Origin of the sequence: Mumia quercus (assembly GCF_025506335.1) — a bacterium.
Lineage (GTDB): Bacteria > Actinomycetota > Actinomycetes > Propionibacteriales > Nocardioidaceae > Mumia > Mumia quercus.
In genome coordinates this window covers 558,107-654,271 of sequence record NZ_JANZYO010000002.1, presented here as the reverse complement: position 1 = coordinate 654,271, position 96,165 = coordinate 558,107, and the positions used below count along the sequence as shown (strand labels likewise).

Here is a 96,165-nt window from a genome sequence, read left to right as displayed (position 1 = left end):
CAAAGGGTTACGGCGGCCATGGCGAAGGGGAAACACCCGGCAACATTCCGAACCCGGAAGTTAAGCCCTTCAGCGCCGATGGTACTGCACGGGAGACTGTGTGGGAGAGTAGGACGCCGCCGGACAAACATTAAGGCTGTGGGTCGTCTCCCATCCCGTACACACGGGGTGGTCGAGACGGCCCACAGCCCATTTTCACGTGTGCAGCCTTGCGGAACAGGGTGTGTACGCAAGACTTGAGCGCACGGAGCGCAGGAGGACAGATTGATGAGCGAGCGTGGAGCCGGCCGCGGAGGCCAGGGTCGTAGCGGTGGCGCAGGACGTAACACCGGCGGCGGCCGCGGAGGCCAGGGCGGTCGTGCCGGTGGCGGCCAGGGTCGCCCGGGCGGGCAGGGCCGCGGACAGGGCGGTGGACGCCCGGACCGCAGCGGAGGCCCGCGCGGCGCGCGCGACGGTCAGCAGCGCGGTCCTCGTGACGGCGCGCCTCGCGGCCCGCGCCGCGAAGGGGACCGTCCGGACCGCGCTCGGCGCGAGGGTGACCGCGAGGCACCTCGTCGCGTCGAGGGGCCGCCGATCCCTGACGGCGTCCACCCCGATCAGCTCGACAAGAGCGTCCGACGTCTCCTGACATCGCTGACCCCGGGCAAGGCGGACTCCGTCGCGTCCCACCTCGTCGCGGCCGGGATCCTCATCGACGAGGACCCTGACCTCGCGTACAAGCACGCCCGCGCCGCCCGCGAGCTGGCGCCGCGCATCGGTGTGATCCGCGAGGCAGCGGGGGAGACCGCGTACGCCGCCGGACGCTGGGCCGACGCCCTCGCCGAGCTGCGCGCCGCGAAGCGCATGACGGGGAGCTTCGACCACATCGCCCTCATCGCGGACTCCGAGCGCGCGCTCGGCCGTCCCGAGCGTGCCCTCAAGGTCGTCGCCGACGCCCGCGACAAGATCGAGGACACCGACCTCCGGGTGGAGGCCGCGATCGTCGCCGCCGGCGCACGCCGTGACCTCGGACAGCTCGATGCCGCGCTGGCGCTGCTGCAGCAGGAGCCGCTGCACCACAGCAGCCCGACGACGTGGCTGGCGCGCCTGCGCTACGCGTACGCCGACGCGCTGGCAGAGGCCGGCCGGACACAGGACGCTCTGGAGTGGTTCCACCGCACCCTCGCGGCGGACCCGCAGCACACCACGGACGCCCAGGAAAGAATCGCCGCGCTCGAAAGCGCCTGACCTGGGCGGTTTTTCCCCCACTGTGCGCAGGAGCACGTGAGGGACCACCGCCCGTCGTATGCTGGTGCCTTCCCGTCGCCTTCCTGGAGGTTTACGCGTGCGCTTCTCGGGTAGCCGTGCCGTCGTGACGGCGCTCGCCGTCACGTTGGTCGCCTCGGCCGCCGTCGCAGTGAAGCTGACGGACGAGCCCGCGCCCGTCTCGGCGAGCACACCGTCCGGCACCAGTGCTGCCGGCAGTGTGGCCGCGGGTGTCGACGCGAGCGCGCTGAAGGCGGGCGGCGCCGCCGCTGCCGCCGGCCCGGTCGCCGCAGCTGTCCCCGCAGGGGCGTCGCGCTACAAGCCGAACGTCGTGACGATCCTGGCCGACGACCTCGACATGTCGATCGTTCCGTACATGCGCAACCTCACCAAGCTGCGCAAGCGCGGCGCCGACTTCAAGCGCAGCTTCGTCGTCGACTCGCTGTGCTGCTCGTCGCGCGCGTCGCTGATGACCGGGATGTACCCGCACAACTCCAAGGTCTTCATCAACACCGTCGGCCTGGACCCCGCGAACCCGATCGGGGGCCACTCGGCCTGGGTGAAGGCGGGCAACGACAAGAAGTCCTTCGCGTACGCGATCTCGCGTCCGCAGAGCGGCTACCGCACCGGGTTCTTCGGCAAGTTCCTCAACTACTACAGAGGCGCGCCGGGCAGCGATGCCCCGCAAGGCTGGAGCACCTTCGAAGGGCTCACGAGCAACCTGTACGGGATGTGGGACTACAACCTGGCGACGAAGGTCCCCTCGACCGGCAAGGTCACGTCGCGCAAGTTCGGCACGCGCGGCTCGGACTACTCGACGGACGTGCTCACCCGGCGGGCGGCGAAGTTCATCCGCAGCGCCGAGAAGAGCGGCACCCCGTACTTCCTCGAGCTCGCCCCCACCTCGGTCCACAGCCGCGGGGCCAAGAAGGTCCGCAAGGACGAGCCGCTGTTCCCGCCGGCGCTGCGCGACCGGGCGCTCAAGGGCAAGAAGGCCAAGAAGAACCCGGCCAAGCGCTACGGCGACTGCGGTCCTGTCCGCTGCGACAAGATCGACGCCGCGAAGCTGCCCGGGTTCAACGCCAACCGCTCGGCGTCGCGTCCGCGCTACGCCGACGGCCGGCCCGCTCCGATGTTCGGCCAGACCGCCAAGCTCAACAAGCGCGCCGTCAACCGGATGCGCCGCTTCCACCGTGACCGCATCCGCATGGCTCAGTCGCTCGACGACATGATCGGCACCGTCATGCGCACCGTCGGCCCGGACACCTACATCGTCTTCACGAGCGACAACGGCTACCACCTGGGCCAGAAGCGCCTCGGTCGCGGCAAGACGACCCCGTACGACACCGACATCCGCGTGCCGCTGGTCATCGCGGGGCCGGGCGTGGCCCGCGGTCCGCGCTACCAGGTCGTCCAGAACATCGACCTCGCGGCGACGTACGAGCAGATCGCCGGGCTGAGGGTCGACCCGCTGCGCGACGGGCGGTCGCTGCTGCCGATCCTGCGCAACCCGCGGGCGGCGTGGTCGCGCTACGCGTTCGTCGAGCACACGCGGCCGCCTCACCGCGACCCGAACGATCCCGACAGCGAGTCGATCTCGTTGGAGACCCCCTCGTACGTCGCGATCCGCTCCGCCGACGCGATGCTCGCGCGGTACGACACGCGCGGCGGCGACCCGGCAGGGTTCGTCTACGAGTACTACACCGGGCTCTCCCGGCCGGGAGCGTACGAGCACACCAACCGCTACAACCCCCGCGACCCGGCGGTGCAGGCGCTCGTGCGCCGGCTCGAGGCGTTCCCGGACTGCCAGGGCGCCGCGTGCGCGGCGCTCACCCGGTAGAGCGCCCCGCGGTCTGCCCCTGACGCGCCCACGGGCGGTCTTCGAGGGTGTGACAGGTACCCTCGTCGTTGTGGCACAACGCGACTACGACGCAGCTCTGAAGGCACTCGACACGACGATGTCGTCGATCGAGGCCGTCCTCGACCTCGACGCGATCCGTGCGGAGGTCGCGACGCTGCAGGAGCAGGTGGCCGCGCCCGACCTGTGGGACGACCAGGCGAACGCGCAGGCCGTGACCGGCAAGCTCTCCGCGCTGCAGTCCGAGCTGGAGCGCGCGACGACGCTCCGCCAGCGCATCGACGACCTCGCGGTCCTCGTGGAGCTGGCCCGCGAGGAGGACGACGCCGACACCCTCTCCGAGGCGGACGCCGAGCTCGAGCGCGTGCAGAAGGCCGTCGAGGGCCTCGAGGTCCGGACGCTGCTGTCCGGAGAGTTCGACGAGCGCGACGCGCTGATCACGATCCGCTCCGGGGCCGGGGGTGTGGACGCCGCCGACTTCGCGGAGATGCTCCAGCGCATGTACGTCCGGTGGGCCGAGAAGCACAAGTACGCCGTCCAGGTCTACGACACCTCGTACGCGGAAGAGGCCGGCATCAAGTCGACGACGTTCGCGGTCAAGGCGCCCTACGCGTACGGCACGCTGTCCGTGGAGTCCGGCACCCACCGGCTGGTGCGGATCAGCCCGTTCGACAACCAGGGCCGTCGCCAGACGTCGTTCGCGGCCGTCGAGGTGGTCCCGGTCCTCGAGCAGACCGACCAGATCGACATCCCCGAGGACGAGATCCGCGTCGACGTCTACCGCTCCTCCGGCCCGGGTGGTCAGAGCGTCAACACGACCGACTCCGCCGTCCGCCTGACCCACATCCCCACGGGCACGGTGGTCAGCTGCCAGAACGAGAAGAGCCAGCTCCAGAACAAGGCGAGCGCCATGGTCATCCTCAAGGCGAAGCTGCTCGCACTCAAGAAGGCCGAGGAGCGCGCCCAGCTCGACGAGCTGCGCGGCGACGTCCAGGCCTCGTGGGGCGACCAGATGCGCTCATACGTCCTGAACCCGTACCAGATGGTCAAGGACCTCCGTACGGAGCACGAGACCGGCAACCCGCAGGCGGTCTTCGACGGCGAGATCGACGACTTCATCGAGGCAGGGATCCGCTGGCGGCGTGGCGCTGAGGCCGCCGCCAAGTAGGGCTGATTACACTCGCACGGTGATCCGCTTCGAGAACGTCAGCAAGACCTATCCGGGGCAGCCCAGACCGGCGCTCGAGAAGATCAGTCTCGAGATCGAGAAGGGCGAGTTCGTCTTCCTCGTCGGGACGTCCGGCTCCGGCAAGTCCACGTTCCTGCGCATGCTCCTCCGGGAGACCCGGCCGACGACCGGGCGTGTGTTCGTGGCCGGCAAGGAGATCAACCGCCTCGCCAACTGGAAGGTCCCGAAGCTGCGCCGCCAGCTGGGCACCGTCTTCCAGGACTTCCGGCTGCTGCCCAACAAGACGGTCTCGGAGAACGTCGCGTTCGCGCTCCAGGTGATCGGCCGGCCGCGCTCGGAGATCCGTCGTGTGGTCCCTGAGACGCTCGAGCTGGTCGGCCTGGAGGGCAAGGGCGACCGGATGCCCGACGAGCTGTCCGGCGGTGAGCAGCAGCGCGTCGCGGTGGCGCGGGCATTCGTCAACCGGCCGATGATCCTCATCGCCGACGAGCCCACCGGCAACCTCGACCCCACGACGTCGGTCGGCATCATGAAGCTGCTCGACCGGATCAACCGCACGGGCACCACCGTGATCATGGCGACCCACGACGCGGGGATCGTCGACCAGATGCGCAAGCGCGTGATCGAGCTCAGCGGCGGCGTGCTGGTGCGCGACCAGTCGCGCGGCGCGTACGGCTACGAGGACTGACGAGGACCGATGGCACTGGGAAGCATTCTCTCCGAGCTCACGACGGGGCTCCGGCGCAACTTCTCGATGACGGTCTCGCTCGTCGTCACCATGAGCGTCTCGCTGGTGCTCGCGTCGCTGGGTCTGCTGCTGCAGGCCCAGGCCGACCGTACGGAGAAGTACTACGGCGACCGTCTTCAGATCCAGGTTAACCTCTGCACCCAGAACTCGTCGGCGGACACGTGCGTCGGTGGGCGGGCGACGGAGGAGCAGGAGAAGACGGTCGAGGCCGCGCTCGACGACAACCCCGAGGTCCGCTCGTTCGAGCGGTGGAGCCCTGAGCGCAACTACGAGCAGGCGCAGGAGTACCTCGGCCAGAACGCCGACGGCCGCAAGCAGCTGGAGGCGCTCGGGCCGGAGTCGTTCGGCACGTCGTACATGGTGACCCTGCGCGACCCCAACCAGTTCGAGGGCGTCGTGAGCCAGGTCAGCGGACTCGACGGCGTCGCCGGGGTCGTCAGCATGCGCGATCTCCTCGCCCCGCTGTTCGAAGTCCTGTCGAAGCTGCGCTGGGCCGCGCTCGGCACGTCGCTGCTGCTGATCGTGGCCGCGGTGCTGCAGGTCTCCAACACCATCCGGATGACCGCGTACGCGCGGCGCCGCGAGATCGGCATCATGCGGCTCGTCGGTGCCTCGTCGTGGCACATCCAGATGCCGTTCATCCTCGAGTCGCTGGTCGCGGCGGTGATCTCGGCCGTCCTCGCGTGCGGCGGACTCGCCGCGTTCATGCAGTTCGTGGTGTACGGGTTCCTGCGCGACCGGCTCGCCGGCCTCACCACCTGGGTCCGATGGCAGGAGGCGTTCACCGTGATGGGCTACACGAGCGTCCTCGCACTGCTGCTGGCGCTCGTGCCGACCCTGGTGATGACGAGGCGCTACCTCAAGGTCTAGGGGCGGCACGCCGAGCAGCCGAAATGCACCCTCTTGTTCAAGTTGAGGGTTAGCGTCGCCTAGGAACGTCCCCTAACCAGAGGCAGGCCTGTGGCTTCTCGCGTCTCTCCGCGGCGTCGGCGCATGCGGACCGCGCTCGCGCTCGCCGTCGTCGTCACGATGACCGGGGCACTCGCGAGTCCGAGTGCCGGTGACGACAAGGGTGACCTGAACCATCGCCGCAAGGAGGTCCAGGCCGAGATCTCCGGCGCCCGCGCGCAGCTCGACCAGTCGAGTGCGCGCCTGGCGGCTGCGACCAAGGCGCTCCAGAGCGCGCAGGCGACGCTCTCCGCGGCCCGTACGGCGTTGGCGACCACCCAGGGGAAGCTGGCGACCGCGCAGGCTCGCGACCTGGCGATGCAGGCCGCGCTCACCAAGGCGGAGGCCTCGCTCGAGACCGCGAAGAAGCAGGCGAAGAAGGGCCGTCGGACCCAGAACCGTGCCGCTCGCGAGGTCGAGCGGATGACCGTCGAGTCGCTGCAGGGCGGGTCGCCGAGCATGCGCGCGTTCGCGGCGCTGGTCAACGGCGTCGACCCCGCGACGTACGGGAAGCAGATCAGCCTGGACCAGGCGGTCACCGACGCCCGGCTCGCGAAGGTCGACACCCTCGAGGCGACGAGCGTGATCTTGGACCTGAACCGCAAGAAGGTCCAGAAGCTGCGTGACGAGGTCGCGGTCAAGCGCAAGGAGGCCGCGGACAACCTCGCGGAGCAGAAGCGTCTCGAGCAGGCCGCGCGCGAGCAGGCCGCGAAAGTCACCGAGCTCGTCGCGGCCAGCGCGTCCGCGCAGAAGACGGCCGCGTCTGCGCGCCAGGCCGACGCCTCCGAGCTGGCTGCGCTGGAGTCCGAGCGCGGCCGGATCTCGAGCAAGCTGAAGGCGATCGCGGCGCAGGAGCGGCTGGCAGCCCAGCGTGAACGCGAGCGCAAGCAGCGGGAGGCGGCCAAGAACAAGAGCTCCGCCAGCTCGTCCAAGGGCGGTGGCGGAGGCGGCAACGGTGGCGGTGGCAGCGGCAGCAACGGTGGCGGCGACAGCGGGAGCGCGCTGTCGTACCCGGTGTCCGGCCCCATCACCTCCTCGTACGGCATGCGCTTCCACCCCGTGCTGCACGTGTGGAAGCTCCACGACGGCACCGACTTCGGCGTCGGGTGCGGCACGCCCGTGCGGGCGGCGGCAGGCGGGCGCGTCATCGACCGCTACTACAACGCGGGCTACGGCAACCGCGTCATCATCGCCCACGGTCAGAAGCGCGGGCGCAGCGTCGCCACCACGTACAACCATCTGTCGCGATTCTCGACCTACCCCGGTCAGCGGGTCAGCCGTGGCGAGGTCATCGGCTACGTCGGGAGCACGGGCTACTCGACCGGGTGCCACCTGCACTTCATGGTGCTGCTCGACGGTGACACGACCAACCCCATGAACTGGCTCTAGGTGCGCCGTCTGCTGGTGGCGAGGTCGGCCACCCCGAGGAGGAGCGCACCGACGACGAAGGCGATCGTCGTCCGCAGTGCGAGGCTCATCGCCTCCGCGTAGTCGCCGTCGACCGCGAGCCTGCTGAAGAACTGCGCCAGGACGAGCGAGACGCCGATCGCGCTGCCGACGCGCTGCGCGGTCTGGAGCATGCCTCCGCCGACGCCCGCCTGGCGTACGTCGACCTCCGAGAGGGTGATGGTCACGTTCGGCGAGATGACGAACCCGCCCCCGACGCCGGCCAGGAGCAGCAGCGGCGACAGGGTCAGGCCGACGTGGTTCTCGAGGTGGGGGACTGCCAGGTCGATGCCGACCAGGCCGACGGTGACGAGGACGAGGCCGGCGACGACGAGGGACCGCCCGTACCGTCCGACCAGGCGTCCGCCGAGCCCGGCAGCCGCCGCGGCGCCGAGGGCGAACGGCATCTGGGTGAGGCCGGCTTCGAACGCGCTGTAGTCCAGGCCGTTCTGGAGGTAGAGGGTCAGCACGAGGAAGATCGACGTGAACCCGGCGAAGTAGAGCGTGCCGAGGCCCATGCCCAGGACGTACGTGCGCACCCGCATCAACGACAGGTCGAGCAGGGGAGCGCGGCCGGACCGCGCCCAGCCCCGCTCCCACAGGACGAAGGCGGCGAACAGGAGCGCCGAGACGCCCAGCAGCCACCACGGCCTGGTCGACAAGGACTCTCCCCGCGACCCCTCGACCATCGGCAGGAGCACGAGGAACGTGGCCGTGCCGAACAGCAGCACGCCGACTGGGTCCAGGGACTCGCGCCGGCGCTCCCCGGACCTCGGCAGCCACCGGAGCGCGAGGAACAGCGCGACGACCCCGATCGGGACGTTGACGAAGAAGACGTACCGCCAGCCGTGCTCGGCCCCGCCCACGGTGACGAGGATGCCGCCGAGCAGGGGCCCGACCGCCGTGGAGATGCCGACCATCGCGCCGAAGAGCCCGAAGGCCCGTCCGCGCTCCTCGCCTCGGAACAGCGTCTGGATGAATCCCGACACCTGGGGGTTGATGAGCCCGCCGCCCACACCTTGGGCGACGCGCGCGGCGGCGAGCCAGCCCGGGTCGGAGGCCGCTCCGGCGACCGCGCTGGAGACGGTGAAGACGACGAGGCCGATGCAGAAGACCGTACGGCGGCTCAGCGCGTCGCCCAGTCTCCCTGCCGGGACGAGGACGATCCCGAAGGCGAGCGAGTACCCGGCGACGATCACCTGGATCTGCGAGTCGGTCGCGTCGAGGCCGCTGCGGATCGAGGGGAGCGCGACGTTGACGATGCTCACGTCGAGCAGCGTCATGAACCCCGCGACCAGACAGACGACGAGCGCGCTCCACCGCGTGTCACGCGCCTCTTTCGCCACGGTCCGACCGTACGTGCCCGGGCGTGAATGCGCTGGACATGGAAGGGACAATGGAGGAATGGCCAAGGAGACCGGGAAGAAGCTGATCGCCCAGAACCGCAAGGCGCGTCACGACTACCACATCGACGACACGTACGAGGCGGGTCTGGTGCTCACCGGTACCGAGGTCAAGTCGCTGCGCGAGGGGCGCGCGAACCTCACCGACGGGTGGGCCGACATCGAGGGCGGCGAGGCCTGGCTGCACGGGGTGCACATCCCCGAGTACGCGCAGGGCACGTGGACCAACCACACGGCCCGCCGCAAGCGCAAGCTGCTGCTGCACCGCCGCGAGATCGCCAAGATCGAGAAAGCCGTCTCGACGCCGGGTGTCACCCTCGTGCCGCTCTCGCTCTACTTCGTGTCCGGGCGCGCGAAGATCGAGATCGCGGTGGCGCGAGGCAAGAAGTCCTGGGACAAGCGCCAGGCGATCGCCGAGCGTCAGGCGACGCGCGACGTGCAGGCTGAGGTGGGGCGCAAGATCAAGGGCATGACCGGATGAGCCTGGACGACGCCGACCTCCCGGCGCTCGCCGCGGAGCTGGGCATCCCCGGACTCTTCGACACCCACGTCCACTTCCTCCCGCCGCGCGTCATGGACAAGGTGTGGGGCTACTTCGACGCCGTGGGTCCGTTGACGGGCAGGCCCTGGCCGATCCGCTACCGCTGGCCCGTCGAGGAGCGCGCCGACTACCTCGGGACGATCGGCGTCCTGCGCTACTCCGCGCTGCCGTACGCCCACAAGCCGGGGATGGCGGAGTACCTCAACACGTGGGCGGCCGACTTCGCCGCTACCCACGGCAACGCGCTGAGGTCCGCGACGTTCTATCCGGAGCCGGAGGCGGCCTCGTACGTCCGCGCCCGGATCGAGGCCGGCGTCGACGTCTTCAAGACCCACGTCCAGGTGGGTGACTTCGATCCCACCGATCCCCTGCTGGACGAGGTGTGGGGTGCGCTGAGCGACTCCCAGACCCCGGTCGTCGTCCACGCGGGCTCGGGGCCGGCCCCAGGGACGTACACGGGTCCCGAACTGATCGGCAAGGTGATGGCCGCCTTCCCGCGGCTGCCGATGATCGTCGCGCACATGGGGATCCCCGAGTACGAGGACTTCCTCGACATGGCCGAGCGCTACCCGTACGTGCGGCTCGACACGACGATGGTGTTCACGGACTTCACCGAGGAGACCGCCCCGTACCCGCGCGACCTCCTCCCGCGCCTGCGCGACCTGCAACCGCGCGTGCTTCTGGGCTCGGACTACCCCAACATCCCGTACTCGTACGCGCACCAAGTCGAGTCCCTCGTACGGCTCGATCTCGGCGACGAGTGGCTGCGCGACGTCCTGTGGCACAACGGGCTGACACTGTTCGACGGCTAGGCGGAATACCGCTCGTCTCGGGCTGGTTGGACCAGGTACCCTTCAAGCACAACTACACAGCGGGGCTGATCGGTTTCGACTTCGGTCGTACGACGTAGGAGAAGCGAGCCGAGAATCCAAGGTCATCTCGTAAACGTTCCTTGGAAACCAATAAGTGCCAAGAATCAGCGCACTGACTTCGCCCTCGCCGCCTGAGGCGAGCTAAGCGGAGGGTCGGCCTGGGAACGCCTCCGTCCCAGTCACCGGCCTCAGCTAGGAGGCTTGCTCTGTGAGTCCGGTCGCGGGACTGACAGGGGACATCTACAGCGACTGAGCCCGTCGACGACGTGTCTGTTCGAGCGTCGGGGCTGAGAAAACGACACAACAGACTGCGCTCGGAGAAGTCCTACCTCTGCGCTGGAGGACGCGGGTTCGATTCCCGCCAGCTCCACCACGAGGCCCTCGCGCAGCGCGGGGTCACTTTGGCAATGTTTAGCAGTGCCCTCGGCCGACGGCCGAGGGCACTGCCGTGCGCGTGGGTCTTGCTCCGCGTGACCCGGCGGCATGACACCCTCCCGCTTATGACCCACCCCACACCAGTCGTCGGTGCCGCCGACAGCGCGCTCGACCAACGGCTCAGCGACGAGCTGGACGCGTACAACGCCGCTGCGACACCCGAGGTGGAGCCCGCGCGAGAGCTCACCGTCCGCATCGAGGAGGGTGGCGAGCTGCTTGCCGGTCTCTCGGGATGGACGTGGGGTCAGTCCGCCGGGATCGGCATGACCTGGGTCCATCCCGAGCACCGTGGCAGCGGCCACGGCTCGGCTCTTCTCTCCGCCTTCGAAGAGGAGGCGGAGCGTCGGGGATGCACGCACGTCTTCGTCACCTCGTTCACCTTCCAGGCCCCCGACTTCTACGAGCGTCACGGATACAAGGAGACCTTCCGCTGGGAGTCCGTCCCCACGCCCGGGCGCGACGACGTACATCTGCGCAAGGACCTCTGACCGAGGACGGCCCCAGCGACCGTGCAGCGCGACCGCTCATGCAGGCGGGTGCACCGGGTCGACGTCGTACAGCACCGTGCCGTCGCGAAGGGTGACGTCGTAGCGCACGCTCGCCTCCGCCTCGGACGATGCGAAGAGAGGCCCGGGCCACCACGCGGCGTACGTCCCGTCCTCCACGGACGCCTCGACGACCTGCCCACCGGCGTGGAGGGTCACCGCGGCGACCTCGGGGCCGACCTCGCCGTGGGTCGTCGCCGCGCGTTCGCTGTGACCGAGCCCGAGGAATCCGCCGCCGACGGTGAACTCCGCCATCGCGCCCTCGACCAGCTCATGCCCATCCGGCGCTCCGAACCCGCCTCCGCCGGAGACGACGTGAGTCACGTCCTTCGGGTCGCTGGTAGATCCGCCGGGGAGTCTGCCGAGACAGGCCACGGTGAACTGGTACCGGTCGGTCCGGGTGCTGGTCAGCAGGACGGAGACCCAGTCGCCGCGCCGGTCGGCCAGCCGGGTCGCCGGGTCGCTGCTCGCCATCTCGGGAGCGCCGTCGCCACCCACGGTGGCGCCGACCTGATCGAGACAGGCGGTGCGCAACGCCTCGGCGTCGGCGGGTGCGACGGCGCTCGACTCGGAGGTCCAGTCGGCGAAGGCGGGCTGTCCGCCCGTGGTGGCGGGGACGACAACGGCTGCTGCTGCGACCGTCGCAGCAGCCGCACCGATCCAGGCGAGTCGTCGGAGCGGGCGTCGGTCCTCGTCGGACAGCAGCGACTCCAGGAGCTGTTTCTGGTGGTTGCGGTCGATCGGGTCGTCGGCGGGGGCGGCATCCAGCGCGCGCAGGCGCTCGTCCAGGGCGAGGTCGTCAGTCATGCGAGGGTCTCCTGCGAGGAGGGGGAGTGGTCGAGGTGGCGTGCGAGGGCGCGTCGAGCGCGGGACAACCTGACGCGGTAGGCCGCGGCGGAGATGCCCAGGACCTTGCCGGCGTAAGGCGAGGTCAGGTCCTCCCATGCCGAGAGGGCCAGGACCTCCTGCTCCTCAGGCGTCAGGCGCTGCCAGGCTTGCACCATGTCGAGGCGATCCTCGACGCTCGCCGCGTGCGCGGGGTCGTGCCGCGGTGCGACGCTGGCCACCCGTACGGCGAGGGCGCGTTGGCGAGTGTCGCCCCGAGTCGCATTGAGCAGGCAATGACGCGCCACCCCGTACAGCCACGGCAGCACCTCGCCTGCTCGGCTCGGGACGTCATCGAGCCGGCGCCACGCGACGAGGAAGGTCTCGGCGACGACGTCGTCGGCGGTCGCGGGGTCGGTGCGTCGTCGTACGAAGCGGACGACCTGGTCGTAGTGGTCGGCGTACAGGGAACGAAAGTGTTCCTCGGCCGCCGATCTCGAGCGTCTCATGCCCCTCTATGTCCGGAAGTCGTCCCGGTGCAACGAGCATGCCGCACGAGAGGTGCAGACATGACGCGGCCCCCGACCTTGTGGTCGGGGGCCGCGCGGTTCCCGTGTGCGAGCTGTCAGTCCTCGTACGACGTCGTCGCCCCTGTAGACGACGTAGCGCGAGACGCCGGCAGCTTGCGGAGAGCCGGGGCTCAGGTCAGCATCGGGCTCAGCGTGTCCTCGGCGTTGCGGCGGCGCGCCGTGCTCTCGCGGCACGCGCGCTGAGGGCGCGGCTCCGCGAGGGAGATGAGCCGGTCCAGCGCGACGCGGCCTCGCAGCATGCTGCGGGTGAGGGCCGGCGGGTGGGCGATCCCCGTGCTCGTGCCGATTTCGGGTCGCTCCGTCGTGATCACGTGCTTGCTCCTCATCGTTCGGGGGGCAGAAACGTAGCACGAAAACTTGTTCATCTTCAAAATTGATGAAGCGGTTTTGCGTCCGGTCTGCCGTGACTCGTGTTCGGCGACGAGATACGTACCCAGACATGAAGTTGTTCATGCATGCGAACTGTGACCGCATATGGTGGAGGGGCTGGCGAAAGAGAAGGGGGCTCGATGACGCCATTGGAAGGTCTGAGCGTGCGGGACGTCGCCGCACGACTCGGCGTGCCGTCCGCGACGCTGAGGACATGGGAGCGCCGGTACGGGTTGGTGCCTTCAGGGCGTAGCGCGGGCGGCCATCGGCGTTACTCGGAGGCCGACATCGGCAGGCTCGCCGTCGTGGCGCGCCTCGTCGCGGACGGCATGCCGGTGCACGCCGCCGTCGCGGCGATCCGCAGCGACCCGGACGTGTCGCCCGCCGGAGTCGGGCGCGCCGTCGAGCACATCAGCGGCGACCTCGTGTCTGTGCTGCTCGCGGCAGCCGCACGCCGAGACGGCGTCACCGTGCGCCGGCACGTCGACCGGGTGATCGTCCAGCGCGGGGTCGTCCGCGCGTGGGACGAGGTGCTGGTCCCGCTCCTGCAGTCCGTGGGGGAGCGGTGGCGCGAGGCGTCCTTCGGCATCGCCGGAGAACACCTGACGTCCGAGATGATCTCGACCTCGCTGCGTATGGCCGCCGTCCGCGCCTCTCGGAGGATCCCCGGATCCGAGCCGTCCCGGGTGGTGCTGTCGAACGCCGAGGAGGAGCAGCACGGGCTGCCGCTGCTGGCGCTCGAGGCCGCGCTGGCCGAGGCGGGGATCGGGTGCCACTCGTTCGGTGCCCGCGTGCCGTCGCGCACCCTGGCCGACGAGATTGGCTGGAGTCGCCCCGACGTCGTCTTCGTCTGGGCGTCGATGCGCCGGCCCGACCTCGGCGTGCTGGACACGCTCGAGGTCGAGGGTCACCGACCCGCGCTGGTCCTGCTCGGGGGGCCGGGCTGGTCGAAGCTGGACCTCTCGTCGATCGACGACGTGCCGGTGGAACGGACGACAGACCTCAGCGACGCAGTAGCCCGCATCGGCGAGCTCGTCGGCACGCGCTGAGGGTTCGGCGGCGGCCCCTCAGCGCTGCGTGCGCTCGCGCAGCCAGGCGCGCAGGGACTCGGCGACCTCGTCGCTGGGCAACTCCTCGGTGTCGGCGGTCACCCCGGCTTCCTGCGAGTCCTCCGGCGCGACCGATCGCGGCGCGGTCGGGTCGATCTGCCAGGTGATACCGAACGAGGGGGACGTGACGACCTCCGTCACGGCGGTGAGGTCAGGCTCGTACGGCTGGCCGGAGGTGATGCTCGCAGCCTCTTCCGAGCCGCCCTTGCTCCGGAACATCCCCATGGCGCGCTCTCCTCAGCATCCGCGTTCGGTCCGACCCCCAGCGTACGGCGAACAGGCGGTAGGCCCCAGCCTTGTCCGCCTGATGCGCCATCGGTACTGTCACGGTGAGCCACGACACAATGGAGGACACATGGCCAAGCTCGCCGCCCTCACCGGCACCGCAATCGCTGCGACCGGAGCCGCCCACTTCGTCACGCCGAAGACGTTCGAGCCGATCTCCGCAGCGGCGTTCCCGCAGGACACCGCCGCGTGGATCAAGCGCAACGGTGCGACCGAGGTGGCGATCGGTCTGGGTCTGCTGTCGCGCCGTACCCGCAAGCTCGCGACGGTCGGCCTCCTCGCGTACGCCGGATTCCTCGGCAGCCGCATCGCGGCCAACAAGAGCCGCTGACCCCGGCCCGTACGACCTGCCGTCAGCCGCACCCGACACAGGTGCGCGCGGCAGGTCGTACGGCAAGCCGCTCTGCGGGGATCTTGCGTCCGCAACGCTCGCACACGCCATAGGTTCCGTCAGCGGCGCGTTCGACTGCGGCGACGAGCTGCTCGCGCTCACGCTCCAGCCGGGCGATCAACGCCGCGACCTGCTCGCGCTCCCAGGCGATCGTCGCGCCCTCGGGATCATGCTCGTCGTCGGCGTTCGAGGACTCCGCCGCGGCGACGATGGCCGCGTGGTCACGCCGAAGCGCAGCCAGCTGGTCGTCGACCCTGGCCAGGCGCGCGGAGATCGGAGCGGTGTCCACGGCGAGATCAGCGCGCGCCCGCGCAGTGCTATTCCGTCTCGACCGGCGGAACCGGGCGTACCGGGTCACGATGGGCCGGGAAGACGAGGCGCCTGACCAGGGAGCGAGCGATGCCGAGCACAGCGGACGTCATGATCGAGACCCTCAAGTCAGCCGGCGTGAGGCGCGTGTACGGGCTTCCGGGCGACTCGCTCAACGCCTTCACCGACGCGCTGCGCAGGGACGGGACTCTCGACTGGGTCCACGTCCGGCACGAGGAGGTGGCCGCCCTCGCCGCCGCGGCCGACGCGCACCTGACCGGCGAGCTCGCGGTCGTCGCGGCGAGCTGCGGACCGGGCAACCTGCATCTCATCAACGGCCTGTACGACGCGCAGCGCAGCCGGGTGCCGGTCGTCGCGATCGCCTCGCACATCCCGAGCGTCGAGATCGGCAGCGGCTACTTCCAGGAGACGCATCCGCAGGAGCTCTTCCGCGAGTGCTCGGTGTACTGCGAGATGGCGAGCATCCCCGAGCAGCTTCCCCGGATCCTCGAGGTCGCGATGCGGTCGGCGATCTCCGAGCGCGGCGTCGCCGTCGTGGTGGTCCCCGGGGACGTCATGCAGGCCGAGGCCGCCGGGCGGCGTCCCCCGAAGCGCATCGAGTCGACGCGGGCGCTCGTCGTCCCCGCCAACACCGACCTCCTGCGGGCGGCGGCGATCCTCGACGGCGCGGAGCGGGTGACGATCCTCGCCGGCGCCGGGTGTGCCGGCGCTCACGACGAGCTGGTCGGCGTCGCCGAGGCGCTGAAGGCTCCGATCGTGCACGCGATGCGCGGCAAGGAGTACGTCGAGTACGACAATCCGTACGACGTCGGGATGACCGGGCTCCTCGGCTTCTCGTCGGGCTACCGCGCGATGGAGGCGTGCGACGCGCTGCTGGTGCTCGGCAGCGACTTCCCCTACCCGCAGTTCTATCCCGATCACGCGACGGTGGTGCAGGTCGACGTGCGGGGGTCGCAGCTGGGGCGCCGCACTCCGGTCGACCTGGGCCTGGTGGGGGACGTACGCGAGACCCTGCGGGCGCTCACCCCGCTCCTCAACCCGCGCTCCGACGACGCGCACCTGCAGAAGATGGTCGGCCACTACGCCAAGACGCGGCGCGAGCTGGACGAGCTCGCTGCGCCGGGCAAGGCGGGCCCGCTCCACCCGCAGTACGTGGCGAAGACGGTCTCCGACCTGGCCGGCGAGGACGCCGTCTTCACCTGCGACGTCGGCACGCCTGTGATCTGGACCGCCCGCTACGTCGAGATGAACGGGCGACGCTCCCTGGTCGGGTCCTTCACCCACGGCACGATGGCGAACGCCCTCGGGCACGCGATCGGTGCGCAGGTCGCGTACCCCGACCGCCAAGTCGTCGCGCTCTGCGGAGACGGCGGGCTCTCGATGCTGCTCGGCGACATGATCACGCTCGTCCAGCAGCAGCTGCCGGTGAAGCTCGTCGTCTTCAACAACACCTCCCTCGCCTTCGTCGAGCTGGAGATGAAGGCCGCGGGGATCGTCAACTTCGGCACCGAGCTGGTGAACCCCAGCTTCGCGGCGGTCGCGCGCGCGATGGGGATGCACGGTGAGCGCGTCGAACAGCCCGACCGGCTCCCGCACGCGATCTCCGAGGCGCTGGAGGCGCCGGGGCCGGCACTCGTCGAGGTGATGGTCGCGCGGCAGGAGCTGTCGATCCCACCGAGCGTGACGGCCGCACAGGCGAAGGGGTTCACCCTGTACGCCCTGCGGACCGTCCTCAACGGTCGGGGCGACGAAGTCGTGGAGCTGGCGAAGACGAACGTCTTCCGGAGGTTCCGCGACCGCTGAGCGGACTCAGCGGGACGCGTGCTCCCGCTTGAGGGCGACGACGCGTCCGGCCGCCTCCTCGACGCGGGTGCGGAACGCGGAGTCCTTCTCCGCCTCGGCGACCACCGCGTCGGTCATCTCGGCCATGTGGCCAGGATCGATCGCGAGCACCAGGTCGCCACCCGCCCGGAGGAAGTCGAGCGCACGACGCGCCGGCGGGCGGTCCGTCACCTGGCGTGCTGCCGACAGGTCGTCGGAGATGACGACGCCGTCGAAGCCCAACCGCTCGCGCAGGAGCCCGGTGACGACCGGGCGCGAGAACGCGGCGGACTCACGCGGATCGATCTTGTCGTAGTAGGCGGTGGACATCATGACGACCTTCGCGTCTGCGGCGATCGCCGCGCGGAACGGCTCCAGGTACGGGTCCGTCGCGGTCGTCTCGGTGTCGCGCACCCCGCTCGTCGTGTCGGTGTTGGCCGTCACCCGTCCGAGTCCGGGGAAGTGCTTGACGGTCCCGATGACGCCGGCCGCCTCCATGCCGGCGAGGAACGCGAGCCCGTGCGAGGTGACCTTCGCCGGGGAGAACCCGAACTGGCGGTCGAAGTAGCCGATCGGTGCGTTGCGGTCGGCGAAGGCCGGGCTCGGCACGGTGTCGAGGACCGGGGCCAGGTTGAGGTCGACGCCGGCGGCACGCAGTTCGCGTCCCCACGCGGTCGCCCGCTGGGTCAGCGTCGTCGCTGACCAGCTGCCCTGGGTCGTCGTACGAGGGATGTCGCTGAAGCCGCGACCGCGCAGGACCTGGACCAGCCCGCCCTCCTGGTCGGTGGCGACCAGGAGAGGGAGGCCTCCGGTTGCCGGGCCCTCAGCACGGCGCAGCGTACGGACGGTGTCGGCGGTCGCCTCGACCCCCGTGGTGCCGCGACCCCGCAGCATCACGTTGCCCACGTGGTGGCGGGTGAGGGCGGCCACCGTGTCGCTGCCGACGGCGTCGGGCTCGGTCGCCGTCATGAAGACCTGGCCGACCAGGACGGGCAACGACAGCGTGCCCAGGTCGGCGGCGTCGGTGGTCGGCGGGGACGTGGCCGGTGCCGGGGAAGTGGCGGCCTCCGTGGCGCGCGAAGGGGTCGCCTCGGCGGTGCGGTCAGCGGACGACGCCGGGCCCCGGGAGGCGTCGGAGCAGCCGGCGAGGACGACGACCATGGACGCGCTCACGGCGATCCGGCGGGAGAGGGGGGATCGGATCATCGGGGTCCAGGGTAGTGGGCACGCGCGTACAATCACGCACGAGTGGACCCTCCACGTGCAGTTCCATGTAAACGGCGGACCAATTCGGTCCGAAGCGGCCATACTGCCATGGAGTGCTCGGGAAGGAGTGAGGATGGACGCGTCGATCCCGCCCGCCCACGCCGCCCGCCTCACGACCGCGCTGGCAGGCATCCGCGCTGGTGACAGCGCCTCCGCCGTCGGCGCCATGAAGAACCTCCTCCGCGACCTCGGCCGTGAGCCGTCCGAGGTCCGCGCGGTCACCGAGTACGTCCTGGCGCTCGCCGCGCTCCAGCAGGGAGCGACCGGGCAGGCCGCCCGCGCCGCTGCGGCATGCCAGGCGGTGGGGCTCGCGCTGGGGGAGCCCGGTTGGGTCGCCATCGGGTGCGCGACCCGTGCGCTCGCGGTGCTCCACGACAACCGTCCCGCCGATGCCGTCGCCGACCTCGTGCGTGCGGAGTACGAGCTCCGCAGCTCCTGCTCGGACGGGTTGCGAGCGTGGGCCCACAGCCAGGTCGGGCAGGGCTACGAGAAGTTCGGCCTCTTCGAGCTGGCGGTGCCGCACTACGAGGCCGCGATGGGTATCGAGGACCGTGTCCTCGACCTCGCCGGCTCGCGGGCCATCGACGCGCGCAACCTGGCCACGGTGAACTACCACTGGTCCAAGGAGCTCGACATGCTCATGGAGCCCGAGCTCGAGGGCGAGATCGAGCGCAGGCGTGCCGAGGTGGTGCGCTGGGCCGAGCGGTCGCTGGCGCTGGCGGACTCCGAGCACGTGGAGGGCTCGGTGTTCCCTCTGGCGCGCTACCTCCGCGCGGCTGCTGCGTGGCCCACGGACCCGGCGCGCTGGATCGGCGAGCTGCACGTCTGCCGGAGCAACCTCGGTGAGACCTCGTACGCCGGGTTCGAGATGGAGGCCACGGCGCTGCTCGCGGTGGCGTACGTGGAGGTCGGCGAGATCGCCGACGCCCAGCGCGAGGCGCGGCGCGCCCTGATCCGGCTCGACGGTGTCGAGGACCTCAACGTGCAGCGGTACGTCCGGTGGGCGACGCTGCGCGTCGCCGACGCCATGGGCTACCCGTCGGCCGGGGCGGGACTCGGCTACGGCCGCAGCATCGCCTGGGCCTGGCGGCAGCAGCACCACAGCGACCTGGAGATGATGCGGGCGGCGATCGCAGGGTACGAGCGTGCGCGTGCCCACGAGGCGGCGGTGCAGGCCGCGCGCGAGGACGCCCTCACCGGGCTCGGCAACCGGCGCGCGTTCGACGAGTGGATCACCGAGGCCGGCACGACCGGCGCCGACGTCAGTCTCGTCCTCGTTGACGTCGACCGCCTCAAGAAGCTCAACGACACCCATGGCCACGCCGTCGGCGACGGCGCGCTGCGGGCCGTCGCCGACCTCGTACGTGCCAACATCCGCACCGGTGACCGGGCCGCCCGCATCGGGGGCGACGAGTTCGCGATCGTGCTCGCCTCCGCCGACCCGGTCGAGGCCCAGATCGTGATGGACCGCCTGCAGCTCGCCGCGACGGTCGCCATCCTCCCGACGTCGGTCGGGCAGAGCGGCATCGGGCTCAGCATGGGGGTCGCCTCGACGAGCGAGGGACTGTCCGCGGACGCACTCTTCGCTGTCGCCGACGCGCGGATGTACGAGGACAAGCGCCGCCGCGCCGGCGCCGTCGCCTGACCTCCGGCCCTGCCGTTCGCCGCAGGCCCCCACGCAGACTCCGTGCCCCACCGGAAACCTTCGGTGGGGCACGTACGCTCCGTGGGGCCCAACGGAAAGTGGAGGCGTCGGACAACCCCGATGTCGCGAGTAAGGGTACGTATGACTATTATGTGTTCTGGTCAACGTGACACTTACTGAGGGGGAGAGCGGTGGACGGCATCGACGTCGCGGTCTCGACGGTGATCTTCGCGCTGCGGCACGACCCCGCGAAGGACTGCACCTCGCTCTGGATGCCCCTCGTCCGCCGCGTGCGTGAGCCGTACGCAGGACGGTGGGCGCTGCCCGGTGGCCCCGTCCGCCGCGACGAGGACCTCGCCGACACGGCACGCCGCACGCTCGTCGAGACGACGGCGCTGAGCCCGACGTACCTGGAGCAGCTCTACACCTTCGGGCAGGTGGAGCGCTCCGCCCGGTCGGCTCCAGGACCGCGCGTCATCTCCGTCGTCTACTGGGCCCTCGTCCGCCCGGAGGAGGCCGAGCGCGGGATCGAGGACGAGAACGTCGCGTGGCACCCCGCCGACAGCCCTCCCGAGCTCGCCTTCGACCACAGCACGATCGTGTCGTACGCGCTGTGGCGCCTGCGGACCAAGATGGAGTACTCCCGGATCGCGCAGGCGTTCCTGGGGGAGACCTTCACGCTCGCCCAGCTCCGTCAGGTGTACGAGGTCGTCCTGCAACGCACCCTCGACCCGGCGAACTTCCGCCGGCAGGTCGAGTCGAGCGGCGACGTCGAGCCCACCGGCGAGTACCTCGTCGGCGGCCGCCACCGCCCGCCCAAGCTCTATCGCCACCGCGAGGCCAACGACCTCGCCGACAACGGACCCCTCACGGGCCTCTGAGACTCCTCCAGGAAGGCACCACCATGACCTCTGTCGACATCGTCGTCCGCAGCGCCCCCGGCGCCACCTGCGCGCCTGACCTGGCTGACGGCCCGTGGACGTTCGACCTCGCGCCCCCGTCGTACGGGCCCGGCGCCTCGATGGCCGACACCATCCCCGCCGACGCGCCACGACAGGGCAGCCTGCCGGCGGCGTACACGCAGATGTCGGCCGAGGAGCTCGACGCGCGGATCCGTGCGGCGAAGGCGACCCTCGGCGACCGGCTCGTCGTGCTCGGACACTTCTACCAGCGCGACGAGGTCGTGAAGCACGCCGACTTCGTCGGAGACTCCTTCCAGCTGGCCAACGCCGCGCTCACCCGCCCCGACGCCGAGGCGATCGTCTTCTGCGGCGTCCACTTCATGGCGGAGACGGCCGACATCCTGTCGCGGCCCGAGCAGACCGTGATCCTCCCCAACCTCGCCGCAGGCTGCTCGATGGCCGACATGGCCGACATCGACTCGGTCGAGCAGTGCTGGTCCGAGCTCGAGGAGATCTACGGCACCGAGCCGGACGCCGACGGCAAGGTCCCGGTGATCCCCGTGACCTACATGAACTCCTCGGCCGCCCTGAAGGGCTTCTGCGGCGACCACGGCGGCATCGTGTGCACGTCGTCCAACGCGGAGACCGTGCTGCGCTGGGCCTTCGAGCGCGCGCACCGCGTGCTGTTCTTCCCTGACCAGCACCTCGGCCGCAACACCGCCAAGGCGATGGGCGTCGGTCTCGACGCGATGCCGATGTGGAACCCCCGCAAGCCGCTCGGCGGTAACGACGCGCAGACGCTGCAGGACGCCAAGGTGCTGCTGTGGCACGGCTTCTGCTCGGTCCACAAGCGGTTCACGGTCGCGCAGATCGAGAAGGCGCGCGCCGAGCACCCCGACGTCCGCGTGATCGTCCACCCCGAGTGCCCGATGCCGGTCGTCGACGCGGCCGACGAGGCCGGCTCGACCGACTACATCCGCAAGGCCGTGGAAGCGGCGCCGGCCGGGACGACGTTCGCGATCGGCACCGAGATCAACCTCGTCAACCGGCTCGCTGCGGAGCACCCGGAGCACACGATCTTCTGCCTCGACCCGGTCGTCTGCCCCTGCTCGACGATGTACCGCATCCACCCCGGCTACCTCGCCTGGGTGCTCGAGGGACTGGTCGAGGGGCGCGTCGAGAACCAGATCACCGTCGATCCCGCCGTCGCCGCCGGAGCCCGCGTGGCGCTCGAGCGGATGCTGGCCGCACGTCCGCCGGAGCGCGCATGACCACGCCGGCGCGCCGCCTGAAGGTCGTCGTCGTCGGCGCCGGCATCGCCGGACTGACCACGGCCCTCGAGGCGAGCGCCCAGCACGACGTGGTCCTCGTGACCAAGGGACCGCTCACGGAGTCCACCACGCAGTACGCCCAGGGCGGCGTCGCCGTCGTCCTCGACCCCGCGGCGCGACCTGGCGTCGAGGACTCGGTCGCAGCCCACGTCGCCGACACCGTCTCCGCCGGTGCCGGTCTCGTCGACCGCGACGCCGCCGAGGCCGTGTGCGGCGGCGGTCCTGACGCTGTCGCCGGGCTCGTCGCGTGGGGCGCCCGCTTCGACCGTGTGGACGGTCGGTTCGCGCTCGGGCTCGAGGCGGCGCACTCCGCGCCCCGCATCCTGCACGCCACGGGCGACGCCACGGGCGCCGAGCTCGTCCGCTCCCTCGTGGCGCGGCTGCGCGCGAGCGACGTGGAGGTCCGGGAGCACACCTTCGTCACCGACCTCGTCCTGAGCCAGGGTGCCGTCACGGGGGTCACGACCCTCGGGGAGCCGGGCAGCCCGCCGCGTACGCTCGCCGCCGATGTCGTCGTGCTCGCCACCGGCGGAGCGGGACAGCTCTACGCGCACACCACGAACCCGGCGGTCGCCACGGCCGACGGCCTCGCCCTCGCCGCACGGGCAGGCGCGGTCGTGGGCGACCTCGAGATGGTCCAGTTCCACCCGACGCGGCTCGCCGTCACCGGCGGCGGGCTCATCTCGGAGGCCGTACGCGGTGAGGGGGCCGTCCTCCGCGACGCGCGCGGGCACCGGTTCATGCGCGATGTGCACCCTGACGCCGAGCTGGCGCCGCGCGACGTCGTCGCCCGCGAGATCGCCCGGGTCATGCGCGAGCAGGACGGCGAGCCCATCCTGCTCGACGCGACCGCGCTCGGCGCCGACTTCCTGGCACGTCGCTTCCCGGGTCTGGACGCCCGCAGCCGCGCCCACGGTCTGCGCTGGGGGAGCGAGCCGATCCCCGTCACGCCCGCCGCGCACTATTACATGGGCGGCGTGCGCACCGATCTCGACGGACGCACGACCGTGGCGGGCCTGTTCGCCGTCGGCGAGGTCGCCTGCACCGGCCTCCACGGCGCGAACCGCCTCGCCTCCAACTCTCTGCTCGAGGGCGCCGTCATGGCGCGCAGGTGCGCGGCCGCGCTCGGCACCGAGCCTGCCGCGCCGTGGGACGGCGAGCCCGTCCCGTACGAGAGCGCGGGGGAGCGCGCCACCGCGGAGCCGGTGGACCGTGCGCGGCTCCAGACGGCGATGTGGGAAGGCGCCGGCCTCGTCCGCGACGCCGACGGCCTGTCCGCGACGGCCGAGACGCTCACGACCTGGCGGCCCGCCGTCGACGGCACCCCGGCGTCGTACGAGGACGCCCATCTCCTCGAGGTCGCCCGGCTCGTCGTCACGGCGGCGCTCGCGCGCGAGGAGTCGCGCGGCGCCCACTTCCGGGCCGACCACCCCGACCGCGATCCCGCCTACGACCGGCACCTGTGGTGGGTGCGCAAGGGAGGACCCTCATGCTGACCGAGTCGCACGTCCGCGCGACCGTGGCCGCCGCCCTCGAGGAGGACGCGCCGTGGGGCGACCTCACCGGCGAGGCCCTCGTGCCCGCCGAGGCTCGCGCGTCAGCGGTGCTCGTCGCCCGCGAGGACGGCGTCCTGGCCGGCGCCGCGGTGGCGGAGGTCGCCTTCCACGAGGTCGACCCCGCCACCGACGTCCAGCTGCTCCTGCACGACGGTGACCTCCTGAAGGAGGGGGCGGTCGTGGCGACGGTCGAGGGGGCTGCCCGCGCCGTCCTGCGTGCCGAGCGGGTGGCGCTCAACTTCGTCCAACGGATGTCGGGCATCGCGACCCAGACCCGGGCGTACGTCGACGCCGTCGCCGGCACCGGGGTGCGCATCGTCGACACCCGCAAGACCACGCCCGGGCTGCGCGCCTTCGAGCGGCACGCGGTCGTGTGCGGCGGCGGCCGCAACCACCGGTTCTCGCTCTCCGACGCCGTCATGGCCAAGGACAACCACCTGGCCGTCCTCGGCGACGACCCCGCGCGCATCACCGCCGCGCTGCGAGACGCGCGCGAGCGCCTTCCGCACACCGTCCACCTGGAGGTGGAGGTCGACCGGCTGGACCAGATCGACGCGGTGCTCGCCGCCGGGGTCGACACGATCATGCTCGACAACTTCTCGCTCGCGGACCTGCGGGCCGGTGTGGCGGCCATCGCCGGGCGAGCCCTCGTCGAGGCCAGCGGCGGGATCACGCTGGACGGGATCCGGGAGGTCGCCGAGACCGGGGTCGACCTCATCTCCGTCGGTGCGCTGACCCACTCCGCCCGAGCGCTGGACCTCGGGCTGGACGTCGAGGTGGCAGGCTGACGTGCGGTACCTGGACGCGGCGGCGACCACGCCCGTACGTCGTGAGGTGCTGGAGGCCATGTGGCCGTACCTCACGGGGGAGTTCGGCAACGCCTCGAGCCACCACGGGCTCGGGGAAGCCGCCGCCCGGGCCCTGACGGGGGCACGCGAGCAGGTCGCGTCCGCCCTCGGCGCCCGCCCGTCGGAGATCGTCTTCACCGCCGGCGGCACGGAGGCTGACAACCTCGCGGTCAAGGGCCTGGCGCTGGCTCGGCCCCGCGGCCGGGTCGTCGTCACCTCGGTCGTCGAGCACCCCGCCGTCCTGGAGGCGTGCGACTACCTCGAGCGGTTCCACGGCTTCCGGATCCACCGGCTCGGGGTCGACGCCGATGGGGTGGTCGACCTCGCCGAGGCCGAGCAGGTCGTCGACGACGACACCACGCTGGTCTCCGTCATGCTCGCGAACAACGAGATCGGCACCGTCCAGCCGGTCGCCGAGCTCGCCGCGATCGCTCGCCGCGCGGGCGCGCTGGTCCACACCGACGCCGTCCAAGCGGTGGGGTCGCTCCCTGTCGACACCGCACAGCTCGGGGTGGACGCGCTCTCGCTGAGCGGCCACAAGCTCGGTGCGCCGAAGGGGACGGGCGCGTTGTGGCTGCGTCGCGGCGTCGCCCTGGAGCCGCTCGTGCACGGCGGCGGTCAGGAAGGCGGCCGTCGGTCCGGGACGGAGAACGTGGCCGGCGCCGTCGGTCTCGCGACCGCGCTGCAGACGGTCACCGGTCCCGAGCGGCCCGGTGAGCGGGCGGCGCTGGCCGCTGCCCGAGACGCCTTCGTCCGCGAGGTGCTCGCCGGTGTGCCGGGCGCCCTCCTCACGGGCCACCCTGAGCAGCGCCTGCCCGGGCACGCGTCCTTCTGCCTGCCTGGTACGTCCGGCGAGGCCGTCCTGCTCACGCTCGAGCAGGAGCACGGCATCGTCTGCTCCAGCGGGTCGGCCTGTGCCGCCGGGTCCGACGAGGCCTCCGACGTGCTGCTCGCGCTGGGCCTGGAGCCCGCCGTGGCGCAGACGGCCGTCCGGTTCGTCGGGTCGACGGCGGCCGACTTCGCGGGCGCCGCACCCGCGGTCGTACACGCAGTGACAACGGTGCGTGCACTCGCCGGTTGACCGGCTGAGACCGGGTTGCTCGTGTTGCGTCCGAGACCATCCTGTTACCGTCTCGATATCAGACCGAGACCAAATGTGAGCGGGGTCACAGCCACCCGCTGCGATCGCTGAGATCCCGGGGTCGGCCGACCTGGACGACTGTCCATGTACGTCTTGGGCGGGCTTGGGTCCGTTTGTGGGCTTGCGTCCGTCGTGTCTATGGTGGCCCGCGGCCTCTCGAAGGCCCCCACAACTCCATACGGAGCGGCCGAGGACGCGACCTCGCCGCCCTGACAACTGCACAACGTGTGCGGGGAACGCCGAGTCCTGCCCGCCCGTACACGCCCCCGTCACCGACACACACCGACGGGCAGGAGCGGAGGAACCATTTCTGCACGAAGACCGTCCGCGGTCATGCGTGCTCGGGGTGAAGCCCGCAAGGGCAGGGCCATCCTTCGGCCCTAATCCGACAGCTCACTTCGCAGGCGTGGAAGGGAATCCCTCATGCTCGCGAACCCCCGGATGCGCCTCGTCGCGCTGCCCATCGCCCTGCTCGCTGCGTTCCTCATGGTGCTCTCCAGCGCCGGTCAGTCCCAGGCCGCCCCCGCCAAGGCGTCGGCCTCGACGACCAAGACCGCAGCTGCCACCTCCGCCGCGGCCAAGACCGTGACGGCCACGAAGACCCGCAAGGCCAAGCGTCTCGCCGCCAAGAAGCGTCGTGCCGCCCGCATCAGCAAGGCCACCCGCGTGGCCGCCCGCCAGAAGGGCGACCCGTACCGCTACGGCGCCAGCGGCCCCGGCGCGTTCGACTGCTCGGGCCTGACCTCGTACTCGTTCCGCAAGGCCGGCGTGAAGCTGCCGCGCACCGCGCACACGCAGTACCGCCACGTCCGCAAGATCAAGAAGAAGAACGTCCGCAAGGGTGACCTCGTCTTCTTCGGCGGCTCGCGCAAGTACCACGTGGGCATCTACTGGGGCAAGGGCCGCATCCTCCACGCGCCCTACTCCGGCAGCCGTGTGAAGGTCGAGCGGATCTGGACCAAGGGCTGGTCCGCCGGCACCGTCCGCCTCCGCGGCTGACGCTCGTCACCTCGACACAGCAGGGCCGGTGCCACGTGTGGCACCGGCCCTGCTCCACCATGGGAGCATGCCCGTGAGCACCTACCTCCGCGCGACCGCTCGCGCCACCGCCGCCCTCGCCGCGCTCGTCCTCGTCGCCGCGTGCTCGAGCTCGAGCGAGCCGGAGCCGAAGCCCACGCCCCAGTCACCCGACGCGAGCCGTGACGCCGCGACGCTGGTCCGCGCCAACCCGTTCACCGGGAAGGCTGCCCCGAAGGGCCTCCCGGACCACCCCGCCTTCCTCGTCAAGATCGAGAACACCTCCGCCGGCGCCCCGCAGTACGGGCTCTCGGAGGCCGACATGGTCGTCGAGGAGCTCGTCGAGGGCGGGCTCACCCGTCTCGCGGCGTTCTTCTACTCCCAGACGCCGGACAAGGTCGGGCACGTGCGGTCCACCCGGACGACCGACATCGCGCTGGTGAAGCCGACCGGCGGCCACCTCATCGCGTCCGGCGGCGCTCGGGTCGCGATCCGCAAGATCAAGTCGGCGGGTGTCGACTTCCACAGCGAGGACACCCGCAACCTCACGCTCTCGAAGGACCCCTCCAAGCGTGCCCCGTACGACCGGCTCCTCGACCTCGAGGCGTACGCGAAGGAGCACACGTCCGACGATGCGAAGATCCCCCCGCCGTACCTCTCGTTCGGCGCGACGCCGACTGCGGCGAAGGCCAAGGCGACGTCGTTCGACGTGCGCTTCTCGCGCAGCACCGCGACGCGCTGGCGGTACGCCGACGGTCGCTACGTCCGCGTCAACGGTCACGCGCAGAAGGGCAAGGACTTCGCTCCCGACACGGTGCTGGTGCTCTTCACCCGGCAGGCCGACGCGGGCTACCGCGACCCGGCGGGCAACCCTGTCCCAGAGACGGTCTTCACCGGGAAGGGCAAGGCCGTCGTGTTCCACGGCGGCACGCGGCTCAACGCCCGCTGGAGCAAGAAGAGCGCGGGTGCTCCGCTGCAGCTGGCCGCTGGCGGCAAGCCCGTCGTGCTCGAGCCGGGGAAGGTCTTCATCGAGCTCGTCCCGCAGGGCGCCGGCGGCATCTCCGTCCGGGGCTGAGCGAGCGACGGCACACCCTCAGACCTGGGCCTCGGGCGCTCCTGCGGCCTAGAGTCGATGTCAGAGAACGGCCCCACCTGACGGTCCCTCCCTCCAGCGTCAGGTGGGGCCGTCGTCTGTCCGTGCTCAGGTCTGAGGCGTCTGCTCCGCGAGCGCGGCGAGCTCCTCGCCGAGCGCCTCGTCGATGGCGTGCGCCAGCTCGTCACGGAACACCGCGACCACCGCCTGCGCCGCCACCGGCAGCAGGTTGGCGATGGAGGTGACCACCGTCGTCCACTCGTCCTCCGGCATCCCGCGCTGGGCGAACGGCTGCCAGATGTCGTGGCGGACCCGGGCGACGAGGTCGTCGGCGACCGCACGCAACGGCTCCGAGAGCGCGGGCAGGAGGTCGAGGACGGTCTCGGGCGACAGGCCCATCGCGATCGCGGACACGCCGGCCCGGACGACGTCGGGGCGGTAGACCTCCAAGGTGTCGTCGTCGACCACCTTGACGAGCCCTGCCTCGACCATCCGGTCGACGACGTCGGTGCCGGGCGCGATGCCGGTCAGGGCGACCAGGCTGCTGCGCGACATCATCTCGGGCTCCTGCTCGCGCGCGAGCGGCGAGTCGAGCACACCGATCAGGTCGAGCGCGTAGTCGGCGGTCGCCGCCGGCTTGTCCTGGAGCGCCTTCTCGACCGCCTGCAGGGTGTAGCCGCGGTCGAGGAGCGTCCGGACCAGCTTGAGCTGGTTGACGTGCGCCTGCTGGTAGTAGCCGGTCCGGCCCTCCAGTCGCGGGGGGTCAAGGAGCCCTCGGCTCGCGTAGGCGCGGACGTTGCGTACGGTCATCCCCACGCGCGCCGCGAGCTCGTCGACGGTGAGCTCGCCCTCGTGTTCGGTGTCGGCCATCTCGTCCTCGTGGCTGGGTCAACGGTTCCGTCATCCTACGGCCTCGCCGCCCGCGTTCTGGCGTGGCACGGCGTACGCTGAGAAGGCAGCGAGGACGGCGTGAGGAGGCCCTGATGACCGAGCAAGAGCCTGCCGAAACTCCCGACGTGTCGCCGCGCCACCGCTCGTACCGCGGTCGGCTGCTGGTTGCCACGCCCCTGCTGAGCGCCGGTCCCTTCTTCCGGGCCGTCGTGGCGGTGCTCGACCACGACGCCGGGGGTGCGCTCGGCGTGATCCTGAACCAGCCGCTCGACGCCGCCGTCTCCGACGTCCTTCCCGAGTGGTCGAACCTCGTGTCGAGCCCGTCCGCGGTGTTCTCCGGCGGACCGGTCTCCACCGACTCCGCGCTCGCCATCGGCGTCATGGCCTCGGCTGTGGCCGACCCGCCGGACGGCTGGCGCGAGATGTACGACCGTGTGGGACTCGTCGACCTCGACGTCCCGGCCACGGGGACGCACGTCGGCCTGCGTGGTGTGCGGGTCTTCGCGGGGTACGCCGGGTGGAGCCCAGGGCAACTCGAGGGTGAGATCGCCGAGGGGTCGTGGGTCGTGGTGGACGGGTTCGCGGAGGACCTGCTCTCCCCGAACCCCGAGGCGCTGTGGCGCGACGTGCTCCGTCGGCAGGGCGGGGATCTCGCGATGCTCTCGACCTTCCCCGACGATCCCCAGATGAACTGAGCCGTCCCCAGCGGCGTGTCGACGGGCTGGGTCAGCCGACCCTGCTGACGTAGACTGCCGAGGTGTCCACCACCTTCAGCCCCGGAGCCCAGACGTCCGAGGACGTCCGTACGCAGCCGCGTCTCGACGACGGTGACCACGAGCGCTTCTCGCACTACGTGCCGAAGGACAAGCTCACCGAGGCGATGATCGAGGGCACCCCCGTGGTGGCGCTCTGCGGCAAGGTGTGGGTGCCCAGCCGCGATCCCCAGCGCTTCCCGGTCTGCCCTGAGTGCAAGGAGATCTGGGCCACTCTGAACCCCGGCGACGCCGGTGGCGATGACTGAGCGCGGCCGACGTCGTGGGCTTCCGCTTCTGCTGACCGTTCTCGCGGCCAGCGGCGGCCTGCTCCTGAGCGGCTCGGTCGTGGCGGCCTCCGCGGCGCCGTCGCCGTCGAGCGGGCAGACGGCCTCCCCGGCGCTCGACGACTGTGAGCCGGGCGACACCGAGACCCTGGGAGCCCGCACGCTGAAGGGCCTCGACGGCGTCGTGCGCGGGCCGGAGCCCTCGGCGGCGACCGCCGAGGCGTACGAGCGCGACCTTGCGCGCCGTGTGGCAGCCGGTGAGGCACGTCTCGCCCCCGGCGCGCGCGGTGACGGCCCCCGCCGCATCACGGTGCCGGTGTACGTCCACGTGCTGAAGCCGTCGACCAAGGCCAAGGCCGTCAGCCGCGCGAAGATCCGCCGCCAGATGAAGGTGATGAACCGCGCGTACGCCGGCAAGCAGTGGAGCAAGGCGCGCAGCACCCGGTTCCGCTTCAAGGTCAAGAAGGTCGACACGACGGTCAACCGCTCCTGGTACTACGCGACGCTCGGCTCGAAGGCCTCCCGCGAGATGCGCAAGACGCTCCACCGTGGCAAGCGTCGGGCGCTCAACCTCTACATCGGCGCGCCGACCGAGCGTGGCGGCCTCCAGCTCCTCGGCTACGCCACCTTCCCGCAGCGGGCCAAGAAGAAGCTCACGCTCGACGGCGTCGTGATCCACAAGGACTCGATGCCCGGCGGTCGGTTCCGCGGCTACAACAAGGGCGACACCGCCGTCCACGAGACCGGGCACTGGCTGGGGCTCTACCACACCTTCCACGGGGCCTGCGGCAAGAAGGGCGACCGCGTCGCCGACACGCCCTCCGAGCGCGTGCCGAGCTTCGAGTGCCCACGCGGCCGCGACACGTGCCCCTCTCCGGGTGTCGACCCGATCCACAACTTCATGGACTACTCGTACGACCGGTGCATGCACCACTTCACTCCTGGTCAGATCGACCGGATGCGCAAGCTCTGGCGGGTGTATCGCCGCTGATGACCGGGGCCGCGCATCTCCCACCGGCCTATCCCGACCGCGCAGCCTGGGGCACCGCTCCCAAGCTGCGCGCGTGGCAGGCTGAGGCACTCAAGCTCTACGGCGAGCAGAACCCGCGGGACTTCCTCGCGGTCGCGACCCCGGGAGCCGGCAAGACCACCTTCGCGCTGACGGTGGCCGCCCGGCTGCTCGAGGCGCGCGTCGTCGAACGCATCATCGTCGTCGCACCGACCGACCACCTCAAGACGCAGTGGGCGGAGGCCGGTCAGCGGGCCGGGATCCCTCTCGACCCGTCGTTCAACGGCCGCAGCGGCGCGATGGCGTCGGACTACCGCGGCTTCGCGCTGACCTACGCCGGTGTCGCGACGAACCCGACCGCGTACCGGCTGCGGACCGAGCGCTTCCGCACCCTCGTGATCCTCGACGAGGTCCACCACGCCGGAGACGCGCTGTCGTGGGGCGAGGCGGTCCGCGAGGCCTTCGAGCCCGCGACGCGTCGCCTCGCGCTGACCGGCACGCCGTTCCGTTCCGACACCAACCCGATCCCGTTCGTCACCTACGCCCCCGGCGCCGACGGGATCGGCCGCAGCGTCGCCGACTACTCGTACGGGTACGCCGAGGCGCTCGCCGACGGCGTCGTCCGTCCGGTGCTGTTCATGGCGTACTCCGGCGACCTGCGCTGGCGTACGCGCGCCGGCGACGAGGTCGCGGCACGCCTCGGCGAGCCGATGACGAAGGACCTCACCGCGCAGGCGCTCCGGACGGCCCTCGACCCGAGCGGCTCGTGGATCCCGTCTGTCCTCGCGGCTGCGGACAAGAGGCTGTCGGAGGTGCGTCGCCACGTGCCCGACGCCGGCGGCCTCGTGATCGCGAGCGACCAGGGCACCGCCCGGGCGTACGCCAAGATCCTGCGCGAGATCACCGGCACCGGTCCGGCGGTCGTCCTCTCCGACGAGAAGGAGTCCAGCGCTCGGATCAGCGCGTTCGCCGACTCCGACGAGCGGTGGATGGTCGCGGTCCGCATGGTCAGCGAGGGTGTCGACGTGCCCCGGCTCGCCGTCGGCGTGTACGCCACGCGTACCTCGACGCCTCTCTTCTTCGCCCAGGCCGTCGGCCGGTTCGTCCGGGCGAGGCGTCGCGGCGAGACCGCGACCGTGTTCGTCCCCAGCGTGCCGCGCGTCCTCGGGCTCGCCTCCGAGATGGAGGTCCAGCGCGACCACGTCCTCGGTCGTGCCGACACCGACCCGGACGACCCGTCGGCGCTCGACGACGCGCTCCTCGCCGCGGCGCAGGCGACCGAGACCGAGGGCGACCTCGAGGAGTTCTCGTTCGAGGCGCTCGGCAGCGAGGCCTCTTTCGACCGCGTCCTGTACGACGGGGGCGAGTTCGGTCACGAAGGCGAGGTCGCCGTCGGCTCGGAGGAGGAGATGGACTTCCTCGGGATCCCCGGCCTGCTCGAGCCCGACCAGGTCCGCGAGCTGCTGCGCCACGCCCGCTCTCGGCGGGCAGGGCGCACGTCCGGGGCCGAGACGTCGCAGGCGGCACCTGAGGCCGAGTCCTCTCCCGAGGCAGGCCTCGCGCCCGGCCCGACCGTGCACGAGCCGACCGCCCACGAGCTGCGGGCGATGCTGCGCCGCGAGCTCAACGGGCTGGTCGGCGCCTGGCACCACCGGACGGGCCAGCCGCACGGGGTGACGCACAACCGCCTGCGCGAGGTGTGCGGAGGGCCGCCGGCGGCGAGCGCGTCCGCCGAGGACCTGCGCGCACGGATCGACAAGATCCGCGAATGGGCCAGCAAGCCGTCGGCCTGACGACGTAGTGTTCCCGCATGCGTGCCCTTGTCGCCCTGCTGTCGACCGCCGTGATCGCGGGATCGGTCGTCGTCGCCCCCACGGCGTCGGCTGCGCCGAGCCCTGTGGGCGCTCCTGGTGCCGGTGACCCGTACTTCCCCGGCTACGGCAACGGCGGCTACGACGTCCGCCACTACCGGATCGACGCGGGCTACGACTCCGAGCGCGGCCGGCTCCGCGGGACGACGCGGATCCGGGCCGTCGCCACGAAGCGCCTGACCCGCTTCAACCTCGACCTGCTGCTCGACGCGTCCTCGGTGCGCGTCGACGGCCGCCGCGCGAAGGTGTCGCAGCGCGGGCGCGAGCTGGTGGTCACCCCTGCCCGGGCCCTCCGCAAGGGCGAGAAGTTCGTCGCGACCGTGCGCTACGCCGGGCGGCCGGCGACCGTACGCCGCAACGGCGTGTCACCGTTCCTCACCACCGACTCCGGTGCCGTCGCGGTCGGTCAGCCGGAGGTCGCGCCGTGGTGGTTCGCGAGCAACGACCACCCGAGCGACAAGGCGACGTTCGACATCCGTCTGCGCGCCCCTCGTGGCCAGCAGGCGATCAGCGTCGGCCGTCTGGCCGGCCGTCGTGCGGTGGCCGGGGGGACGCAGTGGCGCTGGGTGATGCGCAAGCCGATGGCGACCTACCTCGCGTTCGCCGCCTGGGGGCGCTTCCGCATCGAGCGGGGCAAGGCTGGCGGTGTCCGCTACCTCTACGCGTACGACAAGGCGCTGGGCCCGACGGTCCGCCGCCGCGCCGTCCGGTCGATGCGCGCGACCCCGAAGGTCACCGCGTTCCTGAGCCGCCGCCTCGGTCCGTACCCGTACGGAGACCTCGGCGGGGTCGTGACGTCCGCGCCGCTCGGCTTCGCGCTGGAGACCCAGGCCCGCCCCGTCTACGACGCCGACTTCTTCCGGCACGGCTACAGCTTGGAGTCGGGGCGCAACACCTCGGTCGTCGCCCACGAGATCGCCCACCAGTGGTTCGGCAACTCGGTGTCGTTGCGCCGGTGGCGCGACATCTGGCTCAACGAAGGCCTCGCGACCTACATGGAGTGGCTCTGGGACGAGTCGCGCGGGCTCGGTTCGGTGCAGGCGGTCTTCGACGACTGGTACGAGGGCACGACGAAGCGGTTCTGGCGGCTCCCCATCGGCAGGCCGGGGCGCGCCCACCTCTTCGACAACGCGGTCTACGTCCGAGGGGCGATGACGGTCCACGTGCTGCGCCGTGAGATCGGTGACGCCGCGTTCTTCTCGCTGCTGCGGCAGTGGGTGCGCGAGCGCCGGCACGGCAACGGCACGACGGCGCAGTTCGTCGCGCTCGCCGAACGCGTCAGCGGTCAGCAGCTCGACGGGTTGTTCGACGCCTGGCTCTACGGCCGGACGCGTCCCGCGCGCTGACGTCGAGGGGCACCCGCAGCGCGTGGAGCGTGGTGGCGAGCCCGTCGTACTGGCACACCAGCAGGACGATCTCCACCAGGCTCCTCGGCGGGAAACGTGCCGCGAGCCTCTCCCAGGTGGCGTCGTCGACGTCGCGGGTACGCACGAGCGCGTCCGCGACGTCGAGGAGCGCCTGCTCGTCCTCCGACCAGGGCCACCTCGCTTCGGGGTCGGTCACGGCGGCGATCTCGTCAGCGCTGAGCCCCGCGCGCGCGCCCAGCCGCCGGTGGTGGTCGAGCTCGTACGCGGACTCGCGCAGCGCGGCCACGCGGAGGATCACCAGCTCGGCCTGCCGGCGGGGGAGCGTCCCGAACGGCATCAGGCGGCCGGAGTAGTGGAGCCACCCTCGGAACAGCCCACGCGTACGGCCGAGGGTCGAGAACACGTGGACGTCGCGGACACCGATCACCCGCGAGGCGACCCGTGCGAGCGCCGCGTTGAGCAGCCCGAGGTCGCGTCGGTCGCCGGGGGAGACGCGAGGGGCGGCGCTCACCCGGCGTCCTCCGGCTGCGGCGTGGTCAGCGGGGCGTGCTCGCGGCGGGCGACGTCGAGAGCGTGACGCACGCGGGAGCGGCGCAAGGTCCGCTCGACCGCGCGCTGGACGGCCGAGCGGGCGGGCACGGCGGCGCGGACGAAGCGGGGCGACGTGATGACGCGGGCGCGCCGGGCGATGCCGCGCTCGAGTGCCGCGATCGCGTGCTCGAGCGGCGCGACCCGGCCGACCGGGGTGCCGCGGACGAGGAGGGACGCCGCCTCGGTCCCGAACCCACGGCTGGTCATGTCCGTGTCCAGCTCGCCGAAGTAGGCGACGCCGACACGGGCGCCCGTGGGCGCCAGCTCGAGCCGCAGGGTGTCCCCGAGTGCCTCGACGCCCGCCTTCGAGGCGGAGTACGCGCCCATCAGCGGGAGGTGGACGGCTGCGGCGAGGGACGAGACCAGCAGCGCGTACCCACGGTCGTGGCTCACGTGCGGCGCCGCGAAGCGCACGGTGTCGTAGACACCGGTCAGGTTCACCGCCAGCGTCCGGTCCCAGACGTACGGGTCTCCGCCGACGAGCGGGAGCTGGGCCGCGACACCGGCGTTGGCGACGACGACGTCCAGGCCTCCGAGCGTGGTGACGGCGTCGCCCACGGTGGTGGCCAGGGACGCCCGGTCCGTGACGTCGCAGACGAACCACGGGGCGTCTCCCGCGCGCGCCGCCGTCGCGGCGAGCGCGTCGGGCTCGAGCCCGAGAAGCGCCACCTCGGCGCCCCGGTCGGCGAGGCGGACCGCCAGCGCTGCGCCGATGCCCCGGGCGGCGCCGGTCACGAGCACACGCCGTCCGGAAAGTCCGCCTGCGGTGGCCACGCGCACACTATGGCGCGGGCGGCGCCGTGGTGTCGAGGTCTGCGGCGGTGTCGAAGCCCGCGGTGGCGTCCAGCAACGGGGCGACGCGCGGCGACAGCTCGGTCTGGAGAGCGATGACCGTGGCGACCCGCACGATCGACGGCTCGGACACCACGGCGTCGAGGACGCGCTGGAGATCGGTGTTCGAGCGGGCGACGACGCGGCACCACAGGTCGCCGGCACCGGTGATCGTGCACGCCTCCAGCACCTCGGGGATCGAGGCGAGGTGCTCGGCGGCGGGGGAGCGGCCCGCTCCTTGGACGACCTCGAGCGTGAGGAACGCCGTCACCGGGAAGCCGAGCGCCTCGGGCGACACGGTCGGCGACCACGAGGAGATCACCCCTCGCTCGCCGAGCCGGTCGAGCCTGGACTGGACCGTCGCCCGCGCGACCCCGAGGCGGCGGGAGGCCTCGAGGACGCCGATCTTGGGCTCGTCGAGGAACAGGCGGACGATCTGGGCGTCGAGGTCGTCGATCGGGGCCACCCGGTCAGCATAGGGTGAGGTATGCACAACGAGGCGTTCGTGCTGGCCCTCGCCGACGCGCTCGGCGACGTCGTCGTGACCGATGCCGACAGGCTGGCCTCCTACCGGACCGACCGCGCGATGTTCTGCGACGCGGGGACACCGTGCGCGGTGGTGCTCGCCCGCGAGACCGCGCACGTCGCCGAGGCCGTACGCGTCGCCGCGGCCCACGGCGTCCCCGTCGTCGCGCAGGGCGCGCGCAGCGGGTTGTCGGGTGCCGCGAACGCGGTCGACGGCTGTCTCGTCATCGCGCTCGAGCGGATGAACCGTGTCCTCGAGATCGACACCGACGAGCGTCTCGTCGTCACCCAGCCCGGGGTGCTCAACGCCGACCTGTCGCGCGCCGTGGCCGAGCAGGGCCTGTTCTACCCGCCCGACCCGAGCTCGTGGGAGTTCTGCACGATCGGCGGCAACCTCGCGACCAACTCGGGCGGCTTGTGCTGCGTGAAGTACGGCGTGACCACGGACTACGTCCTCGCGCTGGAGGTCGTCCTCGCCTCGGGCGAGGTGCTGCGGACCGGACGTCGCACGGTCAAGGGCGTCGCCGGGTACGACGTGACCCGGCTGTTCGTCGGCTCGGAGGGGACGCTCGGCATCATCACCGAGGCGACGCTGCGGCTGCGGCCCGCCGCGCACCGTCCGCGCACGCTCGCCGCGACGTTCGGCTCGGTCCACGAGGCGGCCGAGGGGATCGCGGCGATCACCCGCTCGGCGGTCGTCCCCAACCTGCTGGAGCTCATGGACGCGACCAGCCTGCGCGCCGTCGACGCGATGCTGCACCTCGGCTTCGACCCCGCTGTCGGCGCGCTCGTCCTCGCCCAGTCCGACGCCGCCGGAGCCGCGGGAGAGGAGGAGATCAGCGCCATCGCCGCGCAACTGCGAGACGCCGGGGCGTACGACGTGGTGCTGGCCGCAGACGACGCCGAGGCGGCCCTGCTGCTCACGGCGCGCCGGGAGGTCCTCACCGCGTTCGAGGCGATGGGCACGACGATGGTCGACGACGTCTGCGTCCCGCGCAACCGGATCGCCGACCTGGTCGACGGCGTCGAGGAGATCGCCGCGAAGCGCGAGGTGGTGATCGGTGTCGTCGGGCACGCCGGCGACGGCAACTTCCACCCGTCGGTGATCTTCGACGCCGACGACCCTGAGGAGGCGGAGCGCGCCCACGCCGCCTTCGACGACATCATGGTGCTCGGCCTGGCGCTCGGCGGCACGATCACCGGGGAGCACGGCGTCGGCGTGCTGAAGCGCGACCTGCTCGCGCGCGAGATCGGGCCCGTCGGCATGAGCGTGCAGCGTGCGCTCAAGGAGGCGCTCGACCCGCACGGCCTCCTCAATCCCGGCAAGGTCCTCTAGTCTGGCCGCCATGGCTTCGCCCCTCCCTCTGCGTACGCGCGTGTTCGCGCGGGTCGAGAGGTTCGTCAACACCCCGATCGACCAGACGTCGCGAGAGGAGATCCCCGCCCGGCGCACCAAGCGCGCGAAGCTGCTGGGGAGCCGTCTCGGCAGGTTCGTCTCCGGCACGCCTCACCCGGACGCCCAGGTGAGCGACCGTCTGGTCGAGCTCGCGCCGGTGACGATCCCGGGTGTTGCTCCCGAGACCGAGCCGGTGACGCTGCGCGTGCGGCTCTACCAGCCGCCGACCCCCGGCCCCGAGCCGCTGCCGGTGGTCGTCCTCTTCCACGGCGGCGGATGGGTCCTGGGCGATCCCGAGCAGAACGAGTGGCTCGCGACCCACCTGGCGGTGCAGACGCCGTGCGTGGTCGCGTCGATCGCCTACCGGCTCGCCCCTGAGCACCCGTACCCCGCCGGCGTGCTCGACTCGTGGGCAGCGCTGCGGTGGGTCGCCGAGAACGCCGAGGAGCTCGGCGGCGACCCCGCGGCGCTCGTGGTCGTCGGCGACAGCGCCGGGGGCAACCTGGCTGCGGTCGTCGCCGCCCTGGCGGCCGAGAACGGTGGCCCCTCGCTTGCCGGACAGGCTCTGATCTACCCCGCGGTCGAGATGGAGGCGGTGCTCCCGTCCGAGATCGAGTTCGCCGACGCTCCGGTCCTCACCTCGCGCGGGATGCGCGCGTACGTCCGGCTCTACCTCGACGGCGCCGACCCGTACGCCCCGACGGCCGCGCCGCTGCACGGGTCGCTCGCGGGGGCGCAGGTGCCGGCGCTGATCCAGGTCGCCGGTCACGACCCGCTGCGCGACAACGGTCTCGTCTACGCCGAGGCGCTGCAGGGCAAGGGAGGCGACGTCACGCTCACGGACTACGGCGACGCCGTCCACGGGTTCCTGAGCCTGCCGGGGGTGTCGCCGTCGGCCTCGCGTGCCCGCGACGAGATCGTCGCGTTCGTCCGGCGAGTCACGCGCTAGCCAGCCTGGAGACACCTCGTGACGCCGCTCCCGTACATCGACGAGCACGTGGAGGTGGTCGCCGCGCCCCGGAGCGTGGTGTGGGCGGCGCTCGAGGACTATGCCGCGTCCGACCTCGCGCGAGGAGTCGGGACGGTCGGTTCGTTCCTCCTCGGGACGAAGCCGCGCGGCGGGTTCGCCGTACGGGAGCGCACGCCGGGCGAACGCCTGGTGCTCGGCGGCCGGCACCGCTTCTCGCGCTACCGCCTCGAGTTCGCGCTGGCGGACACGCCGCGGGGCGCGACCTCCCTCCGTGCGGCGTCCTTCGCGGAGTTCCCGGGGCCCCACGGCGCCGCGTACCGCGCGCTCGTCATCCGCAGCGGGCTGCACGTCGTCGCGACGACCCGGATGCTCCGTCAGATCAGCCGTCGTGCGACGTCGGCGTCTCGTCCCTAGGGCAGGAGCGCGAGCGTACGCAGGTCGGCCAGGGTGGCGTCGACGTCTTCGGAGGCGACACCGGTGAACCAGCGGCGTGCCGACTCCAGGCCCTGCTCGCCGATCGTCCCGAGGTCGTCGACGACGCGCTCGGGGTTGGCGAGCGCCAGCCGCTCCGCGACCGTGGCCGTGTCGGCGCCGTCGAGGCTGGCGCGCGTCGCGAGGAGGACGTTGAGCATCCCGTGGCGCACCCGGCCGGTGCTGGGCTCGCGCCACGCGACGGCGTGGGCGAGGTCGCCCACGCACCCGAAGCCGACCTCGCGGTCGAGCGCGTCACCGATCGCGCCGGCCAGCGCCTCGGTGGTCGGCGTGTCGTCGACGTCGCCGCCGCCCGTGCGCAGGAGGAGACGAAGGTCTTCCATGGCCAGGGTGTCGAGCGCGTGCTGCCAGCGTGAGGACCCCTCCGTACGGCCGTGGAGCGGCAGCGCCACCTCCACCTGGACGTCCTCGAGCAGACCCTCCGCGTCGAGCTGCGCAACCATCGCCGCCACGCGGTGCGCGCCTCGGGCGAGGTCGTCGAGGTCGCGGACCGCGGCGACCAGGCCCGCCAGCCGCAGGCCCGGCTGGCGCGACGCCCAGCGGACCGCCGGCTCGATGGCTCCGGCGCCTCCGGTCACGCTGACGACGACGTCCAGCGGGTCGGCGCCGAGCCCGTCCAGGACACCCTGCACGGACGGCAGGGCGGTGTCGGTGACCACGAGCGGGCCGAGGACGTCGAGGACGTCCCCGGCGACCGTACGGCGGGCCACGTGCGCGGCGACGACGTCGGCGAGCGGCGGCGCCCCCTCGACGAGCGAGGCGGCGTCGGAGACGAGGTCGACCAGGTACGGGGCGCTCACCCTTCGAATCTAGTGCAGACGTGGACGCCCGCAGCCAGTAGCGTCTGTCTATGGCACGCACGGACCCGACTCCGCCCCGAGGCCGCGACCGCTGGCGCCGAGATGCCTGGCCACGGGTGATCGCCACCCTGGATCCTGTCATCGACTACGAGCGCATCTCGTTCATCAACGCGCGCTACGAGTTCCCCTGGGACATCCAGCAGGCGTTGAGCTTCGCCCTGTTCCGGACGTTCGCGGTGCCGTCGATCGGGGTCCTGCTGCACGAGACGCAGGAGTTCACCGCGCGCACCCAGAAGCGTCACGACGACACGGTGCTCGTGCTCGACGCCGTGATCGAGGACGGCATGGAGACCCCGGGTGGGCGGGGCGCCGTCCGCCGGATGAACCAGATGCACGGCGCGTACGACATCAGCAACGACGACATGCGCTACGTGCTGGCGACGTTCGTCGTCACCCCGGTGCGCTGGATCGCCGAGTACGGGTGGCGCGACCTCACGCGTGCCGAGATCGAGGCGTCCACGCGCTCGTACACCCGGATGGGCGAGCTCATGGGCATCAAGGACATCCCCGCGTCGTACGAGGAGTTCGAGACGCTGCTCGACGACTACGAGCGCAAGAACTTCGCCTTCGACGCGCGCTCCCGCGAGGTCGCCGACGCGACGCTGGCGCTGCTGTGCTCGTACTACCCGAAGCCGCTGCGTCGCGGGGTCGAGGTGTTCTCCCGGGCGATCATGGACGACCACCTCCGCCAGGCGTTCGGGTACGCGACGCCGCCGCGGGCCGTGGTCGCCCTCTCGAAGGGCGCGCTGCGGCTGCGCGGACGGCTGCTGCGGCTGGCGCCTCCGCGGGTCCGGCCGTCCCGACCCGAGGAGCGGGGCGTGGTGCGGACGTACCTGCCGGGCGGCTACCGGATCGAGGACCTCGGCACCCATGTCGGGTGACTCCGCGCTCGCGCTCGCGCAGGAGTGGTGGCGCAAGCAGCGCTGGTACGGCAGGGCGACGCGCCCGCTGAACCGTGCGCGGCTCACCGTGGAGCTGGCCCGCAGGCACGCGTACGCCCGCGGTGTGGTCCACGGCGAGGCGTTGGAGATGCTCCGCGACGGGCGGCTGGAGATCGGTCCGCAGGTGTTCTTGGAGCCAGGTGTGTGGCTCACCGGCGGCCCGGACGCGCGCATCGTCCTCGGCGAGGGGACGTTCCTCAACCTCGGCGTGATGGTCGCGGCGTCGCAGCGGGTCGAGATCGGCGCCCACTGCATGATCGCGAACGGGTGCCTGATCACCGACTCGGCGCACCGCTACGACGACCCGGACGTGCCGGTGCCGTGGCAGGGGTTCACTTCGAAGGGCCCGACGGTCATCGGTGACAACTGCTGGCTCGGGGCGAACGTCGTCGTGACCAGCGGGGTGACGATCGGCGAGCGGTGCGTGATCGGGGCGAACTCCGTCGTCACCCGCGACGTGCCGGCGTTCTCCGTGGCGGCAGGCGCCCCTGCTCAGGTGGTCCGCTCGATCACGTACGACGACGTCAGGCGACCGTGACCCCGGCAGCGTCGAGGTCGGCGCGGGTCTGGGGGAGGTTCGCCTCCGAGACGGGAGCCGTGAGGTCGAGCAGCACCGTCGTGGCGAAGCCGTTCGCCGCCGCGTCGAGAGCGGTCGCCCGTACGCAGTAGTCGGTGGCGATCCCGACGACGTCGACGGCCTCGACACCGCGGTCCTTCAACCACGCGTCGAGCGCGTCGCCGGAGGCAGACCGGCCCTCGAAGCCGGAGTACGCGGCGTCGAACTGCCCCTTCTCGAAGACCACGGCGAACATGTCCTCGGTCAGCGGTGCGTGGAGCGCGTTGCCCTCCGTGCCGACCACGCAGTGCGGTGGCCACGAGTCGACGAAGTCCGGGGTGTCGCTGAAGTGGGTCCCGGGGTCGATGTGGTGGTCCTTCGTGGCCACCACGAGGTCGTACCCGCCGTCGGCGACGAGCGCGGCGATGCGCTCGGCGACCGCAGCGCCTCCGCTCACGGCGAGCGAGCCGCCCTCGCAGAAGTCGTTCTGGACGTCCACCACGACCAGGGCCTTGGTCATCGGATCCTCCGCTCAGTCGGTCTCGAAGACCGTCGGGATCGCGGGCTCGCCCCGCGACAGCTGACGCGCCTGCAAGGGTAGCTCTGCCAACGACTGCCGCCAGCGCTCGCGTGCCCGCTCGAGCGGCTCGTCGTGGACGCGCTCGCCGTCGCGCACCAGCGGCACCAGCAGCGGGCGGTCGTTGTCGTCGCCCTCGGGAGGCTCACCGATGCCGATCACCTCGGCGGTGGCGGTCCCGTTCTCGTCGAGCCGCCGCAGGGCGTACTTGCGTCCGCCGACCGACATCTTGTCCTTGCTCTTCTTCGCCACCGAGACCATGGTGGCGTCCGGACCCGTCCCGTCGGCGCGCGCCACCAGCTTGTAGACGAACCCGCACGTGGGGTGGCCCGACCCGGTGACCAGCGACGTGCCGACGCCGTACCCGTCGACCGGCGCGGCCGCGAGCCCGGCGATCGCGTACTCGTCGAGGTCGCTGGTGACGACGATCTTGGTGCCGGTCGCGCCCAGGTCGTCGAGCTGGCGGCGGACCTGCTTGGCCAGCAGCGGGAGGTCGCCGGAGTCGAGCCGGACGGCCCCGAGCCCGGTGCCCGCGACCTCGATGCCGAGACGCACGGCCTCGGTCACGTCGTAGGTGTCGACGAGCAGGGTCGTTCCGACGCCCAGCGACTCCACCTGCGCGGTGAACGCGTCGCGCTCGGTGTCGTGCAGCAGCGTGAACGAGTGCGCGGACGTGCCTGCCGTCGGGATCCCGTGGCGGCGACCCGCCTCGAGGTTCGAGGTGGTCGCGAACCCCCCGACGTACGCCGCGCGGGCGGAGGCGACCGCGGCACCCTCGTGGGTGCGCCGCGAGCCCATCTCGATGCACGGGCGGTCGCCGGCGGCCACGGTCATGCGTGCGGCCGCCGAGGCGATCGCCGAGTCGTGGTTGAGGATCGACAGCAGCACGGTCTCGAGCAGGACCGCCTCGCCGAAGGTGCCCTCGACGACGAGCACGGGGGACTGGGGGAAGTACGCCTCGCCCTCGGCGTAGCCCCAGACGTCGCCGCTGAAGCGGTAGTCGGCCAGCCAGGCGAGCGTCGGCTCGTCCACGACGGCGGTCTCGCGCAGGAACGCCAGGTCGTCCTCGGTGAAGCGGAAGTCGGCGAGCGCGTCGAGGGCCCGGCCGATCCCGGCGACCATGCCGTAACGGCGCCCGTCGGGAAGCCTGCGCGCGAAGAGCTCGAACACCGAGCGCCTGTCGGCCGTGCCGTCGGCCAGCGAGGCCTGCAGCATCGTGAGCTCGTAGTGGTCCGTGAGAAGCGCGGTGGAGGTCACGGCGTCAGCGTAGTGCCGCCCTCAGCGACGCACCCGGAACCGCTTGACCGCGTTCGGGCCTGCCCCCTTGCCGTTGACCGCCCGGACACGGACGGTGAGCGTGCCGCTGCGTAGCGTGCTGCGCTTGACGACGAGCTTGCGCGCGGACGGGCCGAGGGTGCGCGACACGAGGACCTTCTTGCCCTTCCTGATCACGACCTTGTAGCGGAGGATGCGGGTGCCGCCGGTGGCCGCAGGGGCCTTCCAGCGGATCGTGCGCTTCCTGGCGCCGGCCTTGCCGTTCACCTTGAGCGCGCGCGGCTTCGACGGTGCGGTGACGGCGGGCGCCGGAGGCGCCGGCGGACGCGGGGCGGGCGGTGCGGCCAGCGCAGGGAAGCGGACGACCCGGCCGGGCACGACGTCGTTGGCGACCCAGAGTCGGCCGGCGGGGTCGAGCGCGAGGTCGGTCGGACGTTCGAGCTGGGTGGCAGGTCCCTTGATGACCGTGACCGGTGCGGTGTTCCCCGTCGCGCCGGCGGCGAAGACGCGGATCGCCTCGTCGCCGTGGTCGGCGACGTACACGCGTCCGTAGCGGTCCACCGCGACCCCGGCGACGTGGGTCAGGCCCGTCGCGGGGCCGGTGAGCGTCCGCGACGGCGTGTCAGGTCCGGTGGCCGTGGAGGTGAAGACCTTCACGTACGGGGCGACGCCGTTGCCGCCGGTCACGTACAAGGACGATCCGTCGACCGCGACGCCGATGGGGGCCTGCGTGCTCAACGTCCGCACCCGCGTGGGCGAGCCGACGTCGAACCGTACGACCTCGTCGGTCGCCCCGCTGGTGACCCACAGGCTCGTCGCTGAGGTGAGGGCGAGGTCGTTGGGGGCGGAGAGCATGGACGACGACCCGATCGCCGTCTGCATCGTGAACCCGTTGCCGGTCGCGGGGACGGTGAAGGTGCGGATCGTGTTGTCGTTGTACGCGGCCATGTGCAGCCTGCCGTCGGCGCCCACCGCGACGGCCTTCGGCGTCGTCAGGAAGCTCATCAGGGGCGAGGTCGAGTCGAGGACCGCAGACGGTGCCCGGTTGCCCGTGGCGTCGGCCTCGAACACCCGCACCGATCCTGGCGTCGTGCCGTCCCAGAAGTTGCTGACGAAGATCCTCCCGTCCGGGCCGAGCGCGAGACCGACGGCACGTTGGAGCCCGGTGGCGAACCCGGTGAGCACACGGTCTGGCGCCAGGTCGACGTCGGCGGCAGCCGCTTGCGGTGCCGAGGCGAGGACAAGGCTTCCGGAGGCAAGGGAGACGGCGGTGAGGGAGGAGGCGAGGGCTCGTCGCATGGGCGGCATCAGACCAGTGCTGCAGGGTCGCGCGGTTCCCGTTTGCACGTGCGCCACAATGGGCCGGGTGAGCACGCCAGCGCCGATCGAGCTCGACGAGCCGGAGACCGACGAGGTCACCGAGCTCGACCGACCGTGGGTCACCATCGTCTGGAACGACCCGGTCAACCTCATGTCGTACGTGGCCTACGTGTTCAAGAGCTACTTCGGCTACTCCGACTCCAAGGCGCACGAGCTGATGATGCGCGTCCACAACGACGGCAGGGCCGTGGTCTCGTCCGGACCCCGCGAAGAGATGGAGCGTCACGTGCAGGCCATGCACGAGTACGGCCTGTGGGCCACCCTGCAGCGGGAGGACGCGTGAGGGCGTTCGAGCGGCGCAAGCGCGGTCGCGTCCGGGGCGAGTTCGAGCCGGCCGAGGCCGCGCTCCTCGTCAACCTGCTCAGCCAGATCGTCGAGCTGCTGCGTGACCGCAACGGTCCTGAGGAGTCGTCGCCGGATCCGCTCTTCGGCCAGCTCGGCGCGACCGGGTCGTCGTTGCCGCCGGACGATCCGGTGCTGCGTCGCCTGCTTCCTGACGCCTACCGCGACGACGACGAGGCGGCCGGAGACTTCCGTCGCTTCACCGAGCGCAGCCTGTCGAGCGCGAAGGTCGAGAACGCCCAGGCCGTGGTGGCCTCCCTGGCCGCGGGCGGGTTCGACCTCGAGGACCCGGAGCGGTCCGAGGACCCGGTGGAGGTCGAGCTCGGCGACCGTGCCGTGCAGGCGTGGCTGCGGGCGCTGACCGACGTGCGCCTGGCCCTGGCCGTCCGCCTCGGCATCGAGTCCGAGGAGGACGCCGAGGCCGCAGCGGACAGCGACGACGAGGCGGTGTCGGTCGTCGTCGACATCTACGAGTGGCTCGGCTTCGTGCAGGACTCGCTCGTCCAGGTCCTGGACTGACGTGCCGCAGCCCACGCGCTCCCGGTGGTGCGTGGTCACCTTCGTCGAGCCCGCGGCGGCCGAGTTCGGCCGGGACGCCTGGCCGCTGCACGTGACGTGGGTCCCACCCTTCGACGCGGCTGAGGACGACGTCGTCCGGGCGCTCGGCGCGGTGCTCGACGGTCGGCGACCCGTCGAGACAAGTGCTCTCGCGGAGCAGTGGTTCGGACGTCGGCGCGACGTCCGCGTCGCCGAGCTCGCCCACGGGCCCGGGGTGGAGGCGTTGCACCGCGCGCTGCTCGCCACGCTGGCCGAGAGCGGCGTCGACGTCCGGGCGATGCGCCACGTCGGCGATGCGTTCCGGCCGCACGTGTCGGAGCAGGGCGGCCGTTTCGTGGAGGTCGGCACGAGCGTCCGGCTGGCGGACGTCTCGCTCGTCGCCATGCGCCCCGGGGGAGACCCGCGGAGACGGCAGGTCGTACGGTCGTGGCCGCTGGCCGACCCGGCACCGGCGCGCTGACCACCGCTGACCTGCACGGACGTGCGCTGGCCCACACCCGGGCCTCCCGCATCGTGGATGCGACGCGTCCGCCATTCGGGACCGCGTACCCTGTCAGACGTGCTGACCATCGACCAGGCGACGTACGACGCGATCATCGCGCACGCCCGCCGGGACCATCCTGACGAGGCCTGCGGCGTGGTCGCGGGGGCCGTCGGCTCGGACCTGCCGACCCGTTTCGTGCCGATGGTGAACGCGGCGATGTCGCCCACGTTCTACGAGTTCGACTCGACCGACCTGCTGCGGCTCTACCAGGAGATGGACGACAACGACGAGGAGCCGGTCGTCGTCTACCACTCGCACACCGCGACCGAGGCGTACCCGTCCCGTACGGACGTCAACCTCGCCGGGGAGCCCGGCGCCCACTACGTCCTCGTGTCGACCCGCGACGGCGCCCACGAGAGCGGTCCTGTCGAGTTCCGGTCGTTCCGGATCGTCGACGGCGAGGTCACCGAGGAAGAAGTCCGCGTCGTCGCGCGTTATGACGACGTCACCACCCACACCACGAAGAACGAGGAAGCTGACGTCTGATGGCCATCGAGGTCCGTGTCCCCACCATCCTCCGCACCTACACCGACGGAGAGAAGAAGGTCACCGCAGCCGGTGACTCGGTCAGCGCCCTGATCGACGACCTCGAGGCGAACCACGCCGGGATCAAGGACCGGCTGGTCGAGGACGGACAGCCGCGCCGCTTCGTGAACATCTACGTCAACGACGAGGACATCCGCTTCTCGGGCGGTCTCGAGACGCCGCTGTCCGACGGCGACGTCGTCGTGATCCTGCCCGCGGTCGCCGGCGGCGCGCGCTGAGCGGCGTCCCGTACGCCCTGCGCTGACACCATGCGCTTCGACAACCTGGTCGACTCCGTCGGCAACACCCCTCTGGTGGGGCTGCCGCGGCTGTCGCCGACGCCCGAGGTCCGGATCTGGGCAAAGCTCGAGGACCGCAACCCGACCGGCTCGATCAAGGACCGCGCCGCGCTGGCGATGATCGAGCGCGCGGAGGCCGAGGGCGTGCTGCGTCCCGGCTGCACGATCCTGGAGCCGACCTCGGGCAACACCGGCATCTCGCTGGCGATGGTCGCCAAGCTGCGCGGCTACCGGATGGTCTGCGTGATGCCCGAGAACACCTCGGAGGAGCGGCGCCAGCTCCTGCGGATGTGGGGGGCGGAGATCGTCTCCTCACCGGCGGCCGGGGGCTCCAACGAGGCCGTACGCGTGGCCAAGCGCGTCGCCGAGGAGCACCCCGACTGGGTGATGCTCTACCAGTACGGCAACACCGCCAACGCCGACGCGCACTACCGCGGCACCGGCCCGGAGATCCTGGCCGACCTTCCCGAGGTGACGCACTTCGTCGGCGGGCTCGGCACGACCGGCACCCTGATGGGGGTCGGCCGATTCTTCCGCGAGGCCAAGCCCGAGGTGCGCATCGTCGCCGCGGAGCCGCGCTACGGCGAGCTCGTGTACGGGCTGCGCAACCTCGACGAGGGGTTCGTGCCGGAGCTGTACGACCCGCAGTACATCGACGGCCGCTTCTCCGTCGGGCCCCGCGACGCCGTACGCCGCGTCCGCGAGCTGCTGGAGTCCGAAGGCATCTTCGCCGGCATCTCGACCGGTGCGATCCTGCACGCCGCTCTCGCCCAGGCCGCGAAGGCCGTGAAGGCGGGGGAGTCGGCCGACATCGTGTTCGTGGTCGCCGACGGCGGCTGGAAGTACCTCTCGACCGGCGCGTACGAGGGCACCATCGACGAGGCCGAGGAGCGGCTCGAGGGCCAGCTCTGGGCCTGATCCGCCTCAGCGCGCGAACGAGCCCGTCGACCCGTCGATCAGCTCGCGGAGGATGTCCGCGTGGCCGGCGTGGCGGGCGTACTCCTCGACCATGTGGAGGAGCACCCACCGCAGCGTGACCGTCGGGCCGTACCAGGCGGTGCCGGTGTCGAGGACGTCGTGCTCCTCGATCACCGCGTCGGCAGCGGCCCGCGCCATCGCGAAGTAGGCGAGCACGCCCTCGGTCGTCTCCCACGGCTCGAGGCGCCAGTCGGAGTCCCAGTCGTCGTCGGTGTACGGCACCTCGAGCGACTCGCGGCCGAAGGTGGCGCAGAACCACGCGTACTCGACGGACGCCAGGTGCTTCACCATCCCGAGCAGGGTGGTGCCCGACGGGACCATCGGTCGTCGCAGGTCCTCCTCGGACAGGCCGTCAACCTTCCAGAGGATCGCGTCGCGGTGGCGGTCGAGCGCCACGGACAGGCACTCCTTCTCGTCGCCGGTGTACGGCACGCGCTTCATCGACCTACCGTGGCACGCGTGCGGGTCACGTGACGCGACTCGCTGTGGCCTGGGCCGCATTGTGTTTCGTGCGTGTGAAACGCCCACTAGGCTCGCTCGGGTGAACGACGCGCCCATCGGCATCTTCGACTCCGGCTTCGGCGGGCTGACCGTCGCCCGCGCCGTCATCGACCAGCTGCCGAACGAGGCGGTCCTCTACCTGGGCGACACGGCCCGCCAGCCGTACGGGCCGCAGCCCATCGGCGACGTCCGCGAGTACGCCCTCGAGTGCCTCGACCACCTCGTCGACCGTGGGGTGAAGGCCCTCGTCATCGCCTGCAACTCGGCGAGCGCCGCGGTGCTGCGCGACGCGCGCGAGCGCTACGACGTCCCGGTGGTCGAAGTGATCGTGCCGGCGACACGTCGTGCCGTCGCGGCCACCCGCAACCACCGCGTGGGCGTCATCTGCACGCAGGCGACGAAGACGTCGATGGCCTACGAGGACGCGTTCGCCGCCAACCCCTCCGTCGAGCTCACCGTCGTGGCGTGCCCGCGGTTCGTCGAGTTCGTCGAGGCCGGGGTGACGTCGGGACCCGAGCTGCTGGAGGTCGCCCACGAGTACCTCGCGCCGCTGCAGGCCGTCGGCGTCGACACGCTCGTCCTCGGCTGCACCCACTACCCGCTGCTCACCGGCGTCATCTCGTACGTGGTCGGCGACGAGGTGACCCTCGTGTCGAGCGCCGACGAGACCGCCAAGGACGTCTACGCCCTCCTGGTGCGCCACGGGCTGGAGCGGACCGCCACGACGCCGCCGGAGCACCGCTTCCTCACGACCGGGCAGCCCGAGGAGTTCCGCACGCTCGGTCGCCGCTTCCTCGGCCCCGAGATCGAGCAGGTGGACCAGTTCTCGTCGCTCGGCACCAGCGCGTGGGTGGGCCTATGAGGCTGACGATCGTCGGGTGCGCCGGCTCCTACCCGGGGCCGGACTCCGCTGCCAGCTGCTATCTCGTCGAGGCACCGTACGAGGACCGCACCTACCGCCTGGTCGTCGACCTCGGCAACGGCGCGCTCGGCGTCCTGCAGCAGTACGCGGGCCTGGCCGACCTCGATGCGATCGCGATCTCGCACCTGCACCCGGACCACTACATGGACATCTGCGGCATGTACGTCTACCGCAAGTACGTGCCCGGCGGTCCGCTTCCCCGCATCCCGCTGTGGGGTCCCGAGGGGAGCGCGCGGCGGTTCGCCGAGGCGTACGACCTCCCGCTCGACCCGGGCATGACCGAGGAGCTCGACGTCTCGACGTGGCGCGACGGCGAGCCCGTCGCGCTGGGGCCCTTCACGGTGACGCCGACGCGTGTCGACCACCCGGTCGAGTCGTTCGCGCTGCGGATCGAGGCTGACGGCCGCGTCCTCACGTACTCGGGCGACACCGGGCCGACGCCCGCGCTCGTCGAGGCGGCTCGCGGTGCCGACGTCTTCCTCTGCGAGGCGTCGTTCACCGACGGCCCGGCGAACCCGCCGAACCTTCATCTCACCGGGACGGAGGCCGGCGAGGCCGCGACGGCGGCCGGTGCCGGCCGCCTGCTGCTCACCCACGTCCCGACCTGGACCGACCACGACACCGTCGCGGCGGAGGCGAAGGCGGCCTTCGCCGGACCGAGCGAGCTCGTCGCGCCCGGCAACGTCTACGAGGTGTGACGCAGGCCGGGAGGCCACCGCGTTAGGCTCGCGGGCATGAGTTCCCGCAAGGACGGCCGCGCCGTCGACGAGCTGCGCCCTGTCACCATCACCCGTAACTGGCTCGACCACGCCGAGGGCTCGGTGCTGGTCGAGTTCGGACGTACGAGGGTCCTGTGCGCGGCGAGCGTGACCGAGGGTGTGCCGCGCTGGCGGCGCGACTCGGGGCTCGGCTGGGTGACGGCCGAGTACGCGATGCTCCCACGCGCGACCCACACTCGCTCCGACCGTGAGTCCGTCAAGGGGCGCATCGGCGGTCGTACGCACGAGATCTCCCGTCTCATCGGCCGCTCGCTGCGCGCCGTGATCGACTACAAGGCGCTGGGGGAGAACACCATCGTCATCGACTGCGACGTCCTTCAGGCCGACGGCGGCACGCGTACCGCGGCGATCACGGGCGCGTACGTCGCGCTGGCCGACGCCGTCTCCTACCTGCGGGGCCGCGGAGCGCTCGTGTCGGAGCCGCTCACCGGCTCGGTCTCGGCGGTCTCGGTCGGGATCATCGACGGCACCCCCATGCTCGACCTCCCGTACGACGAGGACGTCCGCGCGGAGACCGACATGAACGTGGTCATGACCGGGGCGGGAGCGTTCGTCGAGGTCCAGGGCACCGCTGAGGGCGCGCCGTTCGACCGCGCGGAGCTCGACGCGCTGCTCGCGCTCGCCGAGAAGGGCTGCGCCGACCTCACCGCGATCCAGACCGCGGCGCTCGAGGGTGGGGCGGCGTGATGGCGGAGTCGACCGCAGGACGCCGCGTCGTCCTCGCGAGCCACAACAAGGGCAAGCTCGCCGAGCTGCGGCGGATCCTGGAGCCGGAGCTGCCGGGGATCGAGGTCCTCGGGCTCGACGACATCGGCGACTTCGCCGAGCCGGTCGAGGACCAGCCGACGTTCGAGGGCAACGCGCTGCTCAAGGCGCGTGCGGCCGCGAAGGCGACCGGCCTCCTGTCGTTGGCCGACGACTCGGGCATCTGCGTCGACGCGCTCAACGGCATGCCGGGCGTCTTGTCGGCGCGCTGGAGCGGACGCCCGCAGGAGGGTGACTCCCGCCCAGTCGCCGAGCGCAACAACGCCCTCCTCCTCGACCAGCTCGCCGACGTCCCCGACGACCGTCGCGGCGGGGAGTTCCGCTGCGCGATGGCGCTGGTGACGCCCAGCGGGGCCGAGGTCGTCGAGATCGGCATCATGCGCGGCCGCGTCCAGCGCGGACCGACCGGCGACGGCGGCTTCGGGTACGACCCGCTGTTCGTCGCCGAGGGCTACGACGTGTCGACCGCGGAGCTGTCCGCGGACGACAAGGACGCGATCAGCCACCGGGGCAAGGCGCTTCGCGCGATGGTCCCCCGCCTCGTCGCCCTGCTGGCCTGAGGCTCGCCGTGCGTACCGTCCTGCCGCTGCTGCGCATCGCCGCCCTCGCCGCGTGCGCGTTCGCGTTCGTGGCGACGTGGCGTGCGCTCAGCTCCACCGGGATGCCCAGCCCTGAGGGCATGAGCGGCGACTCGCTGTGGTGGTACACCCACCAGGACGACGTGCGTCAGGTCGGGCTGGTCGTCCTCGGGGCCGCGCTCGTGACGATGCTGGTCCCGACGATGCTCGTGACGCTGGGCGGGGCGTTCGTGGTCGCCGCGTACGCGTGGATCGTCGGCGAGGGGTCGTCGTGGCTCGAGCAGCCGGGGGCGTGGTGGATCTTCGCGGTCGCCCTCGTCGCGATCGCGCTCGTCCGCCAGGTCGTCCGGCCCCGTCGCAGCAGCGTGGGTCAGACGCCGCCGGCGTAGCCCTGCTGCCGCCAGGCCTCGTACACGACGATCGCCGTCGAGTTGGCGAGGTTCAGCGAGCGACGCGCCGGCTGCATCGGGATCCGCAGCCGCTCGGTGACGCGGCGGTCGGCGAGGACGTGCTCGGGCAGCCCGGTCGGCTCCGGCCCGAACAGGAACACGTCGCCCGGCTCGTACGCGATGTCGGCGTACGAGGTGGTGGCGCCGGTCGTGAACGCGAAGACGCGCACGGGGTCGAGCGCCTTGAACGCCGCATCGAGGTCGGTGTGGACCGAGACGTCGGCGAGGTCGTGGTAGTCGAGGCCGGCACGCTTCAGCTTGGCGTCCGACAGGTCGAATCCCAGCGGCTCCACGAGGTGCAGCTGGGCGCCGGTCGCGGCCGCCAGCCGGATCGCGTTGCCGGTGTTGGGCGGGATCCGCGGCTCGTAGTAGAGGATCCGGAACATCGTCCGAGGTTATCGCGGGTGCCTCGAGGGACCGATCGGGCGGATACTACGAAGCGTGACCACGTCGATGGACTTCGTGCGCGCGGACCCCCGCGGGCCGTACGCCGGCGCGGTCGTGTCGATGGTCGGCTACCGGCAGCGGGGGATCACCCAGCGGCTGCACCGCGGCCTGCCCTCACCCTTCCTGACGTTCGTCGTCGCGCTGGACTCTCCCGTCGTGGTGGGAGAGCGCGAGGACGACGACGCGCCGCTCGCCGCGTACGACATGCTCGGCCCCCTCGCGACCCGGCCGGCGTTCATCGACCAGCCCGACAGCCAGGAGGGCGTCCAGCTGGCCGTGCACCCCTTCGCGGCGCGCTGGCTCCTCGGCGCCCCCGCCAGCCGGCTCCCCGGGCTGGCGCTGGATCTCGGGGACGTCCTCGGGCCGTCCGCGGCGGCGCTGCGCCAGCGCATCGGCGACACCGGGGACTGGCACGAGCGGTTCGCGGTCGTCCGCGACTTCCTCGCGACTCGCGCGCGTACGGCCAACGGCGCGGCCGTGACCCCTCCCCGGCCCGAGGTGGTCGAGGGATGGCGGTGGATCGTGGCGCACGGCGGCAACGGCCGGGTCGACGACCTCGCGGCGCATGTCGCGCTCAGCCCGCGTCGGCTCCGGGCCGTGTTCGTCGACGAGCTCGGCCTCGGCCCGAAGGCGCTCGGGCGGCTCGTCCGCTTCGAGCGCGCCGTCGCGATGGTGCGCGACCAGGTCGCCCGACCCGGAGCGCAGTCGCTGAGCGACGTGGCGGCCCGTGCCGGGTACGCCGACCATGCCCACCTGGTGCACGAGTTCCAGGAGATGGCGGGGACGTCGCCGACCGGCTGGCTCGCCGAGGAGCGCCGAAACATCCAAGCCGGAGGGCACGCCGGGGCGGCAGGGTGAGGGCATGAGCACTCAACCGCAGACCACGACACCGGACAAGACCGTGTGGCCGGCGCTCGCCGCGCGCGACGCGCTCGGTCTGATCGACTTCCTCGAGAAGGCATTCGGCTTCCGCCGCGTCATCGTCCTCGCCGACGGAGACCACGTCCAGCATGCCGAGCTCGCCTGGCCTGAAGGCGGCGGCATCATGATGGGCTCGGAGAAGACCGAAGGTCACTGGCAGCAGAAGGCCGGCACGTTCGGGGCGTACGTCGTGACCGACAACCCCGATGCGCTGTACGAGCGGGCGAAGGCCGCCGGCGCGACCATCGTCATGGAGCTCACGACGACCGACTACGGGAGCCGCGACTTCATCGCGACCGACCCCGAGGGCAACTCCTGGTCGTTCGGGACCTACCGAGGAGAGCCGCACTGACGATCGGCCAGACGTCAACGCGGTCCTTCGGTGCCACGAGATGACACCGAGGGACCGCGCTCCGGTGTCTTCTGTTCGACTCGTACAACCGAAGGGGGGCTTCACCGCGTCTGAGAGCGTGAGATCGACTCCCCAGGAGGACCGATGGCCGGACGAGGCGACGCGTTCTCGGAGTTCGCCCGGGCGTTCGCGACCGGCAAGGTCGTACGGGACGTCCAGGTCACGGCGATGACCTTCGGCGACCTCTCGCCCGACGGGCGCTTCGCGAGGCTCGTCGACGACGTGTGGTCGAGCGACGGCAGACCGACCGAGCAGCGGGCTCGCGTCGTCTCCCTCGACTCGGGCGGGGAGGTCATGCTGCCCGGCGGGGGCGAGTTCGGGTGGACGCCGGACGGCAACACGCTGACCGTCGACGCGCGGCGCAACCGCATCACGGTCTGCGATCCTGGGGACGGGACCTGCGACAAGATCAGGCTCGCGATCGGCAAGGGCAGGATCAAGCTCGGAGGGCTCCCGTACGAGAGCTGAGCCGCACGAGCGGGGCCGCACGAGAGCGGGGCGTCCATGCAGATCCAGCCGTTCACCGTCGAGATCGACCAGAGCGACCTCGACGACCTTCGCCACCGCGTCCGCGCGACGCGGTGGCCCGACCCTGAGCCGGTCGAGGACTGGTCGCAGGGGGTTCCGCGCGCGGCGATGCGCGAGCTGGCCGCCTACTGGGCCGACCACTACGACTGGCGGCGCCTCGAGGCACGGCTGAAGACGGTCCCGCAGCTCCGCACCCGCATCGACGGTGTCGACATCCACTTCCTCCACGTCGAGTCCTCGCACCCGGACGCGATCCCGCTCGTGCTCACGCACGGCTGGCCCGGGTCGTTCGTGGAGTTCCTCGACGTGCTCGAACCCCTGGCGGAGCCGGTCGACGACAGCATGGCCTTTCACGTCGTGGTGCCGTCGCTGCCGGGGTATGGGTTCAGCGGAAGGCCGACGGAGACCGGGTGGGGGATCGAGCGGATCGCGCGGGCGTGGGCGGAGCTGATGCGCCGGCTCGGCTACGACCGGTACGGGGCGAGCGGCGGTGACTGGGGGACCAGCATCAGCACGATGCTCGGGCTGCGCGACCCCGAGCACGTCCTCGGGCTGCACCTGACGCCGCCGCTCGTCGCCCCGGAGGTCACCGATCCGTCCGCACTCACCCCGTACGAGCGCGAGAGCCTGGAGCTGCTCGCGGGGACCGTCGACGGGTCGGCGTACGCGCGGCTGCACGCGACGCGACCGCAGACCCTCGGCTACGGCCTCAGTGACTCACCGGTGGGCCTCGCGGCGTGGATCTTCGAGAAGCTGGCCGCCTGGGCGGACGTGCCCTCGCCGGATCGGATCTTCGAGGTGCTCGACCGCGACCGCGTCCTCGACAACATCACGCTCTACTGGCTGACCGGGACCGCGGCCTCGTCGGCGCGGCTCTACTGGGAGAGCCACGCGACGGTCGACGGGTGGTTTCGAGACGGGACCACGGACCGCATCGACGTCCCGGTGGGTGCGGCGGTCTTCCGCGACAACCCCCGGCCGTCACGGCGGTGGGCCGAGCAGCGGTTCAGCGACATCCGCTACTGGAGCACGCCGGAGCGCGGGGGACACTTCGCGGCGTTCGAGCAGCCGGAGATCTTCGTACGCGAGCTGCGGGCGTCGTTCGCGGCGATGCGCGAGCGGCCGTGACGACGGGTGCCGGTGACAGGACTCGAACCTGCACGTCTCGCGACACAGGAACCTAAATCCTGCGTGTCTACCAGTTCCACCACACCGGCCCGCCGGACATTCTAGGGCTCAGGCGATGTCGAGCTGGCGGATGAGGCGCTCCACGTGGCCGGTGGCCTTGATGTTGTACTGCGCGACCTCGATCTTGCCCTCTCCGTCGACGACGAACGTCGAGCGGATCACGCCCTCGATCACCTTGCCGTACAGCTTCTTGTCGCCGTAGGCGCCCCACGCGCGGAGCACCTCCTTGTCCGGGTCGGAGAGCAGCGTGATCGCCAGCCCTTCCTTCTCACGGAACTTCGCGAGCTTGTCGGTGTTGTCCGGCGAGATGCCGAGCACCGTGTAGCCGGACTCGTCGAAGGTCTCGCGCTCGGCCGTGAAGTCGCACGCCTCGCGTGTGCACCCCGGCGTCATCGCGGCGGGATAGAAGTACACGATGACCTTGCCGCCCCTGAGGTCGGAGAGCGTGACCTCCTTGCCGTGGTCGTCCACAAGCGTGAAGTCCGGGGCCTGATCACCTGGCTGCAGTCGCGTGGTCATGGCCCTATCCTTGCCTATCGGTAACGTGGGCTCGACAGGCGACCGCCGTCTCGGAGCGGGCAGCGCCACCCCGAACACGCAACGAGGAGACGACGTGGCGAACGACACCAGGCCAGAGGTCCCGACGACGATTACCGGGACGCCTGACCAGCTCGTCTCTCAGATCGACGAGGTCAGGAACCGTCTCGCGATGAACGTCGACCAGCTCGTGGACCGTGCGAAGCCGAAGAACGTCGCGCGCCGCGGGATCGCTGACGTCAAGGCGCACTTCGTCGCGCCGTCGGGCGAGCCTCGCCTCGAGAACATCCTCCCGGTCGCCGGCGCCGTGGTCGGCGTCATCGGCCTCATCGTCGTGATCCGCAAGATCGTGAGCGGCTGAATGGCCGACGGGCTTCCCATCCGGATGCTCCACGACCGGCTCCTGGTGTCGATCGACCCTGACGCCGGCGACCGGCGGTCCTCCGGCGGCATCGTCATCCCGGCGACGGCTGCTCTCGGTCGACGCCTCTCGTGGGCGAGGGTGGAGGCGGTCGGCAGCAGCGTCCGTACGGTCCAGATCGGCGACCGGGTCCTCTTCGACCCCGACGAGCGGGCCGAGGTCGAGGTGCGCGGCAAAGACTTCATCCTGCTGCGCGAGCGCGACCTGCACGCGGTGGCGGCCGAACGCATCGACGACGACCACACCGGGCTCTACCTCTAGGCCCTGGTCGGCACAGGGAGGAGCCGATGGCTCGCGAGCAGGGATTCCTCGCCCGCATCGGTGACGCCGCGGACGTGCGCGGTTCCCGGATGCCGGTCGCGGTGCGCGCCCGCCTGAGATGGGTGCGCGCACAGCTGACGTCGATCGCCCAGGTGTCGCTCGGTGCGGCGATCGCCTGGGTGATCGCCCACGACGTCATCGGTCACCAGCAGCCGTTCTTCGCACCCGTCGCGGCGATCCTCGTGATCTACGCCGGCACGGGCGGTCGCCGGCAGATCATGCTCGAGCTGTTCGTCGGCGTCTCGGTCGGCGTGCTCGTCGGAGAGTCGCTGATCTCGCTGATCGGCCGTGGCTGGTGGCAGATCGGCGTGATCGTCGCCCTCGCCTCCGTCTCGGCGACGTTCCTCGGGCTGCGAGGCCTCGCCCGTACGCAGGCGGCGACGTCGGCGAGCCTGCTGGCCGCGATCCTGCCGGTGACCGCCGGCAACCCGGCCGTCATCCGGTTCGTGGACGCGGTGGTCGGTGGTCTTGTCGGGCTCGCGATGGCGCTGCTCATCCCCGGCAACCCTGCGCGTCGCGCCAACCGTGAGATGCAGGCCGTCCTCCGTACGCTCGACCAGGCGCTGCGCGGCATCGAGCTGGCGCTGCGTCTCGAGGACGCCGGGCCCGCGTGGACGGCGCTTCAGCAGGTGCGAGGGCTCCAGCCAGCGATCGAGAGCCTGGCGACGACGATCTCCAGCGCGGACGAGATCGCCCGCTACTCGCCGCTGCGATGGCGCCAGCGCAGTCACGTCGAGCGCTATGTCGTCGCCATCCGCGACGTCGACAACGCCGCGCGCGACACCCGCGTGCTCGCCCGCCGCGTCCACACGATGCTGCGGCGCGGCGAGCACTCCTTCCCTGGCATGCCGGAAGCGGTCAGCCTGCTCCAGGAGGCCGTCGGCATCTTCGCCGACGACATCGCCGTCGCCGACGCGTACGACGACGCGCGCAGCAAGCTCATCGAGGCGGCGCGGATGGCGACGGTGGCGCTGCCGAGCGCCGCGACGATCAACGACGCCGCCGTGGTCGCCCAGGTGCGCGCGCTCGCCTCCGATCTCCTCTACGCGACGGGCATGACGCAGGCGCAGGTCGACCGGGCCCTCGAGGTCCGTGGCACGTCCTGACGCTCAGCCGGTCGAGGAGACGAGCGACGGGAGTCCGAGGGCGCGGTTCTGAGCACGCAACGCCTCTGCGGAAGCGCGCAGTCCGGCAAGGTCGGTCTCGTCGAGCGGCAGCACGGCAGGGCCCGCTGCGCCGTCCGCGCCCACGACGCACGGAGCGGACAGGCAGACGTCGCTGATCCCGTACTGGCCCGTCAGCAGCGTGGAGACCGGCAGGAAGCGGTGCTCGTCCCTCAGCACTGCCGCCATGATGTCGGCCATCGCGAGGCCGATCGCGTAGTTGGTGGCGCCCTTGCCCTCGATCACCGAGTACGCCGACTTGGCGACGGTGTCGCGGATCTCGTCGTACGACGACGCCGTGATCGCCCGACCCTCGACGTCGTACGACCCCAGCGGCACGCCGCCCACGTTCGCCGACGACCACAGCACGATCTCGCTGTCGCCGTGCTCGCCGGCGACCACGGCGTGAACGCTGCGGGTTGAGACGTGCAGCCGACGGGACAGCAGGTAGCGCAGCCGTGCCGTGTCGAGGACCGTCCCGGACCCGAACACACGACCTGGCGGCAGATCGAGCAACCCGATGGCCGCGTAGGTGAGGACGTCGCACGGGTTGGTGACGATGACGTAGAGGGCGTCCGGGGCGTGCTCGCGCACGGCGCCGAGGACGCTGCGGGTGATGCCGACGTTGACCTCGGCGAGGTCGAGCCGCGTCTGGCCGGGCTTCTGGCGCGCGCCCGCGGTCATGACGACGATGTCGGCACCGGCGCACGCCGCCGGGTCGTCGCTGCCGACGATCGTGGTCGGTGGGGCGAAGGCGGCGCCGTCGTTGAGGTCGCCTGCCTGGGCCGCGACGAGCCCGGTCGCGATGTCGTACAGGACGATCTCGTCGGCCAGACCGCGCAGGACCGCGGCGTACGCGACGGTGCTGCCGACGGACCCCGCTCCGCAGACCGCGATCTTGGTCCCCCGCGACTGCTCGGCCATGCTGACGAGTCTGTCATCGGCTGACGTGCTCCGCAGCGCGCGAATCGTCCGGCGGTACTACGGTCGTCGCATGGCGATGGTGGTGACGTTCGGCGGCCCCTTGGAGTACGCCAACCAGGTGTGGAACGACGTGGAGCCCGACGCGGACGGCTACGTGCTGATCCTCGGTGGGGCAGGTGCGGGACCGGAGGCGTGGTACCTCGTGGACCCGGAGTCCGAGACGATCCCGACCGAGCAGGGAGACGCCCTGCCCGCCGAGTACGCGGGCCAGACCAAACCGGTTCCGTAAGGCTGCGTCGCTCAGTCGATCATCGCGAGAGCGACACAGCACAGGTAGCCGACCACGAGCGTCGCCGCGGCGCGCTCGCCGTGCTTCGGCCAGCGCGTGTGCGGCCACCGGAAGTGGCCCACCGTGTAGAGCACGAAGAAGGCGCCGAACGCGGCGCGGCGGCCCGCCGCCAGCCAGTCGCTCGCGGCCACCGCGGTCGCGCAGGCGACGAACGAGACCACCGCGATCATGGCGAAGGTCACGCCGAGCCACGTCCGCCGAGGCACGGCGGGACGGTGAGCGGTCTCGGAGGTCACAGCCCCCGATCCTACGAAACCCTCGTTCAGAGGTGAACCGGCTCGGACTCGTACGCCGACACCCCGGACGCGCGCAGCTCCTCGAGGGCGTCCAGCGACGCGTGCACGTCGGTGACCGGGACGCCGCTCAGCTGGTTGGGGCTGAACTCCCACCACCGCGACGCGAGCAGACGCTCGACCGTGGCGTCGTCGAAGCGCTGACGGATCGGCCGTGCCGGGACCCCACCCACGATCGTGTACGGCGCGACGTCCTTGGTGACGACCGCGCCCGCGGCGACGATGGCGCCGTCACCGATGGTGACGCCGCGCAGGATCGTCACGTTGACGCCGATCCAGACGTCGTTGCCGATCGCGAACGGTCCGCCTCGCCACTCGTTGCCGCCGGCGGCGCGGGTCTCGGCCGCGGGGAACTCCTGAGCGGTCGGGTGCCACCCGAACCGCTGCGGGTTGTACTGGAACGGCGAGGTGCTGAGCCACTCGATCGGGTGCTCGGGGTGGCCGATCGCGACGTCGGGGCCGATCGAGCAGTAGCGCCCGATCGAACCGGTCGTCTTGATCAGGCCTGACGTGAGGTAGGTGTACGCGCCGACCGTCACCGGGTGGAGCACACGGACCCGTCCCGCGATCTGCACCGGTGGCTCGCACGTGAGGTTGGCCACGGAGACCTTCGGAAGCCGGTCGAGGCCGTCGACGCCGACGGGCTCGGTGGCGTCGGGTTCGTCCTGCGGATCCTCGGGCGTGGGGTGGTCGGTGACGGGCTCGGGAGACGGGGCATCTTCGGGTCGCTGACGGAACGGCAGGCGCAACGGATTCTCCTGGGGGCTGGATGACGTCGGCTTGTCGCCCAGCCTAGGGACTCCGCGGCTCCCCTCCTACCCCCGTCCCCGTGCATGGGTTGAAGTCCGGTCGATCGGGTACCCGACAGGGGAACGCACACCTGACGAAAGGGAACGTGATGAAGGGAAAGCTGGCTCTCCTCGGAGGTCTCGCCGTGGGTTACGTCCTCGGGACGCGCGACGGCAGGGAGCGCTTCGAGCAGATCAAGGGCAGGGCCCGGAGCATGTGGAACGACCCCACGGTCCAGCAGAAGGTGAGCGACGCCCAGGACTTCGCCAAGGAGAAGGCTCCTGAGGTCCAGGAGAAGGTCACCCAGACCGCGAAGGACACCGTCGGCAAGGTGACTCACCGCAAGGACGACGGCGGCGAGCACGCCGCGTCCCCGACGTCCTCGACGTCCTCGACCAGCTCGACGCCCTCGACCGGCTCCGCGAGCTCGACGAGTCCGTCGACGTCCTCGACCGGCTCTACGAGCCCTTCGGGCAGTCGGTCGACCACGGGCCAGGCCGGATGACCGGAGCCCGGCCGGAGCACCCTCCGCACCCCGACGACCCGAGCAAGCCCGAGTCGCCGACCGACATCACGAAGCCGTCGTGGACGTACGTGGTGCGCAAGGCGCTGCGCGAGTTCTCCGAGGACGAGTGCCTCGACCTCGCCGCCGCGCTGACGTACTACTCGGTCCTCGCGCTGTTCCCGATGATGATCGCGCTGCTCTCGCTGGTCGGACTCTTCGGGCAGGGCCGCGAGACCGTCGACACCCTGCTCGGTGTCCTGCGTGACGTCGGGGCGAACTCGGCGGCCGACACCGTGGAGCCGACCCTCGTCCAGCTGAGCGAGGGGAGCGGCGCCGGTCTGGCGTTCGTGCTGGGCCTGGCGGTGGCGCTGTGGTCGGCGTCGGGGTACGTGGGGGCCTTCGGCCGGGCGATGAACCGCGTGTACGAGATCGACGAGGGCAGGCCGATCTGGAAGCTGCGCCCCGTCATGCTCCTCGTCACGCTGATCACCGTGGTGCTGTGCGCGCTGGTCGCGCTGGCGCTCGTCCTGACCGGACCCGCTGCCCAGGCCGTCGGCGACGCCGTCGGGCTGGGGGAGACGGCGGTCACCGTCTGGAACATCGCCAAGTGGCCCGTGATGCTGTTCGCCGTGATCCTCGTGATCGCGATCCTCTACTACGCGACGCCGAACGTCCGCCAGCCGAAGTTCCGGTGGCTCAGCGTCGGTGCCGTCGTCGCCATCGTCGTCTGGATCATCGCCTCGGTCGCTTTCGGCTTCTACGTGGCGAACTTCTCCAACTACAACCGGACGTACGGGTCGCTGGCGGGCGTTGTCGTCTTCCTGCTGTGGCTGTGGATCACCAATCTGGCCCTCCTCTTCGGCGCCGAGCTCGACGCCGAGCTGGAGCGCGGTCGCCAGCTGCAGGGCGGGATCGCGGCCGAGGAGACGATCCAGCTCCCGCCGCGCGACACGAAGAAGAGTGACAAGGCCGCGGCCAAGCACGAGGAGGACGTCGCCCGAGGGCGTCGACTCCGAGAGAGCCGAGGGAAGTCAGCCTCCGAGCCGGAGTAGCCCCCTCTGGGTGGTCGAGTAGTCCGAGCCGGCAACCTTCTGGGTGGTCGAGTAGTCCGAGCCGCTGGGCGAGGGCGTATCGAGACCTGGTGGTGGGTCTCGATACGTGGGCTCGGCTAGCGCCTCGCCCGCTACTCGACCAGCCAGGTTCCGCTGGTCGAGTAGTCCGAGCCGCTGGGCGAGGGCGTATCGAGACCTGGTGGGTCTCGATACGTGGGCTCGGCTAGCGCCTCGCCCGCTACTCGACCAGCCAGGTCCCGCTGGTCGAGTAGTCCGAGCCGCTGGGCGAGGGCGTATCGAGACCTGGTGGTGGGTCTCGATACGCGGGCTCGGCTAGCGCCTCGCCCGCTACTCGACCAGCCATCTCTGGGTGGGCGAGGGCGTATCGAGACCGCTCAGGCGGGGCGGACGACGCTGGCGAGACCGGTCGGCGGGAACCACGCCGGCACCGCGCGCCGGAGGGTCGTGGGGCCCTCGATGCGAAGGGCGCCGCTGCGTACGGCGCGCTCCCAGGTAGTGTCCCCGCGCCAGACGCGCGTCAGGTCCCGGAGCCCCGAGGTGACGGTCACCGACACCGGGCGTTCGGGGTCGATGTCGCACACGTCGGTCTCGTCGGGCTCGATCACGATCCACCACCGCCGAGAACGTCCGCGGACGTCGTCGAAGACGAAGTGCACCACCTCGGGCGGGTCGTCGACGGCGCTGAGGTCGACGTTGCGGTGCATGTCCCACATCAGGAGCTTGGGATCGAGGTCCTCGTCGCCGAGCGTGCCGATCCAGCGGACGCCCCACGTCCCCACCGACTCCACGACCTGGCGCAGCTCGGCGCCGGCAGGGGTGAGGACGTACCGGACGTCGTTGCCCTCGACCTGCTTGTCGACGATCCCCGCAGCGACGAGCTGGTGCAGCCGCTTGGAGAGCAGCGACGGCGACATGCGGGGAAGACCGCGGCGCAGGTCGTTGAAGCGCTGGCTGCCCGTGACGAGCTCGCGGACCAGAAGCAGGGTCCAGCGCTCGTCGAGCAGCTCCATGGCCTTCGCGACGGGACAGAATTGGCGGTACGAGGCCCCCATCCGTGCAGCGTACGACCGGTACAGATCTCGTACTAGGCCCGTTGTCCGGCCGTCCGTAGCGTCGACCCCATGCACAACGAAGGGGGAAACGTCTCATGACGAGCGAGAAGACAGCAGCACCGGTCGCGCCCGAGGACGTCGCGCTCAAGGCGAAGCACCGCGCGATGTGGGCGATGGGGGACTACCCGGCGGTGGCGACGGAGGTGATCGCGAGCCTCGGGCCCGTCCTCGTGGACGCCTGCGGCATCGGTCCCGGTACGACCGTCCTCGACGTGGGTGCCGGGTCCGGCAACGCCGCGCTCCCGGCGGCACGGGCCGGTGCGACGGTCACGGCGAGCGATCTCACGCCTGAGCTCCTGGACGCCGGCCGCCAGGAGGCGGACCGTGAAGGGCTCGCACTCGGGTGGCGTGAGGACGACGTCGAGCACCTGGGCGTCGACGACGCGTCGTACGACGTGGTGATGTCGTGCGTCGGGGCGATGTTCGCGCCCCATCACCAGGAGACGGCCGACGAGATCGTCCGGGCGTGCAGGCCGGGCGGCACGATCGGGCTGCTGAGCTGGACGCCGCAGGGTTTCATCGGGCAGATGTTCGCCACGATGAAGCCGTACGCCCCGCCGCCTCCGCCGGGGGCGCAGCCTCCGCCGTTGTGGGGCGACGCCGACCACGTCCGTACGCTCTTCGGCGACCGCGTCGAGGACGTCCAGGCGACGGTGCAGACGCTCGCGGTCGACCGGTTCGCCGACGGGGAGGAGTTCCGGGACTTCTTCAAGGCGACGTACGGGCCGACGATCGCGGTCTACAAGGCGATCGCCGACGACCCGGAGAAGGTGGCCGCGCTCGACGCGGAGCTCGCGGCGCTCGCCGAGCGCTCCGGTGTCCGCGACGGGGCGATGCTCTGGGAGTACCTGCTGTTCACCGCGCACAGGGTGTGACCTGCGCCGGGCCGACCGTCGCCGGGGTCACACCCCGGTGAGGTCGGCCCACAGCGCGGCGTGGTCGGAGGCCTCCTCGACCTTCGCGGTGAGCGTCGGGAAGATCTCCCAGGGGTCCTTCGTCCGCGCGCCGCGCCACACGCCCTTGCGGAAGACGCCCCCGGCGGTCACCTTCGCGAACAACGGGTCGGAGAGCAGGATGTAGTCGATCTTGTCCTTCTCGTTCCCTGACCCGTACGTACCCCGCCGGTGGTTCCAGTCGAAGTCGGGGTGGGCGCTGATGTCGGTGAGACCGTCGAGGTCGAGCAGCGGGGCCAGCGCGGCGCTCTGCGGGTCGTCGTTGAGGTCGCCGGTGACCGCGACGTGGTCGAAGCCCTCGTTGCGCAGCGAGCGGACGATGCGCGCGACCCGGCTCGCCTGCCGTTCGCGGCGCTTGGCGCCGGTCGGGTCGCCGGGGGAGGAGTACCCCTTGGACTTGAAGTGGTTCGCGAGGACCACCAGGCGGGTGCCGAGCGGGGTCTCGACGTGGTACTCGCAGCAGTCGCGCGAGAACACCGTGCCCTGCGGGTCGGTATCGAAGATGTGGGTGCGCATCTGCACCAGCCGGTAGTCGCCCTGCGCCATGAGCCCCACGTCGATCCCGCGTGCGTCGTTGCCCTCGATGACCATCACCTGGTCGTACGTGGTGCCGCCGACCGCAGGGAGCAGCGCCTCCGAGAACATCTGCAGCCCAGGCCGGTCGTCGGCCTCGACGACGGTGACGACGTCGGCGCCGAGCTCGTGGAGGACGCGCGCGGTGTTCTCGGTGGCGCGGGCGTTGACGGCGACGGTCTTGAGCTCGATCCACCCGACCCAGTCAGCCCGCCCTTCGGCCACGAGCGTGACCGGACCGGTCCGTGGGCGGCGGACGAGCTGGCCACGCACCTTGCGCAGGCGCACGTACGGTCCCTCGTCCGCACGCAGGACACCGAGGGTGTCCAGCAGGGCGAGGATGTCGTCCTCGGCGCCCGCGTAGCTGTGTCGGTCGAGCAGCGTGGACAGCCGTGCGTGCGCCGCGAGCACCTTCTTGCGGGTCGCGCTGTCGCCCTCGCCCTCGGCCATCGCCTTCGGACGGGCGAACAGGTTCTCGACGTTGAACGAAGCCAGCCTCATGGTGATCCCCCCGACGTCAGTGTGCGTCGGAGGGAGGGTCACAATGACCGGATTGCGGCGTTAGAGACTTCCTGTGTCAGATCACGCCGAGGGAGAGCATCGCGTCGGCGACCCGTACGAAGCCCGCGATGTTGGCGCCCGCGACGTAGTTGCCCGGTGTGCCGAACTCTTCGGCTGTCTCGGCGCACCGGTCGTGGATGCCGCGCATGATCTCCGCCAGGCGCTCCTCGGTGTGCTCGAACGTCCACGAGTCGCGCGAGGCGTTCTGCTGCATCTCGAGCGCGCTCGTCGCGACGCCGCCGGCGTTGGCGGCCTTGCCGGGCGCGAAGCGCACCCCGGACTCCTCGAAGACGGCGATGGCCTCGGGCGTCGCGGGCATGTTGGCGCCCTCGGCCACGATCGTGCAGCCGTTCTTCACCAGCGCGACCGCGTCGGCACCGTTGAGCTCGTTCTGGGTCGCCGAGGGGAGGGCGATGTCGCAGGCGACGTCCCAGATCGAGCCGGACTCGACGAACCGCACGCCGTTGCCGTGCAGCTCGGCGTACTCGGAGATACGGCCGCGGCGCACCTCCTTGACCTCCTTGAGGAGCGCGACGTCGATGCCGTCGTCGTCGACGACGTAGCCGCTGGAGTCCGAGCAGGCGACGACCGTGCCGCCGAGCTCGTGGACCTTCTCGATGGCGTACGTCGCCACGTTGCCGGAGCCGGAGACCACGACGCGCTTGCCGTCGAAGGAGTCGCCGGCGGCCTTGAGCATCTCCGAGACGAAGAAGACCGTGCCGTAGCCGGTGGCTTCCTTGCGCACCTGCGAGCCGCCCCAGGTGAGGCCCTTGCCGGTCAGGACCCCGGACTCGTACTGGTTGGTGATCCGCTTGTACTGGCCGAAGAGGTAGCCGATCTCGCGGCCGCCCACGCCGATGTCGCCCGCGGGGACGTCGCGGTACTCGCCGATGTGGCGGTAGAGCTCGGTCATGAACGACTGGCAGAAGCGCATGACCTCGGCGTCGCTGCGGCCCTTGGGGTCGAAGTCGGACCCGCCCTTGCCGCCGCCGATCGGCATGCCGGTGAGGGCGTTCTTGAAAACCTGCTCGAAGCCGAGGAACTTCACGATCCCCAGGTAGACGCTGGGGTGGAAACGCAGCCCGCCCTTGAACGGGCCGAGGGCGGAGTTGAACTCGACGCGGAAACCACGGTTGATCTGGACGCGTCCGGAGTCGTCGACCCACGGCACGCGGAAGATGATCTGGCGCTCGGGCTCGCAGATGCGTCGGATGATCGCGGCGTCCACGTACTCGGGTCGCTTGGCGACGACGGGCCCCAGGCTCACCAGCACCTCGCGGACCGCCTGGTGGAACTCGGCCTCGCCCTGGTTGCGACGCAGGACCTCGTCGTAGACACCCTGCAACTTCTCGTCGACGCTCGACACGCCCGGCACCTCCTGTAGTTTCAACCCCCAACGAGGCTAGCCCGGCCCTGGTGAGCCCCTGCCAGCGCCTACGTCAGAAGGGGATCTGCAGGGTTGCGCGGATCGGGTTGTGGTCGGAGGTGAAGGGGGTCCGGTAGAGCTTGCCCTTGAGGCGGACGACCACCGTGAACCGGCTGACCCCGATGCCGGGGGAGACGTACACGTGGTCGACGTGGTGGCTGGTGCGCCACGGGCGCCGACGCAGCTGGTTGGCGCTGTTGTAGCTGCCGTGCTTGCGGGTACGCGCCACCGCGAACGCGTCCCTGGCGCCGATCCCCTGACGCATCGCCCGGCGCGGGCCGTCGAAGGTGTACTTGCGCGACGCAGAGGAGTTGAAGTCCCCTGCCCAGATGATCGGCCAGGAGGCGCCGTGGGCCCGTCGTACGGCGAGGGTGTCGGCGATGAGGTTCTGGGTCTGGCGGTAGCGCTTGCGGTCCTTGGCCGCGCCGGGCCCGTTGACGAGGTGCGCCGACGTGACGAGGAACTTCGCGCCGGTCGCCTTCTCGGTCAGCAGCTGGTAGCACGCGAAGTCGGCGCTCTTGGCGTACGAGCGGTCCAGGAGGATGCGCCCGGAGATCGTCCGCGACCCCGTGAACCGCGTGCGGTCGTAGAGGATCCGCGTACGGGCGTCGCGGACGCGGGTGCCCTTGACCTTGGCGCAGCGGGCGTTGGCGGCGTAGCGGTGCTTCACCCTCCGGTAGAGCGACGGGAAGATCGTGTTGCCGTTCGCCTCCTGCAGCGCGAGCACGTCGAAGCCGTTGCTGAGGATCTGCGAGGCCACGCGGGCGCGTCGCTTCGCGGTCCAGGGGAGCACCTTGTCGTCCTTGTGGATGTTGAACGACCCCATCCGCACGGTCGTACGGCCCGCGGCGGCGGCCGCCGTACCGGAGGAGGGCGGGACGGCGGTGAAGACGGCCGCCACGGTGGTCAGGGCGACGAGAGCGGGCCCGGTCCGGGCGAGAGATGCCATGTCCTCCATGCGATACCCGGTCCGGCGGGTCCGCAAACGCAGGCCCTGGGGCTCCATAAGTCGCTGGCTCGCCCGGCACCGGACCCGTACCCTGCGGCCATGACCGTGCACGCTGACCAGGCCGTCGAGGTCGTGACCCTGGCGTCGCGCCCCGAGCTCGCGCCCCTGCTCGACGGATTCGACGGCGCCTGGCCGGAGTTCATGCGCTGGGACCCGATGGGCGCGCTGTACTACGCGGTGGTCGAGGAGGCGTACCCCGAGTTCGCGCTCCTCGCGCTGGACCCGGAGAGGCCGGACCGGGCCCTGGCGTGCGCGTTCAGCGTCCCGCTGGCCTGGGGCGAAGACCCGCTGCCCGCCGGCGGGTGGGACCGCATGATCCAGCGGGCCTCGCTCGACCGGACGCTGGGGACGACGCCGACGATGGTCTCTGCCCTGGAGATCTGCGTGCAGCCGGACCTGCGCGGACGCGGGCTGTCGGCCGTGATGCTCGCCGAGATGCGGGCCAACACCGCTCGGCTTGGGTTCGACACCCTCGTCGCGCCCGTGCGGCCCAGCGGCAAGCACGCCTTCCCGGACGTGCCGATGGAGGAGTACGCGCGGCGGGTGCGCGCCGACGGCCTTCCCGAGGACCCCTGGTTGCGGACCCACGTGCGCGCCGGCGGTGTCATCGAGGGTGTCGCCCCCCGCTCGATGGTGGTCTCCGGGAGCCTCGAGGAGTGGCGCGGGTGGACGGGGCTGCCGTTCGACACCACCGGGCCCGTCGAGGTCCCCGGGGCGCTCGCACCCGTGCACTGCGACGTGGCGCAGGATCACGCCGTCTACGTGGAGGCGAACGTCTGGGTCCGGCACCGCGCCGGATGAGCGGACGTCAGCGGCCGCGCGCGTCCGCCTCGTCCTGCTCGACCTGCTGACGGAGCCTCGCGAACTCCTCGGCGAGGCGCGGCAGCGTGAAGTGGGCGTTGAGCCCGCTCGGGTTCGGCAGGACCCAGAGGCCGGCGCCTCCGACCTGCCGCTCCTGCGGACCGATCACCGCGCGCGGCTCGTCGAACGCCGCGCGGTAGCCGGTGATGCCGAGCACGGCGACCCACGCCGGGCGTACGCGGTGCGCCAGCGTGTCCAGCGCCTGCCCGCCCGCCACGAACTCGTCGCGGGTCAGCTCTGCCGCGCGGGCGGTCGTCCGGGCGACGAGGTTCGTGATGCCCAGGCCGTGGTCCAGGAGCGCCTCGCGCTCCCACGGCTCGAGGCGGCGCTCGGTGAAGCCCGACAGGTGCAGAGCGGGCCAGAAGCGGTTGCCGGGCCGGGCGAAGTGCAGGCCGGTCGCCCCTGAGTACAGCCCTGGGTTGAGCCCGCAGAACAGCACCCGCAGACCGGGGCGCACCCAGTCGGGGATCGTCCGGCCCTCGGCCGCGGCGACCTGCTCCGGAGTCGGGCGTGGGGGAGGGCGGTCCCTCGGTGCACCCATCGCGTCAGTGCTCGCGCAGGAGCGACCCGGAGCCGTCGACGCGGTCGTCGATGCCGTGCTGGCGCAGCGCGTGCCACAACGTCGCCGCGTTGATCGCCACGACCGGCTTGCCCAGCTCGGCCTCCAGCGTCTGGGACAGGCCCACGAAGGAGAGGTTCGTCCCGACCTGGACGACCGCCTCGACGTCCGGGCCGTCCAGCTCGGCCACCACCTCGCGCAGCCGGGGCTCGTCCACGCGGGCGATGTCGGTCGCCGTCGCGCAGCGCAGGCCGGTGATCGCCGCCACGTCGAAGCCGGCCTCGGTGAAGAACCGGCCGACCTCGACGTCGGCGACCGGCTGGTACGGGGAGAACACCGCGAGGCGACGGACGCCGAGCTCCTCGAGCGCGGCACGGCACGCGCTCGCGCCGGTCGTCACGGGGAGCCCCGTCGCCTCACGCAGGCGCCGCTCGAACGCGGCGTTGCCCTCGACGCCGCCCCAGAACGTCTCGGCGGACATCCCCATGACGAGCCGGTCGGGCTCGGCGGTCAGCACGTCGCGTACGGCGGTGTCGATGGAGGCCCGGATCTGCACCAGCAGCGCCTCGAACCCCGCGTTGCCGGCCATCGACGGGTCGGCGATGTGCATCGACCCGGCACGGAAGGCCACACCCTCGACCCCCGCGCGCCAGTAGTCGTGCTCGACGACGGTGTTGGTGCTGGGCACGATGACGCCGAAGACGGCGCGTGGTCCTACGACGTTCGTCACGGCGCCCGAGACTACCGCCTAGGTTGAGGGCGGGGACGCGAGACGGAGGAAGGGAGCGCGATCCGTTGACGAACCGCACGATCGGCATCGTCGGAGGAGGCATCATCGGACTGGCCGTCGGACGGGAGGTGGCGCGCCGCTTCCCCGACGACCAGGTGGTGGTCTTCGAGAAGGAGGACCGCCTCGGGGCGCACCAGACCGGTCACAACTCCGGCGTCGTGCACGCCGGGATCTACTACGCCCCCGGCAGCCTGAAAGCGCAGCTGTGCACACGTGGACGTCACCTGCTCGAGGAGTACTGCGCCGAGCGGAGCCTCCCGTACGAGCGGTGCGGCAAGCTCGTCGTGGCCGTCGACGACGCGGAGCGGGCGCGCTTCGACGCGCTCGAGCGGACCGCCCGCGAGAACGGGGTGCCGGGTCTGCGCCGGCTGGACGGTTCGGGGATCGCCGACGTCGAGCCGTACGCGGCGGGCGTCGTCGCCCTGCACTCCCCGCACACGGGGATCACCGACTACGTCGCGATCGCGCGGGCGCTCGGGGAGGACGTCGAGAAGGCAGGGGGGACCGTCCACCTCTCGACGCCGGTGACCGCTCTTCGGGCACGGGCAGGTCGCCTCGTCGTCTCGACAGCGCAGACCGGCGCCGCGGGCGGACACCCGTACGAGGTCGACCGGCTCGTGCTGTGCGCCGGGCTGGAGAGCGACCGGGTCGCCCGGCTCGCCGGAGGCGACCAGGCCCCGCGGATCGTGCCGTTCCGGGGTGAGTACATGTCGGTGGTCGCCGCCAAGCAGGATCTCGTGCGCGGGATGATCTACCCGGTCCCCGACCCGCGCTACCCGTTCCTCGGGGTGCACTTCACCCGGCGCGTCGGTGGCGGCCTGGAGGTGGGCCCGAACGCGTTCCTCGCGCTGAGCCGGCAACGGTACGGCCGCGGCTCGTTCTCGGTCCGCGACGTCGCGGACACGCTCGGCTGGCCGGGCTTCTGGCGGTTCGCCGGCGCGCACTGGCGTACGGGGCTCGACGAGATCCGGGGGGTGCTGTCCACCCGGGCGTACATGCGGTCCGCCCAGCGCTACGTGCCCGCGATCGGTCCCGCCGACGTGACACGCGCGGGTCTCGGGCTGCGCGCACAGGCCGTCGGCCGCGACGGGTCGCTCGTCGACGACTTCGTGATCGAGCAGCGCGACGGGGTCACCGCGATCCGCAACGCGCCCTCGCCCGCGGCGACGTCGAGCCTCGCCATCGCCGAGCACGTGGTGGACCGGATGGGGCTGGACGCGCCCCGTCGGTGACGGTTCGCTCAGCGGCCGCGGGTGGGCGTCTCGAGGTCGCCGACCTGCTGCTGCGCGTCGCCGTAGTAGTCGCGCAGCACACGCCGGGCGACCCGGTCACCCCACCGCTCCAGCCGACGCTTGCCCGCCTCGCCCCGGTGCAGCACGCGGTAGCGGACCGTGTTCGCCGCGATCGCGCCGGCGGTCGCCCACGGCACGCGGACGGGGAGCCCCAGCTCGCGCATGCTCCGCACCCCGAGGAACGCGGTCAGCATGGACAAGGTCCGCTCCCGGCGGTACCACCCGTACGGCAGCGCGCCGACCGTCTCGATGATCGACTGGGCCAGCTCCGGACCGGCGTCACTGATGTCTGCCTGCGCGCGGACGACGTGGTAGTTGAGCCGGTGCCGGTCGCGCTCGGTGTCCACGAGCCACTGGTCGTCGACTCCCATGAGCCAGCCGACGTACTTCCACAGGTGCATCACCGCGCGGGAGTCGTCGCGCGTGATCGGGACGCCGAGGGCACGTGAGCCGAGGAGCAGCACGCCATCGAAGAGGCCGAGGGTGGCGGCCTGGTCGGTCTGGTTGATCGGGAGGCCCCAGCGCTCGACGTCCCACGTCTGCGCGAATGTGTGGTTGACCAGCGCGTGCATCGCGCGGACGTGGACGGTCAGCCGCCAGCCCTCGGCGTACGGGTGGAGTGCGCCGGGCTGCATGATGGCGACCGACCACTTCTGGGTCTCGGCGATGCGGCGTCGGGTCATGTCGCCCGTGAGCCCGCCGGTCGCGACGAGGAGGTCGGTCGGACCGCCGAACCGGTAGCCGCCGATCAGCGAGAGCTGGAGGAGGACGTCGGCGGCGTTGCGCCCGAGACGGCGGGCGACGCGACCGCCTTCGGCGATGAGGTCGTGGTCGACCCAGTCGGGCGTGGCCTCGACCGCGGCGAAGAACTCCTCGAGCGCAGGTGCGGGGTCGACGACCGTCCCAGGGCCGGCGAGCCGCGTCGCGAAGTCGCGCATCGAGACCCGGCCCGGCTCTCCTGCTCGCATTCGCATCGCCTCGGCGAGCCGGTCGCCGAGCTCGTCGCACTGCCAGAATCCGGCGCCGAGGCGCGCCATCAGCTCCTCGTCGACCCGGCGGACCCCGCCGACGAGCTTCAGCGGGCGGGCGATGCGGGCGCTGCGCTCCTCCGCCTCGCGGTAGCGCGTCGGGAACGCGGGGCGCGCGGGGGCCGGTGTCTCCGTCGTCGTCATGTCCTCATCGTGACGCGAGTAATTGCTCGCATACCAGTCGCGTCTTCGGGAAGGTTCCATGCGAGCGATCGCTCGCCTACGATGCCCGCATGGATCCCGTGCTGGTTCCACGCAAGAGGCCGCGCCAGGCCCGCTCGCGCGCAACGGTCGAACGCATCGTGAGCTCGGGGCGCCAGGTGCTCCTGCGCGACGGCGACGACGCCTTCTCGACCAACCGGGTCGCCGACGCGGCCGGCATCAGCCCGGGCTCGCTCTACCAGTACTTCCCGAACAAGCACGCCATCGTCGCCGCGATCGTCGAGCGCTACGCCGACGAGGTTGCTGACCAGGTGACGGCATCGCTGACCGACCGGCTCGGTGGGATGGGCCCGGACATGGTGCGGGCCTGCGCCGACGCCCTCGTCGAGGCCCTCGAGCAGCACGCCGACCTCCTACGCGTGGTCTTCGAAGAGCTGCCGGCACGCCAGAACGCCGCCCGTCGCGCGGCGCTCGAGCGTCGGGTCCAGGATCTCGTCGCAGCGCTGCTCGCCGCCCAGCCAGGGGCGCTCGCGGGCCGTCGGCCCGCCGCGATCGCCTGGGTGCTCGTCCTCGCCGTCGAGAACCTCGCTGTCCGGTGGGTCCTCGACCCGGGGCCGCTGTCGCGCGACGAGCTGCTCGACGAGCTCGTCCGGCTGTGCCTGGGCTACCTGCCTGCGGTGGACGCACGGCGTACGGCGCCGGCGTCGGGCTAGGGTGCCCGCGTGGAGCTGTCGAAGATCCTCGAGGGCCGCTGGACCTGCCGTGCGTACCGGACCGAGCCCGTGCCGCGCGAGACGCTGCGCGACGTGCTGGCGCTCGCGCAGCGGACACCGTCGTGGTGCAACACGCAGCCGTGGCAGGTCCACCTGGTCGAAGGCGAGGCGACGGAGAGGTTTGCCACCAGCCTGACCGCGCACGTGCAGACCTCCGCTCCGTCGCCCGACCTGCCGTTGCCGGACGACTACGTGGGCGTCTACAAGGAGCGTCGGCGCGAGTCCGGTTACGCGCTGTACGCGAGCCTCGGCATCGCGCGGTCCGACGGCGAGGCGCGGGGTGTGCAGATGCTGAAGAACTTCTCGTTCTTCGGGGCGCCCCAGGTCGCCGTGATCACGACCGACCGGAGCCAGGGCGTCTACGGTGCGATCGACTGCGGCGGCTACGTCACCAACCTGCTCAACGCCGCGTACGCCCACGGGGTCGCCACGACCCCGCAGGCGGCCGTCGCGATGTACTCCGACCACGTGCGGGAGTTCCTCGGGCTGGCCGACGACCGGCTCGTCGTCTGCGCGGTCGCGCTCGGGTTCGCCGACGAGGACCACCCGGTCAACGGGTTCCGTACGAGCCGTGCGTCCGTCGACGACACGGTCACGTTCGTCTCGGAGTGACCCGCGGCGCGGCTCACTCCTCGCGGGGGCTCCGCTCGGCGATGTTCCCGTCGGCTCCGACGAGCGTCACGACGTCGTCGGAGCCGCGGACGGAGCCGCCGGTGATCGTGGCGCCCGCGTCGGCGACCACGCCGACCAGGCGTACGCCGGGACCCACCGTGACTCCGTCGAGGAGGACGCTGTCGACGACCTCGGCGCCCTCGTCCACCTCGCAGCCGGGTCCGACGACGCTGTGCCGCACCGACCCCGCGACGACGCTGCCCGGGGCGAGGAGTGCCTCGCGCACGTCGGCCGAGGGCGTGACGCGCGCCGGCAGGCGTACGGGGGCGGCGGTGCGGATGGGCCATCCCGGGTCGTCCAAACGGACTCCCGAGCGGTCGAGCACGTCCATGTGCGCCCGCCAGTAGCCGGGCACGGTGCCGAGGTCGCGCCAGTAGGAGTCGAGCCGGTGCTCGACGACCCGGCGGTTCTCCACCAGATAGGGCACGAGCTGGTCGCCGTAGTCTTCGAGCTGGTCGTGGACCTCCAACAGGTGGTCGAACGCCTCCAGCAGGGTCGTGGTGCGGTAGGCGAAGATCTCGGCCGCGACGACGTCGGTCGCCGGTTCGTCGGGCTTGTAGGCGAAGCCGGTGACGCCGCCGTCGTCGTCGACCTCCACGACGCCGTGGCGGGAGGCGTCGGGGACACCGGTGGTGGTGACGATCGTCAGGTCCGCGTCCGTACGCGCGTGCGTCTCGAGGACGTCGCGCAGGTCGAGCGTGTACAGGTGGTCCGCGCTGAGCACGAGCGTCACGTCGGAGGCGCGCTCGCGCAGCGCCTCCGCCTGCCGGGCGAGCGCGTCGGCGTTGCCCTGGGCGAAGCCGCCGCCCTCAGCGCCCTCGAAGGGCGGAACGACCCTCAAGCCGCCCCAGGAGCGGTCGAGGTCCCACGGACGACCGTGGGCCAGGTGCTCGTTGAGCGACCCAGGGAGGTACTGCTCGATCATCCAGACGTCGCTGACGCCGCTGTGCACGAGGTTCGACAGGACGATGTCGACGAGACGGTAGGAGCCGGCCACCGGGACAGCGGGCTTGGCGCGGCGCTCGGTGAGCTCGCCGAGCCGGCCGCCCTTCCCGCCGGCGAGGACGATCGCGATGACGTCGAGAGGACGCATGGGGGAACTGTAGGTGGCTGCCGCCCTCCGCGCCGGTCGTCAGGTGGTGACCTCGACGACGACCTTGCCGCGGTTCGCCCCTGACATGAGGCGCGCGAAGGCCTCCGGAGCCCGGTGCAGGCCTGCGTGCCGCTCCTCGTGGAGGACGAGGTCGCCGCTGGCGAGCAGCTCACCGACCTTCGCTGCGTGCTCGGACGCGAGGTCGCCGTGGTCGTACACGACCATGCCGTGGACGACGGCCCGCGCCGTCATGACCGCACCGGCATCCAGCACCGTACGAGGGCCGTCGTTGTACTGGTCCATGAGGCCGCACAGCGACACGCGCGCCCCCACGGCGAGCTGCTTCACGACGCCGGTGAGCGTCGGCTGGTCGGCGAGGTGGAGGTAGCCGTCGATGCCGTCGGGGCAGGCCTCCGCGAGCTGGGCCTCCCAGTCCGGCGCGGTGCGGACGACGGCTGCGCGGTAGCCGAGCACGTCCACCGCGTCCTTCGCCTTCTCCGACGTGCCGACGATCGCGACCGGCCTCGCTCCGGCGGCCGCGACCAGAGCCCCGGCGACCGAGCCGACACCGCCGGTCGCTGCGGAGACGACGACGGTGTCACCGGGACGGGGCACCAGGTGGCGTTCCAGCGCGGCGTACGCCGTGAGCCCCGGCATCCCGAGTGCGCCGAGGACGGCCGAGGGTGGCACCCCGTCCGGGACCGTGAACGGGCGGACCGACGTGGCGGGGACGACCGCCCGTGCCCGCCAGCCCGTCTCGGCGAGGACCCACGTGCCGGCGGTCACCGACGCGCTGCGGGAGGCCATGACGCGGCCGATCGCGCGACCCGGGACCACCCCGCCGATCGGGACCGCCGGCTCGTCGAGGTGCCCGGGGCCGAGCACCGAGCGGAGGTAGGGATCGAGCGAGAGCTCGGAGACCGCGACGAGGACCTCGTCGGGGCCGGGCTGGCCCACGGGGACGTCGGTGACGGCGAAGTCGTCGGGGCGAGGAGTGCCGGCCGGACGACGGGCGAGCGTGACGGCAGGGGTGGTGCTCATGGTGGAACAGCATTCCACAGAGATAGAGTGTCGCCCGTGCCAGCACGACTTTTCGGACCTCTCGTCTCCACCGCGGACCCGGCGGCCCACCGTGCCCTCTTCCGCGACGTCCTCGGCATGGAGGAAGGCGACCCCACTGCGCTGACCTCGGCCGATGCCCGCACGCTGTTCGGCGGAGCCGTCTCCGGGGCGGACGTCTCCGCCCTCCGGACGCCGGGCGCGGACGCGGGCGTCGTCGTGTGCCGCTTCTCTCCTGACGGGCAGGAGACCATCCGCTCGGGGGAGTCGAAGGTCGATCGCGACGCGCTCAAGGTCGTCGACTTCCACGCCCCCGACTTCGACGCTGCGGTCGCGCACGCACGTGCGTGCGGCTACGAGGTCGTCGAGTCGCAGGCCGAGTACGACCTGGTGGGCGAGGCCACGCTCCGCGAGGCGCACGTCCGCGCGGCCGACGGCGTGCTGGTGGCCTTCCTCGGAGGGCCGGCGCCGTTCTTCGCCGACTTCGTCCGGGTGACCGACCGCCTGGTCAGCGAGGCCGTCGGCATGACCTTGCCGCTGTCCGACGCCAAGGCGTCCGTCGACTTCGCGCGCGAGGTCTTCGGGTGGGACGTCGTCTACGAGTACGCGATCGACGCCCCGTCGGTCGCCGCGCTGATCGGTGTCGACGAGCCGCTCGACGTCAGCGCCCGCAGCATCGGCTCCGCGCGGCACGAGCCGTACCTGAGTCTCATCGACTACGGCCTGCCGCCCGACGTCGGCGTCTCGCTGCGCGGCCGTTCTGCCGCACCGCGCCGCGGGATGCTCGGCGTGGTCGTCCTCGCCGACGACCTCGACGAGGTGCGTCGCGCGGCAGGCGCGGCGGCGAGCCCGGTGGTCGACCTCGCGCTCGACCCGCTCGGCGCCGTGCGCGCGTCTGTCGTCGTGCCGCCGCACGAGATCCCGCACCTGGTCGTGGAGGTGGTCGCGTGAGCGCCGTGACGGAGGAGACGTACGACGTCCTGGTCGTCGGTGCGGGGACGGCGGGCATCCCCACCGCCCTGCACGCGGCGCGCGCCGGGGCCCGGGTGCTGCTGGTCGAGAAGGACGCGCGCATCGGCGGCACGCTCCACGTCACCGGCGGCCACATCGCCGCGGCGGGGACCCGGCGCCAGGCCGAGCGCGGCATCACCGACACGGTGGCCGACCACCTCGCCGACATCCGCCGGATCAGCCGAGGCACCGCGCGCGACGACCTCGTCTCGATCGTCGCCGAGAACGCCGCCGACACGGTCGAGTGGCTCGCCGACCGCGGCTTCGCCTTCGCGCCGGAGACGCCGAGGATCATCTACGGGCACGAGCCGTACGAGACCGCGCGGACGTACTACGGCAAGGACGAAGGCCTCTCGATCCTCGCCGTGCTCTCCGAGGAGCTCGACAAGACGACCGCCTCGTACGACCTGACGCTCTGGCTGAGCGCGACGGTCACCGAGCTGCTCACCGACGAGGCGGGGGCGGTGACGGGTGCGGTCGTGCACCGGCGCGGCAAGGACGTCACCGTGACCGCGCCCGCGGTGGTGCTCGCGACCGGCGGGTACGGGGCCGACCCGGAGCTCTTCGAGGAGCTCGAGGGTGCGCCGCTGGTGTCTGCCGCCGCGCGGACGTCGACGGGTGACGGGATCCACCTCGCCATGGCGATCGGCGCCGGCCTCCAGGGCGAGGGGACGTACCTGCCGACCTTCGGCGGTCTGCCCGATCCCCGCACGCCCGGCCGCGCGAACTGGTCCGACCGACAGCGCCTCACCAGCGAGCGCGCCCCGTACGAGATCTACGTCGACCGCGACGGTTTGCGGTGGGTCGCCGAGGACGAGGAGTCGATCGACGAGAAGGAGCGGGCGCTCGCGCAGATCCCGGACCAGACGTTCTGGACCGTCTTCGACGACGCCGCTCTTGAGCGTGCTCGCGGCGGTGTGGAGCAGATGGTGGTCGGCAAGGAGCCCGACGAGGTCCGGGCGATGATGGGCCAGCGGCCCGGCCTGCACGCGGCGGACTCGATCGAGGAGCTTGCCGCGCTGGCCGGGATCGACCCGAAGGGGCTGGTCGAGACCGTGGCGCGCTACAACGCCGCCGTGGAGGCCGGGCACGACGAGGAGCACGGGCGGACGTTCCTGCCTGCGCCGATCGCGACGGCGCCGTTCTACGCGGTGCGCAACCACGCCATCACCCTCGTCACGTTCCAGGGGGTCGACATCGACGCCTCGTTCGCGGTGCGCGACGAGAGCGGGACACCCGTGCCCGGCCTGTACGCGGTCGGCGAGGTGATCGGCGCCGGCGCGACCTGCGGCAACAGCTTCTGCTCGGGGATGCTCGTGACCCCGGCGCTGACCTTCGGGAGGCTGCTGGGCGAACGCCTCGGCGAGGCCGCCACGGATCCGGACAGGAACTGACCGCAACCCGGCTTACCGTCGGGACATGACCACGACACGCATCCCCGCCGACTACGGCGCCGTCAGCCCGTACGTCTGCGTCCGCGGAGCAGCCGAGTTCGTCGACTTCATGGTGGCCGCCTTCGGCGCGGTCGAGCGCGGGCGCTTCACCCTTCCCGACGGGCGGCTCGGGCACGCGGAGGTGCTCATCGGGGACCGCGTGGTGATGGCGTTCGACGCGGCACCGCAGTGGCCCGACTGCATCGCCCTGCTGAGCCTGTACGTCGAGGACGTCGACGCGACGTTCGACGCCGCGCTGACGGCAGGCGCGAAGGTGGTGACCCCGCTGGCCGACGACGCGTTCGGCAGCCGCGGCGGCCGCGTCCGCGACCCGTTCGGCAACATCTGGTGGCTGGCGTCGCACCTCGAGGACCTGACGCCAGAGGAGATGGAGCGCCGCCTCGCCGAGCCCGCGTACCAGCAGCAGATGGCGACGGCGATGGAGACGTTCGACGCCGAGATGCGCTCCCGCGTCGGCTGAGCGTACGTCGGCGTGGTCGTGTCACCTGAGCGAAACATTCGCCGCGCACCATGGGCGCATGACCCTCGTGACCGACCGCGCCGACTTCGACGACCCCCGTCTGGCGGCGTTCCTCCAGGAGCACCTCGACGACCTCAGGCCGACCGCGCCGCCGGAGAGCCAGCACGCGCTCGACCTCGAGGGCCTGCGGCGGCCGTCGGTGCGGATGTGGGTGGTCGAGGACGCCGAGGGAGTCGTGGCGACCGGCGCGCTCGCCGTCGTCGCAGCCGGTCACGAGGAGGTCAAGAGCATGCGGACCCACCCACGGGCCCGCGGCCGGGGCGTCGCGCGCGGCCTCCTCGCCCACCTCCTCGACGACGCCCGGGCGCGCGGGGTGCAGCGCGTGTCGCTCGAGACGGGGAGCCAGGACTTCTTCGCGCCGGCGCGGGCCCTGTACGCCGGTGCGGGCTTCGAGGTCTGCGGACCGTTCGGCTCCTACACCGACGACCCGAACAGCACGTACATGACACGCGTGGTGTGACGCGCGCTCGCAGGGCACCCTAGGGGAGTGACCGAGGAGACGCTGGAGTCGGTGGCGCGGCCGCTGTACGAAGGGACGCCCGACGACTTCGTCGCCTCCCGCAAGGCCCTCGCGGCCCATGCGCGCAAGGCCGGAGACGCTCCGCTCGCACGGCGGATCGCGGCGCTGCGCAAGCCGACCCGGGCCGCGTGGGCCGTGAACCTCTTCGTCCGCAGCGACCCCGAACGCGTCGACGCGCTCCTCGCGCTGGGGGAGGAGCTGCGCGAGGCGCAGGAGCAGCTGGCGGGTGCCGAGCTTCGTGCGCTCGCCTCGCAGCGGCGTGCGCTGATCGGTGAGGCCGTCACGTCCGTACGCACGCTGGCCGCCGACGCCGGATCGCCGCTCGGTGAGCCGGTGGTCGAGCAGGTGACGCAGACGCTGAACGCGGCGCTCGCGGACGAGGCCGCCGCTGCGGCGCTCGAGACGGGGCTGCTCGTCGACGCGTTGTCGTCCACCGGGTTCGAGCCGGTGGACCTGGACGGGAAGCTCGCCGTGCCCGAGGCGCTGGCGGGGAGGCCTCGTCGACGCGGTCCGCGCACGAAGGCCCCCGCGAAGAAGGCCCCCGCGAAGACGACACCCGCCAAGAAGGGCCCCACCAAGAAGGCTCCCGCCAAGAAGGTAGAGCCGCAGGCCCCGCCCGGACCCGACCCCGAGGAGGTCGAGCGCGCCGACGCTGCGTACGAGGAGGCGAGCCGTCGTGCCGACGAGGCACGTGCCGCCGTCGAGACGCTCAAGCGGCGGCGCCAGGAGGTACGCGACGAGCTCGACGAGATCGAGACCGCGCTCGCCGACGCCCGTACGGCCGAGTCCGCCGCGCGCAAGGACCGCGCCGCCGCCGAGCGCCGCGTCCGCGCGGTGAAAGGAACCTGACCGGATCCCCACGCGAGTTCGGTCAGGGTGCTTTCACGACGCGGACGGCGGGGTGCGCTTGGGGCGGGCGCGGAGGTGGGCGCGCTCGCCCTGCTTGCCGAAGAGGCTCAAGAACTCGACCGGCGCGTCGTCCGCGGCGCCGAACCAGTGAGGGGTCCGGGTGTCGAACTCGGCAGCCTCCCCGGGCGCGAGCACGATGTCGTGCTCGGCGAGGACGACGCGCAGGCGCCCGTTGAGGACGTACACCCACTCGTAGCCCTCGTGGGTCTTGAGGTCAGGAGTCTCGCGCGACGTGCCGCCGTCGATCACGAGCTTGTACGCCTGGATGCCCCCGGCGCGCCGGGTCAACGGGATGGACGTCATGCCGAACGCCTTCGTGGGCCGCAGATGGAGGCGGGGATCGCCGGTGGGAGGGGCGTCCACGAGCTCGTCCAGCGTCACCCCGTACACCCGCGCGAGCGGCAGGAGGAGCTCGAGGGTCGGCTTGCGCGTGCCGGACTCCAGGCGCGAGAGTGTGCTCACCGAGATCCCGGTCTCTGCCGAGACGTCGGCGAGCGTGGTGTCGCGCTGCATCCGGAGGGCGCGCAGGCGTGCGCCGACGGCGTCGAGAGTCTGATCGAGATCGTCACCCATGCGGACAGTTTGCCAGGTCGGCAAAGTTCTTTGCGATTTCGTCACCTCCCGCGCAGGCTGGTCGACGAGGGGCCACGGGGGCTCCGGGAGAGGAACGAAGCGATGGACAACGCTTACGACGTCGTGGTGGTCGGCGGAGGAGCTGCCGGGCTCAACGGGGCGCTGATGCTCGCACGCTCGCGCCGGTCGGTGCTCGTGGTGGACGCGGGGCAGCCGCGCAACGCTCCAGCCGAGGGCGTGCACGGGATGCTCGGCCACGACGGCGTGCCGCCGGCGGAGCTGCTGGCACGTGGTCGAGACGAGGTCCGCCGGTACGGCGCCGAGATCGTCGACGCGACGGTCGAGACGGTGACCGGGAAGGAGGGGAGCTTCGCGGTCACGCTGGACGACGGTCGTACGGTCGAGGCACGACGCGTCCTGGTCACGACCGGCCTCGTCGACGAGCTGCCGGACATCGAGGGCATGCGTGCACGCTGGGGACGCGACGTCGTCCACTGCCCGTACTGCCACGGGTGGGAGGTCCGCGACCAGCCCATCGGTGTCGTCGCGACCGGCTCGATGGCGGTCCACCAGGCGCTGCTGTTCCGGCAGCTGAGCGACGACGTCGTGCTCTTCCTGAACGACCAGCCCGACCTGCCCGACGACGATGCGGAGCAGCTCGCGGCCCGCGGGATCACCGTCGTCACGGGTGCCGTCGCCGGCCTGCAGATCGAGGACGACCAGATCACCGCCGTACGGCTGGCTGACGGCACCGCGGTCGCCCGGAGCGTCGTCGCCGTCGGCGCGCGCACGGCGGCACGTGTGCCGTTCCTCGAGCACCTGGGCCTCTCGCCGGTGGAGCACGCGTCGGGGATGGGAGCGCACGTCGCCGCAGACGAGGTCGGTCGCACGGAGGTCCCCGGGGTGTGGGTGGCCGGCAACGCCACCGACCTCAGCGCCCAGGTCGGTGCCGCCGCTGCAGCGGGAGCCATGGCCGGGGGACAGATCAACGCCGACCTGGTGGCGGAGGAGGCCCGGGCAGCGGTCGAGGCGCGACCGTTGAGAATGGGTGCGTGACCTCACTCTCCACGCAGGCTCTCGCGTTCGGCCACCTCACCATCGCGTACGACGGCTCGGTGCTGCACCCACGTCCGTGGACCGCACGGCAGTCTGCCCTCGCGGCGGAGCTGGCCGCGTCCGCTCCGGACGGGGCGATGCTCGAGATCTTCAGCGGTGTCGGCCACATCGGGCTGCTCGCCGCCGCGCAGGCCGGCCGTGACCTCGTCCAGGTCGACGCGAATCCCGCCGCGTGCGCCTTCGCGGAGACCAACGCCGCGGCCGCCGAGCTCGCGGTGTCGGTGACGGTGCGGTGCGGGATGCTCGAGGACGCCCTCGAGCCGCACGAGCGCTTCGCCGTCGTGATCGCGGACCCGCCGTGGGTGCCGAGCGACGAGGTCACCCGCTACCCCGACGACCCGCCGTTCGCGATCGACGGCGGGTCGTCGGGCATGGACCTGGTGTGGAGCAGCCTCGACGTCATCGAGCACCACCTGGCTCCCGGCGGGTACGCGGTGGTGCAGGTCGGTCCGGACGGTCAGGCCGATGCGCTCGTCGGTGCGCTCGACGGACGCGCGCTGGAGCACGTGTCCGTCGAGCGCCTCGACCGAGGAGCCTTGGTCGCGCTGGTCAGTCCCACGCGACGCTGAAGTACTGGGTCTCGGTGAACTCCTCGAGACCCTCGCGTGCGCCCTCGCGGCCGAGACCGCTCTGCTTGACGCCGCCGAAGGGCGCCGCCGGGTCGGAGACGAGCCCGCGCCCGATGCCCACCATGCCCGCGTCGACGTCCTCCGCGAGGCGCAGGGCGCGCCCCAGGTCGCCGGCGTAGACGTACGCGGCGAGGCCGTACTCGCTGGCGTTCACGTACTCCAGCAGCTCCTCGTCCGTGCGCCAGGTGACGACCGGCGCGACCGGGCCGAAGATCTCCTCGGTGACCACGGGCGAGTCGGGTGCGACGCCGGAGAGGACGACGGGCGCGAGGAAGTGTCCGGTCAGGGTGGGGTCGAGCGGCGCACGGTGGGCGACCGTCGCGCCGGCCGCCAGCGCCGCGTCGACCAGCGACTGGACGCCGGAGAGCGCCTTGGCCGAGATCAGCGGACCGATCTGTGCGCCGGTCGAGGCAGGGCCGACCGTGAGCGCCTCCACCGCAGCGCCGAGCCGGGCGGTGAACGCGTCGGCGACGTCGGCGTGGACGTAGAAGCGGTTCGCCGCGGTGCAGGCCTGACCGCCGTTGCGGAACTTCGCGACCATCGCCCCCTCGACGGCGGCGTCGAGGTCGGCGTCCTCGGTGACGATGAACGGCGCGTTGCCGCCGAGCTCCATCGAGCTGTTCACGACGCGGTCCGCCGCCTGCCGGAGCAGGATCCGGCCGACGTTCGTCGAGCCGGTGAACGAGATCTTGCGCACGCGGCTGTCGGAGAGCCAGGTGCCGACGACGGCTGCCGCGTCGGTGGTGGGCACCACGTTGACCACGCCGTCCGGCACACCCGCCTCGGCGAGGATCCGGGCCACGGCGAGCGCGGTGAGCGGCGTCTCGGCGGCCGGCTTGAGCACCACGGTGCACCCGGCGGCGAGCGCGGGCGCGATCTTGCGGGTCGCCATCGCGGCGGGGAAGTTCCACGGGGTCACGAGCGCGGCGACGCCGACGGGACGGCGGGTCACCAACGTACGGGTGCCGCCGGCCGGTGCGCTGCCGTAGTCGCCCGAGCTCCGTACGGCCTCCTCGGAGAACCACCGGAAGAACTCCGCGGCGTACAGCACCTCACCGCGCGCGTCGACGAGGGACTTGCCGTTCTCGGCGCAGATCAGCGCGGTGAGGCGGTCGACGTCGGCGACCATCAGGTCGTACGCGCGGCGCAGGATCTCCGAACGGACCCGCGGGGCGGTGCGTCGCCACGCCGTCAGCGCCTCGCTGGCCGCGTCGACGGCGGCCGTCGCGTCGGCGGGGGAGGCGTCGGAGACGTGCGCGAGGACCACCGACGTCGCGGGGTCGTCGACGGCGAACGTGGCCGCGGTCGCCTGCCAGGCGCCGCCCACGAAGAGCCCGTGCTCCGGTGCCAGCTCGGCCACGTGGCGCTCGAGCCCCGAGGTCTCGTACGTCGCGGTCATGTCAGGCCTCCTTGAGGGCGGTGGTGAGGACGTCGAGCGCCTCGTGGAGCAGGTCGTCGGAGATCGTCAGCGGCGGGAGGAAGCGCAGGACGTTGCCCCACGTGCCGCAGGTCAGGACGATGACGCCCGCGGCGTGGCAGCTGGCCGCGAGCGCCTTCGCGAGCGCGGCATCGGGCTCTCCGGAGTCGTCGACGAGCTCGACGGCGATCATCGCTCCGCGTCCCCGGACGTCGCCCACGCGGCGGTCGTCGGCGGCGAGGCGGTGCAGGCGGTCGAGCATCAGCGTCTCGATCTCGCCGGCCCGGGCGACGAGGCCGTCGGCCTCGAGCGTCTCGATCGTGGCGAGCGCGGCGGCGCACGCCAGCGGGTTGCCGCCGTAGGTTCCGCCGAGGCCGGAGGCGTGGGCGGCGTCCATGAGCGCGGCGCGCCCGGTGACGGCCGAGAGCGGGAGGCCGTCGGCGACGCCCTTGGCGGTGACGACGAGGTCGGGCACGACGCCCTCGTGCTCGCAGGCGTACATCGCGCCCGTACGCCCGAAGCCGGACTGCACCTCGTCGGCGACGAACACGACGTCGTTGTCGGTGCACCACTGCGCGATCGCCGCGAGGAATCCCTCGGCGGGCACGACGAAGCCGCCCTCACCCTGGATCGGCTCGATCACCACGGCCGCGAGGTTCGCCGCCCCGACCTGCTTCTCGATGACGTCGATCGCGCGTGCGGCGGCGACGCGTCCGTCCTTGACCCCGTCGCGGAACGGGTACGACATCGGCGCGCGGTAGACCTCGGGCGAGAACGGGCCGAAGCCGTGCTTGTACGGCATCGACTTCGCCGTCATCGCCATCGTGAGGTTCGTACGCCCGTGGTAGGCGTGGTCGAACACCACGACCGCCTGGCGTCCGGTGGCGGCGCGGGCGATCTTGACCGCGTTCTCGACGGCCTCGGCCCCGGAGTTGAACAGCGCGGTGCGCTTGTCGTGGTCGCCTGGGGTCAGCCGGTTGAGCGCCTCGGCGACCGCGACGTACGGCTCGTACGGGGTGACCATGAAGCAGGTGTGCGTGTACGCGGCGGCCTGCGCGGCGACCGCCTCCACGACGCGGGGCGCGCTCACGCCGACGGTGGTCACGGCGATGCCGGAGCCGAGGTCGATGAGCTGGTTGCCGTCGACGTCCTTGACGATCCCGCCGGACGCCTCCGCCGCGAACACGGGGAGCGTCGTGGCGACGCCGGTGGGTACGGCGGCCTGCTTGCGCGCCATCAGCGCCTGCGACGCGGGCCCCGGGATGGGCGTGACGAGGCGACGTTCCTGGGTGAGAGCCATGGGGTCAGGATCAGGGGTGACCGCCTATGCCGTCCAATACCGAATATGCTGGGAAGGTATGCCGCGGAGGCATACCTTGATCGGAGGAGGACGGGTGGAGCTGCGCGGCCTCGGCTACTTCGTCGCGACCGCCGACGCGGGCACCGTCAGCGCCGCGGCGGCCGCGCTGCACATGACCCAGCCGGCGCTCTCCCGGCAGCTGCGCAGCCTCGAGCGCGAGCTGGGCGTGGACCTCTTCACCCGCTCGCGCGGTCGGCTCGCGCTCAATGCCGCGGGCACGCAGTTCCTTCCTGTGGCGCGCGACCTCCTGCGCCGCGCCGACGACGCCCGGGCGGCAGCCTCGACGCTGGCGGCAGGGCGGCTCGAGGCGCTGACGATCGCGACCAGGACGACGACCTTGAGCGACGTCATCGCGCCCTTCGTGGCGCAGCTGCGTCCTGACGACCCGGTGCCCACGGTGCTCGAGACCGAGGTCGGCGACCCTCACGTGTCGCTGCGCGGGGGCGCAGACCTCGCGCTCGTCTTCGACCGGCCCGGCCCCGATCTCGCGGGTGCTCCCGTCGCGGTGCTGCCGGTGTGGGCGTACGTCCCGGCGGACCACGCGTGGGCGCAGCGGCGGAGCGTCGACCTGGAGGCGCTCACGCAGGAGCGCCTGGTCGTGCTGCGTCGGGGGATGCGCGCCCGGCACGTCCTCGACGTCGCGGTCGAGAGCTCGGGCCTGGCCCTCGGAGGCTACGTCGAGTCGTCGCACCCGCAGGTGGCCCAGGCGCTCGCCGCGGCGGGACGCGGGATCGCGGTCGTCACCGACGACCCGCGCTTCGAGCTCGTGCCCCTGGAGATCGAGGGTGCCCACGGTCCGCTGCGCGTCCACCTGTGGGCCGCGTGGGAGCCCGACCACCACGCGGCGGCGACGCTGGCCGACCTCACCGCGCGCCTGCGGGACTTCTGCGTCGCCCGGTACGGCGAGGCGGTCGCGCCTCCCGACAGCCCGTCAGCGTGAAGGGACGAGCAGCCGTGCAGGGTTGCGCACGAGCATCTGCTCCAGGTCGTCCTCGCTGGCTCCGCCGGCCCGGAGCATCGGGACGATCCGCCGGTGGAGGTTCTCCATGTGCCAGTTCGGGACGTGGCGCGACCGCCAGCTCGGCGGCGTGACACGACTGAAGAACGCGGCGTCGTGCGACAGGACCATCCGGTCGGCGTACCCCAGGTCCAGCAGCGTGAGGACCGTCTCGACGCGGATCTCGTCGTCGAGGACGTGCTCCATCCCGAAGCGGTCCATCCCCAGGGTGGCGCCCGTGTCGGCGAGCTCGCGCAGGTAGGCGATGTCGTCGGAGTCGCCGCAGTGGCCCACGATCACGCGCGTGGGAGAGACGTCGTGCCGGCGCAGGAACGACAGCTGGGCGCGCCCGTTCTGCGACGGCGCGTGGGTGTGGGTGGTGATCGGCACGCCGGTCTGCTGGTGCGCGACCGCCGCCGCGGTCATCACCCGCGAGACGTCCGGGGTCAGGCCCAGCCGGTCGGTCACGACCTTCAGCATGCCGGCGCGGACGTCGGTGCCGGCGATCCCCTTCTCGATGTCACCGACGAACATCTCGATCAGCGGATCCGGACCGCCGACGAGCAGCCCGGGCCCGTGGGTGTGGAAGTACGGGGGAAGCACGTCGGCGGTGTAGTAGCCGGTCGAGGCGACGAGCGCGACGCGAGAGCGGGCCGCGACCTTCGCGACGCGCGCCACGTCCCGGCCGAGACCCAGCACGGTGAGGTCGACCACCGTGCGTACGCCGAGCTCCCAGAGCCGGTCGAGGCCTGCGACGGCCGTGTCGACCGCCGCAGCCTCGTCCCACTCCGGATGGGGGAAGTTCAGGTCCAGCTCGGTGTGCCCCACGAAGACGTGCTCATGGAGGAGCGTGACCCCGAGGTCGTCCGCGTCGAGCGGACCGGTGAAGGTCTGGACTTCCCCCGCGCCCGTCATTCAGCCGTGCCCCGGATCGCTTCGTAGACCGCGAGCTGCTCCTCGCCGAAGTTCTCGCGCAGGTACGTGTCGGCCTTCGTGCGGAACGCCTCGACGTCGACGTCCTCGACGATCTCGAGCGCGCCGCTCTCCTTCCACTCCGCGAGGGTCTTCTGCTCGTCCTCCTCGACGCAGCCCGGCACCTGCTCGACCGCCGCGTCGACCGCGGACTGGAGCGCGTCCTGCTGCTCGTCGGACAGCTCGTCCCACTTCTGACCGACGATCACGAGGTTGGAGTTGGCCTGGTGCGAGGACATGCTGATGTAGTCCTGCACCTCGTCGAGGCTCACCGCGTCGATGTTGACGATCGGGTTCTCCTGGCCGTCGACCGTGCCCTGCTGGAGGGCCAGGAACAGCTCCTCGTACGCCACCTCGGTCGCGTTCGCGCCCAGCGCCTTGGCGTTCATGAGGAACTGCGGCGACGCGGGGAAGCGCATCCGCAGGCCCTCGAGGTCCGCGGGCGTACGGATCGGCTTGTTTGCGGTGAACTGCCGCTGACCCGCCGACCACGCCCCGAGCGTCGTCACGCCGGTCTCCTCCTTGAAGCCGTCGAGCAGCTCGTTGGAGTCGTCGCTCTCGAAGAACCGGACCAGGTGGTCGTTGTCGTCGAAGGCGTACGCGGCGTCGAGGACGGCCACCGGCTCGTACACCGCGCCGAGTGCCGAGGCGCCCTGGATGTCGATGTCGATGTCGCCGGAGACGACCGAGCTGATCCGGTCGGCGTCGCCGCCGAGCTCGCTGTTGGGGTGCAGCGCGACCGTCATCCCGACGTCGGCCTTCTCGACCTCGTCGGCGATCACCTGGGCGCCGCAGCGGTGCTGCGGCTGGTTCTCGGTGTAGCTGTGGGCGAGTGTGAGCTCGACCTCGCCGCCGTCACCTCCCTCGTCGTCGCCTCCGCACGCGGTGAGCGCGAGGAGGGGGACGACCGCCCAGGCGGCGATCGTGGTGCGGCGGAATCGGTAGGTAGTCATGGCTACTGGGTCCTTTCTCCGGAGGTGTCCCGAGAACGGTGGGTGGGGTGGTCGACGGCCGGGTCGTGCGACGCGGCGGTCTCGGCCGAGACCATCGCGTCGAAGTCGCGGAACATCTCCTCGCGGTGAGCTGTCCTGCCGGTGAGGAGCTCGAAGGTGTCGGCGGCCTGGTGGACCGCCATCCCGGCGCCGCTGAGGGTGGGGCAACCGCGTGCTCGCGCCGTACGGAGCAGCTCGGTCGTGAGAGGGCGGTAGACGATGTCAGCCACCCAGAGCTGCGGGGTGAGCAGCTCGCCCGGCACCGGGGTCCCGGGGTGGTGCGCCATGCCGAGGGGGGTGGCGTTCACGACTCCCGAGGCGTCGGCGAGGACCCGTCCGAGCGCGGTCGGGCCGAAGGTCTCGACGGTGGTCTCGCTGTCGGCGGCCGCCAGGGAGATCGCGAGGTCCTGGGCGCGCCCGCGGTCGGGGTCGACGACGCGGAGCCGGGTCGCGCCGAGCGCCGACAGCGCGTGCGCGACCGCCGTCCCCGCGCCGCCGGCACCGAGCAGCACCACGTCGGTGAGGTCGGCGTCGGGGAGGCCGTCGCGGAACGCGCGCGAGAAGCCGGTGACGTCGGTGTTGCGGGCGACGGTGCGACCGTCCCGTACGAGGACGGTGTTGAGGGCGCCGATGCGCTCGACCTCCGTCCCGAGCTGGTCGACCAACGGCATCATCGTGTGCTTGATCGGGTGCGTGACGTTCAGCCCGTCGAAGCCCAGCTCGACGGCGGCGTCGAGCAGGCGGCGGAGGTGGTCGGCACCCACCCGGTCACCGTCGAGGTCGACCACCTTGTAGACGTAGCGGAGCCCGTGGCGGTCGGCCTCGCGCTCGTGCATCGCCGGCGTCAGCGAAGGGCCGACGCCTTGTCCCAGCAGCGCCACGAGCACCGACTCGCGCGCGCTCACAGGCCCAGCCTCTGCGGGAGGTACAGGATCGCGTCGGGCCAGAAGATGATCGCGACGCACAGGAGGAGCAGCGGCACCATGAACGGCAGGGCGCCCCAGAAGACCTCCGACATGCGCGCCTTCGCGATCGCCTGCAGGACGAAGATGACGGTGCCGACCGGGGGAGTGAGCAGCCCGATCATCTGCGACAGGATCATCAGCACGCCGAGGGCGATGGGGTCGACGTCGTACACCGCGGCGATCGGCAGCAGGATCGGGACCGCCAGGGTGAGCACCGCGATGGCGTCGAGAGCCGTGCCGAGGATCAGCGACAGCAGCAGGACGAGCAGCAGGAACACCGTCGGGCTCGACGTGAGGTCGAGGACCCACGCCGAGAGGTCCTTCGCTACCTGCTCGCGGGCGAAGATGTAGCCGAGCAGGTTGGCCGAGGCGACGATGAGCATGATCGCGCCGCTGGTCAGGACCGCCTCGGTGAGGACCTTCGGGAGGTCGCGGATCTTGAGGGTGCGGTAGGCGAACCCGAGCAGCGCCATGTACGCGACGCCGACGGCCGCGGCCTCGGTCGGGGTGAAGACGCCGCCGAGGATGCCGCCCAGGATGATGACGGGGGCGCCGAGCGGGGCGATCACGCGCTTGCCGGTCTCCCACACGCGCGCGCCGCTGAACTGCGTGCGCTCGATGTTGGGGTCGCGGCGGACCCAGAAGAAGACCACGATGCACAGGCCGACCGCCATCAGCAGGGCCGGCACCACCGACGCCGCGAACAGCGCGCCGGTGGACACGGCGGCGAGGCCCGCGTAGATGACGGCCGGGATGCTCGGCGGCATCACGGGCGCGATCAGCGAGGCGGCGCCGGTCACGCCCAGGGCGAACTTCTTGGAGTAGCCGCTGCGCAGCATGGCCGGGATCTGGACCTTGCCGAGCGCCGCGGCGTCCGCGACCGCCGAGCCGCTCATCCAGGAGAAGCCGACGCTCACGCCGACGCTGACGTAACCGAGGCTCCCACGGACCCGGCCGAGGAGGGCGAGCGCGAAGTCGAAGAGCCGGTCGGCGATGCCCGCGTGGTTGGCGAGCGTCCCCAGCAGGATGAACAGCGGGACCGCCAGCAGCGGGAAGCTCGCCGTGGACTGCGCCACCAGGCGCAGCGCCAGGCCGAGCGAGAGGTCGTTGGTGATGAGGTAGAGCAGCGAGGGCCCGATGAACGCGAAGGCGATCGGGACCCTGATCACGAGCAGGAGCGTGATCAGCAGGCAGAGGATCAGCAGGCTCATTCGACCGGTGCCTCCGAGCGGGACTGGTCCTGAGGCACGCCGACCACGGCGTACTGGACGGCGGCGACGGAGGCGCGGAGGGTCGTGCTGACGAAGCCGATCAGGGAGATCGCGTAGAACCACGACATCGGCATCCGCATGGCGGGGGACTTGAGGATGCTCTGGGTCTCGATGAGGGACCACGCCTCGGCCGTGAGGCCGACGCCGACCGCGGCCACGACGACGCAGGAGATCACGCGGACGAGCCGGCGTACGACCTCGTTGTCGACCGCGTCGACCATCTCGATCGCGATGTGCGAGTCGGTGGTCACGAGGACGCCGGCGACGACGAAGGTCAGCCACACCAGGCAGAACCGGGCGAGCTCGCCCGTCCACGGCCAGCCGTCGAAGGGCAGGTACCGCTGGACGGCCTGCGCCATCACGAGGAAGAAGATCAGGAGCAGGGCCGCGATGCCGATCGCGAGCTCGATCGCGGTGAGCGTCCGCACGGTCCGTGAGACCCACCGAGGCGGGTGCTCGAAGAACGTACGGACGGGGCCACCGCGGGCGTCCGGCTCCGACGTGACGGAAGTCATAGGACGGGAAGGTAGAGAGCGCGGCGCATCGATGGCAAGCGGTTGCCATCTGGTTGCCAGATCGTGTTCGCTACGTGACATGGCCGACCCGACGATCTACGACGTGGCTGCCGCAGCGGGCGTGGCGACCTCGACGGTCTCGCGTGCGTTCTCGCAACCGACCCGCGTGAGCACCAAGACGCGGGAGCACGTGCTGGCCGTCGCCGCCGAGCTCGGCTACCGGCCAAACCCCCACGCACGTGCGCTGTTCTCGGGGCGGCACCACACGGTCGCGATGGTGGTCTCCGACATCACCAACCCGCACTACTTCGAGCTGATCCGCGGGGCCGAGCTGCGCGCGAAGGCGTCGGAGTACACCCTCGTGCTCGTCAACGCGGAGGAGTCGCCGCGCATCGAGTACGACCAGATCCAGCGCCTCGTGAGCTCGGTCGACGGGTTCGTGCTTGCCGCGAGCAGGCTCCCCGACGAGAACCTCGAACGGATCGCCGCGCAACGTCCCGTCGTGCTGATGAACCGCGAGCTCCCCGGCCTCCCGAGCGTCGTCCTGGACCACGTCCAGGGCTGCCGTCAGATCGTCGAGCACCTGGCGTCGCTGGGGCACCGCCATCTGGTCTACCTGGCCGGTCCGCGCAACTCGTGGATGGCGGCGACGCGGTGGGCGGCACTGAGCGCGGCGTGCGACGACCTCCACATCCGGGTCGAGCGCGTCGGCCCGTTCACGCCGAAGGTGGCGCACGGGGGAGTCGCGGCCGACGGCGCGGTCAACACCGGTGCCACCGCTGTCGTGGCGCACAACGACCTGCTCGCGATCGGTGTCGTCCAGCGGTTCGCGCAGCGCGGGGTGCGGGTGCCGGAGGACGTGAGCGTGGTCGGGTTCGACGACATCTTCGCCTCCGCGCTGTGCACGCCCCGCCTCACGACGCTGGGCGGTCCGCACGTCGAGGTCGGGCGCGCCGCGGTCGAGATCCTGCTCGACATGGCGACGCCCGCGCGCCGCGGTCGCGCGCCGGCCCGGGTGCTGATCCCGAGCGAGCTCGTCCTGCGCGACTCGACCGGGCAGGCGCCGTAGCGCCCGCCCGGTCGCGTCAGTCGTCAGTCGTCGGTCACGGTGAGGGTGACGTCGATGTTGCCGCGGGTGGCGTTGGAGTACGGGCAGACCTGGTGCGCCTTCTCCGCCAGCTGCTGCGCCGTGTCGTGGTCGAGGTGGGGGAGCGTGATCTCGAGCTCGACGGCGAGGGCGTACCCGCCGGCGTCGTTCGAGCCGATCGACACGCGGGCGCCGACGGCGGAGTCGCTCACGTCGGCGCCCTCGCGGCCGGCGATCGAGCGCAGCGCGGAGTGGAAGCACGCCGCGTAGCCGAGGGCGAACAGCTGCTCGGGGTTGGTCCCGTCACCCGAGCCGCCCATCTCCCGCGGGACGGCGAGCTGGAGGTCGAGCCGGCCGTCGGAGCTGCGGCCCTGGCCGTTGCGTCCGTCGCCGGTCGTCAGGGCTTCGGCGGTGTAGAGCGGGGTCATGGAGGTCCTTCCAAGGATCAGCTACGACGGGTGTCGAGCAGGTCGGTGAGGTGACGGACGGCGTCGCGGAGCGCGGCGGCGTCTGCGGCGGTCAGCCCGGTGGAGTCGTGGATCTGGCGGGGGATGCGCGCCGCCCGGCGTTCGAGGCGGCGCCCTGCCGGCGTCAGCGAGACCTCCACGACGCGCTCGTCGGAGGCGGAGCGTTCACGGCGGACGAAACCCTGGGTCTCCAGCCGCTTCAGCAGCGGTGAGAGCGTGCCCGAGTCGAGCTGGAGCCGCTCGCCCAGACGTCCGACGGAGACGCGGCGCTCCTCCCACAGGACGAGCATGACGAGGTACTGCGGATAGGTGAGGTCGAGTGCGGCGAGCAGCGGCCGGTAGGTGGCCGTCATCGCCCGCGCTGCGGAGTACAGCGCGAAGCACAGCTGCTGGTCGACGCTCGCGGTGGGCACCTCTTATGTGTAGCGCGCAATTCAGTTGCGCACAACCAGACTTCCTCAGCGCGTGGTGGCGCGCTGAGCGGCCAGCCGTACGGGCGCGTCCGCCGCGCCGTACCCGTCGTACCTGCCGCGCCGCTCGACGAACTCGAAGAACACGTCGCCGAGGGTGCGCGTGTAGAAGTGCACGAACCCGCCGGCGGCGTCCTCGTCGTACAGCAGGTCCAGCGAGCGCAGCTCCTCGAGGAACGCGCCGTCGAGGCCGAACCTCGCCCGCAGGTCGTCGTAGTAGTTGTCCGGCACAGGGAGGAACGCGAGGCCGCGTGCGCGTGCCGTACGGGCGAGCGCGACGACGTCGTCGGAGGAGAACGCGACGTGCTGGGTGCGCCCGTCCTCGGCCTGGGGCTCGACGTTGAGCGGGAGCCGCACGCATCCGTCCGGCGTGCGCATGACCTGGCTCCGGACGAGGCCGCGGGGGCCGGCGACCTCGCGCGCGGGCTCGGGGTCGAGGCCGAGCACGCTCTGGTAGAAGAGCACGGCCTCGTCGAAGTCCTGCCAGCGCTGCGTGACGTTGACGTGGTCGATGGCGCGCGCGACGTCGGAGCGTTCGGGGTCGCCGTAGGTGAACTCGTCGAGCCACCGAGGGTCCGGACCCTTGTCGCTGAAGAGGATCTGCGTCCCGTCCGGCGCTGCGGTCGCGGGCAGGTCCTGCTCGCCTGCATGGGTCTGGCGGAAGACCGGCGGCGCGTCGAGCTCGCGGGCACGGGCCAGTGCGGCGCTCGCGTCGGCCACCTCGAGGCCGAACGCGGCCAGATGGGTCGGCCTGTCTGCGCCGCGCTGGTCGTTGAGGATCACGCGTGCCCGGCCCGACGACCAGAGGCGTACGGGCTTGGTGCGGTGCCGGCCGCGGAAGGTGAACCCGAGCTGCTCCAGCACGAGATCGGCCTCGTCGAGCCCGGACCCGCGCAGCTCGACGAAGTCGAACCCTTCCGGCGGGCTGACGGCCGTGAGCGGCCTCCCGGCGGTGCTGTCCAGAGGCCGGACCTGGTCGGCGAGCCAGACCAAGGAGCGGTGCGCGTGCGCAGCGGTGCGGCGGACGTCGGTCTGACGGAAGACGTCGTTGAACACCTCGAGCGAGAGAGGTCCGGTGTAGCCGGCGGCGAGGACGTGGCCGAGGAACCGGGGGAGGTCGAAGCTGCCCTCGCCGGGGAACAGGCGGTGGTGCCGGCTCCACGACAGCACGTCCATGTCGAGCGCGGGGGCGTCGGCGAGCTGGAGGAAGAAGATCTTGTCGCCGGGGATCTTCTCGATCTCGCTCGGGTCGTGACCGCGCGACAGGATGTGGAACGAGTCGAGGCAGACGCCGACGTTCGGGTGGTCGGCACGCTCGACGACACGCCAGGCGCGCCGGTAGTCGTCGATGAACCTGCCCCAGGCCAGGGCCTCGAACGCGATCCGGACGCCGTACGAGGACGCGAGCTCGCCGAGCGCGCGAAGCTGGCGGGCGGACACCTCGTCCGAGTCGACGGTCGCCGTCGCGACGTTGCTGCACACGAGGACGAGGTCCATGCCGAGGCGGTTCATGAGCTGGAACTTCGTCTCCGCGCGCCGCATGTTGTCGGCGAACGTCGCGTCGTCGACGCCCTCGAAGTCGCGGAACGGCTGGTAGAGGTCCAGCGACAGCCCGAGCCGGTGGGCGAGCGTACGGATCTCCTCCGGCGACTCGTACGCCGTGACGAGATCGGGCTCGAAGATCTCCACGCCGTCGAAGCCGGCTTCGGCGCAGGCGTGGAGCTTGGGGACGAGGCTTCCGCTGAGGCAGACGGTGGCGATCGACGTACGCACGCGAGGAACGTACCATTTCGTACATTGCGAGGACCAGGGGCGAATCCGCGCTCTGCGGCGGCTTGCTGGATAGGGTGGTGGCCGTGACGGAGCAGGTCTCGAGGCAGCGCGATCCCGAGCGTACGAAGGCGGAGCTGCTCGAGGTCGCGACGCGGGCGTTCGCCGAGGACGGCTACTCCGGAGCGCGTGTCGACGAGATCGCGGAGCGCACCCGTACGACGAAGCGGATGATCTACTACTACTTCGGCGGCAAGGAGCAGCTCTACCTCGCCGTGCTGGAGAACGCCTACCGCGGGATCCGGCAGGCCGAGGAGCGGCTCGAGGTCGGCGACCTGGGTCCCGTCGACGCGATCCGGAGGCTCGCCGAGCTCACGTACGACCACCACGTCGAGCACCAGGACTTCATGCGCCTGGTCGCCATCGAGAACATCCACCGAGGCGAAGGCATCCGCAAGCTCGAGGTGCTCCGCGACCTCGGCAAGCCGGCGATGGAGGTTCTCGAGACGATCCTGCGCCGCGGCGTCGCCGAGGGCGTCTTCCGCGACGACGTCGACGCGCTCGACGTGCACCTGCTCATCAGCTCGTACTGCGTGTTCCAGGTCGCCAACCAGTACACGTTCGGGTACCTCTTCGACGTCGACCTGCTCGCCGACGACACCCGTCCGCGCCTGCGCGCGCTGATCGGTGACGTCGTCGTCTCCTGGCTCCGCCCGCCGCCGTAAAGCCCCTCCCGTTTGCCACGGACCCGTGGCAGACGGAGAAGGAGCTACCGACCGCCGGCTGTCGCCGAGGTGGGCAGGGTGTGCAGCGGAGCAGCGGCGGAGGCGACGGCGTCGTCGAGCGTGCCGCGCGCCTCGCGGTGCCGCTTCATCACGACGCCCAGCAGGACCGCGGCGAAGCTGAGGCCGGCCATGACCCACGACGCCGCGCCGAGGCCGGCCGCGAGCGCGTCACCCTGCGAGTGGCCCGCGTCCGTACGGTTGGCGATGACCGCGGCGTTCACCGTGGCGGCGACGGCGGTGAACACCGCGGCGCCGACGTAGCGGGCCATGTTCGAGACGCCCGACGCAGCACCGACGTCCTCGGGCGCCACCGCCGCGGTCGCCCCGGACGACGCCGGACCGTTCGACATGCCCATGCCGACCGCGATCGCGATCAGGGGCATCAGGAAAGCGAGGTAGCGCCAGTCCGACTGCGTCAGGCCGACGACCGCGAAGCCGGCGCCGGTGATCAGGAACCCGAGCGAGACGACCTTGCGCCCGCCGACCTTGGCGGCCATCTTCGGGACCAGCGGGGCGACGACCACGAGCCCGACGGTCGCCGGCAACGTCGCCAGCCCGGCCTGGAGCGGAGTGAAGCCGAGCGCGGCAGGGTTCTGGAAGTACAGGCTGAGCAGGTACATCAGCGCGTTGATCGTGCCCGCTCCGATGAGGATCGCGAGCGTCGCGGCGACGAGCGTGCGGTTGCGCAGCAGCGCGAGATCCAGCAGCGGCACCCGTACGCGCTTCTCCACCGCGAAGAATGCGAAGCCGGCGGCCACCGCGATCGCGAAGCACCCCAGGGTGGCCAGGCTGAACCAGCCCCAGTCGCTGCCCTTGCTCGTCCCCAGCAGGACCGGGCTCAGCGTGAGGGCGACGAGCAGCGCTCCCGCGTAGTCGATCGAGCGTGAACGCGTCGTGTCCCGCGACTCCGCGATCGTCGCGAACGTGACCACCATGCAGACGATCGCGATCCCCGCGTCGATCCAGAAGAGTCCTTGCCACCCGGTGACGTCGACGAGGACACCGCCCACC

Annotated in this window: 108 protein-coding genes, 1 tRNA gene, 1 rRNA gene, 1 other RNA gene and 1 riboswitch (1 of these 112 running past the window's edge); of the genes, 68 read left to right on the top strand and 43 right to left on the bottom strand. The window is 71.7% G+C overall.

What is annotated here, in order from left to right; translation table 11 throughout:
- Positions 1–8 precede the first annotated feature (8 nt).
- From rrf to NYZ95_RS06565, 7 genes are all read left to right on the top strand, one after another.
- Positions 9–125 (top strand): 5S ribosomal RNA (rrf, locus tag NYZ95_RS06595).
- A gap of 142 nt (positions 126–267) precedes the next feature.
- Positions 268–1,227: a tetratricopeptide repeat protein gene (locus NYZ95_RS06590; RefSeq protein WP_262849937.1), complete on the top strand. Its 960-nt coding sequence runs from the start codon at positions 268–270 to the stop codon at positions 1,225–1,227.
- A gap of 97 nt (positions 1,228–1,324) precedes the next feature.
- The gene (locus NYZ95_RS06585; RefSeq protein WP_262849935.1) at positions 1,325–3,085 is read left to right on the top strand and encodes a sulfatase-like hydrolase/transferase; all 1,761 of its coding nucleotides are present in this window, start codon (positions 1,325–1,327) and stop codon (positions 3,083–3,085) included.
- A 70-nt stretch (positions 3,086–3,155) separates the two neighbouring features.
- Positions 3,156–4,271: a peptide chain release factor 2 gene (gene prfB, locus NYZ95_RS06580; protein ID WP_262849933.1), complete on the top strand. Its 1,116-nt coding sequence runs from the start codon at positions 3,156–3,158 to the stop codon at positions 4,269–4,271.
- Positions 4,272–4,290: 19 nt separating this feature from the next.
- On the top strand, positions 4,291–4,980 hold the full coding sequence (gene ftsE, locus NYZ95_RS06575) for a cell division ATP-binding protein FtsE (RefSeq protein ID WP_262849931.1): 690 nt from the start codon (positions 4,291–4,293) through the stop codon (positions 4,978–4,980).
- Between the two features lie 9 nt (positions 4,981–4,989).
- Positions 4,990–5,910, top strand: coding sequence for a permease-like cell division protein FtsX (gene ftsX, locus NYZ95_RS06570; protein ID WP_262849929.1), 921 nt, complete (start codon positions 4,990–4,992; stop codon positions 5,908–5,910).
- 123 nt (positions 5,911–6,033) lie between these two features.
- Positions 6,034–7,377, top strand: a complete 1,344-nt coding sequence (locus NYZ95_RS06565; protein WP_262849927.1) for a M23 family metallopeptidase — start codon at positions 6,034–6,036, stop codon at positions 7,375–7,377.
- On the opposite strand, the gene NYZ95_RS06560 is transcribed toward NYZ95_RS06565, so the two are convergent.
- Entirely contained in the window at positions 7,374–8,780 is a 1,407-nt protein-coding gene (locus tag NYZ95_RS06560) for an MFS transporter (RefSeq protein WP_262849925.1), read from the bottom strand. The two genes, NYZ95_RS06565 and NYZ95_RS06560, sit on opposite strands and share 4 nt — an antisense overlap.
- A gap of 58 nt (positions 8,781–8,838) precedes the next feature.
- Between NYZ95_RS06560 and smpB the strand changes: the two genes are divergently transcribed.
- The 4 genes from smpB (at position 8,839) to NYZ95_RS06540 (ending at position 11,173) form a co-directional block, all read left to right on the top strand.
- Entirely contained in the window at positions 8,839–9,318 is a 480-nt protein-coding gene (gene smpB / locus NYZ95_RS06555; protein WP_262849923.1) for an SsrA-binding protein SmpB, read from the top strand.
- Positions 9,315–10,190, top strand: a complete 876-nt coding sequence (locus tag NYZ95_RS06550) for an amidohydrolase family protein (protein ID WP_262849921.1) — start codon at positions 9,315–9,317, stop codon at positions 10,188–10,190. Before smpB ends, NYZ95_RS06550 begins: the two co-directional genes overlap by 4 nt.
- A gap of 61 nt (positions 10,191–10,251) precedes the next feature.
- Positions 10,252–10,623: a transfer-messenger RNA gene (gene ssrA, locus NYZ95_RS06545) on the top strand.
- 127 nt (positions 10,624–10,750) lie between these two features.
- A complete protein-coding gene (locus tag NYZ95_RS06540) occupies positions 10,751–11,173 on the top strand; it encodes a GNAT family N-acetyltransferase (RefSeq protein WP_262849919.1) in 423 nt (140 codons plus the stop codon).
- A gap of 36 nt (positions 11,174–11,209) precedes the next feature.
- Here the strand turns inward: NYZ95_RS06540 and NYZ95_RS06535 are convergent, their stop codons facing one another.
- From NYZ95_RS06535 to NYZ95_RS06525, 3 genes are all read right to left on the bottom strand, one after another.
- The gene (locus tag NYZ95_RS06535; RefSeq protein WP_262849917.1) at positions 11,210–12,037 is read right to left on the bottom strand and encodes a hypothetical protein; all 828 of its coding nucleotides are present in this window, start codon (positions 12,035–12,037) and stop codon (positions 11,210–11,212) included.
- Entirely contained in the window at positions 12,034–12,564 is a 531-nt protein-coding gene (locus NYZ95_RS06530) for an RNA polymerase sigma factor (RefSeq protein ID WP_262849915.1), read from the bottom strand. The genes NYZ95_RS06535 and NYZ95_RS06530 overlap by 4 nt, the downstream gene beginning before the upstream one ends.
- Before the next feature lie 191 nt (positions 12,565–12,755).
- The gene (locus tag NYZ95_RS06525; protein ID WP_262849913.1) at positions 12,756–12,956 is read right to left on the bottom strand and encodes a hypothetical protein; all 201 of its coding nucleotides are present in this window, start codon (positions 12,954–12,956) and stop codon (positions 12,756–12,758) included.
- 222 nt (positions 12,957–13,178) lie between these two features.
- Between NYZ95_RS06525 and NYZ95_RS06520 the strand changes: the two genes are divergently transcribed.
- A complete protein-coding gene (locus NYZ95_RS06520; protein WP_262849912.1) occupies positions 13,179–14,063 on the top strand; it encodes a MerR family transcriptional regulator in 885 nt (294 codons plus the stop codon).
- Positions 14,064–14,081: 18 nt separating this feature from the next.
- On the opposite strand, the gene NYZ95_RS06515 is transcribed toward NYZ95_RS06520, so the two are convergent.
- On the bottom strand, positions 14,082–14,348 hold the full coding sequence (locus tag NYZ95_RS06515) for a hypothetical protein (protein WP_262849910.1): 267 nt from the start codon (positions 14,346–14,348) through the stop codon (positions 14,082–14,084).
- A gap of 130 nt (positions 14,349–14,478) precedes the next feature.
- On the opposite strand from NYZ95_RS06515, the gene NYZ95_RS06510 reads away from it, so the two are divergent.
- Entirely contained in the window at positions 14,479–14,739 is a 261-nt protein-coding gene (locus NYZ95_RS06510) for a DoxX-related protein (protein ID WP_262849908.1), read from the top strand.
- Between the two features lie 22 nt (positions 14,740–14,761).
- On the opposite strand, the gene NYZ95_RS06505 is transcribed toward NYZ95_RS06510, so the two are convergent.
- Entirely contained in the window at positions 14,762–15,088 is a 327-nt protein-coding gene (locus NYZ95_RS06505) for a TraR/DksA C4-type zinc finger protein (protein ID WP_262849906.1), read from the bottom strand.
- A gap of 110 nt (positions 15,089–15,198) precedes the next feature.
- Here NYZ95_RS06505 and poxB point away from each other — a divergent pair, with 110 nt between their 5' ends.
- The gene (poxB, locus tag NYZ95_RS06500; protein WP_262849904.1) at positions 15,199–16,932 is read left to right on the top strand and encodes a ubiquinone-dependent pyruvate dehydrogenase; all 1,734 of its coding nucleotides are present in this window, start codon (positions 15,199–15,201) and stop codon (positions 16,930–16,932) included.
- 6 nt (positions 16,933–16,938) lie between these two features.
- On the opposite strand, the gene NYZ95_RS06495 is transcribed toward poxB, so the two are convergent.
- Positions 16,939–18,156, bottom strand: coding sequence for a glycoside hydrolase family 3 N-terminal domain-containing protein (locus tag NYZ95_RS06495; RefSeq protein WP_262849902.1), 1,218 nt, complete (start codon positions 18,154–18,156; stop codon positions 16,939–16,941).
- Positions 18,157–18,289: 133 nt separating this feature from the next.
- Between NYZ95_RS06495 and NYZ95_RS06490 the strand changes: the two genes are divergently transcribed.
- The 8 genes from NYZ95_RS06490 to NYZ95_RS06455 all read left to right on the top strand — a co-directional run bounded on the left by NYZ95_RS06490 (position 18,290) and on the right by NYZ95_RS06455 (position 27,731).
- Positions 18,290–19,861, top strand: coding sequence for a GGDEF domain-containing protein (locus NYZ95_RS06490; protein ID WP_262849900.1), 1,572 nt, complete (start codon positions 18,290–18,292; stop codon positions 19,859–19,861).
- A gap of 191 nt (positions 19,862–20,052) precedes the next feature.
- Positions 20,053–20,742 carry an NUDIX hydrolase gene (locus NYZ95_RS06485; protein WP_262849898.1) on the top strand — a complete coding sequence of 230 codons (690 nt, stop codon included), beginning with the start codon at positions 20,053–20,055 and terminating at the stop codon, positions 20,740–20,742.
- Between the two features lie 23 nt (positions 20,743–20,765).
- The gene (gene nadA, locus NYZ95_RS06480) at positions 20,766–22,034 is read left to right on the top strand and encodes a quinolinate synthase NadA (RefSeq protein WP_262849896.1); all 1,269 of its coding nucleotides are present in this window, start codon (positions 20,766–20,768) and stop codon (positions 22,032–22,034) included.
- On the top strand, positions 22,031–23,590 hold the full coding sequence (gene nadB / locus NYZ95_RS06475; protein ID WP_262849894.1) for an L-aspartate oxidase: 1,560 nt from the start codon (positions 22,031–22,033) through the stop codon (positions 23,588–23,590). Before nadA ends, nadB begins: the two co-directional genes overlap by 4 nt.
- Positions 23,584–24,438 (top strand): carboxylating nicotinate-nucleotide diphosphorylase, encoded by an 855-nt coding sequence (gene nadC / locus NYZ95_RS06470; protein ID WP_262849892.1) that lies wholly within the window; start codon positions 23,584–23,586, stop codon positions 24,436–24,438. Before nadB ends, nadC begins: the two co-directional genes overlap by 7 nt.
- Before the next feature lies 1 nt (position 24,439).
- Positions 24,440–25,579 carry a cysteine desulfurase family protein gene (locus NYZ95_RS06465; RefSeq protein WP_262849890.1) on the top strand — a complete coding sequence of 380 codons (1,140 nt, stop codon included), beginning with the start codon at positions 24,440–24,442 and terminating at the stop codon, positions 25,577–25,579.
- 330 nt (positions 25,580–25,909) lie between these two features.
- Positions 25,910–26,061: riboswitch (cyclic di-AMP (ydaO/yuaA leader) on the top strand.
- Between the two features lies 1 nt (position 26,062).
- Entirely contained in the window at positions 26,063–26,638 is a 576-nt protein-coding gene (locus NYZ95_RS06460; RefSeq protein ID WP_262849888.1) for a C40 family peptidase, read from the top strand.
- Between the two features lie 67 nt (positions 26,639–26,705).
- Positions 26,706–27,731: a DUF3048 domain-containing protein gene (locus NYZ95_RS06455; RefSeq protein WP_262849886.1), complete on the top strand. Its 1,026-nt coding sequence runs from the start codon at positions 26,706–26,708 to the stop codon at positions 27,729–27,731.
- Positions 27,732–27,857: 126 nt separating this feature from the next.
- Here the strand turns inward: NYZ95_RS06455 and NYZ95_RS06450 are convergent, their stop codons facing one another.
- A complete protein-coding gene (locus tag NYZ95_RS06450) occupies positions 27,858–28,619 on the bottom strand; it encodes a MerR family transcriptional regulator (protein ID WP_262849884.1) in 762 nt (253 codons plus the stop codon).
- A 113-nt stretch (positions 28,620–28,732) separates the two neighbouring features.
- Here NYZ95_RS06450 and NYZ95_RS06445 point away from each other — a divergent pair, with 113 nt between their 5' ends.
- From NYZ95_RS06445 to NYZ95_RS06425, 5 genes are all read left to right on the top strand, one after another.
- Complete coding sequence (locus tag NYZ95_RS06445) at positions 28,733–29,335, top strand: YqgE/AlgH family protein (RefSeq protein ID WP_262849882.1); 603 nt, start codon at positions 28,733–28,735, stop codon at positions 29,333–29,335.
- Between the two features lie 62 nt (positions 29,336–29,397).
- The gene (locus NYZ95_RS06440; RefSeq protein ID WP_262849880.1) at positions 29,398–29,661 is read left to right on the top strand and encodes a DUF3039 domain-containing protein; all 264 of its coding nucleotides are present in this window, start codon (positions 29,398–29,400) and stop codon (positions 29,659–29,661) included.
- The gene (locus NYZ95_RS06435; protein WP_262849878.1) at positions 29,654–30,670 is read left to right on the top strand and encodes a zinc metalloprotease; all 1,017 of its coding nucleotides are present in this window, start codon (positions 29,654–29,656) and stop codon (positions 30,668–30,670) included. The genes NYZ95_RS06440 and NYZ95_RS06435 overlap by 8 nt, the downstream gene beginning before the upstream one ends.
- Positions 30,670–32,481, top strand: coding sequence for a DEAD/DEAH box helicase (locus tag NYZ95_RS06430; protein ID WP_262849876.1), 1,812 nt, complete (start codon positions 30,670–30,672; stop codon positions 32,479–32,481). The genes NYZ95_RS06435 and NYZ95_RS06430 overlap by 1 nt, the downstream gene beginning before the upstream one ends.
- A 17-nt stretch (positions 32,482–32,498) precedes the next feature.
- Positions 32,499–33,905 (top strand): M1 family metallopeptidase, encoded by a 1,407-nt coding sequence (locus tag NYZ95_RS06425; RefSeq protein WP_262849874.1) that lies wholly within the window; start codon positions 32,499–32,501, stop codon positions 33,903–33,905.
- Here the strand turns inward: NYZ95_RS06425 and NYZ95_RS06420 are convergent.
- From NYZ95_RS06420 to NYZ95_RS06410, 3 genes are read right to left on the bottom strand one after another with little or no spacing between them, the layout of a single operon-like run.
- Entirely contained in the window at positions 33,838–34,437 is a 600-nt protein-coding gene (locus NYZ95_RS06420) for a carboxymuconolactone decarboxylase family protein (protein ID WP_262849872.1), read from the bottom strand. The two genes, NYZ95_RS06425 and NYZ95_RS06420, sit on opposite strands and share 68 nt — an antisense overlap.
- Positions 34,434–35,291, bottom strand: a complete 858-nt coding sequence (locus NYZ95_RS06415; protein ID WP_262849870.1) for an SDR family NAD(P)-dependent oxidoreductase — start codon at positions 35,289–35,291, stop codon at positions 34,434–34,436. Before NYZ95_RS06415 ends, NYZ95_RS06420 begins: the two co-directional genes overlap by 4 nt.
- Positions 35,292–35,298: 7 nt before the next feature.
- Complete coding sequence (locus NYZ95_RS06410) at positions 35,299–35,814, bottom strand: Lrp/AsnC family transcriptional regulator (protein WP_262849868.1); 516 nt, start codon at positions 35,812–35,814, stop codon at positions 35,299–35,301.
- Between the two features lie 21 nt (positions 35,815–35,835).
- Here NYZ95_RS06410 and NYZ95_RS06405 point away from each other — a divergent pair, with 21 nt between their 5' ends.
- From NYZ95_RS06405 to NYZ95_RS06395, 3 genes are read left to right on the top strand one after another with little or no spacing between them, the layout of a single operon-like run.
- The gene (locus NYZ95_RS06405; protein ID WP_262849866.1) at positions 35,836–37,209 is read left to right on the top strand and encodes an FAD-binding oxidoreductase; all 1,374 of its coding nucleotides are present in this window, start codon (positions 35,836–35,838) and stop codon (positions 37,207–37,209) included.
- A 10-nt stretch (positions 37,210–37,219) separates the two neighbouring features.
- Entirely contained in the window at positions 37,220–38,218 is a 999-nt protein-coding gene (locus NYZ95_RS06400; RefSeq protein WP_262849865.1) for an alpha/beta hydrolase, read from the top strand.
- An 18-nt stretch (positions 38,219–38,236) separates the two neighbouring features.
- Positions 38,237–38,653, top strand: a complete 417-nt coding sequence (locus tag NYZ95_RS06395; RefSeq protein ID WP_262849863.1) for a hypothetical protein — start codon at positions 38,237–38,239, stop codon at positions 38,651–38,653.
- Here NYZ95_RS06395 and NYZ95_RS06390 read toward each other — a convergent pair.
- The gene (locus NYZ95_RS06390; RefSeq protein WP_262849861.1) at positions 38,650–39,531 is read right to left on the bottom strand and encodes a hypothetical protein; all 882 of its coding nucleotides are present in this window, start codon (positions 39,529–39,531) and stop codon (positions 38,650–38,652) included. The two genes, NYZ95_RS06395 and NYZ95_RS06390, sit on opposite strands and share 4 nt — an antisense overlap.
- 50 nt (positions 39,532–39,581) lie before the next feature.
- On the opposite strand from NYZ95_RS06390, the gene NYZ95_RS06385 reads away from it, so the two are divergent.
- Positions 39,582–40,472, top strand: a complete 891-nt coding sequence (locus NYZ95_RS06385; RefSeq protein WP_262849860.1) for an oxygenase MpaB family protein — start codon at positions 39,582–39,584, stop codon at positions 40,470–40,472.
- Positions 40,462–41,070: an acyltransferase gene (locus NYZ95_RS06380; protein WP_262849858.1), complete on the top strand. Its 609-nt coding sequence runs from the start codon at positions 40,462–40,464 to the stop codon at positions 41,068–41,070. The genes NYZ95_RS06385 and NYZ95_RS06380 overlap by 11 nt, the downstream gene beginning before the upstream one ends.
- On the opposite strand, the gene NYZ95_RS06375 is transcribed toward NYZ95_RS06380, so the two are convergent.
- From NYZ95_RS06375 to NYZ95_RS06365, 3 genes are read right to left on the bottom strand one after another with little or no spacing between them, the layout of a single operon-like run.
- Positions 41,057–41,608 carry an isochorismatase family protein gene (locus tag NYZ95_RS06375; protein ID WP_262849856.1) on the bottom strand — a complete coding sequence of 184 codons (552 nt, stop codon included), beginning with the start codon at positions 41,606–41,608 and terminating at the stop codon, positions 41,057–41,059. The genes NYZ95_RS06380 and NYZ95_RS06375 overlap by 14 nt on opposite strands.
- Positions 41,609–41,620: 12 nt before the next feature.
- Positions 41,621–42,922 carry a nicotinate phosphoribosyltransferase gene (locus NYZ95_RS06370; protein ID WP_262849854.1) on the bottom strand — a complete coding sequence of 434 codons (1,302 nt, stop codon included), beginning with the start codon at positions 42,920–42,922 and terminating at the stop codon, positions 41,621–41,623.
- A 21-nt stretch (positions 42,923–42,943) separates the two neighbouring features.
- Positions 42,944–44,239, bottom strand: coding sequence for a fibronectin type III domain-containing protein (locus tag NYZ95_RS06365; RefSeq protein WP_262849852.1), 1,296 nt, complete (start codon positions 44,237–44,239; stop codon positions 42,944–42,946).
- Positions 44,240–44,297: 58 nt separating this feature from the next.
- On the opposite strand from NYZ95_RS06365, the gene clpS reads away from it, so the two are divergent.
- From clpS to NYZ95_RS06335, 6 genes are all read left to right on the top strand, one after another.
- Positions 44,298–44,603 carry an ATP-dependent Clp protease adapter ClpS gene (clpS, locus tag NYZ95_RS06360; protein WP_262849850.1) on the top strand — a complete coding sequence of 102 codons (306 nt, stop codon included), beginning with the start codon at positions 44,298–44,300 and terminating at the stop codon, positions 44,601–44,603.
- Complete coding sequence (locus NYZ95_RS06355) at positions 44,600–45,181, top strand: DUF2017 domain-containing protein (RefSeq protein WP_262849849.1); 582 nt, start codon at positions 44,600–44,602, stop codon at positions 45,179–45,181. The genes clpS and NYZ95_RS06355 overlap by 4 nt, the downstream gene beginning before the upstream one ends.
- A gap of 31 nt (positions 45,182–45,212) precedes the next feature.
- The gene (locus NYZ95_RS06350; RefSeq protein WP_262849848.1) at positions 45,213–45,680 is read left to right on the top strand and encodes a 2'-5' RNA ligase family protein; all 468 of its coding nucleotides are present in this window, start codon (positions 45,213–45,215) and stop codon (positions 45,678–45,680) included.
- Positions 45,681–45,779: 99 nt separating this feature from the next.
- The gene (locus NYZ95_RS06345) at positions 45,780–46,250 is read left to right on the top strand and encodes a M67 family metallopeptidase (RefSeq protein WP_262849847.1); all 471 of its coding nucleotides are present in this window, start codon (positions 45,780–45,782) and stop codon (positions 46,248–46,250) included.
- Complete coding sequence (locus NYZ95_RS06340) at positions 46,250–46,528, top strand: MoaD/ThiS family protein (protein ID WP_262849846.1); 279 nt, start codon at positions 46,250–46,252, stop codon at positions 46,526–46,528. The genes NYZ95_RS06345 and NYZ95_RS06340 overlap by 1 nt, the downstream gene beginning before the upstream one ends.
- A 30-nt stretch (positions 46,529–46,558) precedes the next feature.
- Entirely contained in the window at positions 46,559–47,506 is a 948-nt protein-coding gene (locus NYZ95_RS06335) for a PLP-dependent cysteine synthase family protein (protein WP_262849845.1), read from the top strand.
- A gap of 6 nt (positions 47,507–47,512) precedes the next feature.
- On the opposite strand, the gene NYZ95_RS06330 is transcribed toward NYZ95_RS06335, so the two are convergent.
- Entirely contained in the window at positions 47,513–48,007 is a 495-nt protein-coding gene (locus NYZ95_RS06330) for a DinB family protein (protein ID WP_262849844.1), read from the bottom strand.
- A gap of 100 nt (positions 48,008–48,107) precedes the next feature.
- On the opposite strand from NYZ95_RS06330, the gene murI reads away from it, so the two are divergent.
- From murI to NYZ95_RS06305, 5 genes are read left to right on the top strand one after another with little or no spacing between them, the layout of a single operon-like run.
- Positions 48,108–48,929: a glutamate racemase gene (gene murI / locus NYZ95_RS06325; RefSeq protein WP_262849843.1), complete on the top strand. Its 822-nt coding sequence runs from the start codon at positions 48,108–48,110 to the stop codon at positions 48,927–48,929.
- Entirely contained in the window at positions 48,926–49,687 is a 762-nt protein-coding gene (locus NYZ95_RS06320; RefSeq protein ID WP_262849842.1) for an MBL fold metallo-hydrolase, read from the top strand. Before murI ends, NYZ95_RS06320 begins: the two co-directional genes overlap by 4 nt.
- A 36-nt stretch (positions 49,688–49,723) precedes the next feature.
- Entirely contained in the window at positions 49,724–50,455 is a 732-nt protein-coding gene (gene rph, locus NYZ95_RS06315) for a ribonuclease PH (protein WP_262849841.1), read from the top strand.
- Positions 50,455–51,093, top strand: coding sequence for a non-canonical purine NTP pyrophosphatase (locus NYZ95_RS06310; protein WP_262849840.1), 639 nt, complete (start codon positions 50,455–50,457; stop codon positions 51,091–51,093). The genes rph and NYZ95_RS06310 overlap by 1 nt, the downstream gene beginning before the upstream one ends.
- Positions 51,094–51,101: 8 nt before the next feature.
- On the top strand, positions 51,102–51,500 hold the full coding sequence (locus tag NYZ95_RS06305) for a hypothetical protein (protein ID WP_262849839.1): 399 nt from the start codon (positions 51,102–51,104) through the stop codon (positions 51,498–51,500).
- Here the strand turns inward: NYZ95_RS06305 and NYZ95_RS06300 are convergent.
- A complete protein-coding gene (locus tag NYZ95_RS06300) occupies positions 51,482–51,946 on the bottom strand; it encodes a tRNA (cytidine(34)-2'-O)-methyltransferase (protein ID WP_262849838.1) in 465 nt (154 codons plus the stop codon). The genes NYZ95_RS06305 and NYZ95_RS06300 overlap by 19 nt on opposite strands.
- 55 nt (positions 51,947–52,001) lie before the next feature.
- On the opposite strand from NYZ95_RS06300, the gene NYZ95_RS06295 reads away from it, so the two are divergent.
- The 4 genes from NYZ95_RS06295 (at position 52,002) to NYZ95_RS06280 (ending at position 54,996) form a co-directional block, all read left to right on the top strand.
- On the top strand, positions 52,002–52,865 hold the full coding sequence (locus NYZ95_RS06295) for a helix-turn-helix domain-containing protein (RefSeq protein WP_262849836.1): 864 nt from the start codon (positions 52,002–52,004) through the stop codon (positions 52,863–52,865).
- A 4-nt stretch (positions 52,866–52,869) separates the two neighbouring features.
- Positions 52,870–53,280 (top strand): VOC family protein, encoded by a 411-nt coding sequence (locus NYZ95_RS06290; RefSeq protein ID WP_262849835.1) that lies wholly within the window; start codon positions 52,870–52,872, stop codon positions 53,278–53,280.
- Between the two features lie 144 nt (positions 53,281–53,424).
- Positions 53,425–53,808: a hypothetical protein gene (locus tag NYZ95_RS06285; RefSeq protein WP_262849834.1), complete on the top strand. Its 384-nt coding sequence runs from the start codon at positions 53,425–53,427 to the stop codon at positions 53,806–53,808.
- Between the two features lie 36 nt (positions 53,809–53,844).
- Complete coding sequence (locus tag NYZ95_RS06280) at positions 53,845–54,996, top strand: epoxide hydrolase family protein (RefSeq protein ID WP_262849833.1); 1,152 nt, start codon at positions 53,845–53,847, stop codon at positions 54,994–54,996.
- A 7-nt stretch (positions 54,997–55,003) separates the two neighbouring features.
- On the opposite strand, the gene NYZ95_RS06275 is transcribed toward NYZ95_RS06280, so the two are convergent.
- Together NYZ95_RS06275 and bcp are read right to left on the bottom strand one after the other, a co-directional pair.
- Positions 55,004–55,085: transfer RNA gene (locus tag NYZ95_RS06275), tRNA-Leu, on the bottom strand.
- A gap of 19 nt (positions 55,086–55,104) precedes the next feature.
- Positions 55,105–55,575 carry a thioredoxin-dependent thiol peroxidase gene (gene bcp, locus NYZ95_RS06270; RefSeq protein ID WP_262849831.1) on the bottom strand — a complete coding sequence of 157 codons (471 nt, stop codon included), beginning with the start codon at positions 55,573–55,575 and terminating at the stop codon, positions 55,105–55,107.
- Positions 55,576–55,669: 94 nt separating this feature from the next.
- On the opposite strand from bcp, the gene NYZ95_RS06265 reads away from it, so the two are divergent.
- Genes NYZ95_RS06265 through NYZ95_RS06255 form a run of 3 tightly spaced genes read left to right on the top strand, consistent with a single transcriptional unit; the run spans position 55,670 to position 57,441 of the window.
- Entirely contained in the window at positions 55,670–55,954 is a 285-nt protein-coding gene (locus NYZ95_RS06265) for a DUF3618 domain-containing protein (RefSeq protein ID WP_262849830.1), read from the top strand.
- Positions 55,955–56,275 carry a GroES family chaperonin gene (locus tag NYZ95_RS06260; RefSeq protein WP_262849829.1) on the top strand — a complete coding sequence of 107 codons (321 nt, stop codon included), beginning with the start codon at positions 55,955–55,957 and terminating at the stop codon, positions 56,273–56,275. It begins immediately after the preceding gene.
- A 26-nt stretch (positions 56,276–56,301) separates the two neighbouring features.
- Positions 56,302–57,441 carry an FUSC family protein gene (locus tag NYZ95_RS06255; protein WP_262849828.1) on the top strand — a complete coding sequence of 380 codons (1,140 nt, stop codon included), beginning with the start codon at positions 56,302–56,304 and terminating at the stop codon, positions 57,439–57,441.
- A 3-nt stretch (positions 57,442–57,444) separates the two neighbouring features.
- On the opposite strand, the gene NYZ95_RS06250 is transcribed toward NYZ95_RS06255, so the two are convergent.
- The gene (locus NYZ95_RS06250) at positions 57,445–58,422 is read right to left on the bottom strand and encodes an L-lactate dehydrogenase (RefSeq protein ID WP_262849826.1); all 978 of its coding nucleotides are present in this window, start codon (positions 58,420–58,422) and stop codon (positions 57,445–57,447) included.
- A gap of 70 nt (positions 58,423–58,492) precedes the next feature.
- Between NYZ95_RS06250 and NYZ95_RS06245 the strand changes: the two genes are divergently transcribed.
- Entirely contained in the window at positions 58,493–58,711 is a 219-nt protein-coding gene (locus NYZ95_RS06245; protein ID WP_262849824.1) for a hypothetical protein, read from the top strand.
- 11 nt (positions 58,712–58,722) lie between these two features.
- Here NYZ95_RS06245 and NYZ95_RS06240 read toward each other — a convergent pair whose 3' ends face one another.
- Positions 58,723–59,007 (bottom strand): hypothetical protein, encoded by a 285-nt coding sequence (locus NYZ95_RS06240; RefSeq protein WP_262849822.1) that lies wholly within the window; start codon positions 59,005–59,007, stop codon positions 58,723–58,725.
- Between the two features lie 26 nt (positions 59,008–59,033).
- Entirely contained in the window at positions 59,034–59,813 is a 780-nt protein-coding gene (locus tag NYZ95_RS19990; RefSeq protein WP_279307337.1) for a CatB-related O-acetyltransferase, read from the bottom strand.
- Positions 59,814–59,962: 149 nt separating this feature from the next.
- Between NYZ95_RS19990 and NYZ95_RS06230 the strand changes: the two genes are divergently transcribed.
- Together NYZ95_RS06230 and NYZ95_RS06225 are read left to right on the top strand one after the other, a co-directional pair.
- Positions 59,963–60,358: a YtxH domain-containing protein gene (locus tag NYZ95_RS06230; RefSeq protein WP_262849820.1), complete on the top strand. Its 396-nt coding sequence runs from the start codon at positions 59,963–59,965 to the stop codon at positions 60,356–60,358.
- Positions 60,355–61,410: a YihY/virulence factor BrkB family protein gene (locus NYZ95_RS06225; RefSeq protein ID WP_262849818.1), complete on the top strand. Its 1,056-nt coding sequence runs from the start codon at positions 60,355–60,357 to the stop codon at positions 61,408–61,410. The genes NYZ95_RS06230 and NYZ95_RS06225 overlap by 4 nt, the downstream gene beginning before the upstream one ends.
- A gap of 395 nt (positions 61,411–61,805) precedes the next feature.
- Here NYZ95_RS06225 and NYZ95_RS06220 read toward each other — a convergent pair whose 3' ends face one another.
- Positions 61,806–62,483, bottom strand: a complete 678-nt coding sequence (locus NYZ95_RS06220; protein WP_262849816.1) for a winged helix-turn-helix transcriptional regulator — start codon at positions 62,481–62,483, stop codon at positions 61,806–61,808.
- A gap of 95 nt (positions 62,484–62,578) precedes the next feature.
- Between NYZ95_RS06220 and NYZ95_RS06215 the strand changes: the two genes are divergently transcribed.
- Positions 62,579–63,418 (top strand): class I SAM-dependent methyltransferase, encoded by an 840-nt coding sequence (locus NYZ95_RS06215; protein ID WP_262849815.1) that lies wholly within the window; start codon positions 62,579–62,581, stop codon positions 63,416–63,418.
- Positions 63,419–63,445: 27 nt separating this feature from the next.
- On the opposite strand, the gene NYZ95_RS06210 is transcribed toward NYZ95_RS06215, so the two are convergent.
- The 3 genes from NYZ95_RS06210 to NYZ95_RS06200 all read right to left on the bottom strand — a co-directional run bounded on the left by NYZ95_RS06210 (position 63,446) and on the right by NYZ95_RS06200 (position 67,005).
- Positions 63,446–64,570, bottom strand: a complete 1,125-nt coding sequence (locus tag NYZ95_RS06210; protein ID WP_262849813.1) for an endonuclease/exonuclease/phosphatase family protein — start codon at positions 64,568–64,570, stop codon at positions 63,446–63,448.
- A 76-nt stretch (positions 64,571–64,646) separates the two neighbouring features.
- Positions 64,647–65,996: an NADP-specific glutamate dehydrogenase gene (gene gdhA, locus NYZ95_RS06205; protein WP_262849811.1), complete on the bottom strand. Its 1,350-nt coding sequence runs from the start codon at positions 65,994–65,996 to the stop codon at positions 64,647–64,649.
- Between the two features lie 73 nt (positions 65,997–66,069).
- Entirely contained in the window at positions 66,070–67,005 is a 936-nt protein-coding gene (locus tag NYZ95_RS06200) for an endonuclease/exonuclease/phosphatase family protein (RefSeq protein ID WP_262849809.1), read from the bottom strand.
- A 99-nt stretch (positions 67,006–67,104) separates the two neighbouring features.
- Here NYZ95_RS06200 and NYZ95_RS06195 point away from each other — a divergent pair, with 99 nt between their 5' ends.
- Positions 67,105–67,866 carry an N-acetyltransferase gene (locus NYZ95_RS06195; RefSeq protein ID WP_262849807.1) on the top strand — a complete coding sequence of 254 codons (762 nt, stop codon included), beginning with the start codon at positions 67,105–67,107 and terminating at the stop codon, positions 67,864–67,866.
- A 7-nt stretch (positions 67,867–67,873) separates the two neighbouring features.
- On the opposite strand, the gene mug is transcribed toward NYZ95_RS06195, so the two are convergent.
- The gene (gene mug, locus NYZ95_RS06190; RefSeq protein ID WP_262849805.1) at positions 67,874–68,467 is read right to left on the bottom strand and encodes a G/U mismatch-specific DNA glycosylase; all 594 of its coding nucleotides are present in this window, start codon (positions 68,465–68,467) and stop codon (positions 67,874–67,876) included.
- A gap of 4 nt (positions 68,468–68,471) precedes the next feature.
- A complete protein-coding gene (locus NYZ95_RS06185) occupies positions 68,472–69,215 on the bottom strand; it encodes a maleate cis-trans isomerase family protein (RefSeq protein WP_262849803.1) in 744 nt (247 codons plus the stop codon).
- Positions 69,216–69,280: 65 nt separating this feature from the next.
- On the opposite strand from NYZ95_RS06185, the gene lhgD reads away from it, so the two are divergent.
- A complete protein-coding gene (gene lhgD, locus NYZ95_RS06180) occupies positions 69,281–70,507 on the top strand; it encodes an L-2-hydroxyglutarate dehydrogenase (protein ID WP_262849801.1) in 1,227 nt (408 codons plus the stop codon).
- A gap of 8 nt (positions 70,508–70,515) precedes the next feature.
- On the opposite strand, the gene NYZ95_RS06175 is transcribed toward lhgD, so the two are convergent.
- Positions 70,516–71,739, bottom strand: a complete 1,224-nt coding sequence (locus NYZ95_RS06175; RefSeq protein ID WP_262849799.1) for an oxygenase MpaB family protein — start codon at positions 71,737–71,739, stop codon at positions 70,516–70,518.
- Positions 71,740–71,828: 89 nt separating this feature from the next.
- Between NYZ95_RS06175 and NYZ95_RS06170 the strand changes: the two genes are divergently transcribed.
- Positions 71,829–72,470, top strand: coding sequence for a TetR/AcrR family transcriptional regulator (locus NYZ95_RS06170; RefSeq protein ID WP_262849797.1), 642 nt, complete (start codon positions 71,829–71,831; stop codon positions 72,468–72,470).
- A 9-nt stretch (positions 72,471–72,479) separates the two neighbouring features.
- Positions 72,480–73,142: a nitroreductase gene (locus tag NYZ95_RS06165; protein ID WP_262849795.1), complete on the top strand. Its 663-nt coding sequence runs from the start codon at positions 72,480–72,482 to the stop codon at positions 73,140–73,142.
- Positions 73,143–73,155: 13 nt separating this feature from the next.
- Here NYZ95_RS06165 and NYZ95_RS06160 read toward each other — a convergent pair whose 3' ends face one another.
- On the bottom strand, positions 73,156–74,295 hold the full coding sequence (locus NYZ95_RS06160; RefSeq protein ID WP_262849794.1) for a glucose-1-phosphate adenylyltransferase family protein: 1,140 nt from the start codon (positions 74,293–74,295) through the stop codon (positions 73,156–73,158).
- 39 nt (positions 74,296–74,334) lie between these two features.
- Complete coding sequence (locus tag NYZ95_RS06155; RefSeq protein ID WP_262849792.1) at positions 74,335–75,336, bottom strand: MDR family NADP-dependent oxidoreductase; 1,002 nt, start codon at positions 75,334–75,336, stop codon at positions 74,335–74,337.
- A gap of 36 nt (positions 75,337–75,372) precedes the next feature.
- On the opposite strand from NYZ95_RS06155, the gene NYZ95_RS06150 reads away from it, so the two are divergent.
- The 5 genes from NYZ95_RS06150 to NYZ95_RS19985 are packed head-to-tail and all read left to right on the top strand — an operon-like array spanning position 75,373 to position 79,708.
- Entirely contained in the window at positions 75,373–76,305 is a 933-nt protein-coding gene (locus NYZ95_RS06150) for a hypothetical protein (RefSeq protein ID WP_262849790.1), read from the top strand.
- On the top strand, positions 76,302–77,759 hold the full coding sequence (locus NYZ95_RS06145; RefSeq protein ID WP_262849788.1) for an FAD-dependent oxidoreductase: 1,458 nt from the start codon (positions 76,302–76,304) through the stop codon (positions 77,757–77,759). Before NYZ95_RS06150 ends, NYZ95_RS06145 begins: the two co-directional genes overlap by 4 nt.
- Before the next feature lie 25 nt (positions 77,760–77,784).
- Positions 77,785–78,279 carry a VOC family protein gene (locus tag NYZ95_RS06140; RefSeq protein WP_262849786.1) on the top strand — a complete coding sequence of 165 codons (495 nt, stop codon included), beginning with the start codon at positions 77,785–77,787 and terminating at the stop codon, positions 78,277–78,279.
- Positions 78,280–78,337: 58 nt separating this feature from the next.
- The gene (locus NYZ95_RS06135) at positions 78,338–78,799 is read left to right on the top strand and encodes a GNAT family N-acetyltransferase (RefSeq protein ID WP_262849784.1); all 462 of its coding nucleotides are present in this window, start codon (positions 78,338–78,340) and stop codon (positions 78,797–78,799) included.
- A 27-nt stretch (positions 78,800–78,826) separates the two neighbouring features.
- Positions 78,827–79,708 carry a hypothetical protein gene (locus tag NYZ95_RS19985; protein ID WP_279307335.1) on the top strand — a complete coding sequence of 294 codons (882 nt, stop codon included), beginning with the start codon at positions 78,827–78,829 and terminating at the stop codon, positions 79,706–79,708.
- A 33-nt stretch (positions 79,709–79,741) separates the two neighbouring features.
- Here NYZ95_RS19985 and NYZ95_RS06125 read toward each other — a convergent pair whose 3' ends face one another.
- Complete coding sequence (locus tag NYZ95_RS06125; protein ID WP_262849782.1) at positions 79,742–80,341, bottom strand: helix-turn-helix domain-containing protein; 600 nt, start codon at positions 80,339–80,341, stop codon at positions 79,742–79,744.
- Positions 80,342–80,443: 102 nt separating this feature from the next.
- Here NYZ95_RS06125 and NYZ95_RS06120 point away from each other — a divergent pair, with 102 nt between their 5' ends.
- Positions 80,444–81,397, top strand: coding sequence for an NAD(P)/FAD-dependent oxidoreductase (locus NYZ95_RS06120; protein WP_262849780.1), 954 nt, complete (start codon positions 80,444–80,446; stop codon positions 81,395–81,397).
- Positions 81,394–82,026 carry a methyltransferase gene (locus NYZ95_RS06115; RefSeq protein ID WP_262849778.1) on the top strand — a complete coding sequence of 211 codons (633 nt, stop codon included), beginning with the start codon at positions 81,394–81,396 and terminating at the stop codon, positions 82,024–82,026. The genes NYZ95_RS06120 and NYZ95_RS06115 overlap by 4 nt, the downstream gene beginning before the upstream one ends.
- Here the strand turns inward: NYZ95_RS06115 and NYZ95_RS06110 are convergent.
- Entirely contained in the window at positions 82,007–83,485 is a 1,479-nt protein-coding gene (locus tag NYZ95_RS06110; protein ID WP_262849776.1) for an NAD-dependent succinate-semialdehyde dehydrogenase, read from the bottom strand. The two genes, NYZ95_RS06115 and NYZ95_RS06110, sit on opposite strands and share 20 nt — an antisense overlap.
- A 1-nt stretch (position 83,486) precedes the next feature.
- Positions 83,487–84,803 (bottom strand): 4-aminobutyrate--2-oxoglutarate transaminase, encoded by a 1,317-nt coding sequence (gene gabT, locus NYZ95_RS06105; RefSeq protein WP_262849774.1) that lies wholly within the window; start codon positions 84,801–84,803, stop codon positions 83,487–83,489.
- Positions 84,804–84,897: 94 nt separating this feature from the next.
- Here gabT and NYZ95_RS06100 point away from each other — a divergent pair, with 94 nt between their 5' ends.
- On the top strand, positions 84,898–85,803 hold the full coding sequence (locus tag NYZ95_RS06100) for a LysR family transcriptional regulator (RefSeq protein WP_262849772.1): 906 nt from the start codon (positions 84,898–84,900) through the stop codon (positions 85,801–85,803).
- Here NYZ95_RS06100 and NYZ95_RS06095 read toward each other — a convergent pair.
- Genes NYZ95_RS06095 through NYZ95_RS06075 form a run of 5 tightly spaced genes read right to left on the bottom strand, consistent with a single transcriptional unit; the run spans position 85,795 to position 90,575 of the window.
- The gene (locus NYZ95_RS06095; RefSeq protein WP_262849770.1) at positions 85,795–86,775 is read right to left on the bottom strand and encodes a phosphotriesterase family protein; all 981 of its coding nucleotides are present in this window, start codon (positions 86,773–86,775) and stop codon (positions 85,795–85,797) included. The two genes, NYZ95_RS06100 and NYZ95_RS06095, sit on opposite strands and share 9 nt — an antisense overlap.
- Complete coding sequence (locus NYZ95_RS06090; protein ID WP_262849768.1) at positions 86,772–87,785, bottom strand: DctP family TRAP transporter solute-binding subunit; 1,014 nt, start codon at positions 87,783–87,785, stop codon at positions 86,772–86,774. The genes NYZ95_RS06095 and NYZ95_RS06090 overlap by 4 nt, the downstream gene beginning before the upstream one ends.
- 2 nt (positions 87,786–87,787) lie before the next feature.
- Entirely contained in the window at positions 87,788–88,729 is a 942-nt protein-coding gene (locus NYZ95_RS06085; RefSeq protein WP_262849766.1) for a shikimate dehydrogenase, read from the bottom strand.
- Positions 88,726–90,000: a TRAP transporter large permease gene (locus tag NYZ95_RS06080; protein WP_262849764.1), complete on the bottom strand. Its 1,275-nt coding sequence runs from the start codon at positions 89,998–90,000 to the stop codon at positions 88,726–88,728. Before NYZ95_RS06080 ends, NYZ95_RS06085 begins: the two co-directional genes overlap by 4 nt.
- A complete protein-coding gene (locus NYZ95_RS06075; RefSeq protein ID WP_262849762.1) occupies positions 89,997–90,575 on the bottom strand; it encodes a TRAP transporter small permease in 579 nt (192 codons plus the stop codon). The genes NYZ95_RS06080 and NYZ95_RS06075 overlap by 4 nt, the downstream gene beginning before the upstream one ends.
- Positions 90,576–90,654: 79 nt before the next feature.
- Between NYZ95_RS06075 and NYZ95_RS06070 the strand changes: the two genes are divergently transcribed.
- Entirely contained in the window at positions 90,655–91,644 is a 990-nt protein-coding gene (locus NYZ95_RS06070) for a LacI family DNA-binding transcriptional regulator (RefSeq protein ID WP_262849760.1), read from the top strand.
- 23 nt (positions 91,645–91,667) lie between these two features.
- On the opposite strand, the gene NYZ95_RS06065 is transcribed toward NYZ95_RS06070, so the two are convergent.
- From NYZ95_RS06065 to NYZ95_RS20360, 3 genes are read right to left on the bottom strand one after another with little or no spacing between them, the layout of a single operon-like run.
- The gene (locus tag NYZ95_RS06065) at positions 91,668–92,090 is read right to left on the bottom strand and encodes an organic hydroperoxide resistance protein (RefSeq protein WP_262849758.1); all 423 of its coding nucleotides are present in this window, start codon (positions 92,088–92,090) and stop codon (positions 91,668–91,670) included.
- A gap of 17 nt (positions 92,091–92,107) precedes the next feature.
- Positions 92,108–92,542, bottom strand: a complete 435-nt coding sequence (locus NYZ95_RS06060) for a MarR family winged helix-turn-helix transcriptional regulator (protein WP_308212225.1) — start codon at positions 92,540–92,542, stop codon at positions 92,108–92,110.
- Between the two features lie 45 nt (positions 92,543–92,587).
- Positions 92,588–94,372, bottom strand: a complete 1,785-nt coding sequence (locus NYZ95_RS20360) for a bifunctional sugar phosphate isomerase/epimerase/4-hydroxyphenylpyruvate dioxygenase family protein (protein ID WP_262849756.1) — start codon at positions 94,370–94,372, stop codon at positions 92,588–92,590.
- 83 nt (positions 94,373–94,455) lie between these two features.
- Here NYZ95_RS20360 and NYZ95_RS06050 point away from each other — a divergent pair, with 83 nt between their 5' ends.
- Positions 94,456–95,094, top strand: coding sequence for a TetR/AcrR family transcriptional regulator (locus NYZ95_RS06050; protein WP_262849754.1), 639 nt, complete (start codon positions 94,456–94,458; stop codon positions 95,092–95,094).
- A 44-nt stretch (positions 95,095–95,138) separates the two neighbouring features.
- Here NYZ95_RS06050 and NYZ95_RS06045 read toward each other — a convergent pair whose 3' ends face one another.
- A protein-coding gene (locus tag NYZ95_RS06045; protein WP_262849752.1) for an MFS transporter crosses the window boundary here: on the bottom strand, positions 95,139–96,165 show its 3' portion. Its footprint extends 473 nt past the window's final position; only the last 1,027 of its 1,500 coding nucleotides appear in the window; its start codon lies off the right edge, out of view; its stop codon occupies positions 95,139–95,141.

Bases quoted from the DNA above. Each gene is read 5' to 3' on its own strand.
- NYZ95_RS06535 (WP_262849917.1), bottom strand. From the start codon at position 12,037: ATGACTGACGACCTCGCCCTGGACGAGCGCCTGCGCGCGCTGGATGCC.
- NYZ95_RS06215 (WP_262849815.1), top strand. From the start codon at position 62,579: ATGACGAGCGAGAAGACAGCAGCACCGGTCGCGCCCGAGGACGTCGCG.
- NYZ95_RS06540 (WP_262849919.1), top strand. From the start codon at position 10,751: ATGACCCACCCCACACCAGTCGTCGGTGCCGCCGACAGCGCGCTCGAC.
- NYZ95_RS06425 (WP_262849874.1), top strand. From the start codon at position 32,499: ATGCGTGCCCTTGTCGCCCTGCTGTCGACCGCCGTGATCGCGGGATCG.
- NYZ95_RS06460 (WP_262849888.1), top strand. From the start codon at position 26,063: ATGCTCGCGAACCCCCGGATGCGCCTCGTCGCGCTGCCCATCGCCCTG.
- NYZ95_RS06400 (WP_262849865.1), top strand. From the start codon at position 37,220: ATGGCTTCGCCCCTCCCTCTGCGTACGCGCGTGTTCGCGCGGGTCGAG.
- NYZ95_RS06260 (WP_262849829.1), top strand. From the start codon at position 55,955: ATGGCCGACGGGCTTCCCATCCGGATGCTCCACGACCGGCTCCTGGTG.
- NYZ95_RS06590 (WP_262849937.1), top strand. From the start codon at position 268: ATGAGCGAGCGTGGAGCCGGCCGCGGAGGCCAGGGTCGTAGCGGTGGC.
- NYZ95_RS06065 (WP_262849758.1), bottom strand. From the start codon at position 92,090: ATGACCCCGCTCTACACCGCCGAAGCCCTGACGACCGGCGACGGACGC.
- NYZ95_RS06280 (WP_262849833.1), top strand. From the start codon at position 53,845: ATGCAGATCCAGCCGTTCACCGTCGAGATCGACCAGAGCGACCTCGAC.
- NYZ95_RS06095 (WP_262849770.1), bottom strand. From the start codon at position 86,775: ATGACGGGCGCGGGGGAAGTCCAGACCTTCACCGGTCCGCTCGACGCG.
- nadA (WP_262849896.1), top strand. From the start codon at position 20,766: ATGACCTCTGTCGACATCGTCGTCCGCAGCGCCCCCGGCGCCACCTGC.
- ftsX (WP_262849929.1), top strand. From the start codon at position 4,990: ATGGCACTGGGAAGCATTCTCTCCGAGCTCACGACGGGGCTCCGGCGC.
- NYZ95_RS06285 (WP_262849834.1), top strand. From the start codon at position 53,425: ATGGCCGGACGAGGCGACGCGTTCTCGGAGTTCGCCCGGGCGTTCGCG.
- NYZ95_RS06310 (WP_262849840.1), top strand. From the start codon at position 50,455: ATGGCGGAGTCGACCGCAGGACGCCGCGTCGTCCTCGCGAGCCACAAC.
- NYZ95_RS06405 (WP_262849866.1), top strand. From the start codon at position 35,836: ATGCACAACGAGGCGTTCGTGCTGGCCCTCGCCGACGCGCTCGGCGAC.
- NYZ95_RS06155 (WP_262849792.1), bottom strand. From the start codon at position 75,336: ATGAGCACCACCCCTGCCGTCACGCTCGCCCGTCGTCCGGCCGGCACT.
- NYZ95_RS06450 (WP_262849884.1), bottom strand. From the start codon at position 28,619: ATGGCCGACACCGAACACGAGGGCGAGCTCACCGTCGACGAGCTCGCG.
- smpB (WP_262849923.1), top strand. From the start codon at position 8,839: ATGGCCAAGGAGACCGGGAAGAAGCTGATCGCCCAGAACCGCAAGGCG.
- NYZ95_RS06300 (WP_262849838.1), bottom strand. From the start codon at position 51,946: ATGTTCCGGATCCTCTACTACGAGCCGCGGATCCCGCCCAACACCGGC.
- nadC (WP_262849892.1), top strand. From the start codon at position 23,584: ATGCTGACCGAGTCGCACGTCCGCGCGACCGTGGCCGCCGCCCTCGAG.
- NYZ95_RS06510 (WP_262849908.1), top strand. From the start codon at position 14,479: ATGGCCAAGCTCGCCGCCCTCACCGGCACCGCAATCGCTGCGACCGGA.
- NYZ95_RS06490 (WP_262849900.1), top strand. From the start codon at position 18,290: ATGGACGCGTCGATCCCGCCCGCCCACGCCGCCCGCCTCACGACCGCG.
- NYZ95_RS06160 (WP_262849794.1), bottom strand. From the start codon at position 74,295: ATGCGTCCTCTCGACGTCATCGCGATCGTCCTCGCCGGCGGGAAGGGC.
- NYZ95_RS06435 (WP_262849878.1), top strand. From the start codon at position 29,654: ATGACTGAGCGCGGCCGACGTCGTGGGCTTCCGCTTCTGCTGACCGTT.
- NYZ95_RS06090 (WP_262849768.1), bottom strand. From the start codon at position 87,785: ATGACTACCTACCGATTCCGCCGCACCACGATCGCCGCCTGGGCGGTC.
- NYZ95_RS06140 (WP_262849786.1), top strand. From the start codon at position 77,785: ATGACCACGACACGCATCCCCGCCGACTACGGCGCCGTCAGCCCGTAC.
- NYZ95_RS06375 (WP_262849856.1), bottom strand. From the start codon at position 41,608: ATGACCAAGGCCCTGGTCGTGGTGGACGTCCAGAACGACTTCTGCGAG.
- clpS (WP_262849850.1), top strand. From the start codon at position 44,298: ATGGGCCGGGTGAGCACGCCAGCGCCGATCGAGCTCGACGAGCCGGAG.
- NYZ95_RS06430 (WP_262849876.1), top strand. From the start codon at position 30,670: ATGACCGGGGCCGCGCATCTCCCACCGGCCTATCCCGACCGCGCAGCC.
- NYZ95_RS06495 (WP_262849902.1), bottom strand. From the start codon at position 18,156: ATGATCCGATCCCCCCTCTCCCGCCGGATCGCCGTGAGCGCGTCCATG.
- NYZ95_RS06175 (WP_262849799.1), bottom strand. From the start codon at position 71,739: ATGACGACGACGGAGACACCGGCCCCCGCGCGCCCCGCGTTCCCGACG.
- NYZ95_RS06200 (WP_262849809.1), bottom strand. From the start codon at position 67,005: ATGGCATCTCTCGCCCGGACCGGGCCCGCTCTCGTCGCCCTGACCACC.
- NYZ95_RS06340 (WP_262849846.1), top strand. From the start codon at position 46,250: ATGGCCATCGAGGTCCGTGTCCCCACCATCCTCCGCACCTACACCGAC.
- NYZ95_RS06250 (WP_262849826.1), bottom strand. From the start codon at position 58,422: ATGGCCGAGCAGTCGCGGGGGACCAAGATCGCGGTCTGCGGAGCGGGG.
- NYZ95_RS06290 (WP_262849835.1), top strand. From the start codon at position 52,870: ATGAGCACTCAACCGCAGACCACGACACCGGACAAGACCGTGTGGCCG.
- mug (WP_262849805.1), bottom strand. From the start codon at position 68,467: ATGGGTGCACCGAGGGACCGCCCTCCCCCACGCCCGACTCCGGAGCAG.
- NYZ95_RS06220 (WP_262849816.1), bottom strand. From the start codon at position 62,483: ATGGGGGCCTCGTACCGCCAATTCTGTCCCGTCGCGAAGGCCATGGAG.
- NYZ95_RS06110 (WP_262849776.1), bottom strand. From the start codon at position 83,485: ATGACCGCGACGTACGAGACCTCGGGGCTCGAGCGCCACGTGGCCGAG.
- NYZ95_RS06080 (WP_262849764.1), bottom strand. From the start codon at position 90,000: ATGAGCCTGCTGATCCTCTGCCTGCTGATCACGCTCCTGCTCGTGATC.
- NYZ95_RS06335 (WP_262849845.1), top strand. From the start codon at position 46,559: ATGCGCTTCGACAACCTGGTCGACTCCGTCGGCAACACCCCTCTGGTG.
- NYZ95_RS06125 (WP_262849782.1), bottom strand. From the start codon at position 80,341: ATGGGTGACGATCTCGATCAGACTCTCGACGCCGTCGGCGCACGCCTG.
- nadB (WP_262849894.1), top strand. From the start codon at position 22,031: ATGACCACGCCGGCGCGCCGCCTGAAGGTCGTCGTCGTCGGCGCCGGC.
- NYZ95_RS06455 (WP_262849886.1), top strand. From the start codon at position 26,706: ATGCCCGTGAGCACCTACCTCCGCGCGACCGCTCGCGCCACCGCCGCC.
- rph (WP_262849841.1), top strand. From the start codon at position 49,724: ATGAGTTCCCGCAAGGACGGCCGCGCCGTCGACGAGCTGCGCCCTGTC.
- NYZ95_RS06445 (WP_262849882.1), top strand. From the start codon at position 28,733: ATGACCGAGCAAGAGCCTGCCGAAACTCCCGACGTGTCGCCGCGCCAC.
- NYZ95_RS06380 (WP_262849858.1), top strand. From the start codon at position 40,462: ATGTCGGGTGACTCCGCGCTCGCGCTCGCGCAGGAGTGGTGGCGCAAG.
- NYZ95_RS06230 (WP_262849820.1), top strand. From the start codon at position 59,963: ATGAAGGGAAAGCTGGCTCTCCTCGGAGGTCTCGCCGTGGGTTACGTC.
- NYZ95_RS06255 (WP_262849828.1), top strand. From the start codon at position 56,302: ATGGCTCGCGAGCAGGGATTCCTCGCCCGCATCGGTGACGCCGCGGAC.
- gabT (WP_262849774.1), bottom strand. From the start codon at position 84,803: ATGGCTCTCACCCAGGAACGTCGCCTCGTCACGCCCATCCCGGGGCCC.
- NYZ95_RS06245 (WP_262849824.1), top strand. From the start codon at position 58,493: ATGGCGATGGTGGTGACGTTCGGCGGCCCCTTGGAGTACGCCAACCAG.
- NYZ95_RS06320 (WP_262849842.1), top strand. From the start codon at position 48,926: ATGAGGCTGACGATCGTCGGGTGCGCCGGCTCCTACCCGGGGCCGGAC.
- NYZ95_RS06070 (WP_262849760.1), top strand. From the start codon at position 90,655: ATGGCCGACCCGACGATCTACGACGTGGCTGCCGCAGCGGGCGTGGCG.
- NYZ95_RS06170 (WP_262849797.1), top strand. From the start codon at position 71,829: ATGGATCCCGTGCTGGTTCCACGCAAGAGGCCGCGCCAGGCCCGCTCG.
- NYZ95_RS06195 (WP_262849807.1), top strand. From the start codon at position 67,105: ATGACCGTGCACGCTGACCAGGCCGTCGAGGTCGTGACCCTGGCGTCG.
- bcp (WP_262849831.1), bottom strand. From the start codon at position 55,575: ATGACCACGCGACTGCAGCCAGGTGATCAGGCCCCGGACTTCACGCTT.
- NYZ95_RS06515 (WP_262849910.1), bottom strand. From the start codon at position 14,348: ATGGGGATGTTCCGGAGCAAGGGCGGCTCGGAAGAGGCTGCGAGCATC.
- NYZ95_RS06075 (WP_262849762.1), bottom strand. From the start codon at position 90,575: ATGACTTCCGTCACGTCGGAGCCGGACGCCCGCGGTGGCCCCGTCCGT.
- NYZ95_RS06565 (WP_262849927.1), top strand. From the start codon at position 6,034: ATGCGGACCGCGCTCGCGCTCGCCGTCGTCGTCACGATGACCGGGGCA.
- NYZ95_RS06330 (WP_262849844.1), bottom strand. From the start codon at position 48,007: ATGAAGCGCGTGCCGTACACCGGCGACGAGAAGGAGTGCCTGTCCGTG.
- NYZ95_RS06365 (WP_262849852.1), bottom strand. From the start codon at position 44,239: ATGCGACGAGCCCTCGCCTCCTCCCTCACCGCCGTCTCCCTTGCCTCC.
- poxB (WP_262849904.1), top strand. From the start codon at position 15,199: ATGCCGAGCACAGCGGACGTCATGATCGAGACCCTCAAGTCAGCCGGC.
- NYZ95_RS06385 (WP_262849860.1), top strand. From the start codon at position 39,582: ATGGCACGCACGGACCCGACTCCGCCCCGAGGCCGCGACCGCTGGCGC.
- NYZ95_RS06135 (WP_262849784.1), top strand. From the start codon at position 78,338: ATGACCCTCGTGACCGACCGCGCCGACTTCGACGACCCCCGTCTGGCG.
- NYZ95_RS06225 (WP_262849818.1), top strand. From the start codon at position 60,355: ATGACCGGAGCCCGGCCGGAGCACCCTCCGCACCCCGACGACCCGAGC.
- NYZ95_RS06120 (WP_262849780.1), top strand. From the start codon at position 80,444: ATGGACAACGCTTACGACGTCGTGGTGGTCGGCGGAGGAGCTGCCGGG.
- NYZ95_RS06530 (WP_262849915.1), bottom strand. From the start codon at position 12,564: ATGAGACGCTCGAGATCGGCGGCCGAGGAACACTTTCGTTCCCTGTAC.
- NYZ95_RS06550 (WP_262849921.1), top strand. From the start codon at position 9,315: ATGAGCCTGGACGACGCCGACCTCCCGGCGCTCGCCGCGGAGCTGGGC.
- NYZ95_RS06210 (WP_262849813.1), bottom strand. From the start codon at position 64,570: ATGAGGCTGGCTTCGTTCAACGTCGAGAACCTGTTCGCCCGTCCGAAG.